The 115,343-nt window shown below is 35.8% G+C and carries 100 protein-coding genes and 2 tRNA genes (1 of these 102 running past the window's edge); 73 read left to right on the top strand and 29 right to left on the bottom strand.

The annotated features are described in order from the left end of the window. Window positions 1–70 precede the first annotated feature (70 nt). Together GQR60_RS20400 and GQR60_RS20405 are read right to left on the bottom strand one after the other, a co-directional pair. Window positions 71–172: a bacteriocin class II family protein gene (locus GQR60_RS20400; protein WP_124993290.1), complete on the bottom strand. Its 102-nt coding sequence runs from the start codon at window positions 170–172 to the stop codon at window positions 71–73. A 67-nt stretch (window positions 173–239) separates the two neighbouring features. Further along, a complete protein-coding gene (locus GQR60_RS20405) occupies window positions 240–341 on the bottom strand; it encodes a bacteriocin class II family protein (protein WP_124993290.1) in 102 nt (33 codons plus the stop codon). Between the two features lie 500 nt (window positions 342–841). Between GQR60_RS20405 and GQR60_RS12670 the strand changes: the two genes are divergently transcribed. Further along, on the top strand, window positions 842–3,559 hold the full coding sequence (locus GQR60_RS12670; RefSeq protein WP_124993291.1) for a CHAT domain-containing protein: 2,718 nt from the start codon (window positions 842–844) through the stop codon (window positions 3,557–3,559). A gap of 333 nt (window positions 3,560–3,892) precedes the next feature. Here GQR60_RS12670 and GQR60_RS12675 read toward each other — a convergent pair whose 3' ends face one another. From GQR60_RS12675 to GQR60_RS12690, 4 genes are all read right to left on the bottom strand, one after another. Continuing rightward, window positions 3,893–4,663 (bottom strand): tetratricopeptide repeat protein, encoded by a 771-nt coding sequence (locus tag GQR60_RS12675; protein WP_124993292.1) that lies wholly within the window; start codon window positions 4,661–4,663, stop codon window positions 3,893–3,895. Beyond that, window positions 4,635–5,201: an RNA polymerase sigma factor gene (locus tag GQR60_RS12680; protein ID WP_124993293.1), complete on the bottom strand. Its 567-nt coding sequence runs from the start codon at window positions 5,199–5,201 to the stop codon at window positions 4,635–4,637. Before GQR60_RS12680 ends, GQR60_RS12675 begins: the two co-directional genes overlap by 29 nt. A 325-nt stretch (window positions 5,202–5,526) precedes the next feature. Then, window positions 5,527–5,601 (bottom strand) — tRNA-Val (locus GQR60_RS12685). Between the two features lie 29 nt (window positions 5,602–5,630). Continuing rightward, window positions 5,631–5,705, bottom strand: a tRNA-Val gene (locus tag GQR60_RS12690). Window positions 5,706–5,846: 141 nt separating this feature from the next. Here GQR60_RS12690 and GQR60_RS12695 point away from each other — a divergent pair. The 4 genes from GQR60_RS12695 (at window position 5,847) to pheS (ending at window position 9,130) form a co-directional block, all read left to right on the top strand. After that, on the top strand, window positions 5,847–6,203 hold the full coding sequence (locus GQR60_RS12695; RefSeq protein WP_124993294.1) for a hypothetical protein: 357 nt from the start codon (window positions 5,847–5,849) through the stop codon (window positions 6,201–6,203). Between the two features lie 37 nt (window positions 6,204–6,240). After that, window positions 6,241–7,053 (top strand): peptidylprolyl isomerase, encoded by an 813-nt coding sequence (locus tag GQR60_RS12700; protein ID WP_124993295.1) that lies wholly within the window; start codon window positions 6,241–6,243, stop codon window positions 7,051–7,053. Between the two features lie 109 nt (window positions 7,054–7,162). Continuing rightward, on the top strand, window positions 7,163–7,987 hold the full coding sequence (locus GQR60_RS12705) for a peptidylprolyl isomerase (RefSeq protein WP_124993296.1): 825 nt from the start codon (window positions 7,163–7,165) through the stop codon (window positions 7,985–7,987). A gap of 120 nt (window positions 7,988–8,107) precedes the next feature. After that, a complete protein-coding gene (gene pheS, locus GQR60_RS12710) occupies window positions 8,108–9,130 on the top strand; it encodes a phenylalanine--tRNA ligase subunit alpha (RefSeq protein ID WP_124993297.1) in 1,023 nt (340 codons plus the stop codon). Window positions 9,131–9,289: 159 nt separating this feature from the next. On the opposite strand, the gene GQR60_RS12715 is transcribed toward pheS, so the two are convergent. Continuing rightward, complete coding sequence (locus GQR60_RS12715) at window positions 9,290–9,709, bottom strand: OsmC family protein (protein ID WP_124993298.1); 420 nt, start codon at window positions 9,707–9,709, stop codon at window positions 9,290–9,292. A 216-nt stretch (window positions 9,710–9,925) separates the two neighbouring features. On the opposite strand from GQR60_RS12715, the gene GQR60_RS12720 reads away from it, so the two are divergent. From GQR60_RS12720 to GQR60_RS12795, 15 genes are all read left to right on the top strand, one after another. Next, entirely contained in the window at window positions 9,926–10,630 is a 705-nt protein-coding gene (locus tag GQR60_RS12720; protein WP_124993299.1) for a Crp/Fnr family transcriptional regulator, read from the top strand. 242 nt (window positions 10,631–10,872) lie between these two features. Next, on the top strand, window positions 10,873–11,616 hold the full coding sequence (locus GQR60_RS12725; protein ID WP_124993300.1) for a hypothetical protein: 744 nt from the start codon (window positions 10,873–10,875) through the stop codon (window positions 11,614–11,616). Window positions 11,617–11,898: 282 nt separating this feature from the next. Then, entirely contained in the window at window positions 11,899–13,245 is a 1,347-nt protein-coding gene (locus tag GQR60_RS12730) for a S41 family peptidase (RefSeq protein ID WP_124993301.1), read from the top strand. A 15-nt stretch (window positions 13,246–13,260) separates the two neighbouring features. Then, complete coding sequence (locus GQR60_RS12735; protein ID WP_124993302.1) at window positions 13,261–13,941, top strand: hypothetical protein; 681 nt, start codon at window positions 13,261–13,263, stop codon at window positions 13,939–13,941. Between the two features lie 93 nt (window positions 13,942–14,034). Further along, window positions 14,035–16,242 carry a peptidase domain-containing ABC transporter gene (locus GQR60_RS12740; protein ID WP_124993303.1) on the top strand — a complete coding sequence of 736 codons (2,208 nt, stop codon included), beginning with the start codon at window positions 14,035–14,037 and terminating at the stop codon, window positions 16,240–16,242. Between the two features lie 121 nt (window positions 16,243–16,363). Then, window positions 16,364–17,662: an HlyD family secretion protein gene (locus GQR60_RS12745; protein WP_124993304.1), complete on the top strand. Its 1,299-nt coding sequence runs from the start codon at window positions 16,364–16,366 to the stop codon at window positions 17,660–17,662. A gap of 75 nt (window positions 17,663–17,737) precedes the next feature. Further along, window positions 17,738–18,685, top strand: a complete 948-nt coding sequence (locus GQR60_RS12750) for an ROK family protein (protein ID WP_124993305.1) — start codon at window positions 17,738–17,740, stop codon at window positions 18,683–18,685. Between the two features lie 48 nt (window positions 18,686–18,733). Beyond that, on the top strand, window positions 18,734–19,723 hold the full coding sequence (locus GQR60_RS12755) for a DUF3187 family protein (protein WP_124993306.1): 990 nt from the start codon (window positions 18,734–18,736) through the stop codon (window positions 19,721–19,723). A gap of 20 nt (window positions 19,724–19,743) precedes the next feature. Then, window positions 19,744–20,112 carry a YccF domain-containing protein gene (locus GQR60_RS12760; protein WP_124993307.1) on the top strand — a complete coding sequence of 123 codons (369 nt, stop codon included), beginning with the start codon at window positions 19,744–19,746 and terminating at the stop codon, window positions 20,110–20,112. A 371-nt stretch (window positions 20,113–20,483) separates the two neighbouring features. Continuing rightward, the gene (locus GQR60_RS12765; protein ID WP_124993308.1) at window positions 20,484–21,977 is read left to right on the top strand and encodes a lipopolysaccharide biosynthesis protein; all 1,494 of its coding nucleotides are present in this window, start codon (window positions 20,484–20,486) and stop codon (window positions 21,975–21,977) included. Between the two features lie 191 nt (window positions 21,978–22,168). Continuing rightward, a complete protein-coding gene (dut, locus tag GQR60_RS12770) occupies window positions 22,169–22,603 on the top strand; it encodes a dUTP diphosphatase (RefSeq protein WP_101311249.1) in 435 nt (144 codons plus the stop codon). A 103-nt stretch (window positions 22,604–22,706) separates the two neighbouring features. Next, a complete protein-coding gene (locus GQR60_RS12775) occupies window positions 22,707–23,711 on the top strand; it encodes a sugar phosphate nucleotidyltransferase (RefSeq protein ID WP_124993309.1) in 1,005 nt (334 codons plus the stop codon). Between the two features lie 6 nt (window positions 23,712–23,717). Next, a complete protein-coding gene (locus GQR60_RS20215; RefSeq protein ID WP_124993310.1) occupies window positions 23,718–25,496 on the top strand; it encodes a tetratricopeptide repeat protein in 1,779 nt (592 codons plus the stop codon). Beyond that, window positions 25,486–26,349 carry a DUF4292 domain-containing protein gene (locus GQR60_RS12790; protein ID WP_124993312.1) on the top strand — a complete coding sequence of 288 codons (864 nt, stop codon included), beginning with the start codon at window positions 25,486–25,488 and terminating at the stop codon, window positions 26,347–26,349. The genes GQR60_RS20215 and GQR60_RS12790 overlap by 11 nt, the downstream gene beginning before the upstream one ends. A 7-nt stretch (window positions 26,350–26,356) precedes the next feature. Further along, window positions 26,357–27,583 (top strand): murein hydrolase activator EnvC family protein, encoded by a 1,227-nt coding sequence (locus GQR60_RS12795; protein ID WP_124993313.1) that lies wholly within the window; start codon window positions 26,357–26,359, stop codon window positions 27,581–27,583. A gap of 64 nt (window positions 27,584–27,647) precedes the next feature. Here the strand turns inward: GQR60_RS12795 and GQR60_RS20220 are convergent, their stop codons facing one another. Beyond that, complete coding sequence (locus GQR60_RS20220; protein WP_262885274.1) at window positions 27,648–27,776, bottom strand: hypothetical protein; 129 nt, start codon at window positions 27,774–27,776, stop codon at window positions 27,648–27,650. A 41-nt stretch (window positions 27,777–27,817) separates the two neighbouring features. On the opposite strand from GQR60_RS20220, the gene GQR60_RS12800 reads away from it, so the two are divergent. The 6 genes from GQR60_RS12800 to uvrC all read left to right on the top strand — a co-directional run bounded on the left by GQR60_RS12800 (window position 27,818) and on the right by uvrC (window position 37,393). Next, complete coding sequence (locus GQR60_RS12800; protein ID WP_124993314.1) at window positions 27,818–30,898, top strand: DUF4175 family protein; 3,081 nt, start codon at window positions 27,818–27,820, stop codon at window positions 30,896–30,898. Then, window positions 30,891–31,298: an ATP-binding protein gene (locus GQR60_RS12805; RefSeq protein ID WP_101311243.1), complete on the top strand. Its 408-nt coding sequence runs from the start codon at window positions 30,891–30,893 to the stop codon at window positions 31,296–31,298. The genes GQR60_RS12800 and GQR60_RS12805 overlap by 8 nt, the downstream gene beginning before the upstream one ends. 3 nt (window positions 31,299–31,301) lie before the next feature. Continuing rightward, window positions 31,302–31,727, top strand: coding sequence for an rRNA maturation RNase YbeY (gene ybeY / locus GQR60_RS12810; RefSeq protein WP_101311242.1), 426 nt, complete (start codon window positions 31,302–31,304; stop codon window positions 31,725–31,727). A gap of 146 nt (window positions 31,728–31,873) precedes the next feature. Continuing rightward, the gene (mnmG, locus tag GQR60_RS12815) at window positions 31,874–33,751 is read left to right on the top strand and encodes a tRNA uridine-5-carboxymethylaminomethyl(34) synthesis enzyme MnmG (protein WP_124993315.1); all 1,878 of its coding nucleotides are present in this window, start codon (window positions 31,874–31,876) and stop codon (window positions 33,749–33,751) included. A 169-nt stretch (window positions 33,752–33,920) separates the two neighbouring features. Next, entirely contained in the window at window positions 33,921–35,564 is a 1,644-nt protein-coding gene (ade, locus tag GQR60_RS12820) for an adenine deaminase (protein WP_124993316.1), read from the top strand. A 26-nt stretch (window positions 35,565–35,590) separates the two neighbouring features. After that, complete coding sequence (gene uvrC / locus GQR60_RS12825; RefSeq protein WP_306599198.1) at window positions 35,591–37,393, top strand: excinuclease ABC subunit UvrC; 1,803 nt, start codon at window positions 35,591–35,593, stop codon at window positions 37,391–37,393. Window positions 37,394–37,462: 69 nt separating this feature from the next. Here the strand turns inward: uvrC and GQR60_RS12830 are convergent, their stop codons facing one another. Further along, window positions 37,463–38,446, bottom strand: coding sequence for a lipoate--protein ligase (locus GQR60_RS12830; RefSeq protein ID WP_124993317.1), 984 nt, complete (start codon window positions 38,444–38,446; stop codon window positions 37,463–37,465). Between the two features lie 184 nt (window positions 38,447–38,630). Between GQR60_RS12830 and dtd the strand changes: the two genes are divergently transcribed. From dtd to GQR60_RS12865, 7 genes are all read left to right on the top strand, one after another. Further along, the gene (gene dtd, locus GQR60_RS12835; RefSeq protein ID WP_124993318.1) at window positions 38,631–39,083 is read left to right on the top strand and encodes a D-aminoacyl-tRNA deacylase; all 453 of its coding nucleotides are present in this window, start codon (window positions 38,631–38,633) and stop codon (window positions 39,081–39,083) included. Continuing rightward, on the top strand, window positions 39,084–39,419 hold the full coding sequence (locus GQR60_RS12840; RefSeq protein ID WP_225441413.1) for a nucleotide pyrophosphohydrolase: 336 nt from the start codon (window positions 39,084–39,086) through the stop codon (window positions 39,417–39,419). It begins immediately after the preceding gene. A gap of 281 nt (window positions 39,420–39,700) precedes the next feature. Beyond that, window positions 39,701–40,285, top strand: a complete 585-nt coding sequence (locus tag GQR60_RS12845) for a phage tail protein (RefSeq protein WP_124993319.1) — start codon at window positions 39,701–39,703, stop codon at window positions 40,283–40,285. Window positions 40,286–40,347: 62 nt separating this feature from the next. Further along, window positions 40,348–41,508, top strand: a complete 1,161-nt coding sequence (locus tag GQR60_RS12850) for an ABC transporter substrate-binding protein (protein WP_160463477.1) — start codon at window positions 40,348–40,350, stop codon at window positions 41,506–41,508. 60 nt (window positions 41,509–41,568) lie between these two features. Then, entirely contained in the window at window positions 41,569–49,038 is a 7,470-nt protein-coding gene (locus GQR60_RS12855) for a cadherin domain-containing protein (protein WP_124993321.1), read from the top strand. Between the two features lie 234 nt (window positions 49,039–49,272). Next, on the top strand, window positions 49,273–50,172 hold the full coding sequence (gene deoC, locus GQR60_RS12860) for a deoxyribose-phosphate aldolase (protein ID WP_124993322.1): 900 nt from the start codon (window positions 49,273–49,275) through the stop codon (window positions 50,170–50,172). A gap of 99 nt (window positions 50,173–50,271) precedes the next feature. Then, window positions 50,272–52,188 (top strand): PAS domain-containing protein, encoded by a 1,917-nt coding sequence (locus GQR60_RS12865; protein WP_124993323.1) that lies wholly within the window; start codon window positions 50,272–50,274, stop codon window positions 52,186–52,188. On the opposite strand, the gene GQR60_RS12870 is transcribed toward GQR60_RS12865, so the two are convergent. Further along, window positions 52,185–53,171 carry a polyprenyl synthetase family protein gene (locus GQR60_RS12870; RefSeq protein WP_124993324.1) on the bottom strand — a complete coding sequence of 329 codons (987 nt, stop codon included), beginning with the start codon at window positions 53,169–53,171 and terminating at the stop codon, window positions 52,185–52,187. The genes GQR60_RS12865 and GQR60_RS12870 overlap by 4 nt on opposite strands. 203 nt (window positions 53,172–53,374) lie before the next feature. On the opposite strand from GQR60_RS12870, the gene GQR60_RS12875 reads away from it, so the two are divergent. The 3 genes from GQR60_RS12875 to polA all read left to right on the top strand — a co-directional run bounded on the left by GQR60_RS12875 (window position 53,375) and on the right by polA (window position 57,100). Then, a complete protein-coding gene (locus GQR60_RS12875; RefSeq protein ID WP_101311803.1) occupies window positions 53,375–53,674 on the top strand; it encodes an ArsR/SmtB family transcription factor in 300 nt (99 codons plus the stop codon). Between the two features lie 49 nt (window positions 53,675–53,723). Continuing rightward, window positions 53,724–54,170, top strand: a complete 447-nt coding sequence (locus tag GQR60_RS12880; protein WP_124993325.1) for a 6-pyruvoyl trahydropterin synthase family protein — start codon at window positions 53,724–53,726, stop codon at window positions 54,168–54,170. Between the two features lie 155 nt (window positions 54,171–54,325). Further along, the gene (gene polA / locus GQR60_RS12885) at window positions 54,326–57,100 is read left to right on the top strand and encodes a DNA polymerase I (RefSeq protein ID WP_124993326.1); all 2,775 of its coding nucleotides are present in this window, start codon (window positions 54,326–54,328) and stop codon (window positions 57,098–57,100) included. A gap of 55 nt (window positions 57,101–57,155) precedes the next feature. On the opposite strand, the gene GQR60_RS12890 is transcribed toward polA, so the two are convergent. Further along, the gene (locus GQR60_RS12890) at window positions 57,156–57,551 is read right to left on the bottom strand and encodes a MotA/TolQ/ExbB proton channel family protein (RefSeq protein WP_124993327.1); all 396 of its coding nucleotides are present in this window, start codon (window positions 57,549–57,551) and stop codon (window positions 57,156–57,158) included. A gap of 236 nt (window positions 57,552–57,787) precedes the next feature. Between GQR60_RS12890 and GQR60_RS12895 the strand changes: the two genes are divergently transcribed. Beyond that, entirely contained in the window at window positions 57,788–58,555 is a 768-nt protein-coding gene (locus GQR60_RS12895; protein WP_124993328.1) for a LytR/AlgR family response regulator transcription factor, read from the top strand. A gap of 221 nt (window positions 58,556–58,776) precedes the next feature. Here GQR60_RS12895 and GQR60_RS12900 read toward each other — a convergent pair whose 3' ends face one another. The 5 genes from GQR60_RS12900 to GQR60_RS20410 all read right to left on the bottom strand — a co-directional run bounded on the left by GQR60_RS12900 (window position 58,777) and on the right by GQR60_RS20410 (window position 62,872). Further along, complete coding sequence (locus GQR60_RS12900; RefSeq protein ID WP_124993329.1) at window positions 58,777–60,462, bottom strand: S41 family peptidase; 1,686 nt, start codon at window positions 60,460–60,462, stop codon at window positions 58,777–58,779. Between the two features lie 288 nt (window positions 60,463–60,750). Beyond that, complete coding sequence (gene yidD / locus GQR60_RS12905; protein WP_262885275.1) at window positions 60,751–60,948, bottom strand: membrane protein insertion efficiency factor YidD; 198 nt, start codon at window positions 60,946–60,948, stop codon at window positions 60,751–60,753. Then, complete coding sequence (gene rnpA, locus GQR60_RS12910) at window positions 60,932–61,369, bottom strand: ribonuclease P protein component (protein ID WP_101311683.1); 438 nt, start codon at window positions 61,367–61,369, stop codon at window positions 60,932–60,934. The genes yidD and rnpA overlap by 17 nt, the downstream gene beginning before the upstream one ends. 84 nt (window positions 61,370–61,453) lie before the next feature. Then, window positions 61,454–62,206, bottom strand: a complete 753-nt coding sequence (locus GQR60_RS12915; RefSeq protein ID WP_124993331.1) for a uroporphyrinogen-III synthase — start codon at window positions 62,204–62,206, stop codon at window positions 61,454–61,456. Between the two features lie 36 nt (window positions 62,207–62,242). After that, window positions 62,243–62,872, bottom strand: a complete 630-nt coding sequence (locus GQR60_RS20410) for a DUF4271 domain-containing protein (RefSeq protein ID WP_225441420.1) — start codon at window positions 62,870–62,872, stop codon at window positions 62,243–62,245. A gap of 55 nt (window positions 62,873–62,927) precedes the next feature. Here GQR60_RS20410 and GQR60_RS20125 point away from each other — a divergent pair, with 55 nt between their 5' ends. Then, window positions 62,928–63,185 (top strand): hypothetical protein, encoded by a 258-nt coding sequence (locus GQR60_RS20125; protein WP_225441422.1) that lies wholly within the window; start codon window positions 62,928–62,930, stop codon window positions 63,183–63,185. A 90-nt stretch (window positions 63,186–63,275) separates the two neighbouring features. On the opposite strand, the gene GQR60_RS12925 is transcribed toward GQR60_RS20125, so the two are convergent. Then, the gene (locus GQR60_RS12925) at window positions 63,276–64,088 is read right to left on the bottom strand and encodes a 5'-nucleotidase, lipoprotein e(P4) family (RefSeq protein WP_124993333.1); all 813 of its coding nucleotides are present in this window, start codon (window positions 64,086–64,088) and stop codon (window positions 63,276–63,278) included. Between the two features lie 174 nt (window positions 64,089–64,262). Here GQR60_RS12925 and GQR60_RS12930 point away from each other — a divergent pair, with 174 nt between their 5' ends. From GQR60_RS12930 to pepE, 5 genes are all read left to right on the top strand, one after another. Beyond that, window positions 64,263–64,748, top strand: coding sequence for an RNA polymerase sigma factor (locus GQR60_RS12930; RefSeq protein WP_124993334.1), 486 nt, complete (start codon window positions 64,263–64,265; stop codon window positions 64,746–64,748). A 10-nt stretch (window positions 64,749–64,758) separates the two neighbouring features. Then, entirely contained in the window at window positions 64,759–65,817 is a 1,059-nt protein-coding gene (locus GQR60_RS12935) for a hypothetical protein (RefSeq protein WP_124993335.1), read from the top strand. A 156-nt stretch (window positions 65,818–65,973) separates the two neighbouring features. Continuing rightward, entirely contained in the window at window positions 65,974–67,053 is a 1,080-nt protein-coding gene (locus GQR60_RS12940) for an outer membrane beta-barrel protein (protein ID WP_160463479.1), read from the top strand. A 123-nt stretch (window positions 67,054–67,176) separates the two neighbouring features. Next, a complete protein-coding gene (locus GQR60_RS12945) occupies window positions 67,177–69,183 on the top strand; it encodes a tetratricopeptide repeat-containing sensor histidine kinase (protein WP_124993337.1) in 2,007 nt (668 codons plus the stop codon). A gap of 46 nt (window positions 69,184–69,229) precedes the next feature. Next, window positions 69,230–69,940: a dipeptidase PepE gene (gene pepE, locus GQR60_RS12950; RefSeq protein WP_124993338.1), complete on the top strand. Its 711-nt coding sequence runs from the start codon at window positions 69,230–69,232 to the stop codon at window positions 69,938–69,940. 242 nt (window positions 69,941–70,182) lie between these two features. Here pepE and GQR60_RS12955 read toward each other — a convergent pair whose 3' ends face one another. Beyond that, a complete protein-coding gene (locus tag GQR60_RS12955; protein WP_124993339.1) occupies window positions 70,183–70,950 on the bottom strand; it encodes an exodeoxyribonuclease III in 768 nt (255 codons plus the stop codon). A 154-nt stretch (window positions 70,951–71,104) separates the two neighbouring features. Between GQR60_RS12955 and rsgA the strand changes: the two genes are divergently transcribed. From rsgA to atpG, 14 genes are all read left to right on the top strand, one after another. Next, window positions 71,105–72,031 (top strand): ribosome small subunit-dependent GTPase A, encoded by a 927-nt coding sequence (gene rsgA, locus GQR60_RS12960; RefSeq protein ID WP_124993340.1) that lies wholly within the window; start codon window positions 71,105–71,107, stop codon window positions 72,029–72,031. Window positions 72,032–72,114: 83 nt separating this feature from the next. Continuing rightward, complete coding sequence (gene mnmH, locus GQR60_RS12965; RefSeq protein ID WP_124993341.1) at window positions 72,115–73,146, top strand: tRNA 2-selenouridine(34) synthase MnmH; 1,032 nt, start codon at window positions 72,115–72,117, stop codon at window positions 73,144–73,146. 65 nt (window positions 73,147–73,211) lie between these two features. After that, window positions 73,212–74,357: a sensor histidine kinase gene (locus GQR60_RS12970; RefSeq protein WP_191991622.1), complete on the top strand. Its 1,146-nt coding sequence runs from the start codon at window positions 73,212–73,214 to the stop codon at window positions 74,355–74,357. Window positions 74,358–74,558: 201 nt separating this feature from the next. After that, window positions 74,559–75,086 carry a YceD family protein gene (locus tag GQR60_RS12975; RefSeq protein ID WP_124993343.1) on the top strand — a complete coding sequence of 176 codons (528 nt, stop codon included), beginning with the start codon at window positions 74,559–74,561 and terminating at the stop codon, window positions 75,084–75,086. A 16-nt stretch (window positions 75,087–75,102) separates the two neighbouring features. Further along, entirely contained in the window at window positions 75,103–75,288 is a 186-nt protein-coding gene (gene rpmF, locus GQR60_RS12980) for a 50S ribosomal protein L32 (RefSeq protein WP_101311674.1), read from the top strand. 232 nt (window positions 75,289–75,520) lie between these two features. Continuing rightward, on the top strand, window positions 75,521–76,519 hold the full coding sequence (locus tag GQR60_RS12985) for a beta-ketoacyl-ACP synthase III (RefSeq protein WP_124993344.1): 999 nt from the start codon (window positions 75,521–75,523) through the stop codon (window positions 76,517–76,519). Between the two features lie 311 nt (window positions 76,520–76,830). Further along, window positions 76,831–77,199, top strand: coding sequence for a bactofilin family protein (locus GQR60_RS12990; RefSeq protein ID WP_124993345.1), 369 nt, complete (start codon window positions 76,831–76,833; stop codon window positions 77,197–77,199). Then, window positions 77,186–77,428 (top strand): AtpZ/AtpI family protein, encoded by a 243-nt coding sequence (locus GQR60_RS12995; RefSeq protein ID WP_124993346.1) that lies wholly within the window; start codon window positions 77,186–77,188, stop codon window positions 77,426–77,428. The genes GQR60_RS12990 and GQR60_RS12995 overlap by 14 nt, the downstream gene beginning before the upstream one ends. Before the next feature lie 655 nt (window positions 77,429–78,083). After that, a complete protein-coding gene (gene atpB / locus GQR60_RS13000; protein WP_124993347.1) occupies window positions 78,084–79,169 on the top strand; it encodes a F0F1 ATP synthase subunit A in 1,086 nt (361 codons plus the stop codon). Between the two features lie 62 nt (window positions 79,170–79,231). Further along, on the top strand, window positions 79,232–79,489 hold the full coding sequence (atpE, locus tag GQR60_RS13005) for an ATP synthase F0 subunit C (RefSeq protein ID WP_156194809.1): 258 nt from the start codon (window positions 79,232–79,234) through the stop codon (window positions 79,487–79,489). A gap of 98 nt (window positions 79,490–79,587) precedes the next feature. Then, the gene (locus GQR60_RS13010; RefSeq protein ID WP_124993348.1) at window positions 79,588–80,082 is read left to right on the top strand and encodes a F0F1 ATP synthase subunit B; all 495 of its coding nucleotides are present in this window, start codon (window positions 79,588–79,590) and stop codon (window positions 80,080–80,082) included. A 61-nt stretch (window positions 80,083–80,143) separates the two neighbouring features. Beyond that, a complete protein-coding gene (atpH, locus tag GQR60_RS13015) occupies window positions 80,144–80,692 on the top strand; it encodes an ATP synthase F1 subunit delta (RefSeq protein WP_124993349.1) in 549 nt (182 codons plus the stop codon). A gap of 42 nt (window positions 80,693–80,734) precedes the next feature. Next, a complete protein-coding gene (gene atpA, locus GQR60_RS13020; RefSeq protein ID WP_124993350.1) occupies window positions 80,735–82,336 on the top strand; it encodes a F0F1 ATP synthase subunit alpha in 1,602 nt (533 codons plus the stop codon). A gap of 78 nt (window positions 82,337–82,414) precedes the next feature. Next, complete coding sequence (gene atpG, locus GQR60_RS13025) at window positions 82,415–83,287, top strand: ATP synthase F1 subunit gamma (RefSeq protein ID WP_124993351.1); 873 nt, start codon at window positions 82,415–82,417, stop codon at window positions 83,285–83,287. Window positions 83,288–83,769: 482 nt separating this feature from the next. On the opposite strand, the gene GQR60_RS13030 is transcribed toward atpG, so the two are convergent. After that, window positions 83,770–85,464 carry a Na/Pi cotransporter family protein gene (locus GQR60_RS13030; RefSeq protein ID WP_124993352.1) on the bottom strand — a complete coding sequence of 565 codons (1,695 nt, stop codon included), beginning with the start codon at window positions 85,462–85,464 and terminating at the stop codon, window positions 83,770–83,772. A 491-nt stretch (window positions 85,465–85,955) separates the two neighbouring features. Here GQR60_RS13030 and GQR60_RS13035 point away from each other — a divergent pair, with 491 nt between their 5' ends. The 6 genes from GQR60_RS13035 (at window position 85,956) to GQR60_RS13060 (ending at window position 93,458) form a co-directional block, all read left to right on the top strand. After that, on the top strand, window positions 85,956–88,376 hold the full coding sequence (locus GQR60_RS13035) for an efflux RND transporter permease subunit (RefSeq protein ID WP_124993353.1): 2,421 nt from the start codon (window positions 85,956–85,958) through the stop codon (window positions 88,374–88,376). A 152-nt stretch (window positions 88,377–88,528) separates the two neighbouring features. Then, a complete protein-coding gene (locus GQR60_RS13040; RefSeq protein WP_124993354.1) occupies window positions 88,529–89,503 on the top strand; it encodes a polyprenyl synthetase family protein in 975 nt (324 codons plus the stop codon). 93 nt (window positions 89,504–89,596) lie between these two features. Continuing rightward, window positions 89,597–91,111, top strand: a complete 1,515-nt coding sequence (atpD, locus tag GQR60_RS13045; RefSeq protein WP_124993355.1) for a F0F1 ATP synthase subunit beta — start codon at window positions 89,597–89,599, stop codon at window positions 91,109–91,111. A gap of 54 nt (window positions 91,112–91,165) precedes the next feature. Continuing rightward, a complete protein-coding gene (gene atpC / locus GQR60_RS13050; protein ID WP_124993356.1) occupies window positions 91,166–91,405 on the top strand; it encodes an ATP synthase F1 subunit epsilon in 240 nt (79 codons plus the stop codon). 209 nt (window positions 91,406–91,614) lie between these two features. Then, complete coding sequence (locus GQR60_RS13055; RefSeq protein WP_124993357.1) at window positions 91,615–92,649, top strand: glycosyltransferase family 9 protein; 1,035 nt, start codon at window positions 91,615–91,617, stop codon at window positions 92,647–92,649. 143 nt (window positions 92,650–92,792) lie between these two features. Continuing rightward, a complete protein-coding gene (locus GQR60_RS13060) occupies window positions 92,793–93,458 on the top strand; it encodes a glutathione peroxidase (RefSeq protein WP_306598576.1) in 666 nt (221 codons plus the stop codon). Window positions 93,459–93,546: 88 nt separating this feature from the next. Here the strand turns inward: GQR60_RS13060 and GQR60_RS13065 are convergent, their stop codons facing one another. The 7 genes from GQR60_RS13065 to GQR60_RS13095 all read right to left on the bottom strand — a co-directional run bounded on the left by GQR60_RS13065 (window position 93,547) and on the right by GQR60_RS13095 (window position 101,994). Continuing rightward, window positions 93,547–94,518, bottom strand: coding sequence for a GDP-mannose 4,6-dehydratase (locus GQR60_RS13065; RefSeq protein ID WP_306598574.1), 972 nt, complete (start codon window positions 94,516–94,518; stop codon window positions 93,547–93,549). A 189-nt stretch (window positions 94,519–94,707) separates the two neighbouring features. Further along, window positions 94,708–96,366, bottom strand: a complete 1,659-nt coding sequence (locus GQR60_RS13070; protein ID WP_124993358.1) for an ArnT family glycosyltransferase — start codon at window positions 96,364–96,366, stop codon at window positions 94,708–94,710. Window positions 96,367–96,378: 12 nt separating this feature from the next. Then, entirely contained in the window at window positions 96,379–97,014 is a 636-nt protein-coding gene (locus GQR60_RS13075) for a lipid-A-disaccharide synthase N-terminal domain-containing protein (protein WP_124993359.1), read from the bottom strand. Continuing rightward, window positions 97,014–97,742, bottom strand: coding sequence for a glycosyltransferase (locus GQR60_RS13080; protein WP_124993360.1), 729 nt, complete (start codon window positions 97,740–97,742; stop codon window positions 97,014–97,016). The genes GQR60_RS13075 and GQR60_RS13080 overlap by 1 nt, the downstream gene beginning before the upstream one ends. A gap of 346 nt (window positions 97,743–98,088) precedes the next feature. Beyond that, window positions 98,089–99,999, bottom strand: coding sequence for an LTA synthase family protein (locus GQR60_RS13085; protein WP_124993361.1), 1,911 nt, complete (start codon window positions 99,997–99,999; stop codon window positions 98,089–98,091). Window positions 100,000–100,050: 51 nt separating this feature from the next. Continuing rightward, a complete protein-coding gene (locus GQR60_RS13090; protein ID WP_124993362.1) occupies window positions 100,051–101,307 on the bottom strand; it encodes a sensor histidine kinase in 1,257 nt (418 codons plus the stop codon). 3 nt (window positions 101,308–101,310) lie between these two features. After that, complete coding sequence (locus tag GQR60_RS13095; protein ID WP_124993363.1) at window positions 101,311–101,994, bottom strand: response regulator transcription factor; 684 nt, start codon at window positions 101,992–101,994, stop codon at window positions 101,311–101,313. Between the two features lie 181 nt (window positions 101,995–102,175). Here GQR60_RS13095 and GQR60_RS13100 point away from each other — a divergent pair, with 181 nt between their 5' ends. The 3 genes from GQR60_RS13100 to GQR60_RS13110 all read left to right on the top strand — a co-directional run bounded on the left by GQR60_RS13100 (window position 102,176) and on the right by GQR60_RS13110 (window position 104,684). Further along, window positions 102,176–103,546 (top strand): YihY/virulence factor BrkB family protein, encoded by a 1,371-nt coding sequence (locus GQR60_RS13100; protein ID WP_124993364.1) that lies wholly within the window; start codon window positions 102,176–102,178, stop codon window positions 103,544–103,546. A gap of 47 nt (window positions 103,547–103,593) precedes the next feature. Continuing rightward, window positions 103,594–103,836 carry a zinc-ribbon domain-containing protein gene (locus GQR60_RS13105; protein ID WP_124993365.1) on the top strand — a complete coding sequence of 81 codons (243 nt, stop codon included), beginning with the start codon at window positions 103,594–103,596 and terminating at the stop codon, window positions 103,834–103,836. A 62-nt stretch (window positions 103,837–103,898) separates the two neighbouring features. Beyond that, a complete protein-coding gene (locus GQR60_RS13110) occupies window positions 103,899–104,684 on the top strand; it encodes an alpha/beta hydrolase (RefSeq protein WP_124993366.1) in 786 nt (261 codons plus the stop codon). Window positions 104,685–105,055: 371 nt separating this feature from the next. Here GQR60_RS13110 and GQR60_RS13115 read toward each other — a convergent pair whose 3' ends face one another. Then, window positions 105,056–105,799: a DUF6261 family protein gene (locus GQR60_RS13115; RefSeq protein WP_124993367.1), complete on the bottom strand. Its 744-nt coding sequence runs from the start codon at window positions 105,797–105,799 to the stop codon at window positions 105,056–105,058. A gap of 1,019 nt (window positions 105,800–106,818) precedes the next feature. On the opposite strand from GQR60_RS13115, the gene GQR60_RS13120 reads away from it, so the two are divergent. Then, window positions 106,819–107,655 carry a hypothetical protein gene (locus tag GQR60_RS13120; protein WP_124993368.1) on the top strand — a complete coding sequence of 279 codons (837 nt, stop codon included), beginning with the start codon at window positions 106,819–106,821 and terminating at the stop codon, window positions 107,653–107,655. Window positions 107,656–107,795: 140 nt separating this feature from the next. Here GQR60_RS13120 and GQR60_RS13125 read toward each other — a convergent pair whose 3' ends face one another. After that, complete coding sequence (locus tag GQR60_RS13125) at window positions 107,796–109,325, bottom strand: IS1182 family transposase (protein WP_225441414.1); 1,530 nt, start codon at window positions 109,323–109,325, stop codon at window positions 107,796–107,798. A gap of 351 nt (window positions 109,326–109,676) precedes the next feature. Between GQR60_RS13125 and GQR60_RS13130 the strand changes: the two genes are divergently transcribed. The 6 genes from GQR60_RS13130 to GQR60_RS13155 all read left to right on the top strand — a co-directional run bounded on the left by GQR60_RS13130 (window position 109,677) and on the right by GQR60_RS13155 (window position 114,742). Beyond that, window positions 109,677–110,207, top strand: a complete 531-nt coding sequence (locus tag GQR60_RS13130; protein ID WP_124993369.1) for a hypothetical protein — start codon at window positions 109,677–109,679, stop codon at window positions 110,205–110,207. A gap of 163 nt (window positions 110,208–110,370) precedes the next feature. After that, window positions 110,371–110,877, top strand: coding sequence for a TlpA family protein disulfide reductase (locus GQR60_RS13135; protein WP_124993370.1), 507 nt, complete (start codon window positions 110,371–110,373; stop codon window positions 110,875–110,877). A gap of 166 nt (window positions 110,878–111,043) precedes the next feature. Next, on the top strand, window positions 111,044–112,300 hold the full coding sequence (locus GQR60_RS13140; RefSeq protein ID WP_124993371.1) for a peptidase U32 family protein: 1,257 nt from the start codon (window positions 111,044–111,046) through the stop codon (window positions 112,298–112,300). 53 nt (window positions 112,301–112,353) lie between these two features. Then, entirely contained in the window at window positions 112,354–112,857 is a 504-nt protein-coding gene (locus tag GQR60_RS13145) for a peroxiredoxin family protein (protein WP_124993372.1), read from the top strand. A gap of 12 nt (window positions 112,858–112,869) precedes the next feature. Continuing rightward, window positions 112,870–113,673 (top strand): DUF2797 domain-containing protein, encoded by an 804-nt coding sequence (locus GQR60_RS13150; RefSeq protein ID WP_124993373.1) that lies wholly within the window; start codon window positions 112,870–112,872, stop codon window positions 113,671–113,673. Window positions 113,674–113,725: 52 nt separating this feature from the next. After that, window positions 113,726–114,742, top strand: a complete 1,017-nt coding sequence (locus GQR60_RS13155; protein ID WP_124993374.1) for a branched-chain amino acid aminotransferase — start codon at window positions 113,726–113,728, stop codon at window positions 114,740–114,742. Between the two features lie 141 nt (window positions 114,743–114,883). Here GQR60_RS13155 and GQR60_RS13160 read toward each other — a convergent pair whose 3' ends face one another. Continuing rightward, a protein-coding gene (locus tag GQR60_RS13160; protein ID WP_124993375.1) for an aminotransferase-like domain-containing protein crosses the window boundary here: on the bottom strand, window positions 114,884–115,343 show its final stretch. It continues 764 nt past the right edge of the window; the window shows 460 of its 1,224 coding nt (coding positions 765–1,224); its start codon lies beyond the right edge, outside the window; it ends in the stop codon at window positions 114,884–114,886.

Genomic DNA, 115,343 nt, shown 5'->3' on the forward strand with positions numbered 1-115,343 from the left:
CATTGCTGTTTGGTTTTATTGGTCAATACTAGGTTTACTATAGGAAATTTGGATTTGGTCAATTGGGTACTTACACGATACAATCGTCACAAATACTAACATCAGTCATTTCGTTGATACCACCTTTGATGTTTTGTAATTCTTCCTGAGATACTATTTCAAAATTTTTCATTGCTGTTTGGTTTTATTGGTCAATACTAGGTTTACTATAGGAAATTTGGATTTGGTCAATTGGGTACTTACACGATACAATCGTCACAAATACTAACATCAGTCATTTCGTTGATACCACCTTTAATGTTTTGTAATTCTTCCTGAGATACTATTTCAAAATTTTTCATTGCTGTTTGGTTTTATTGGTCAATACTAGGTTTACTATAGGAAATTTGGATTTGGTCAATTGGGTACTTACACGATACAATCGTCACAAATACTAACATCAGTCATTTCGTTGATACCACCTTTGATGTTTTGTAATTCTTCCTGAGATACTATTTCAAAATTTTTCATTGCTGTTTGGTCTTTTGTTAGATTAGGATTGTTTAAGTTTTTTATCGATTACACCCCTTTATTCCCTTTTTTTGAAAAAGGTAACCCTGGAAACAGACTTTTTTTTAAAGAAAATAAAAAAATAGCCCTATATTTAGATCTTTATTAGCCTTATTGTTTGGTGTAATTAATTGTTAGTAAGAATATTATAAAACTCAACTTGAGCGTGAAAAATTTTCTAAAAAAGATTCTTATTTTTCCTCTTTTTCCTCTTTTCCTTCTCTTTCTATTTTGTGGGAGTACTAATTCTAACTATAATTCCGAGATAGACAATCTCTCTACTTTTGACAAAATGAATCCTGATTCTTTATTACAAGAACAGTTCAATAGAGCAGTTGGTTTTTTACGAAAAGGAGAATTTGATTATTCTGTTCAATCTTTTGAAAATGCTATTGGTACTATTAATCAAGGTGGATTAGTTGATAAAAATCTGATTTACAGGACTTATGTGAATTTTGGAGTTTTATTAAACAGAGTGGGAGATCGAAAAAGAGCTTTGGAATTTTATACTATTTCGGAGACTTTTACAATTGAAAAATTTGGAGGTATTTCAGAAAAGTTGATTCCTATTTACATTAATAAAGGAAACATTTTTAATAATTACGGAGATTTAATAAAAGCACAAAATTATTATGAAAAGGCTTTATCATTGATTGATCCGCTAAAAGAGTCAAGGTGGTTATCTGAAATAAATCATAATTTAGGAGTAATTTTATATAAAAATGGAAATTATTCTAAATCATTAGATTATTATTTAAGAACATTAAAATTAAAAAAACATAATAAATTTCAAAGTAGTTCTACAACTATCAATAATATCGGTAATTGCTATAAAAAACTGGGAAAATATCAAGATGCTGATTTATATTATAAAAAAGGTATTTCAATAGTGAAAGGTGAGAGTGGTTCTAATTATTATTTATTAGGGGATCTTTATTTGAATTATGCTGTTTTTCAGGATGAAATTGGTAGTAGCGATAATGTTCTTTCTTATTTGAATCTGGCATATCAAGTATATGACATAAATTTTGGTACTAAACATCCCGGTACAGCTCATTGTTTAAAGAATTTCGGTGATTACTACTTTAAAAAGAAAGATCATTTAAATGCTTTAAAATATTATCAAAAAGCTTTAATTTCAGAATTGGATAATTTCAATAATAGTACAGTTTACATCAATCCAACAATGGATGAACTGGATCCACAGCTTTCCATTTTAGAAATTTTAAAACCCAAGGCTGTTACTCTTCGTTATTTATACGATAAAACCAATAGTATTTCAGATTTGGATTTTAGTTTACAAACCTATGATCTTTGTTTGGATATTATTGATAAAATTAGAATTGCCTATCAGGATGAAGAAAGTAAATTTGCTCTTTCAAAAAATGAAAAAGAAACGTATAATCAAGCAATTGAAATAGCAGTAAAATTGTATCAACTAACAAAAGATGTAAAATACAAAGAGAAAGCTTTTATGTATTCTGAGCGTTCAAAATCGGCTAGTTTATTGTCTTCACTAAACGATGTGAATGCAAAAAATTTCGGAGGTATTTCAACAGAATTGCAGGAGAAGGAAACAAATTTGAAGTTAGATATTGCGAGGTACCGTGAGTTGGTTCATGACGAAAGAAGAAAACAAATACCTGACCGGGATTCCATTAGCGGATGGCAAAATGTACTTTTTAATTTGAATGAGGAATACAATCAAATGGTTCTTCGTTTTGAGGAGGATTATCCGGAGTATTACGCACTGAAATACGATACCAAAACCATCGATATTGAAGAATTACAGAGCAGGTTAAGCGATAATGATTTACTGATTGAATACTCAATTTCTGATTCAGCGCTTTTTTCTTTTATAATCACAAAATCTAGTTTTGAAGTTGAGCGGGAGAAGATTGTGAAAGATAGTTTTGATTATCATTTGGAGGAGGTTCGTAATTGTCTGAAAACGAATGATTTTGCGAATAATAGTGTTGCTTATTATCAAAAATATACAAAATCAGCTTATTTATTGTATCAACATTTATTGAATGGTAAAGACAGCCTGTTGACCGGTAAAAATCTTCTCATTGTTCCTGATGATAAAATGGCCTATATTCCATTTGGTGCACTTTTGAAAAAGGAAGCGGATTCTACAACGATGAATTATAGAAATCTCGAATATTTAATAAAATATAATTCAATTACTTACCACAATTCAGCGACTCTTGGTTTCAAAAATCATTCGAGCAGCTATGGATTTTCTTCAAACAAATCGATTTTAGCTTTTGCACCATCCTATAACGATATTAATGATTCCATATTATTTACAGAACGAGCTTACCGGGATAAATTATATCCTTTGCCAGGAGTAAAAGAGGAAGTTATTAATATATCAAAAGTGATTCATGGCGATTTGTTTATTGATGATATGGCCACGGAAGCTAATTTTAAGGCGAATTCGGGTGATTACGATGTGCTTCATTTGGCAATGCACACTATTATTGATGATGAAAATCCGATGTATTCAAAACTCGTTTTTACACAAAATTCTGACTCTTTACAAGATGGCCTTCTAAACACGCATGAAATTTACAACATGAATTTTAATGCAAGAATGGTTGTTTTAAGTGCTTGTAACACTGGTGATGGTAAGTTATTGAAGGGAGAAGGAGTAATGAGTTTAGCACGTGGTTTCTTTTATGCAGGCTGTCCAAGTGTAATCATGACTTTATGGACCGTAGAGGATAAAACAGGATCAAATCTAATGAGTAATTTCTATACTTTTTTATCTCATGGATTGAAGAAGGATGATGCTCTTCGTCAGGCTAAATTGGAATATTTAAAAACAGCTGATGCATTAAAATCTCATCCTTATTTTTGGTCTGGATATGTTACTTTAGGAGATGTTGATCCTTTGTATGATGATGGTCTTATTCATAAACTGATGTATTTTGCTTTTGGTTCTGTTGGAATAATTTTATTCTTATTTTTCCGTAAAAAATTCAAAACTAAAGCTGTAGCCTAGAAACAATTTGTTTTGCTATCTTCATTGTATAGTGATGTCTGTTTGTTCTATTGAGGTATGAATTTTGACTCATCAAATTGGAAGAAAAAGTTATTTATTAGATATTCAATACCAGATCTTTCTGATCAGAACTGAATTTTTTAATCTCTTTTTAATTCTTCTGTATAATTTCGAAGTCAGAGAAAACTGCAATTATTTTTATTAGAACTATCATCGTTCCCCACCAGGGATTTATTAGTTCTTATTAAGAGTTTACTAAAAAGTTAAATGCATAGGAAAAGCCACCCAATTTTATTGGATGGCTTACTTTATTTTGATGAATGATGAAGTGATCTATTCCAGCCTGTTAATAATTTCTAAAGCTTTTGTCTTATAGAAACTGTTTCCCTGTGCAATTACATGGAATTGCTTAAGAGCTTTTTCTTTCTCGTTGGTCATGAGGTAACAAAACCCCAGATACCATTCAGATTGCTCTATAAACAGGTTATTCTTATGTTTTAATACTCTGCTGAAGTTCTTATTAGCTTTTGAGTACTCATTAATTTCGATATTCGAAATACCCGAATAAAAATTACCTGTGATGTTCGTGCTGTCTTTATCCAATATTTTTTTGAATAAAGTTAAAGCGGTCCGATAATCTTTAGTTTCATAGCTTTTTAAAGCCGTTACCAACAAATTATCAATCATGATGTCAGACGAACGAGTGTTGATTACAACGTTGTATGGTTTATAGTAATTGCTAAAAACTTTATCGTTTGAGTAAGTGGACCGATTGTTCATGATATACATTAAACTCCCTAAACCAATAACTAAAGCAAGCGATGCCGCTGTAATATTCCACTTAGTTAAAAATTTCAGTTTTCGCTTCTGAGTAGGATTAGAGGGAATTTCAATAGCCTCTAATTTGTTTCTAAGATCCATAACGTCTTGTTCCATTATGGCCTCATTAACCTCCATGTGAAGGTCAAGTTCCATCTGAAGATCAGAATCTTCGAGTAATTCTTTCTCGAACTGCTTCAATTGGCTTTCTGTTAGATCACCGTCAAGAAAATCCTCGATACGGTCAAAATTCATTTCATTCATCATATACTTCTTTAAATTCATTATCACTTTTAATACTTTCCATTAATGCTTGCTTGCACTGATACTTTTTCTTTTTTGCGTACTTCTCACTCTTGTATCCCATAATTTCGGATATTTCCTTTAAGGAAACTTTGTCAAGAGTTAACTGAAGTACCTTCTTGCAATCTGAACCTAGAAGTTTGAAGTGTTTTTGATACAGCCTGTACCTTTCGGTTTGATCGTAGGTCTGTGTTGCTTCATCCAATCTATTGTCCAAAATGGCCTCTGAATTAATTTCATTGCTATTTTTTCTTTTCTCAAGTTGCTTCAACCATAAAAGTCTACAAATTGAATAGATATAGGTTTTAAAATTACAATTCAGAACCAAAGGTTCTTTTTTCATTTTACGGTAGATTACAATAATGGCTTCTTGAAAAAGATCTCTTGCATCTTCTTCGCTTCCGTTATTATTTTCTATAAAATTCCGAATACTTGGGAAGAACTTGCTGTAGATGTAATTTAATACATCATTGTTGCTCATGCTGATCCCCTCAAGTATCGCTTCCGTAGTGTAATCCATATTTCCTATCCCTTTATTCCTCTAATGGCCAAAAGGTAACCCACAAATAGTAAAAAAAAGTAAAAAAAAAAGCACTTTACCATCTAAGTAACTGATTAAGTGACTAATAAAACTTAAATTAAATTGATGTTTTTTTATTAAAAAAATGATCTATTAACATAAACCGATCCAATATACAATATTCTCTTAAATTTGGAGGTTATTGAAAGTTATTTTTTATGACCACATTAAATGAATATACGGTAGATGTCATAAAAAGATTTATGAATGCATAATTTATTGCAAAAAAAAGATCAGACTTTCTAGTGAAAATCTGATCTTTCCGTGGGCGATATAGGATTCGAACCTATGACCCCTTGGGTGTAAACCAAGTGCTCTGAACCAACTGAGCTAATCGCCCGAATTATTGGGAATATGTGCTTTTTATAGTGGGCGATATAGGATTCGAACCTATGACCCCTTGGGTGTAAACCAAGTGCTCTGAACCAACTGAGCTAATCGCCCTTGCCCTTAAAAGCGATGCAAATATAGGATGGAAATATTGTATCTGCAAGAAGAATAATTAAAAAAGTGAAAATATATTTTTCAAGAGGTTCTAAAGTACTTAGAAATCTTTACTTTTAACATTCATAAAAAATTGATACAATGGATAATAATTTGGAAAGAGACTGGAACAAACTTTTATATAAAATTTCTGAAGATTTTAATGTGGATGCCGATTTAAACGGAACATTACTGCTAATTGGGATACAGGAGCGAGGAAAAGGATTTCAGGAGAAGTATGAAAAGGATGAAAAAATGGATCACATCAATTTGGCAACATGTACCTTGTTGATGAAATGGAATTACTATCAAATTGATGGTTATGATGAAAATGATTGGCCGGTTTTCAAGAAAAATAAAATGGTTCCTCCTTTTTCTAAGGAAAAAGAAGAATTATTGCTTAAATCTTCGATAGTAGAGTACTTTAAAGACAATGATTATTTAAAAATTGAGAACTAAAAGCTAAATTCGGGATTTTAAAACTCAATATGCACCTATGAAAAATCTTATTTGTATTGCCATCGTTTTTCTATTTATATCCTGCCAGCAAGAGTTGGAGTTGGGAAAAAAAGATAGAATTGTTCAGATTGAAACCGAGTATGGAAATTTAAAAATCCGTTTGTATGATGAAACACCGGCTCACCGGGATAATTTTGTGAAATTGGCACACGAAAAATATTTTGATGGAACTTTATTTCATCGGGTGATAGATGGATTCATGATTCAAGGTGGAGATCCGGATTCTAAAGGTGCAAAGTTGGGGCAAAGATTGGGCGAAGGAGGACCTGGATATCAAATTTCTGCAGAAATTAAAACAGGATTATTTCACAAGCGTGGAGTTATTGCTGCCGCAAGAGAAGGAGATGATGTAAATCCGGAAAAGAAATCCGCTGGATCTCAGTTTTATATTGCTCAAGGCAAGATATATACTCCAGGCGAATTGGATACTTTGCAAACGAAAATGAATGGAAGATTAAAGAGTTCTATTTTCAAAAAGGTTCAAGAACAAAAGGCTGAACTTCTTTCCAAATATCAAATGGAGGGTGAGTTGGATAAACTAACAGATGCAATTGATGGTATTAAATTGGAAGTAGACTCAATATTTAATAGTGAGAAAATTGTATTAAGTAAAGAACAAATTGAAGCGTATACTACTGTTGGTGGAATTCCTCATTTGGATGGAAACTATACTGTTTTTGGTGAAGTTATCGACGGAATGGATTTAATTGATTCGATTGCCGGTGTTGAAAAAGACAATTTTGATCGTCCGTTAAAGGACATATCAATGAAAATAAAAATCTTAAAATAGACAACATTACATGTTGTAAATGGAAGCTTCGTAATATATTGCGAAGCTTTTTTTTGGCTTTCAAACTCTGGCTATTTATCTTAGTCCAAATTTAAAAAGATATCGTTGAATGAAATTTGGTAAGAAAGTCCTATTTGGAATTGCAATTCTGCTAATAACGAACCTGTCATTTGGACAAACCACCAACTCAATTATTTTAATAGAGACCAATATGGGCAATATTAAATTGATGTTGTACAAGGAAACTCCAAAGCACAGGCAAAATTTTCTGCAGTTAATTGAAAACGGGCATTTTGATGGAACGCTGTTTTATCGGGTAATAAAGGGGTTTGTGGCTCAGGGCGGATCGCAGGATTCTAGAAATGCGCCGGCAGGAAAAATGATAGGTTACGGCAGTTCGAACAGAACCATCGAATCAGAATTTAATCCTAAATACTTTCATAAAAAGGGTGCAATTGCTGCACCAAGAAAGCCGGATAAGGTAAATATTTTTAAGGAATCTGATATTTCTCAGTTCTATATTGCTCATGGAAGGGTGTTTACGGATGAGGAATTAACTCTCATGGAAAAAGAAGTGAATGTTCCTTTAAGAAAGCGAATCGTAAAAAGGTTTTTAACTTCAAGTAAAAGAGTTGTTTTGGATTCCTTAAAAAAAGCCGGTAAGGTGGAAGAATTTAGAGCCATTGCGAAAACAATTAAGGAGTCGATAGAATTTGAATACAATAGCTCCAAAGAGCGACTTGAATTCTCTGAGGCTCGTCGTAAAGCTTACACAACGGTCGGCGGAGTTCCGCATCTTGATGGTAATTACACCGTTTTTGGGGAAGTGATAGAAGGGCTGGATGTTTTGGATAAAATTGTAAACCTTAAAACGGATGCAAATGACCGGCCTTTTCAGGATGTTAAAATGAATGTAAAAATTCTGGAATATTAGAGATTTGAGAAATCTGTTTAAATTATTATTGATTCTTCCTGCTAAAATAGAATCGTCAGTAACAAGGAGAAAAAAGTTTTTGTAACTTTGCCGACTATCGGATTTCAAAAGATTAAAAATATGTTAGACAAAATAAAGAATTTACTTGAGGAGCTGAATGGATTTTCGGCAACTACACTAGAGGAAGTTGAACAATTTAGAATCAAACACCTTAGTAAGAAAGGTAGTATTGCTGTTTTGTTTGCAGATTTTAAGGATGTTCCAAACGATCAGAAAAAGGCTGTTGGTCAAGCGCTTAATGAGTTGAAGACAACTGCATTGGATAAAGTAAATTCTCTTAAAGATAGTTTCACCAATCTTGATTTTGGAAAATCAGGTTTGGATTTGACTTTATCGGGTGATCCGGTTAAGTTGGGCTCGCGCCATCCGCTTTCTTTAGTGAAAAATGAAATCACAGAGATCTTCTCCCGATTGGGATTTACAATTTCCGAAGGTCCGGAGATTGAAGATGACTGGCATAACTTTTCAGCTTTAAATTTCCCGGAAGAACATCCTGCCCGCGATATGCAGGATACTTTCTTCATCGAGAAAAATCCGGATGTTATTTTACGTACTCATACTTCTTCTGTGCAGGCTCATGATATGTCTGAAATGGAATTGCCGATTCGTTGTTTAACGCCGGGTCGTGTTTTCCGTAACGAAGCTATTTCTGCACGTGCTCATTGTATTTTCCATCAAATTGAATGTTTGTATATCGACGAGAACGTTTCGTTTGCAGATTTAAAACAAACACTGACTTATTTTGCCAAAGAATTTTTTGGTGAGAAAACAGAAATCAGATTACGACCATCCTATTTCCCGTTTACCGAGCCATCGGCCGAGGTTGATGTTACCTGTTCACTTTGTGGCGGAAAAGGCTGTAATGTGTGCAAAGGAACCGGTTGGTTAGAGATTTTGGGTTGCGGTATGGTTGATCCAAATGTTTTGGAATTAAACGGAATCGATAATAAAAAATACACAGGCTTTGCCTTGGGAATGGGAATCGAGAGAATCACCATGCTGAAATACGGTATTAAAGATCTTCGTTTGTTCTTTGAGAACGACATTCGTTTCCTTGAGCAATTTTCGGCTGCAGGATTCTAGAAAAAACAGGAGATTTTAGATGTGTTAATCTTACACGATAAAAACAAAAAAGTGCCTTTCCTTGCGGGAGGCACTTTTTTTATTTTGTGGACTGTTTGACTTTTCCACTATTGGACTCTTAGAGTATTCTAGATTTTTCAAGACCTTTCCAGACTTTTTTTACTCTTCATGATATATAATCTCTGATGTAACAGGAATCACCTGCTTGTACAAAGCACTTACCCCACATTGCGATTCTTCGGATATTTTAACGGCCCGCTCCAATTTTTTACGGGGAAGATCCTTGCCAAAGAATTCGTAAGTAATGTGCATGTTTTTATAGTAGGTGGGCTGAGTTTCGGTTAGCTCTCCTTCTACTAATACTTTAATATCCCGGATGTCAAGCCTCATTTTTTTCACAATTAACGCCGTGTCAATGCCCGTACATCCCGCCAAAGCGGTCAGCATTAGCTTCTTTGGACGGAAGCCTTTGTCATCACCGCCAACTTCGGTGCCGGCGTCAGTAATCATTTTATGACCATCCATATTGGTTTCGTAGGCGAGGTTTCCCAGCCACGATAATTCTACTTTGTGTTTCATAATTGCTGTGTATTTAGTCTTTTTACCTTTTGGATAAGTAAAACTTAAATTTGTATATTTGACCTGATTACAAATTGAAAGTGATTTGTAATAAAAGTAGGAAAAAACCCTTCGAAACAAATAATTTTTTTAATGAGTTTGTCAGGTGTTGAAGTTTTACCACAAGGAATTATTATTGAATTAGTAGTATTGATTTCAGTTTAATATGATTTTTTAATGAAGCAGAATCCAATTCTTCCAAATTGCAATCAATTAGCCGATAAATTCGGTGAAAAATTTCAAAATTTGAAGGTAGAAGATATGAATCTTTTATTTTGGGGTGAAGATGTTCATTTCTATAAAAGAGGCAGTATTATTTATTCTGAGGGCGATTCCGCGAAAGGATGCTACTTTCTTTTTTCGGGTGTTTTAAAAGTATTTAAAACAGGTTTGGAAGGGAAAGAGCAAATCATTCGTTTTGCGAAGCCTGGCGACTTAATTGGTTTTCGATCTGTTCTTAGTCAGGAACGGGCATGCACTTCTGCTAAAGTAATTGAAGATGCTATCGTTTGTTTCATCCCTGGTAAGGTTTTAACCAAACTGATTCAAGAGAATTCTAATTTTGCAATGGAATTAATTCAGCTCACATGCAGAGAATTGGATGAAGCAAATGATTACATCACTGATATTGCTCAAAAAACGGTACGGGAACGCTTAGCTGAGATTTTAATTCAATTGGAAACAGCTTTTGGATTGACCGAGGATGGTACGCTTAAAATTGCTCTTACGCGCGAAGAACTGGCCAATATGGTAGGAACAGCGACCGAATCGGTGATACGTTTACTGTCCGAATTTAAATCCGATCAGTTAATAGAATTAAACGGACGAAAAATAAAAATACTAAATACCAAAGCACTTAAAAAAGTCGGCGGAATTTTGTAATCCCTGTCTGCAATAATATTTCAACCCCATCAGGTTCGTCCGGATGGGGTTTTTTGTAATAATTTTTTTAGGGAAGTAATTATTATCTGGAAATATGATTAATACTGATTTTTCTGCCACTGTTAAACTATAATAGGATGTTCAATTAACATTAATTCACATCTTTTATTTGGGTTATTTCGATAGGATGTTTACTTTCAGGAATATTATTTTAATTTATTCAACCCTAAAACCCATTTAAAATGAGTAACAAAGAGAATTTTGATGTCCTGTTGCCAAAGTATCAGGCGTATGCTAAAAATGAGATTAAAGAGCCCAATCAGCCTGTGGATATTGTCATAGATGAAGCCATGGATTTATCGGTAATAGCAGACAAGGATCGGGAATTGTTAGCAACTTCGGATTTGGATGTGAGTTTAATCGACGATCTGCCAATTCGGGCCGGAGGCCTGCGTTATGCACAAACAGTATGGGTACAAGTTCAGACTGATAGGTCGGATGCAGAGGAGCAATGGAAGCACCTCTCGGTTGAGGCTTTTGAAATGCGCGATGAGCTTTTGCATTTTTGCAGGTATGCTTATCGTAAGAATTCTAAATTGATGGATGTTGTTAACCGAATTGCCGAAGGATACGGCAATGCTGATATGGTTCAGGATCTTTCGGATTTGGCCATGCTGGGAACAAACAATCCAGAGCCTTTGGCGGGACTTAATTACCCAATGGAAAAACTCGAAAGAGCCTCTGAATTATCGGATTTATGCGGAGCGCTGTTGGCTAAGGTAAACGGTGCCAGAGTGGATAACGACAAGCCGGCTAAAGAAATGCGCGACCGGGCCTTTACCCATGTAAAGCAAGCCGTTGATGCCATTCGCGAAGCAGGGCGTTTTGTTTTCTGGAAAGATGAACAGAGAGTGGAGCAATATACCAGTGCCTACTTCCGAAAACTAAGAGAAGCCAGAGAAAAGAAGGTGGTAGAGGAGGCATAAGCTTCTGAAAGCCCCGGGAAGAACGCTTACTTTTGCGAAGGGAGGGTCACAGAGCAGAAGGGAGGGTCACTTTTGCGAAGGACGGGTTACAGCTGCGAAGATTTGGATAACTATTGCGAAGGAGGCCTCCCAGGCACGAAGGGAGGCCTTCTTTATGCGAAGGACGACTCCCAGAACAGAAGGGTCAATAAAATTGGGCTTTTTGTAAGCTGATGCCGGCAGAATTAATACCGATAATCCATCCTGTACTAACGTTGCATGCAACGTCTCTAAAAAAACAATATGAAAAAAACACTACTACTTGCTTTCGTATTGACAGCATTTATCAGCAAAGGAATTTCACAAACCGACTACTCCTTAGCAATTCCAAATCCCAAATCATTGTTAACCAAAGAGCAATTGATTAAAGATAAGGAGGCCTTAAAAAACTATCATCCAAATCCCTTTAACTCCTTTCCTGAGAGGGAATGGGATTCTTTAATCGAAGTTATAGCCAAAGAATTGCCTTTGGAACCTATTATGGAAACTGAAAAAACACTGATTAGAAGAAAGCTTTTGGATAGAGTTACTTTTGAAGATCCTCATTTACGGTTTATTCCGGTGCTAGGGAAAACGGGTACTTTAAAGGTGAAAATGAAGAAGATAAAAGCTTTGCCTTTTACTTTGATAAACATTTCCGACACATTGCTTGTTGACAAGAGCTTTGATGAAAATATTCTTTCAGGAGATCGAATACTAAGTATCAATAATATTGAGGCAGTTACTTATTTGGAAAGTTCGTATCGCGATCGTTACATGTCCGGTTATGTCTTGCAGACTTTTCATCATTTCAGCTTTGCTTCTGATTATAGTATTAAGTTGGTTCGGAATAATCAATGGAAAGAGATCCTTATTAAAGGAATACCTATAGATAATGGTTTTTTTCCAAAATTATATGGGGATATCGAGGAAAAAATAATTGACGAAAACAAGACGGGATATTTTAGTATCAACAATTTTGATTACAACAAGTATTTGGTAAAATGCCTAGGGCGTTACCTTGATAAGGTGAAAAAAGAGGGGTACAAAAATGTTATTATTGATATTAGAAGAAATCCTGGAGGGAGTGGTGATCACTTTGATGAATTGTTTTCATTACTATCGAATAAAAAAAAGATTCCTTATCAGTCTGGCGTTAAATTAAAAGTATCTAAAGCTACATATAAGGATTATTCTTACACGGAAGATGATTTTGGAAGATTGGTTGACTTGCCGGATTCTCTTATTGTGAAGGAGTGCCCACTGGATAATTCACTGTATAAAGGAGATTTTAATTATTACGTTCTGATAAGTCAGCAGACAGCATCAATGGCGGCTACTTTTGCTAATGTCATGCAGTATAATAAAATTGGTTTGCTGGTTGGAGAGTCTCTTGCTCACAACGCTTTGAATTATGGTGAAACTTTTATTGCAGAGCGAGATAATTCCTTTTGGACAATTTCAACAGTAGAGAACTTTGAATATACTAAGGCTGAGGGGGGAATTTTAAATCCGGATATTTCGATCCCTTTTGTTGCCAGTGAATATATGAAAGGCGGGGATCCTGTTTTAGAGAAGTGTATGGAGTATATTAAAAATCATACAAACTGATAAAGTTTATAGTCTATGAAAATATGTATCATCAACATTTTGTTTTTTGTAATGTTAATGTCGGCATCTGCTCAAATCTACAATCAAAAGAAGATCTATCAATTTGAGGTTGCGAAAACAGATGCTTTCGGATCCATTCAGCAGGAAGATTTATTTTTGGTTTGTCATGGAAAGGCATGGAAACTTGATCCTAGAAATCAGTTCTTAGCCGTTTGGTGTTCATCAAATATGGATAAATTCGGATTGAATTACCAGACCGGGATCATCGAAAATGAAAATAGAATTTGGCTGCATCCGCCTCGAAACGATCAATACATGATTCACGAATACTCTCCTTTTCCTGAAATTAGATTTCCGCTTGCAGTTGGAAATAAATGGGAAACAGATTTTGGTTGTGTTTGGGAAAATAGGCAGTTTAAAATAACTGCTAATGATAAGGTTTTTCATCTGTATGAGGTGGTGTCAATTGAAAAGGTTTATTCTGATTTAAAACAATCGGAAATTGATTGCTATAAAATTGTGGGAACTATAAATCATCCAAAAATTAAAACAAAATGGATTGGCTGGTTTAATTCGGAACTTGGGTTTGTAAAGATGACCTTCTATAATCTTGATCATTCGATTACAGAAATGTGTTTAAAGGATTCTTACAATTGGGAGGAGCATAAAAACAATTTCTTAGAATTTAAATTGTAGTGGTGATTAATATAAATTCACTGTTTAGTCCATTCCAACAATTTTCCCTATTTTTAGCTTGACTATAATAAATTGACTAACTACCATTCTGCCTTGAAGAAAAAATTTCCCCATTTCCGCCAATTGGATGCCATGGATTGTGGCCCGACCTGCCTGCGTATGATAGCCTCACATTTTGGTAAAAACTTCAGTCTGCAGTCTTTACGAGATAAATCGCACATTACCCGCGAGGGAGTTTCGATGCTGGGCATTGCTGATGCAGCTGAAAGTATTGGTTTGCGAACTATGGGCGTGCGCATTAGCTACGAGCAGTTACAGGATGATGCTGCGCTTCCGGCTATTTGCCATTGGGGGCAAAATCATTTTGTGGTGGTGCACAAAATCGAGGTAAAAAAGAAGACAACTACTGTTCATGTTGCTGATCCGGCATCTGGATTGCTAAAATTTACCAAAGAGGAATTTATTAAGTCGTGGGCAAGTACACAAAGTCAGGGGGAATTGAAAGGCTTGTGTTTGTTGGTGGAAACTACACCCGATTTTTACGCTCAGGGCGACGAGGATGTTTCCAACAAAAAAAGTATTGGTTTCCTGTTAAAATATCTAAGGCCGTACCGTAAGTTTTTGGTGCAATTGGCACTGGGAATGTTGTTTGGGAGTATGCTGCAACTGATTTTTCCATTCCTTACCCAATCCATAGTCGATGTAGGTATCAACACGCAAAACCTGAGTTTTATCTATTTGGTTTTAATTGCTCAATTAGTGCTGTTTATCTCTCGAATGTCGGTGGAATTCATCCGAAGCTGGATACTTTTACACATCTCAACACGAATAAACATCTCATTAATATCCGACTTTTTAATCAAGTTAATGAAGTTGCCCATTGGCTTTTTCGATATTAAAATGATCGGTGATTTATTGCAGCGGATACAGGATCATACCCGAATTGAAAATTTCCTGACATCATCAACCTTAAGCATCCTGTTTTCGATGGTCAATCTGGTGATTTTTGGAATTGTTTTAGCCATTTACGACATGCAAATCTTTTTTGTTTTTGTAATTGGATCGGTTTTGTATCTAATATGGGTGAATCTTTTTCTGCGAAAACGTCGAGAATTGGATGGGAAACGATTCGCTCAGTTATCGAACAATCAGAATTCATTGGTTCAGTTAATTACCGGAATGCAGGAAATTAAGCTGAACAACTGTGAGAAACAAAAGCGTTGGGAGTGGGAGCAAATACAGGCTGAATTGTTTAAGGTGAGAACCAAAGGTTTGGCTTTGAATCAGTATCAGGTATCAGGTTCCATTTTCTTCAACGAAACAAAAAATATCATCATCACCTTTTTGGCGGCCAAATCGGTACTTGATGGTGGCATGACCTTAGGTATGATGTTGGCAGTGTCTTACATTATCGGTCAATTGAATTCCCCGCTCGACAATCTGGTTCAGTTCATTCATTCGTGGCAGGATGCTAAAATTTCTCTCGAGCGATTGGGTGAAATTCACGAGATGAAGGAGGAAGAAATGCCAAATGAGGATCGTTTAACTGATATTCCAGAAGAAAAGGCCATAGATATTGAGAAAGTATTCTTTCAGTACGAAGGCCCGCATTCCGAAATGGTTTTGGATGATGTTAATTTGAAGATAGAAGATGGAAAAACGACTGCAATTGTAGGTGCATCGGGTAGCGGAAAAACGACTTTAATTAAGCTGATGCTGGGATTTTATCCCACTACAAAAGGACGAATTTCCTTGGGTGGAGTTACTCTCGAAAATTACAGTTCATCGATGTGGCGGCAAAATTGCGGAGTGGTGATGCAGGATGGGTTTATCTTTTCGGATACTATCGCCAAAAATATTGCTGTTGGTGATGAGTTCATCGATAAAAAGAGATTGTTGTATGCGGTTCAGGTTGCCTGCATCGACCTATTTATTGAAAGTTTGCCATTGCGCTACAACACACGGATTGGCGCCAACGGTCATGGTTTAAGTCAAGGGCAAAAGCAACGTATTTTGATTGCAAGAGCCGTGTATAAAAATCCTAAATTTTTGTTCTTCGATGAGGCAACTAATGCCTTGGATGCGAACAACGAAAAGGCAATCATGAACAATTTGGAGGAATTTAATAAGGGAAGGACTGTGGTTGTTGTGGCTCATCGCTTAAGTACAGTTCGTAGTGCCGATAAAATAATTGTTCTGGATAAAGGAAAGATTGTTGAGGAAGGAACTCATGCTGATTTAACAAAATTGAAGGGAGCTTATTATCAGTTGGTTAAGAACCAATTGGAGCTAGGAAATTAAATATTATTCACCCTATATATTTGTACCCCAAACCCCTAAAGGGGCTTCAATAAAAAGTCTGCTTTAGGGGATTTAGGGGTAAATCAGCGAGGGATATCAAAAATTTAATAGGCGTAAAAGCATGAATAAGGATACAAACATAGAATTACGGTCAGATGAAGTTAAGGAGATTTTGCAGCGAATGCCCAATTGGATCATTCGAAGCGGGACAACTCTTTTCTTTGTGGTTATTTTTGCTCTGCTGATTGGCAGTTGGTTCTTTCGTTATCCGGATATTATTCATTCCAAATTGGTTCTTACTACCTTAAATCCGCCTGCCGAATTGGTTGCCCGATCATCCGGACAGATTCAAAATCTGTATGTTGAAGATAATCAGGAAGTGAAAAAGGGAGAGCTTTTGGCCATTATCGAAAATCCTGCGGTTAATGATGATGTGTTCGTTTTAAAAACAAAAATGAACGAGTTTCATGAACATCTTACAGGTGTGGATGGCATTAAATCCAATTTGTTGGAAGGTAATTTTCGTTTGGGGGAAATTCAATCGTATTACAATGGGTTTTTAAAATCATATGCTGATTATCAGCGTTTTTTTGATTTGGATTATTACGATCGAAAAATAGAATCTTACAAGGATAAAATCAGTAAATACAATTTATATTACGAGCGGCAGTACCAGCAAAAAGTGATTTCTGAAAGTGAATTAGCGATATCAAAAAAGCAATTTCTTCGCGATTCATCTTTGTTTGACCGGGGTGTAATTTCGCAGTCCGATTTCCAAAATGCACGTAAAAAATATCTGGAACAGAGCTATGCTTTTCAGGGCACGCGTTCTTCACTTGCTTCTACTCAGATTAGTATTTCTGAAGTGGATCAGCAAATTATCGATTTAGAGTTAAATAAAGAAAGAGAGCGAAAGGAATTACAGAATCTGCTTATTCAATCATTCGATAACCTAAAGGCTCAAATAAACATTTGGGAACAAAAGTATGTCCTCATAACGCCTATTGATGGAAAGGTTAGTTTCAATCGGTTTTACAGCTCCAATCAAAATGTTAAGACTGGTGAAAGGGTTTTCACTGTTTTGCCTTCAGATTCCACTAAAATTATTGCCAGAGTTGAATTAGGAGTGCAGGGAGCGGGCAAGGTTAAAATAGGACAACGGGTGAATATAAAACTTGATAATTATCCTTATCTTGAATACGGGATGTTGGAAGGTACTATTCGGTCCATATCAAAAGTTCCGGAGGATCAGAAATACAGCCTGGATGTGGATTTTCCTAAAGGCTTGGTTACCAATTATGGAATTGAGTTGGATTTTGCACAGCAGATTGAAGGTCAGGCTGAAATAATTACAGAAGATCTTCGCCTGTTACAACGTATTTTTAATCCGATTCGATCATTAATTAAAGACCGTTTGTAACTTCACTAAAGAATATTGATTCGGTACGGATTGGTTTCTTCCCATGCAATAAATTTTGATACAAAAACAATTGATATGCAAAAGCTGGCTGTTGGGATAGATATTGGCGGAACAAATACGGTTTTTGGTTTGGTCGATAGAAAAGGAAATATTCTTGCTGAGGATTTCATTTTCACAAAGAAATATTTGGTTTTTCAAGCATTTATAGATGAATTATGTGATAGAATTCAGTCTCTTGCTGAGAAATTGAATTGTGAGTTGGTGGGTATTGGAGTAGGCGCTCCAAATGCAAATTATTTGGATCAATGCATTCAGGATGCCTCGAACCTGCCGTGGAAAGGGAAGTTTGAACTGGGTAAACTTTTGAGTCAAAAAATTAGAGTTCCTGTTTTTGTTACAAATGATGCTAATGCATCTGCCATGGCAGAGATGTTGTTTGGAGGTGCTGTTGGTATGAAAAACTTTATGGTTTTAACATTAGGAACAGGATTAGGATCGGGTATCGTTGTTAACGGGGAATTGGTGCATGGCCATTCTGGTTTAGCCGGTGAGATGGGACATATGATTGTGCGTCCTGAAGGTCGGCATTGTGGTTGCGGAAGATTGGGTTGTCTGGAGACTTATGTATCTGCAACAGGAATTAAGAGAACTGTGAGTAAATTATTCGCAAAATTTTCTTATTCAAGTGAATTGAGAAATATTCCCTTCAATAGAATGAGTGCCAGAAGATTAGCTTCGGAAGCTTATTCTGGGGATCAAATTGCAATTGAAGCCTTTGAGTTTACGGGTAAAATTCTTGGAATTGCTTTGGCGAATGTGATTGCTTTGAACAATCCGGAGGCCATATTTTTGTCTGGAGGATTATCTAAAGCCGGCAATTTAATTTTGAAACCGACACAATACCATATGGAACAGAATTTATTATCTGTTTTTCAAGAAAAAACGCAGTTAAAGCTGTCTACTGTTGAAGGAAATTCCGGTGTACTGGGATCAGCAGCACTCGTATGGAAAGTTGTTGAATAATTTGTAGATTTGACCCAGTTGATCAAATTAATCAGGCCGGGAATATTCATGAGAAGCTTAGCAGTATTTTTTTTTGAAATTGTTTTACTTACTAATTGCGCTCTTGGTCAGAAATTGGTGAAACCTTTTCAAACTCATAACCAAAGCCCTTTGGTTCATTTTTTCGGGATTCCAACCAACCCGGGAGGCTCAATTCTTGAGAAAAATTCTTTTTGTTTCGGTAACTATTTTAGTATTGCTAATAATGCTACAAGTGGTCAAATCAATGAAGAAGCCATATACTTGGATGGAGAGATGTATAGAAATGAACTATTTCTAAGTTACGGTCTATTTTCTAAACTGGAAGTTGGTATCGTTATTCCGGTAGTTAGGCATTCGAGTGGAGTTATGGATTCTTTTATTAGTAATTGGCACGATGCGTTTAACTTACCTGGGAAATCAAGGGACGTTATGCCAGCATACAATTTAAATTACTTTTTCATGGAAGAAGAGGAAATCGTTTTCGAAATGAATGAAAGTAAACTTAGTTTTGGTGATATTAGTTTTTCTATGGGAACACCCATTATACAAAGTCCAAACCACGATCTCTCTTTTCGCACTTTCGTGAAGATACCAACCGGAAATAAAACAAATTTAGTGGGTAGTGGAACTAGTGATTTTGGATTCCAAATAACAGGAATGCTTAATTCAACCCCCGAAAGGAAACAGTTTTCCTTTTACTATTCAGGAGGTTATTTAAGGATTGGCAAAGGAGCATTACTGGAAAACAAAGTAACCCGCAATGTTGGTTTTGGAAGTTTTGGTCTCGCCTTTAATGCGAATAATAATTGGTATTTAAAGTCTCAACTCGATTTTCATACAAGTTTGTATGAAAAATCATATACTAAACAATTGGGAAAAGCATCTGCACAATTAGTTCTCGGACTGGATTATTTTGTTGCAAAAGATGTAGCTGTTTCGCTTGCCTTTGTTGAGGATATCATTGTTAATACAGCACCTGATTTTGTTCTTCAGATGGGAGTATCATATCAGTTTTAATATTTATAAAGCAAATATTTATGAGTTTAATTGGCAATATTATTTGGATAATTTTCGGAGGAATATTCATTTTCTTAGAATATATTATCAGTGGTTTACTAATGTGCTTAACGATTGTTGGAATACCATTTGGGCTGAAAATCATACAGCTATCTATGTTAGGATTGGCTCCATTCGGGCAAAAGGTGGTGTATAACGAGCATGCCGGGGGATGCTTAAGTATTCTTTTAAATGTAATCTGGATTTTTATCGGAGGATTGTGGATTGCTCTAACTCATTTGTTATTTGCGCTGTTATTTGCCATCACAATAATTGGGATTCCATTTGCAGTTCAGCATGTTAAGTTAGCAGGTTTTGCATTAACTCCATTTGGAAAAAGTATTCGGTAGTGTCTGCTAAATATACAAACGCCTATAAAAAAGAAGAATCCTGACCGAGAGGTCAGGATTTTCACAAAATACTTAAACAACAAACACTAACATAAACGTTCCTTAACGCGTATGTCAACAAAAGTGAAAAAAATAATCGGGATAAAAAAGTATTTAGTAAGCTTATAAGACTCAAATTATCAAATATTTCCATCGAAATCGTTTGTGTGCCCCTTATTTATTTTTGATATAAATACCGAACGGTCTTTTTCTCACGCAAAAATCGAATTGCTCCACGTGGAACATCTATGAATTCATTTTCAGACACTTTAGGAAAATGAAAAATAAAATTATCATATATTTGCCAATTCTAATACACTAATTTACTTGATTTGAATCCTCTTAAAAAGCTTGCCGGAGAAACAGTCATTTATGGAGTAAGTTCCATCTTGGGCCGATTGCTTAATTGGTTACTGGTGCCACTGTATACCAGTTTATTTATTCCCGAAGACTATGGGATTGTTACGAATCTAATGTCGTATGTTGCTATATTACTGGTTGTTTTAACCTATGGCATGGAAACAGGATATTTTCGGTTCGCAAGTCAAGAGAAGGAGGGCGATAGCACCTTTTCAACGTGTTTTATTTCTTTAATTACAACAAGTATTTTGTTCTTGATTATTATTGCATGTTTTTTAAATCCGCTCGCTGTTTTTTTCGAAATTCCTACAAACAAGAGCTTTATTATACTGCTTGCACTTACATTGGGACTTGATGCTATAACAGCTTTGCCATTTGCAAAATTACGCAAGGAGAACCGAGCGGTTCGTTATGCAGGACTAAAGCTGATCAACATTGGAGTTAATTTGGGAATAAACCTCTTTTTTTTACTCTTGTGTCCATGGATTTATAATAACTATCCTCAAATTCCAATCACTATAATATGGAATCCTGAATTTGGAATCGGTTATATTTTTCTGGCTATATTTGTTTCCAGCTTCATAAATTTACTGTTACTGCTTCCAGATATATTAAGGGTTCGATTAAAGTTGGATCGAAAATTACTCATTAAAATTCTGATCTATTCTTCACCGATCTTAGTGGTAAGCATATGTGGAACACTCAATATCAATTTAGATAAAATGATAATGCCGGAGTTGATTCCTGAATCACAAAATCCTTTCTATCAAACAGGAATTTACGGAGCAAATTACAAGCTTGCAGTAATCATGACTCTATTTATACAGGCTTTTCGATATTCTTTCGAGCCATTTTTCTTTTCTCAGGCAAAAGAGAAGAACTCAAAGCAGGTGTATGCCGATGTGTTAAAATACTTCGTAATACTTGGTCTTATTATTTTTCTTGGGGTGATGTTCTATCTTGATATTGTAAAGATCTTAATTGATTCCCGTTATCATGAAGGACTGGGAATTGTACCGTACGTACTTCTGGCAAATTTATTTTTTGGAATATTTTTCTCTTTATCTTTGTGGTACAAGCTAACCGATAATACTCGGTTTGGTGCCTATATAGCTATTGTCGGGGTTATAATTACTGTAGTTTTGAATATTTTGCTTGTTCCAATATTCGGGTATATGGGGGCAGCATATTCAGTTCTTGCCTGCTTTTTTGTAATAACTGTAATATCCTATATCGCAGGTCAAAAATACTATCCTGTACCATACGATTTAAAGGGAATACTTTTTTATCTGCTGCTTGCAACAACCATTTTTGCAATCAGCACTTATTTTAACCCAGAAAATCAATGGCTGAAAATGGCTGAAAAAACTCCATTGTTATTGCTTTTTATGATTGTATTTATTCAAAAAGAGCGATTGTGGAGTTCTTTAGGAAAGATTGTTGGTATAAACAGGAAAAGGAAGTAATCAGGATCTATTATCAACCTTTCATAAGAGTTTTGAAAAATGTATCTTAGCCACTCGAAAAAAAAATGAAATATTCTTCAAGCAATTGTCATTTATATGGAACGCTCATGACAAGGAATTTTGACACACAGGAGGATGATTATTCCAGCATGCTAAGTTCCATCTGACCATAAAATAAAAAATATAAACAGATGAAAGTAAAAATAGTTAACAAATCGAAGCACGACTTACCTAAATATAGTACGGAATTATCTGCAGGTATGGATCTTAGAGCAAATCTGGACGAACCGGTATTATTAGAATCATTGGAACGTAAATTAATAAAAACAGGATTGTTTATTGAATTACCTGCCGGATACGAAGCTCAAATTCGACCTCGTTCAGGTATGGCTCTAAAAGAAGGGATTACTGTATTAAATACACCAGGAACTATTGATGCTGATTACCGTGGTGAAATAGGAGTAATTCTTGCAAATCTTTCAAATCGTGTGGTGGAGATCAAAGATGGAGATAGAATTTGTCAGATGGTTGTTGCTGCTCATGAAACGGTAAGGTGGGAACCGGTTGAGGATTTGGAGACATCAGAAAGAGGTGCCGGAGGATTCGGACATACAGGAAAATCCTAATGCGTTAAAAATTATTAATTTGGATCAAAACAAATTGTAAAAGGGTACATTTGATCCGTTTTTTAGTTATTTTACAATTCACTACTACTAGATATTTTAACAGATGAAAATAATTGTTCCAATGGCAGGAATGGGGAAACGCATGCGTCCTCATACTTTAACGGTTCCAAAACCTTTAATTCCAATTGCAGGCAAGCCTATTGTTCAGCGCCTTGTCGAGGAAATTGCAAAAGTTTCCGACGAAGCAATTGATGAAATAGCATTCATTATTGGTGATTTTGGCAAGGAAGTCGAAGAAAGATTATGCGGTATTGCTAAAAATATTGGCGCTAAAGCAAGTATCTACTATCAGGAAGAAGCATTGGGTACTGCTCATGCCATTTATTGCGCGGCACCTTCATTATCCGACAAGGTTGTAGTTGCTTTCGCAGATACTTTGTTTAAAGCAGATTTTGTTTTGGATGCTGAGGCAGACAGTGTGATATGGGTACAAAAAGTTGAGGATCCATCTGCTTTTGGGGTTGTTAAAATTGATGATGAGAACAACATTACGGATTTTATAGAGAAGCCAAAGAATTTTGTATCTGATTTAGCAATCATTGGAATTTACTATTTTAAAGATGGTGATAATCTGCGGGATGAATTGGAATATCTGATGAAAAATAAGGTGCTGGTAAATGGTGAATACCAGCTTACAAATGCACTGGAAAACATGAAGAACAAAGGACTTTCTTTTAAGCCAGGACAAGTTATAGAATGGATGGATTGTGGAAATAAGGATGCAACCGTTCATACAAATCAAAGAATATTGGAATACCACAAGAATGATGATTTAGTTTGCCCTTCGTCTTCAGCTGAAAATTCCATTATTATTCCTCCATGTTACATTGGAGAAAATGTAAAAATTAAGAATTCGGTAATTGGACCTCATGTTTCGGTAGGTGCAAATACGACAGTAAGTAATACTTTGGTTCGCAACTCAATCATTCAGCGTAACTCAAATCTTGAAAACTTAAACCTTGAAAATTCTATGATAGGTAATTATGTTGATGTTCAGGGTGAAGTTTCGGAGTGGAATGTTGGAGATTTTGCGACCTTCTCAAAATAAAGATAGATGAAGGTGGGATGTAAATTTTGGATGGCAGTTCTTATCGGTTGTTTGGTGTCAGGCTCTGTTTTAGCAGGGGAAATTGTGCCAATGCCTAAAAAAGAGATAGTACAGAAAGAAGTAAAGTTGACAGAGGCGCAAAAATTAGAGTTCGATTTTGCTTTTGCGGAGGCAACGAAGGCTATTTTGCTGCAGGAGTTGGATAAAGGACTTTCTTTGTATGCAGCTTGCCTTAAAATTGATCCGTCGAGTGCTGTTGTTCGTTACGAATTGGCGAATATTTATATGAGTCAGGAAGATTTGGGGAGTGCACTGGAGCTTTCCAGAGCTGCTGTTTCATTGCAGCCATTAAATATTTGGTATCAAATTCAGCTTGCAAATATTTACCAAAAAAAGGGGATGATGGATCAAGCTTGTGCTGTGTATGATGACTTGGTAAAATTACATCCGGAACGAAACGACTTTTATTATTTACAAGCCGCGATATTTGCTTCAGTAGAAAAATTTGATGAAGCCATAGAAGTCTATAATCGTTTGGAGAAAAAGGAGGGAATCCAGGAAGGGATCTCGTTGGAAAAAGAACGCTTGTATCTTGCTGCAGGTAACAGAAAAATGGCCTATTCCGAAATTCAGAAGCTGATAAAAAAGAATCCTTACCGGGCTGATTTCTATGGAATGTTAGCCGATTTGTATATGGAGGACAAAGATGAAGATAAAGCTTTTGAGCAGTATGAAAAGATATTGAAAATTGATCCGGAAAACGGTTTGGTTCATTTTTATTTAGCGGATTTTTATCGAAGAAAAGGCGAAATTGAAAAAAGTAATGCTTCACTTACAAAGGCTTTCAGAAATCCAGAAATTGAATCGGATCAGAAAATTCAATTTTTAATTTCCATTTTGATGAATGGAAATAAAGAAGGCATGTCTGATGAATATTTGAAAGAATTATTGGACATATTGGTTGAAGTTCATCCGGGACAAGTAAGAGTACATGCACTTTATGCTGATTTTCTTAGAAAAAGAAAAGATAATGAAGGCGCACGATATCACTTAAGGAAAGTGCTTGAAGAGGAAAAAACAAATTATGTAGTTTGGGAAGAATTGCTTTTAATAGACAATGAAATGTTGGATTTTGAAAGTATGTTTAATGAAAGCTCTGAAGCATTAAAATATTTTCCGACCCAACCTCTTTTATATATCTTTAAAGGCGTTGCTGCAGCTCAAAAACAAGAGTACAAAACCGCAGTTGAAACATTGGAGGAGGGTTTTTCTTATATTGGTGAAAATGTAAAGTTACGGGTTCAGTTTAAGACTTACTTAGGTGATGCTTACTATCAAATGGGCGATGCACAAAAAGCATTTAAAGCGTATGATGAGGTATTGTTGTTTGAGCCGGAAAATGTAATTGTGTTAAATAATTACAGCTATTATTTATCAGTTAAAGGGCAAGAACTTGAAAAAGCTAAAAAAATGAGTTCTCTTTGCATCAAACTCGAGGCAGAAAACTCTACTTATCTGGATACTCATGGATGGGTTTTATATCGAATGGGAGAATTTAAGGATGCTAAAAGTGTTTTGGAAAAAGCTTTGAAATTCGGGGGGGGAGAATCTGCTGTAATTGTGGAGCATTATGGTGATATTCTTTTTCGTTTAGGGGAGAATGAAAAGGCTCTTGAAGAGTGGAAAAAAGCAATTGAAATAGGTGAAGGTTCAGTGTATTTGGCCGAAAAAATAAAGACAGGGAGCATTCCTGAAGAAGAAGAGAAGCAAGAAAATGGGCAATAAAAAATATTCAAAAACTGTCGTAAGGGCTCTGATCGTTATCATTGCCCTTTTTCAGTTTTCCTGTAAATCATTTTATGAGTTAGGTGTTGAGAAGGCAAAACCAATCTCCGACAATAGGTTATATAATGGGCTAATAGATAGTAGTTTAAATTATAAAAGTATATATGTAAAGCGCTTTTCTGCAAGCTTTTCGGTTGATGGCATAAGCAAAAGTTTTAAAGGTTCTATTAAAATAGAAAAGGATAGTATTATTTGGATTGATATTACTGCCTCTGTTGGGATACCGGTAGCCCGGCTGCTCATTACACCTGATTCTGTAAAAATGATCGATCGGATAAAGAAAACCTATTTTATTGATAACTTTGAGTTTCTTTCTGACAAACTAAATATGGATTTGGATTTTTATTCTTTCCAAAGTATTCTTACCAATTCAATTTTTAGAGTAGACAATGAAGAGAAGGAAAAAGCTTTTATTCGATCCTTTGATGGAAAAATAATTGACAACAAGTATGTTTTTATATCTGATAAAGCGAGAAAGATTGATCGAAAATTAAAAAAGGATAAGCTGGAAAAATTAAATAGGTTTAATTATCAAAGAGTAGATATCGATCCTTCATTAATGAGAATTACAGATATATTGGTAAAGGAATTTGAAGCCGCGAGAGACATTACGATTAAGTATCGGGATTTCACTGTTTTTGAAAGCAGGAAGTTTCCTCAACGATTGGCTTTTGAAGTAAAGGATCCAAAACATTTATTATCTTGTAACATTAAATTTAATAAGGTAACATTTAGTGAAGATCTGCGCTTTTCGTTTACAATACCGGACAAATACGATCGAATTTATCCATAAAACCACTATGGGAATTAACAAATTAACGTGTAATAAAATATTTTATTTAGTAATTGCTCTTCTGTTTTTATCATCAGTAGATGCTTTTTCTCAGCATGATATTTCTACTCTTAAAAAACGAAAAGAGCAGAATTCTAAAGATATAGCGTATACCAATAGTCTTCTTAACAACACTTTGAAGAATAAGAATGTAACGTTGGGGCAATTAAACCTTCTAAATCAAAGAATAAAGTCCAGACAAGCTTTGATTCAGTCCATTGAAAATGAAATTTCTTATATCAATTCTCAGATAGGTAAAATTAATGCAGATGTAAAAGGATTGGAAGATGAATTGAATAAGCTGAAACAACAGTACGCAAAGGTGATTCAATACGCATACAAGCAAAGAAATTCACACGAAAAACTGATGTTTTTATTGTCATCGAAAGATTTTAACCAAGCTTATAAACGATATAAGTATCTTCAGCAATTTTCGGAATACAGCAAAGAACAAGGCAAACTGATAGGCTCCAAAAAAGATACACTGAAAGCAAACCTGCTTCGTTTAAAAACGGCAAAGAGTGAAAAAGTTGTTTTGCTATCCGATAAAACAAAGGAAAGTCAGAGTTTAGCTCAAGAGAAATCTCAGCAATCTGAGATTATTTCAAAATTGAAAAAGCGTGAAAAACAACTTAGGGATGATTTAAGGAAACAACAACGGTATACTAAAAAGCTGGAAAAAGAAATTCAGAAAATCATCGAAAATCAGGCTAAACTGGCAGCCAAGAAAAACAGCGGAGGAGGCAAATATGGCTTAACTCCAGAGGAAAAAGTTCTTTCAGAATCATTTGATCAAAATAAGGGAAAGCTTCCATGGCCAACAAAAACTGGTTTTATATCTGAAAAATTCGGAGAGCACAAACATGCAGTACTTAAGCATGTTAATGTTCGAAACGATGGTGTAAATATAACGACTGACAACAATGCCGAATGTCGCTCTATTTTTAAAGGGGAAGTCACACACATTCTTTCAATGCCTGGTCTTAATAATGTAATCATTATTCGCCATGGTGAGTTTTTCTCAGTTTATTCAAACCTTTCTTCAGTTACCGTGAAAAAAGGCGATATAGTTACTTCTAAAGAGAAAATTGGGGTGGTGTATACCGACCAGGCACAAAGCCAAACTGTTCTTAAATTCCAATTATGGAAAGGGAGTACAAAATTGGATCCTTCATTGTGGTTGTATCGGAATTAACTCTTTTACGTAGTAGTTGATATGGGTTCTAAGCAGGAAATTTTTATCGAAAAATTAGATCGGTTTATTCGAAAATACTACCAAAATCAGCTCCTAAGAGGTTTGCTTTTGAGTATTGTTCTGATTTTGTCCTATTTCTTGATTGTCTCATATACAGAATACTTGCTGTATTTTTCAGTTTCGGTTCGAACATTTCTCGCTATTTTTTCTGTACTTTTTTTTTCGTTAATGATCGTGAAACTAATTATTTTACCCATAATTGGTTTGTTGCAGATTGGAAAAAGAATAAGCTACAGGCAGGCAATTAGTATTATTACACAATATTTTCCAGATCTGCAGGATCGGTTGATTAATACATTGGAATTAACCGAGCTGTCAGCTAAAAGTGATTCATCCGCCGACTCCCTTTTAATGGCCAGCATCAACCAACGAATGGAATCTATTCAATTGATTCCTTTTAGAAAAGCGATATCATTCAAATCGAACCTTAGCTACTTAAAATACCTTATTATCGTATTTATAGCAATTATTGGAACTTATATTGCCTTGCCGGATATGTACTCCAGCAGCGCGAATCGTCTGGTTCATTTTAGGAAGGAATACATCGCTCCAGCCGACTTTAAATTTGTAGTAAATCAAAGTGTTATGAAGGTGGTTCGAGGCTCTGATTTCTACTTAGAAGTGCAAACCGAAGGTAAATATGTGCCGGCTGATGTCTACCTGGTATGTGAAGGGAATCAGTTCCTATTAAAAAAGGAAGGAAGTAATCGTTTCAGTTATCTTTTCAGGAATGTAAATAGAGAAGTAAGTTTCTTTTTAAAGGCCGGTAAAATAACATCATTAACCTATCAGCTGGAGATTTTATTAAAACCGGGAATTAAGTCTTTTGAACTTACGGTAAAATCACCATCTTACACAAAATTACCAGAAAGTAAAGAGAAAAATTTGGGAGATATTAGTGTACCCGAAGGATCTTTATTGGAATGGACGATTGAGGGGGAGGACACCAATTCAGTTCAAGTTGTCTTCAATGATTCTTTAAATCAGGTCGATTCAAAAGATAAAGGCAATACCTTCTTATTTTCAAAAACCATTTTTCAGAAAAACAACTACCAAATTTATGTTAGTAATAAGCAATTTGAAAAACAGCTTTTTGCCAATTATACCATTGATATAATACCAGATCTTTATCCGCAAATTCAGGTGTCAGTTATACAAGATACTTTATTGCCTACGGCCTACTATTTTAAAGGTATATTGAAGGATGATTATGGATTTTCGAAATTACGGTTTTGTTATCTTATTAATGATCAGTTACCTGTTTACATTCCTCTAAGCTTGAATCGGAATCTTAGTTCTCAGGAGTTTTATTATGCCTTCGATTTTGCAAATGTTGATGTAAGCGAAGGAAGTCGTGTACAATATTATTTTGAAGTTTTCGATAATGATGGAATAAATAAACCGAAAATGTCTCGTTCCCGGCAATTTTCTTTATTAGTTCCGGATTCGAAGCAGTTGTACGATTTAAATACAAGTATGCAGGATAGTATCTCGAATCGAATCGAAAAAGGAATTGATCTGAGTCAATCCATACAGGAAGATATAAAGCGTCTGCAGAAAAATATGTTGGATGGTACCGGAGACAAATGGCAGCAACAGCAAATGTTTCAGCAAATCGATTCTAAAAAGAAACAATTGGATAAGTTGCTAAATAATATCAAGCAAGAGAATTCAAAAAAAAATCAGCTGTCAAATTCTTTGGGACAAAAAGATTCTTTACTAATCGAAAAGCAAAAACAAATTGAAAAGCTTCTTGAAAATGTAATGGATGATGAGTTGCAAAAATTGTTTGAAGAATTTAACAAATTGGCTGAAGATTTTAAACCGGAAGATTTAAATAAGCTAGGGAACCAAATAAACATGTCGTTTGATGATTTTCAGAAACAAATGGATCGCAACCTGAGTTTGTTGGAACGATATGATATTGAGGCTCGTATGAATAAAATTATTGATAGAATTGATAAAATTGCCGATAGTCAGGAGGAAATTAGTGAGCTAGGGCACAGGCAGGAGGAAAAAATGAATTCTCAGCAAGTTGAGGAAAGTCAAAAATGGGATGAGCTGAAAAAAGATCTGCAAAATCTTCTCGAAAAAAATTCCGGCATTAGTGACCCGTATCAATTTCAAAATCCTTCCGAAGATCTTGAGTCTATCTCTGAGATGATGAAAGAATCAAAAAACTTTCTAGAAGAAGGTAAAACCTCTAAGGCTTCAAAAAATATGAAAGCAACTTCTAAAAAACAAAAAGCACTTGCTCAGAAGTTGAATGGTAATCTTTCAAAAAGTGTAAGTGCTCAGCTTACCGTTGATATTGATAATTTAATTCGCCTGATGAATAACCTGATGGAATTTTCATTTCAGCAGGAGGTCGTATTGACTGATTACAAAACTGTGGATTATCGAAATCCTTTATTTGTAAAAATGATTGAAGAACAGGGGGGATTAAAAGAAGAGTATTTATTAATTCAGGATTCATTGCTATCTCTTTCATCTCACTCACCTCAGGTTGCAGCTTTAATTGGAAATAGAATTTTTGGTATAGGCAATTATCTCGATCAGGTTCTCGAAGAAGCTAACAACAGAAGAAAAATTCAAGCCAATGTTACACAACAAAAAGTATTAACTGAAGTTAACGAATTATCACTGTTTCTTTCCGAGGCATTAAAACAACTCATGGAACAAATGGCGAATGCTATGCCTGGCGATCAAATTGGCGATCAAAAAGGAGGAAAACCATCATTTGCGGGTATGCAATCGGAGCAGCAGTCCTTAAAAAAGATGTTGGAGGAGATGATTCAGGAAATGAAATCAGGAAATGGTAAAAATAATTCTAAAGAAAAATTGGGAAAGTTTTTACAAAGGCAGGAAATGTTTCAACAAAATTTGAGTGAAATTCTTCAGAAAAGTGGAGTTGGAGACGAGACAGAGAATATATTACGTGAAATAATGAAAATGATTGACCAAATGCAATCAGACATATCTAATTTTTCCATAAATTCGAATACAATTAATAGGCAAAATAGAATAATTTCTCGTTTGTTGGAAGCTGAAAACGCTCAGAGAGAAAAAGATTTTGATAAAAAAAGAGAAAGTAATTCTGGAAATATTATTAAATTGAGTAACCCTACGGAAATATTTGAGTATAAAAGAATACGAACAGATTTTGAAGGTATTTTCGATGACTCTTATGTAAAAATGCTCGACTACTATAATAAATTGTATTTGGATTACATGATCAAAATAAATAATGACTAAATCAGAAAAATTGCTAATCTTTCCATCCGAATTAGAGAATATAAGCAGAGTTGAAAGGCTCATAGATGAGATTTCTTCATCTCATAACCTTAGTTCTGAAATTTACGGAAAAATTTCAGTTGCTCTTATTGAAGCTGTCAATAATGCGATCTTGCATGGCAACCAGCTAGACGTAACTAAAAAGGTGAAAGTTAAATACAATATTGATGACGAATCTATTAGTTTCATTGTGTGGGATGAAGGTAAAGGATTCGATTTTTCTAATATTCCTGACCCAACGCTTCCTGAAAATTTGGAGAAGACACATGGACGGGGAGTTTTTCTAATGAATCACCTGGCTGATGATATTGAATTTGGAGAGAATGGTGCTATAGTAGAAATGAAATTTATTTTTGGATAAAAAATGTTGATTACTTACGATACGTGTGAAGCTAGTATTCCCGCGATTGATCAGAAGCGCTTAAGCGAATGGATCAATCGCGTTGTTGTTAATAATAGTTTCGAAATTGGAGAGATAAATTACTATTTCTGCTCTGATAATTACCTGCTTGAAATGAATCGTGAACACTTAAATCACGATTACTTTACGGATATAATTACTTTTGATTATACTGTTGCTGATATTGTATCAGGAGATTTATTTATAAGTGTTGATACAGTTCTTGATAATGCAAAAGAATACGGATGCGAGTATCTTCAGGAATTGCATCGTGTAATGATTCATGGAGTCCTTCATTTAATGGGAATTGATGATAAAACTGATGAGGATCAGGAAATAATGACCCAAAAGGAGGACGAATCATTAGCATTACTTTCCGATATTGATTAAATTTGTGAAATTTTTTTAGTTTATTGATCTGAATTCTAGATAATTAGCTTGGGTGTGTCCATTGTAGTTAATTGGTTTTCAGTTTTTTAGATAAAATAATTACCTTTGCACGAATAAGAATAACGAATATAAATATCTTTTATTGTATGTTGCCAAAGTATGATGTTATAGTAGTAGGTGCCGGTCATGCCGGATGTGAGGCGGCAACAGCTGCGGCAAACCTTGGATCTTCGGTTCTTTTGGTTACCATGGATATGAATAAAATTGCTCAAATGTCATGTAATCCAGCTATTGGTGGAATTGCAAAAGGGCAAATTGTTCGTGAATTAGATGCCTTGGGAGGCTTTACAGGAATAGTTACCGACCGTTCATCCATCCAATTCCGTATGCTTAATCGTTCTAAAGGACCTGCAATGTGGAGTCCAAGATCACAATGTGATAGAATGATTTTCTCTTCGGAATGGAGAAAAATTGTTGAGAATACAGATAATTTGGACATGTGGCAGGATGCTGTTGTTCAGGTAATTATAGAGGATGGCAAGGCAGTTGGTGTGACTACTAAATTGGGAATTGACATTACTGCGAAATCGGTAATATTAACCAATGGAACTTTCCTTAACGGATTAATGCACATTGGACGTAAACAGGAAAAAGGGGGGAGAACAGCAGAACCTGCATCTGTAGGAATTAGTGAACAATTAAAAAGTATTGGCTTTGAAGTTGGGAGAATGAAAACCGGAACTCCTGCACGTTTAGATGGCAGAAGTATCGATTTTTCAGTAATGAAAAGACAGGATGGGGAAGAAGGATTTTATCAATTTTCTTATCTGACAGATCATGTAGATCGTATTCTTACTCAGAGACCATGTTATATTACGTATACAAATCTGGATGTTCACGATAGTCTCAGAGAAGGGTTTGAAGAATCTCCGATGTATAATGGAACAATTCAGAGTACAGGTCCAAGATATTGTCCGAGTATAGAATCTAAGCTGTCAACTTTTGCTGAGAAGCAGGAACATTTGCTTTTTTTAGAACCAGAAGGAGAGCACACTCATGAGTATTATATCAACGGATTTTCATCGAGTCTTCCTTGGGATGTTCAGCTAAAAGCACTTCAAAAAGTTCCGGGATTGGAAAATGTGAAAATGTATCGTCCGGGATATGCAATTGAATATGACTATTTTGATCCAACACAACTTCATCATACTTTGGAAACAAAATTGGTTTCGAACTTATTTTTTGCCGGACAGATTAATGGCACAACCGGATATGAAGAAGCAGGAGCTCAGGGAATGATGGCAGGAATAAATGCGAGTTTATTGGTGCAAGGAAAAGAGGCTTTCACACTGAATAGAGACGAAGCTTATATTGGTGTTTTAATTGACGATTTGGTAACTAAAGGTGTTGATGAGCCTTACCGAATGTTTACATCAAGAGCCGAATACCGTATTTTATTAAGGCAGGATGATGCAGATTTACGCTTAAGTCCTAAGGCTTTTAAATTAGGATTAGTGGGACAAAAACGAATTGACTTGCTGGAAGAGAAAATTGAGTTTAGAGATAAATTAGTTACCTTTTGTAAAGAGTTTAGCTGCAAACCAAAATTCTTAAATCCGGTTCTGGAAAAATTAGGAACGGCACCATTAAAACAGGGCGTTAAATTGTATGATATTATTCTTCGTCCGCAGGTTCAGATTAAAGATTTGCTGGAAGATATTATCCCATTAAAAGAAGTGGTGGATTTAATACCAAACAGACGGGAAGAAATTATTGAAGCTGCTGAGGTTTTAATAAAATATTCGGGCTATATAAATAGGGAAAAATTGATCGCAGAAAAATTAACCCGCTTGGAGAATATTAATATAAAAGGCAGATTTGAGTATACAAGTTTGCAATCTATTTCGACTGAGGCAAGACAAAAATTGGATAAAATTCAGCCTCAAACTATTGGACAGGCATCGCGGATATCGGGTGTTTCTCCTAGCGATATTAACGTTCTTTTGGTACTCATGGGACGATAACGTTCCACGTGGAACTAAGGAGTATTTAAAAATAGTTTACTCCTTAAAACGCCCGAAATTGCCTTTTTGCATGTCGAAAAGTTAATTTCGGGCGTTTTTGAAGGCAATATTGAGCTATTTTAGGAATTGAATTTGGAGATTACCATTATTAAATGATAATAGATGAGATATGACAAGTAATAGATTTTCGATATCAGGTAAAGTTGTGGATGTTGTTTCGCGTGAAATAATCAATGCAGAGGTGTATGTTGAAGAGGGAAGAATCACTTCCATTAGTAAGAGGGATTCTGTTCCTGATCAATATATTTTGCCAGGACTTGTTGATGCACACATGCACATTGAAAGTACCTTATTAATACCAAGTCGATTTGCAAGTTTAGTTGTACAGTTTGGCACATTAGGTTTGGTTACAGACCCGCACGAAATAGCAAATGTACTGGGTGAGATTGGCGTTGATTTCATGATTAATGATGCCGGTAAAGTTCCTTTGGAAATTCGCTTTGGTGTTCCGTCATGCGTACCGGCCACCAAACACGAAACTTCAGGTTTTGTTTTGGATAGTAATATTGTGGAAAGCTTACTGAAAAGAGAAGAAGTTGTTTGTCTTGCTGAAGTAATGGATTTTGTTGGTGTGATTGAAGACGATCTTGAGGTACTCAAAAAAATAGTAGCGTGTAAGAATCTTGGAAAAAAAATAGACGGTCATGCTCCAGGTTTAAAAGGAAGGGATTTGAAAAAATATGTGGCATCTGGAATTTCTGCGGATCATGAATGTTCAACTTTGGAGGAAGCTCTTGAAAAGATTTCTTTAGGGATGATGATTCAAATAAGGGAGGGTAGTGCTGCTAAAGATTTTGAGGCGCTGTATTCTTTGTTGGAAACACACCCGGATAGAATCATGTTGTGCACAGATGATTTGCATCCAGATGATTTAATTGAAAATGGGCATATAAATTTTCTGATTAAACGTGGATTGAAGAAGGGACTTAATTTATTTTCATTACTGCGGGCCGCTAGCTACAATCCAATCCATCATTACGGATTAAACCTGGGATTGCTGCAGGTTGGCGATTCTGCGGATTTTATTGTAGTTGATCATCCGGAATCATTTGTTGTAGAGCAGGCATTTCGAAAAGGTGTTTGTATTTATAAAAATAAGGAGGTTTTGTTTAATGTAAGTAATGAAATCATCTTGAATAATTTTAGTCGAAAACCAATTCAATTAGCAGATTTGGCTGTTAAGCCTCAAAATGGTTCATTGCGGGCAATGGTTGTTAAGGATGGTGATCTGATAACTGATTCAATTTTGTGTACACCAAAGGTAATTGATACAAATGTTGTATCTGACGTTGATAATGATTTATTGAAAATGGTTGTGATGAGTCGATACGATAATGGAAAACCAGTAATGGGATTTGCCAAAGGATTTGGTTTTAAAAATGGAGCTATTGCCGAAAGTATTGCTCACGATAGTCACAATATTATTGCGGTAGGAACAAGTGATGAAGATTTACTTCATGCAATTAATACTCTAATTGAAATGAAAGGTGGTATTGTTGCAGTTAACAACGGAGAAAGTGAGTCGGTTGAATTGGAAGTTGCGGGATTAATGTCGAACAAGACAGGAGAGGATTTGGTAAGGGAATATGCAAAATTGAGTGAATTTGCTTCCGATTTGGGATCGAATTTTCAGTCTCCTTTTATGACTCTTGCATTTATGTCTTTACTGGTAATTCCTAAACTAAAATTATCAGATAAAGGTCTTTTTGATGTTAAAGAATTTAGAGTAATAGACCTTTTTAAAGAAGAGTAAGCTATATTAGTGGAAAATTATAATAAGTGATAAAAAACAAAAACATAGATCATTTAAAATTTTTGGTTTCTGCTTTGCCGGAAGAGCCAGGAGTTTATCAGTTTTTTGATGAGAACGATACAATTATATATGTAGGAAAAGCAAAGCGACTCAAAAGAAGGGTTGCTTCCTATTTTAACAAAGTTCACGATTCGGCAAAAACCAATATAATGGTTCGCAAAATTGTGGATATTCGGCACATTGTTGTTGAATCGGAAGAGGATGCCCTGTTATTAGAGAATAACTTAATAAAAAAACATCAGCCGCGGTACAATGTTCTTTTGAAAGACGATAAATCTTTTCCCTGGATTTGTATTAAAAGCGAAAACTTTCCAAGAGTGCAAGTCACCCGTCATTTGATTAAAGATGGTTCGGAATATTTTGGACCCTATACGAGTGTGAAAATGGTTCGGATTTTAATGGATATGATGCGGTCTTTGTATCAACTTCGAACTTGTAATTTAAGTTTGTCGGAAGAGGGGATTAGAGATCAGAAATTCAAAGTTTGTTTGGAGTATCATATTGGGAATTGCAAAGCACCTTGTGTTGGGAAGGAGAGTAAAGAAGAGTATGAACAAACAATACAGGATATTCGGAATATATTGAAAGGAAATATTGGTTCGGTAACTTCTCATTTGAAAGAAAAAATTCAGGAACTGGCCAATGATTTTAAATTCGAAGAAGCACATCTTATTAAAGAGAAATTAGATTTACTCGCAAAGTATCAAAGTAAGTCAACGATTGTAAATCCTTCTATTAATAACATTGATGTGTATTCTATTGTTGATGATGAAGATTCTGCGTATGTAAATTTTTTAAAAGTGGTAAATGGAGCCATTATTCAGGCACACACCATTGAAATGAAAAAGAAAATTTACGAAAGTAAAGAGGATTTGCTTTTGCTTGCTATTACAGAGATCCGGCAGAAGATTTTTAGTACGGCAAAAGAAATTTTGATTCCTTTTGAGCTTGAATTATCCATTGAAAATGTTCGGTTTGTTGTCCCTCAACGTGGCGATAAAAAGAAATTACTGGATTTATCTGAACGCAACGTTAAATATTATCGTCTCGAAAAGTTAAAGAAAGGAGATAAGTCTCTAAAACAATCGCATTCCGAACGTATTGTAGAAACCATGCGCACCGATTTAAGATTAAAAGATGCGCCGGTTCATATTGAATGTTTTGACAATTCGAACATACAAGGAACTAATCCGGTCGCCTCTTGTGTTGTGTTCAGGAATGCAAGACCTTATAAAAAGGATTATCGGCATTTTAATATAAAAACAGTAGTTGGAGCAAATGATTTTGCTTCTATGGAAGAAATAATTTACCGGCGTTATAAAAGATTGCTGGACGAGGGAAAGAGTTTACCGCAATTGATTTTGATTGATGGGGGAAAAGGACAATTGGGAGCTGCCTTAAATAGTCTGGATAAATTAGAATTGCGTGGAAAGATTTCTGTAATTGGAATCGCCAAAAAACTGGAAGAAATCTATTTTCCCGGAGATCCTTACCCATTGTATCTGGATAAAAATTCAGAGACTCTTAAAACTATTCAACATTTGCGAAATGAATCGCATCGCTTTGCAATAACCTTTCATAGGCAGAAGCGATCAAAAGCATTTATTGTCTCTGAATTGGATAAAATTGAAGGTATTGGGCGAAAATCAGTTGAAAAGTTAATTAAAAAGTTTAAATCTGTAGAGAATGTAAAAAGTGCCGCACTTGCTGATTTGGAATCTGAATTAGGAAATTCAAAAGCTTTAATAGTCTGGAAATGTTTCCATTAGAGATTTTATTTGAGAAGTTACTTGAATATTTATTTCAATGTAATTTTAATTCAAAAATAATTCACACAGCTAAAAAAATGCGGACAAAATCTCTTTTTGTGTGATATGTTTAAAGTATAAGTTTATTTTTAGGTTGTTAATGTGTTTATATACAGTCTCTTTGTTGTGATATTGACCGATCATTAAGCTTTTAAAGTCCAAAATGTGGTTTTCTACCAGGCAATTACCTAATAAATTAAGATTTTTAATAATTCCTTTCTCTACTGTCATGCTAACCTCTAATATGATTCCTCCCGAAAAATTACTGAGTTTTTCAAAGATGTAGTTGGGTGAGTAGCCATAATTCCATTCCCAGTTGTTGTATTTCTCTGTCATTAAAGCTTCTATCTTTTCAATATCAATTGCCGATAGTTCAAATTCCTTGGCATCTGGAAATTTCGTTGTCAAATCCGTTAAAATTAATTGAGCAAAGTTGTCGATACTCATGGAATGGGAAAGATATTCAGAGATGTTCGTTACCTTACTTCTAATGGATCTTATACCCCGATCTTTGAACTTGAGAGGATTTACCTTTAACAGCTGATTTAAGCGATTTAAATCGCTTGAAAATAGCATTGTGCCATGTTGCATAAGCTTGTTCTTAAAAATGTGTGAAGCATTCCCTGAAAATTTCTTTCCATCGATAGTTAAATCACTTTTTCCTTCAAATTTAGCGTTTACGTGCAGCTTTTGAAGAGTATCGATAATCGGCTGACTGTATTTTTGAAAATCAACCAATTTACTTTTTTCTCCACTCTTGATAAAGCAATAATTTAGATTTCCTTCGTCGTGAAAAACGGTTCCTCCACCTGACATTCTTCTAATAACAGGTATATTTTCCTGTTCAGCTTTGTCGAGATTGATTTCAGCCAGGGTATTTTGATGCTTTCCTACAATCAATGCAGGAGTATTGGTATACAAGAAGAAAAAATCATCTTCATGGTTTTTTAGCAAATACTCTTCGCAGGCAATGTTAAAAACGGGATTGGTAGATGAACTGATGAAATACAACATGCTTTACTTTTTTTTTGTAACGGATTACAAATATCAGTATTAATTGGGAAATATCTTAATTTAGAATCAATTTTAATAAGGTGCAAGTCTGGAAAAACGGTTTTAGCAATATCTTTTTTACATGAATATGATGTGTTATATTTGAGAGGAACAATTAATTGTAACATTTAATAAATATATTGATATGCGGGTTGTGGTTCAGCGGGTTACTCAAGCTTCAGTGAGTGTAGATTCTGAAATAATCGGGCAGATATCGAAAGGATTGCTGGTGTTGGTGGGAATAGAGAATGCTGATACGGAAGAGGATTCGGAATGGTTGAGTAAAAAAATCTGTCATCTTCGAATTTTTGACGATGAGGAAGGAGTAATGAATAAATCTTTACTTGAAGTGGATGGAAATATTTTGGTAATCAGTCAGTTTACATTGCATGCAAAAACTAAAAAGGGGAACAGACCATCTTATATTACAGCTGCAAAACCTGATATTTCAGTACCTCTGTACGAGAATTTTGTTGCTCGTTTGGAGAAAGAATCCGGAAAGAAGGTGGAAACAGGAAAATTTGGTGCCGAAATGCAGGTCTCATTGGTTAACGATGGTCCGGTTACCATTGTAATGGATACTAAAAACAAGGAATAGATGATGAATCAGATAGGAATTAAGGAAGCCCAGGAAAAAGTTGATCAATGGATCAAAAAGTATGGAGTTCGTTATTTTAATGAATTGACCAACATGGCTATTTTGACCGAAGAGGTAGGAGAGGTGGCTCGAATTATCTCCAGAAAATATGGAGAGCAATCTTTCAAAGAAAGCGATAAGGAAGTTGATTTAGCAGATGAAATGGCTGATGTTCTTTGGGTTCTAATGTGCCTGGCAAATCAAACAGGAGTTGATTTAAACGAAGCTTTTCAGAAGAATCTTGAGAAGAAAACGGAGCGGGATATGTATCGGCATAAAAATAATGAGAAACTCTAAGTTTACGGAATAGTAAAAAATAATTTGTATTCATAAATAGGCCAAAGTCATCATTCCGATGACTTTGGCCTATTTATGAATACTTTTCTCGATATGAAATAGGTTAACAGAAAAACGACTTTTATAATTTGAAGAAGTATTCTGTTGATTATTAAAAATATAACTTGTTATGTGAAATATTTCACAGTGGTATTTTTAACTTTAATAATTAATTTACGTACATTCATAACTATTTGATGTCGTTTTGTCAAACAAATATTATTTGTACTTAAATTTAAATTATGGACGCATTTCTTTCTTTTATTGGCTTGTGGCCCCTAAGTTGGGCTCCTAATTACTGGTCTCTTTGTTGGGGTCAAACACTATCAATTGACGACAACACAGCTCTTTTTTCTTTGATTGGTATCACATACGGTGGTGATGGTAGAGCTAGTTTTATGTTGCCTGATTTTAGAGGCAGAGTTCCTCTGGGTTATGGAAGTGGCATAGGTCTTTCTCCTAATAAAATGGGATTGAGGGCAGGTGTAGAAAAAGTGAAACTTGTTTCATCTCAGATACCTGTACATACACATACAGCAACTCTTTCGTCTGTAGATGTTCAATTTATGGCTAGTGCACTTCCTGGAACAGAAAGCGTACCAGGCACTAATAATGCCAGAACTTTGGCCGCAACAGCAGGAAGATATCCTGATACCATTTACAATTCAGAAGTGCCAACTGTAGAGTTGACAGGGGTGGCTTCTAGTGGTGGTGATATTGCTATTGAAGCAGCAGGAGGAGACCATTACCATACCAATATTCAGCCGTCATTGGTTGTAAATTATATCATTTGTATGAATGGAATTTATCCTCCAAGACAATATTGATATATATGGGTTGGCAATATCTGCTGGCCCAATTTTACTTATTATCAAACCCTATTTTTTTGATGAACAATAATATTAAAATCGGTTTCCTTACACCGTATTCTTCTATTTACCCAGAAATGACACCTAGTCTCATCTCTGGATTTTATTCAGCTATTCCAGAACAATATCATCATCTTTTTCAATTTATTCCTGAGTATGTAGGACAGGGTGGGGATAAAGCCATTACTGAGGCAGTTAATAAATTGTTAAATTTCAACAGAGTTGATATTGTTTCGGGTTTTGTCAGCTATAAAGTTTTACCGTCGATTATTCCTAGTATCGAAAACCGACAAAAAATGGCTTTATTCTTTGATGTTGGTGAGTATATTCCTTACAATCACCATATTTCTGAAGCTGTTTTTAATAATAGTTTTCAAATGTGGCAGTCAGAATTTGCTTTAGGATATTGGGCTTATAAGCAATTTGGAGATAAGGGAATAGTGCTGACACCCATTTACGATGGTGGATATCATCTGCAATCGGCTTTTCGACAAGGTGCAGAGATGGCAGGAGCCAAAGAGATGGATTTTAAAGTTCTCAATTATCTTCCCGAAGGTTCTCAGGTAAAAGGCAGAATTCAAGAAGTTTTTTCGCAAATAAGAATTGAAAAACCCTCATTCATTCATGCACTTTTCTGTGGAAATGAAGCATTAGAGTTCTATGACGAATTTTACAAATCGGGTTTAAACAAGCAAATTCCTCTGATTGTAAGTGCTCATATGGCTTCCGATGAAATATTAAAAAAAGTAAGTAATCTGGATTTGAAATTCTATTCGGCCTCGATGTGGAATTACAATTCACAAGAAAAGGCTAATCTATTGTTCAAGAAAAGAGTGTCCGATTTTGCAGGGCAGAAACCTGATTTTTATACTCTATTAGGATATGAAACAGGTTTGATTTTCGAAAGATTAATACCCGAGTTCTTAAATGGTAATTGGACAGAGATTAAAAAACGATTAAAGACAGAAACTATTGATGGCCCCAGAGGCAAACGCTCCTTTTTCTTGAACTCAGAATATGCTGCTCCCCTTATCGATATTGAAAAAATTGGTTTTCACACTAACAACGTCAATAAGATTGTAATTGGACAGGGAACAGCCATGAAATACGATCATGAAACCTATGAAAAGATTCATAAAGAGAACGTTAGCGGTTGGCAAAATCCGTACTTGTGTGTGTAAAATAGATATGTTTTTTTTATACCTAGTTCAACAATTCAGAGCAACCTAAAAACCTAAATTATGAAAGCATTTTATACCCAACATCTAGTCCTTGGATTTACTAAAAATATATTGGCAATAGTTTTTCTATTTGCTGGAACTTTAAGTTATGCTCAAACAACTTATAATTTTAATGATCTAGGAGGGGCTGATTATAATCTTTGTCTTGGCACAACACCATTTACTTATCAAGATTTTAAATTTACTACTAATGGAGGTATTGATGACGGGATGGATTATTGGCCAAATTATGGAGAGAGTAGTAGTGGTGGAATTGCTCTAGTAGCTTCAAATGCAGGAGATATTACTGTTTTAATAGTGAAACGTACCGATAGTCAGTCCTTTTCATTTAAGGGAATTTGGTTATATAATGATATTGGAAATGCCTCAATTACAATTAAAGGATATTTAGGAGGTAATCCTACTGGCGATCAGGAAGCTTTTAGTATAAGTTCAGAAATAACAAAGGCTTATGATTGGGTTGTAGATGAAATAAGGATTGAAGGAGCTGATTTATGTTTTTTCTTTGATAATTTTAAATTTGAATCAGCTGTAATCAATTCCCCCCCCACTGCCACAGCACCTAGTGCACCAAGTGTAACTGAAGATGATACAAATGTTGCTTTGGCTGATGATATTCAAGTAGCAGATACCGATGGAGATGACCAGACTGTTACATTCACAATAACAGGAGGAACACTTACTATAGGAACTACAGGCATTACTTTTGGTGGCACCGGAAATGGAAATGCAAGTTTTACAGCTACAGGTACATTGGCAGCAATTAATACTGCCTTAGATGCTGCAACTTTTACTCCTACACCAAACCTAAGTGGCACGAATGCAGGAACCATTGCTTTTATTTCCAATGATGGGACTGATGATTCCAGCCCGACAAGTGTTAGCTTTGATATTACCGCAGTGAACGATGATCCAAGTGTTTCAGGTTTGCCAACAGATATAACGGTTTCTGAGGACATTGCAAGTAATGTTGATCTTTCTGCTGCCACATTAAGTGATGTTGATGCAGGATCAAACAGTATTGTATTAACTATTGAGGCATCAGCAGGAACTCTTACTGCTGGTTCAGGCGGTTCAGTCACCATTGGAGGTTCAGGTACAGCAACACTAAGCTTAACAGGTTCTGTAGCTAATATTGATACTTATTTAAATACGTCATCGAATATAAAATATACAAGTGCTTCGAATGTTAATGGAAGCGATGCCGCTACTTTAACGCTGACTGCTAATGATGGGGGCTATACAGGTAGTGGTGGAGGAACAAATGTTCCTTTAGGAACAGTTAATGTTGATATTACTGCCGTTAATGATAAGCCCACTGCTTCAAGTTTTACCACATCTACTATTTATGAAAATACTACCTATGCGTTTGTGACTGTAAATTTTGGTTATTCTGATGATGATGGTGATCCTCTTGATCATGTTAGGATTACAGCAGTTCCTGCTAATGGATCTTTATGGGTAGATGCTGATGGTAGTGGAACAATAAATGGAGCAGAATCAGCTTTATCAAATAATGGAACAGTATCGAAAGCTGATTTAGATGCAGGAAAATTAAAATATTTGAATACAAATGGTACTTCTTCAAGTTTTACTTTTGATGTGAGTGATGGAACTGATTATAGTACATCAACATATACGGCAACACTTACAGTTACGCCTGAACCAACAGTTACCTTGAGTTTGGATCCTTCTTCTTCAATCTCTGAGAATGCAGGAAGTACTTCTGTTAAAGCTACCCTTTCAAATACATTTAATAAGACTGTAAGTGTAAATTTATTAAAATCTGGTACTACATCAGGGACGGATTATTCCTTGTCTTCTACAACCATAATTATAACTACCGGAAATACTACAGGTACTGCTACAATAACCGGGGTGAATGATGATTTGGATGAAAATAATGAAACTGTAATTATTGATATTTCTTCTGTGACAAATGGTACTGAATCGGGTACACAACAGGTTACCTGTACTTTAACAGATGATGATAATACTCCAGTTGTAACAGCCTCCCAGAGTTTTAGTATTGCAGAAAATATTGCAAATTCAGGAGCAGTAGGAACAGTTCTGGCTACAGACGGTGATGCAGGAACATCTTTCTCAGCCTGGACAGAAACAGGAGGAACCGGCGCATCCATTTTTGAGATCAATGCATCAAGCGGAGCAATTACCGTAACCGATAACTCAGGTATAGATTATGAAACAACAACATCATATACATACACCGTTACTGTTTCCGATGGAATAAACACTTCAGCATCCGAGATGATTACAATCAATATTACAGATGTCAATGATGTAGCTCCGATAGTGACAGCTTCACAAACATTTAATATTGATGAAGATGCTTCAAATACAACATCAGTAGGAACAGTTTTGGCCACCGATTCAGATGCAACCGCAACAACATTTAGCAGTTGGACAATCACAGCAGGCAATACAAACAGCGTATTTGCCATCAACTCATCGACGGGTGAAATTACAGTTAATGATGCGAATGAACTGGATTACGAATCAATCACAAGTTACAGCTTGAGCATCACAGTTTCAGATGGAGTTAACGCTTCAGCAGCAGAAACTGTAACAGTTGATGTGAACGCAATAAACGACAACACTCCAGTTGTAACAGCCTCCCAGAGTTTTGGTATTGCAGAAAATATTGCAAACTCAGGAGCTGTAGGAACGGTACTTGCAACAGACGGTGATGCAGGAACATCTTTCTCAGCCTGGACAGAAACAGGAGGAACCGGCGCCTCCATCTTTGAGATCAATGCATCAAGTGGTGCAATTACCGTAACCGATAACTCAGGTATAGATTATGAAACAACAACATCATATACATACACCGTTACTGTTTCCGATGGAATAAACACTTCAGCATCCGAGACGATTACAATCAATATCACAGATGTCAATGATGTCACTCCAGTTGTAACAGCTTCCCAGAGTTTTAGCATTGCAGAAAATACCGCAAACTCAGGAGCAGTAGGAACAGTACTTGCGACAGACGGAGATGCAGGAACATCTTTCTCAGCCTGGACAGAAACAGGAGGAACCGGCGCCTCCATCTTTGAGATCAATGCATCAAGCGGAGCAATTACCGTAACCGATAACTCAGGTATAGATTATGAAACAACAACTTCATACACATACACCGTAACAGTTTCCGATGGAATAAACACTTCAGCATCCGAGACGATTACAATCAATATCACAGATGTCAATGATGTAGCTCCAGTTGTAACAGCCTCCCAGAGTTTTGGTATTGCAGAAAATATTGCAAACTCAGGAGCCGTAGGAACAGTACTTGCAACAGACGGAGATGCAGGAACATCTTTCTCAGCCTGGACAGAAACAGGAGGAACCGGCGCATCCATCTTTGAGATCAATGCATCAAGCGGAGCAATCACCGTAACCGATAACTCAGGTATAGATTATGAAACAACAACATCATACACATACACGGTAACAGTTTCTGACGGAACCAACACTTCAGCAGCAGAGACGATTGCAATCAATATCACAGATGTCAATGATGTAGCTCCAGTTGTAACAGCTTCCCAGAGTTTTAGTATTGCTGAAAATATCGCAAACTCAGGAGCCGTAGGAACAGTACTTGCAACAGACGGAGATGCAGGAACATCTTTCTCAGCCTGGACAGAAACAGGAGGAACCGGCGCATCCATTTTTGAGATCAATGCATCAAGCGGTGCCATCACCGTAACCGATAACTCAGGTATAGATTATGAAACAACAACATCATACACATACACCGTAACAGTTTCCGATGGAATAAACACTTCAACAGCAGAGACGATAACAATCAATATCACAGATGTCAATGATGTAGCTCCGATAGTGACAGCTTCACAAACATTCAATATTGATGAAGATGCTTCAAATACAACATCCGTAGGAACAGTTTTGGCCACCGATTCAGATGCAACCGCAACAACATTTAGCAGCTGGACAATCACAGCAGGCAATACAAACAGCGTATTTGCCATCAACTCATCGACGGGTGAAATTACAGTTAATGATGCGAATGAACTGGATTACGAATCAATCACAAGTTACAGCTTGAGCATCACAGTTTCAGATGGAGTTAACACTTCAGTAACAGAAACTGTAACAGTTGATGTGAACGATATTAATGATGAGATTCCAGTATTTATATCTGCATCGGCAATAAATATTGATGAGAATACTACAGATGTTATTACTTTAACAGCAACAGATGGAGATGTCGGAACAACTTTTACATTTAATAAAATTGGAGGAGCTGATCAAGCTCTATTTACTATTAATTCATCAACAGGAGCGTTAGCTTTCACCTCTGCTCCAGATTATGAAACTCCATTAGATATAAATGCTGATAATGATTATATAGTTCAGGTATCTGTTTCAGATGGATTAAATTCCAGTACTCAGACGATCACTGTTTCGGTTGATAACGTAACAGGGATAACTATTACTTCAAATGGCGGAGGAGCAACAGCCGGCATTTCAATTCCGGAAAACAGCACTTCAATAGCTGCGGTAACATCAGTAAATGAGGGAGTAGCAGTTCCTTTGTACTCATTAGTAGGAGGAGCTGATCAAGCCAAATTTAATATTCACCCAACTTCAGGAGTTTTAACTTTATTGTCTGCACCGGATTACGAATCTCCACAAGATGCAGGTGGCAACAATTCATATGAAGTTATTGTTAGAGTTACAGGAGATGGGGGAGCAACAGATGATCAAACAATTACAGTTACAATTACCGATGTCAATGATATTACTCCTGTTATTACAGCCACCCAGAGTTTTAGTATTGCTGAAAATACCGCAAACTCAGGAGCAGTAGGAACAGTTCTGGCTACAGATGGAGATGCAGGAACATCTTTCTCAGCCTGGACAGAAACAGGAGGAACCGGCGCCTCCATCTTTGAGATCAATGCATCAAGCGGAGCAATCACCGTAACCGATAACTCAGGTATAGATTATGAAACAACAACATCATACACATACACGGTAACAGTTTCAGACGGAACCAACACTTCAGCATCCGAGACGATAACCATTAATATCACAGATGTCAATGATGTTACTCCAGTTGTAACAGCCTCCCAGAGTTTTAGTATTGCTGAAAATACCGCAAACTCAGGAGCCGTAGGAACAGTACTTGCGACAGACGGAGATGCAGGAACATCTTTCTCAGCCTGGACAGAAACAGGAGGAACCGGCGCATCCATTTTTGAGATCAATGCATCAAGCGGAGCAATCACCGTAACCGATAACTCAGGTATAGATTATGAAACAACAACCTCATATACATACACTGTTACTGTTTCTGACGGAACCAACACTTCAGCATCAGAGACGATAACAATCAATATCACAGATGTCAATGATGTAGCTCCGATAGTGACAGCTTCACAAACATTCAATATTGATGAAGATGCTTCAAATACAACATCCGTAGGAACAGTTTTGGCCACCGATGGAGATGCAACCGCAACAACATTTAGCAGCTGGACAATCACAGCAGGCAATACAAACAGCGTATTTGCCATCAACTCATCGACGGGTGAAATTACAGTTAATGATGCGAATGAACTGGATTACGAATCAATCACAAGTTACAGCTTGAGCATCACAGTTTCAGATGGAGTTAACGCTTCAGCAGCAGAAACTGTAACAGTTGATGTGAACGCAATAAACGACAACACTCCAGTTGTAACAGCCTCCCAGAGTTTTGGTATTGCAGAAAATATTGCAAACTCAGGAGCCGTAGGAACAGTACTTGCAACAGACGGAGATGCAGGAACTTCCTTTAGCTCCTGGACAGAAACAGGAGGAACCGGCGCATCTATCTTTGAGATCAATGCATCAAGTGGTGCCATCACCGTAACCGATAACTCAGGTATAGATTATGAAACAACAACATCATATACATACGCCGTTACTGTTTCTGACGGAACCAACACTTCAGCATCCGAGACGATAACAATCAATATCACAGATGTCAATGATGTAGCTCCAGTTGTAACAGCCACCCAGAGTTTTAGTATTGCTGAAAATACCGCAGACTCAGGAGCCGTAGGAACAGTACTTGCGACAGACGGAGATGCAGGAACATCTTTTTCAGCCTGGACAGAAACAGGAGGAACCGGCGCCTCCATTTTTGAGATCAATGCATCAAGTGGTGCCATCACCGTAACCGATAACTCAGGTATAGATTATGAAACAACAACATCATATACATACGCCGTTACTGTTTCTGACGGAACCAACACTTCAGCATCCGAGACGATAACCATTAATATCACAGATGTCAATGATGTAGCTCCGATAGTGACAGCTTCACAAACATTCAATATTGATGAAGATGCTTCAAATACAACATCCGTAGGAACAGTTTTGGCCACCGATTCAGATGCAACCGCAACAACATTTAGCAGCTGGACAATCACAGCAGGCAATACTGACGGCATTTTTGCTGTTAATTCAACTACCGGAGAAATTACGGTAACAGATAACACGAATCTGGATTACGAGACAACAACAAGTTACTCGTTAACAGTTACTGTAAGCGATGGAACACATACCAGTTCTGAAGAAATAGTAATAATTAATATCAATGATAGTAACGAAAATGCCCCAACAGCCATTCAATTGTCAAATACTACAATTGCCGAAAATTCTGCCATTGGAACTGAAGTGGGAATATTAACTGCCAGCGACGCTGATATTGATGAGACATTCACATTTTATCTGGCAGAGAATGAGTATTTCGAATTGGATGGAGACAGGATTGTTTCGAAAGAGATATTTAATTATGAAGATTATATTAGCTATTCATTAAAAGTAACAGTTACTGATCAAGGCGGATTAAGTTATAACGATAGGTTTACCATTAATATTGAGAATCAAAACGAAACTCCGGAATTTTTATCAGAACCAATTGTTCAAGCAACAGTGGGTGATATGTATGTTTATAATATGGAGTATGAGGATGTTGATGAGGATGGATGTATAATATCAGTTATTGAAAAACCAGATTGGTTAAGTGTGGAGGATCATGGAAATGGATCTTGTACATTAAGCGGAATACCGACTGAAATAGGTAATTTTAATGTAATACTAGAAGCTTCAGATGATGAATTTTCGGTAAAACAAGAATTTGAAATTACTGTTGAAACAGTTACAGGAATTGATGATGTTCCAAAAAAACTAAGCGTTCGGGTTTATCCAAATCCTGTTATTCATGAATTGCATATCGATCTATCTGATTTTAGAAATGATGAGACTACAATTTCATTGTTCAGTATGACAGGAAGCTTGATATTTAAGGAAGAGCATAAAAATATAGGTGGAGAAGTAAGAATTATTAAATCAGTTGAGCAATTACGAAGCGGCGCTTATTTTTTGGTTATTGAATCGGAAGGATACCGAAAAAGCTACAAGATTGTTAAGCAATAAAGAAGTACATTTTTTATAGCAGTTAGCCAAAGTCATCATTGCGATGATTTTGGTTTTCTTGTTCTAAGCTGGTTAAGTTCTAATAAATTAACATAGTAGAAATAGGGGATGAGTGAAAAATATCTTAATTTCGTAACCTTAAAGACAATATTCTGACTAATAGAAGTTTAGATTATTGATGGAAAAATCAGCGAATAAAGATTCGCAACTGGTTACTAATTATTTACATACATTATGGAGAAAGACATTTTAGAAATCTTAAAATCATATGATCTTAAGATTAGCGATGCAGAAGTAAAAGCAAATGTCAAATCAATTTTGGACAGAGACTATGAAACTTTGTACACAATTGAGAATCTGAAGAAGAATTTTTCTTTTATAGATTTAACGACACTGAACTCTACAGACACGCACGCAAAGGCTAAAAGTTTTGCTGACAATGTAAATAACTTCCAGAATGATTTTGACATGCCAAATGTGGCAGCTATTTGCGTATATCCGTATCAGGTGTCAACATTGAATGAAAACTTAAAAGCTGAGGGCGTTAGAATTGCTTCTGTAGCAGGTGTTTTCCCATCTTCTCAATCATTTATAGAAGTTAAAGCATTGGAGTGTAAAATGGCTGTTGAAAAAGGAGCTGACGATATTGATATCGTGATATCGATTGGAGCTTTTTTAGAAGGGCATTATCAAACGGTGTTTGATGAAATTACAATTCAGAAAAAAGCTTGTGGTAAGGCACATTTAAAAGTTATACTGGAAACAGGAGAACTTAAAACGGCAGAAAATATTCGTACTGCATCTATTATTGCAATGGAAGCTGGTGCTGATTTCATTAAAACGTCCACTGGTAAGGTGGCAGTGAATGCAACTTTAGAAGCTGCTTATGTCATGACTCAGGCAATTAAAGAGTATTTTAACAGGACAGGAAAGATGATTGGTTTTAAACCTGCAGGAGGAATATCTACAGCTAAGGATGCCATTGAATTTTATGCGGTTTCAAAAAATAATTTAGGAGAGGAATGGTTAAATAACAAATGGTCAAGAATAGGAGCATCCAGTTTGGCAAATGCATTATTAACGGAGATTCATAAACTGGAAACCGGTGATCCAAAAGAAATAAAGTATTTTTAAAATGCTTATTTATTAACTTATAAGTCGGATTATTTCCGACTTTTTTTATTTACTTGCAATAAATTTATTTAACATCACCATTTAAATGTTTATTTGTACATGTACAATGAATCCAATGATCCTTTGAAAATAAGAGTTCAAGAGCTGGAAAATGAAATTAAACGATTGCGTGAGCTAATTCCTCAGGAATATATTACAGAGGAACACAATCAATCTAAATCTTTAATTAATAGTAAAGATGCAGTTTCGGTAATTGATACAAATTTCACTTTAATTGAGGTGAATGAAAAACTTTTAAAAGGAGCAGATTTAAAACGATCTGAATTAATTGGTACGAAATGCTATAATATTTTTTATGGGTTAGATAAACCTTGTGAAGAATGTGTTGTTCCGCAGATTCTGGAAAGTCGGGAGCCAAATAGTTTTTTAAAGTCAAATTTGGAAAATAATAAGATTCGATTTGAAGAAAAATATCTTTCACCGATTTTAAATAAAAAAGGAAATGTTGAAAGAATTATTATTCAAAGTAAAGACATTTCCAGTTACTATCACCTGGTAGATCGAATAGGACAGAGAGAAGAATTCTACAAAAAAATCTTTGAATCCGCAGGAGATGCTTTCCTAGTTCATGATGGAAAAGGAAATTTAATCGAATTTAGCTCGCGTTTAAGTGAATTATTGGAGTATACTGAAGAAGAACTGAGTCAATTAAATATCAATAATATTGATGATGCCAGTTGCTCGATGGATTTAGATCGTCGTATTAAAGAGATGGAGGCAAGTGGTTTTGCGTTATTTGAGACTTGCTTAATTAGTAAATCAGGCAAAAGAATTGCAGTTGAAGTAAGTGCAAATCTCATCCGTTTTTCGAATACAAATATTTATTTTGTAGCCATTAGAAATATCGAAAAAAGAAAAATTGCGGAAAATAAGTTGCAGGAGAGTGAGGAGCGTTTCCGGACTTTAGTAGAGAATGCCACAGACTTAATTATGCGGTTTGATGTAAATCACAAACATATATTTGTGAATTCGGCTTCTTTGCAGATATTAAAAATTAAACCAGAGAAATTTATTGGAAAAACGCATCAGGAAATGGGCTTTCCAAAAGATAAATGTGATTTTTGGGAACAGGGAATAGATATTGCTTTTAAAACAAAGAAGCTGCATTGTGTTGATTTTAGCATTGTTGTTGAAGGTAAAGTTCTTCATTTTGAATGGCAATTAATTCCTGAATTTAATAGGGCAGGAGAGTGCGAAACATTAATGGCAATAGCTCGTGATATAACGACAAGAAAACGAAGCGAAGAGGCTTTAAGTGAAGCTGTTAAGGCAAAGGATAAGTTTTTCTCAATTATCGCACATGATTTAAAGAATCCATTTAATGCCTTACTGCCGATAGCTAAAAATCTGCATCAAAATTGCAGGAAAATGTCAAAGGATCAGATATTTGAAGCTTCTTCAATTATTCATTCAGCAGCTAATTTGGAGTACAATTTATTGAATAACCTCCTCGAGTGGGCCAGATCTCAAATGGGAAAAATAAAACATGACCCCAAACAAATTGATTTATCAAAATTGATGGAGTCAAATATTCAACTTCATCAAACCAAAGCCGATCGGAAAAATATATTTGTAAGGGTAATTAAAGGAGCAAATACTATGGCTTTCGCCGATGAATACATGCTTGATACAGTTATCCGAAATTTATACTCGAATGCCATAAAATTTACCAGACCCGGTGGCAATATTCAAGTTCGAATTGCACAGAGCGAGTCTAAATCAATTATTTCTATTGAAGATGATGGATTAGGAATTAGCGAAGAGAATCAGAAAAGATTGTTTCGGATTGATACAAATTATACCAGAGTTGGAACCTGTGAAGAATCCGGAACAGGCTTAGGATTAATACTTTGTCAAGAGTTTGTTGCTCTGAATAATGGTTCAATATCGATTGAAAGTACACCGGAAAAAGGGAGTGTTTTTACCGTTCAGTTGCCAATAAACCAGCAAGCCTAAACGTTTCTGTTAATTGTGTAATCCACTATGTTGATTAAAGCTTCTCTCGCTTCCGATGAAGGAAATTCATTTAAAATATTCAATGATTTTTGTTTGAATTCAAACATTTTATCCCGGGTGTAATCAAGGCCTCCCTTTTCTTTTACGAAAGAGATTAGTTCGTTCACTTTTTCAGAGTTTTTATTGTGTTTGCGAATTATCGTCAGAGCCCAGCGACGTTCTTTTTCAGAAACCCCTCTTAAAACATAAATCAAGGGAAGGGTTAACTTTTTTTCTTTGATATCATTGCCAGTCGGTTTTCCAATACTTCCTTGTTTCTCGTAATCAAACAAATCATCTTTTATTTGAAAAGCAATTCCGAGGTATTCTCCGAATTTTTTAAGTTTTTGCTGATCAGCATCATTTGCTTTAGCAGAAATAGCTCCAAGCAGAGTACATGTAGCCATTAAACTGGCTGTTTTTTTATAGATTATATCAAAATAAATCTCTTCTGTAATGTTTAATTTTCTTGATTTTTCCAACTGAAGTAATTCCCCCTCGCTCATTTCTCTCACAGCTTCCGAAAGAACCTTTAGCTGTTCAAATTCATTGTTGTCAAGAGCAATCAAAAGGCCTTTCGATAGAAGAAAATCTCCAACCAATACGGCAGCTTTGGTTTTCCACAAAGCATTAATTGAAAAAAAGCCTCTTCTTTCGTAAGCTTCATCAACAACATCATCGTGTATTAATGTGGCCGTGTGCAGCAGTTGAGTAAGTGCAGCCGCAATATAGGTAGAATTGCTAATTTCACCGGTAATTTTAGCACTTAAAAAAACAAGAATAGGTCTTATTTCTTTCCCCTTACGTTTGATAATGTAGCGGTTAATGATGTCTAGTAAACGGATCTTTGTCTTCATTGAATCCTTAAAAAAGGACTCGAATTTCTCCATTTCTTGTTTTATCGGAGCTTTTATATCGTTGATACTGGTTTTCTTCAAATTCATAGCAACCAAAGTTAATAATTTATCTTTCTCGTAAAACCGTTCCTAATTCAAATAATCGGATTTAAAACTCTAGTATTTATTAAGACTTTAATTAAATTATATACAAAACGAGAAATTTAACTATTTCAATATGTATAATATAGCCTATTTAAGAATATATTCATATATTTGTATTTGATACTTTACGTGAATAATAGTTGTGTATGAAAATTAAAGAATTAGAACCTGCAAAGCTAGAGCAAGCGGCTAACATGCTTAAAGCAATTGCTCATCCAATGAGAATTGCAATTTTAGGATATCTGGAGGATGGAAAGAAGCTTACAGTGACTGAAATTCATGAATTATTAAAAATTGAGCAATCAACAACTTCTCATCATTTGGGAATTTTAAAAGATAAAGGCGTTCTTTCTTCAAAAAGAGAAGGAAAGAATACATATTATTATTTAAAACACTGCAGTCTTAGTAACATTGTTGATTGTATCAGCAATTGTACTCATGGATAAGAAATTCAAGAACCAGTTTAGTGCTGGTTTTTTTATACAATGTAAGTAAATGGCAAAAGTAAGATTAACCAAAGAGTTTCATTTCGAAATGGCTCATGCCTTATGGAACTACGATGGACTTTGTAAAAATATTCATGGTCATTCCTATATTTTATTTGTTACAGTAATTGGCGAACCAATAACCGATCCAAATAATTCGAAATTGGGAATGGTAATGGATTTTGGAGATTTGAAAAATATTGTTAATGAAGAAATTGTTGACCAGTTGGATCATTCCGTTGTTTTGAGTAAGGCAACTCCAAATCTGGAGCAATTGAATATTGAACAAATGTTTGAGCGTTTTTTTATTACAGATTATCAGCCAACTTGTGAAAACATGATTGTTGATTTTGCTGAAAAAATAAAAATGCGTTTGCCTTTGGATGTGAAACTGCACTCACTAAAATTACACGAAACAGCCACATCGTTTGCTGAGTGGTATGCAGAAGACAATTAAGCTGAAATAAAATTTACAATTGATAAGCCTGGAAAAAATGCCAGGCTTTTTTGTGTTTATAAAACAAGAAGAGAACTGAGAATAATAGTCTTGAAAATTGTTACAAAGCGATTATCTTGTACTTTTGTTTCAATACAATTTATATTTAGAATCTTATGAACTCAGCAAATACCAACTCGGGCAAAAAACTATTTTTATTAGATGCTTTTGCCTTGATATACCGATCATATTACGCATTTATTAAAAATCCAAGATTTACTTCAACCGGAATTAATTCTTCGGCCATGCTTGGATTTACCAATACATTATTGGAAGTGCTTGAAAAAGAAAAGCCATCGCACATTGCTGTCGTTTTTGATCCGGTAGGACCAACTTTTCGTCATGATATGTTTAAGGATTACAAAGCACAGCGTCCTCCAATGCCCGAAGACTTAAGAAAATCGATCCCTTATATCAAGTCAATTATCCAGGGTTTTAATATTCCTGAATTTGACGTAGAAGGATACGAGGCTGACGATGTGATTGGAACCTTGGCTAAAAAGGCTGAAAAAAAAGGCTATACGGTTTATATGATGACTCCCGATAAGGATTATGCACAATTGGTGAGTGAGAATATTTTCATGTTTAAGCCTAAAAGCAATGGGAAAGAGGTTGAGGTTTGGGGTGTTCCTGAAATTAAAGAAAAGTTTGGCGTAGAACATCCCGATCAAATTGTTGATTATTTAGGTTTGATGGGAGACGCAGCGGACAATATTCCGGGTTGTCCGGGAATTGGTCCGAAAACGGCTCAAAAATTAATAGAGCTTTATAAGGACATCGATGGTTTGTATCAGAATACCGATAAGCTAAAAGGAAAACAAAAAGAAAAAATTATTGAATCGGAAGAACAAGTTCGATTTTCAAAAGTGCTGGCAAAAATATCACTCGATGCCCCCATAGATTTTGATGAAGATAATTTTAAACTGATAGATTATAATGAAGAGGCATTGAGAGCCGTCTTTAAGGAGTTGGAGTTTTTTACCTTGGCAGAACGGGTTTTTAAAAATCAGGGGAATCTTTTTGCCAATGAGAGTCAAAAATTTACGGACAAGGATACAGTAGAAGTTAAGGACGTGATTCTAAGAGATATAAATGGATTGGGTTGTGATTTTTTTGTGCTTGATAATCAGGCTGTAAGAGCCGATTTAAAAGCTGAATTGTGTGTTCAGAAAGAGTACTCTTTTAGAACAATTTTGTCCGGTTCCGACCCAAATACATCAAATCTTCTTGGATTGACTTTTTCGTATCGAAAAGACAAAGCCTTTTTTGTTCCTTTTCCTCAAAATTTCGAAGAAGCAAAAAAAGTGGCTCAAGAGTTTAAATTTATTTTCGAAGATGAAAACATTTTAAAAATTGGTCACGATATCAAACGTGATATTTTGATTTTGCGTTGGCATGGAATTGATGTAAAAGGGCCGATTTTCGACACTATGATTTCTCACTACTTAATTCAACCCGAATTAAAACATGATTTCGCATTTGTTGCTTACTCTATTTTAAATTATCAGACAATTTCCAAAGAGGATAAGTCGAAAGGAAAAAAAGCTCAATTGAGTTTGATGTTGGAGCCAGAGGTGATTGAACATGAATCTTATTGTGAGGAAACAGTTCTAAACCTTGAATTGAAAGAAGAATTTGAAGGTCGTATGAAAGATAACGAACTACTTGATTTGTTCTACAATATTGAAATGCCTTTGGTAAGCATTTTAGCAGATATGGAGTTCACAGGAGTTAGTATTGATGTACAAACTCTAAAAGACTACGCTCTTGTTCTGAATGAGGAGGTAGATGGTATCGAAAAAGACATCAAAGAAATGGCCGAGGTCGATTTTAATGTGGCTTCGCCTAAGCAACTGGGCGATGTTTTGTTTGATAAAATGGGGCTCGACAGTAAAGCTAAAAGAACCAAATCGGGTCAGTATTCAACATCCGAAGATGTTCTTTCTAAATTGAAGGATAAGCATGAAATTATTCAAAAAATATTGGATTTTAGATCGCTGAAAAAATTGATTTCCACCTATGTTGAGGCACTTCCAACTTACATTAACGAAAAATCAGGGAAAATACATACATCTTTTAATCAGGCCGAAGCTGCAACAGGAAGGTTAAGTTCAACCAACCCTAACCTGCAGAATATTCCAATTCGTACCGAGCAGGGCAGATACATCCGCAAAGCATTTGTCCCTTCATCCGAAAATCACACTTTCCTTTCAGCTGATTATTCGCAGGTGGAATTGCGGTTAATGGCTCACATGAGTCAGGATCAGAACATGATAGATGCTTTTATCAATTCCGAAGATTTTCATACAGCTACGGCGGCAAAAATTTACAAGCTTCCACTCGAGGAGGTGAGCAAGGATATGCGAAGCAGAGCTAAAACTGCCAATTTTGGAATTATTTATGGAATTTCGGCCTGGGGACTTGCCGAACGGTTGAGTATTAGCCGAACAGAAGGAAAAGAGTTGATTACAGGCTATTTTGAATCTTATCCGGGAGTTAAGTTGTTTATGGATCAATGTGTGGAGAAAGCCCGTGAAAATGAGTTTGTAGTTACTTTACTGTCCCGCCGAAGATATTTAAAAGATATTAATTCCAGCAACGCAATAGTCCGGGGTGTAGCAGAACGAAATGCGGTTAATGCTCCCATTCAGGGATCAGCGGCAGATGTAATCAAAATTGCGATGATCAACATCACCAAAAGAATGAAACGGGAGGGGATGCAATCTAAATTGATTCTTCAGGTGCACGATGAATTGAACTTTGATTGTTTGTTGTCTGAATTGGATCAAATGAAGTTGATTTTAAAAGAAGAAATGGAAAATGCCATTCAGCTTTCCGTTCCGCTTACCGTAGATATGGGAGTTGGAGAGAACTGGTTGGAAGCGCATTAATAAAAATATCAGAAACTAAAAAAAGCTCATTCTTGCAAAAGAATGAGCTTTTTTGTTACAAAATCCCCTGCTTTTCCAGTTTTTTTTCAATTAAAATACCGGCAACAAACCTCAATAGCATAGATAGGAGATAAATAATGATTCCATAAAATGTGGGTATCATCGAAACTTTTATTCCGCCATAAATCACACTTGGTGAAATACTACCCACTTGTTCTAAAACCGAAAACATATTGAATAATCCAAGTAACTGCCCAAATATGCCAATTATCATGGCAAATAAACCGATTGATTGTCCATACCCTACTTTTTGAATTGCTTTTTCCAGTGTTGTATTATTGGAAAATAGAGCACCAATTAAATGATAAGCAATCCACGATACCATAACAATAAGAAGTATACTAAGTATCCCCATAAAGAGTGCACCACCCATAAAAAACATTTCTTTCATAATTTTTACTTTTAAAAGATTAATACTAATACCTTCAAAGTAATGTGATCAGCGGTTTTAAGGCAAGGTCAAATACGGTTCTAAACGTGTTGTTTATCTACATTGTTTAGGTATTTTTAATTTCTAAGCTAAATTAGCCGAAAATATATTAAATCTGTCTGCAAATCTGTAATCTAACATATATTGAGATAATAGGAAGTTTTGTAGGCTGTAATTGAGAACTTAACTGAAAAAGAATGATTAAAAAATCGTCAAATCCATACTATCATATTTTTTACTGGATTTTTGTTCTTCTTATTTTAACCTTGGTTTTTGGATTTTCATGGGGAAATAATGCAGCAGCATTTTTCTTTATAAGTATGCTTTTACCAATTGTTCTGGGCACCTCTTATTTCTTTAACTATTTTCTGGTTCCACGATATTATATGCAAAAGAAATATGTTCGGTTTGGCTTATATTCTTTTTACACGGCAGTAATATCGATGTATCTCGAAACAATAGTACTAATGTTCTCTTTTATATATCTTGCAAATTTTAACTTTAAAAACCTTGGTCCAAATGCCTCAAATACATTTCTATTGGCTGCACTTCTTTATTTGATGGTCTTTATTGGTTCTTTTTTGTTAATGAGTCAGCAGATTAGGGAAAATCAGCAAATTATTCGGGAGTTTATGCTTGAAAAAGAAAAGTTAAAACAAGCCTGCCTGGAGATTGTATCCAATCGAAAAACAATTAAAATTAAGTATACAAATATTAAATATATTGAGAGTTTATCTAACTATGTAAATATTCATACCGATACAGAGGAAATAAAAACGAAAGAAAAAATCAGTAATTTGGAAGGTAGGTTACCTGGGAGTTTTTTACGGATTCATCGTTCTTTTATCATTAATAAAGATAGACTTAAGAGTTTTTCTTACGATCAGGTTTTAGTAGATGACATCCAATTAAATATCGGACGAACTTATCGAAAACAAGTTAAAGAATCCTTAGGAGGACAATAAATATTTATACCAATTTAATACCAAAATCCTGCTTAAAATATCAGCTTGTCATACTCTGACTATATACAGGCCGTTCTTGTCAGGGTATGACTTGATTCTAGGTGCACTATTTTATAAGATCAATTTTGATGTTAATTTGGTAGCAATGTCGTGCAAAGAAAAAGCTCATTCTTTCAATGAAAAGAATGAGCTTTTTTGATATCAATTTAAAAGTAATCTTTTTACTTATTTAAAGCATGCAAACCGATACTTCCATCTAAAATACCCAGGTATTCATTTTTATCTTGAAGCACTTCAATGGCTTTTAAAAGAGTTTTATCTTCTTTTAAACTGTATTCGATACCACCATTTTGGTAGTAATATCTCTTAATAATTTCATGTGCCAGCAAGTCGCTGATTTCATCTTTAAATCGTGTTAAATCGCGATCTAGGTTGGGAGTTAACTTTGCCGTAAGAGCATCAAACTCATTGGTTGATATATCAAAGTACTTTTCTTCTTTAGCTGACTTTTTAAGAGCATCCAGAATTTCAGTACTTTCCGATTCGTAAACAAACTTCTGTTCTTTAATGTATTTGGAGAATTTTTCAAATTCCTGATCCGAAATTTTAAATTCTTTCGCGCCCGCTATTTTATCATGGCTGTTTGCATACAAAGTTGCGTAATCAAAAACCAGAAAGTGACGAATCAGGTTAATGCTTAAGCTACTGTATCTTTCCGATTCAATCTTCAAATCCGGAAGAACACCACCGCCATCATAAACAGACCGCCCATTTTTAGTGTGAAATTCTGTAATTAAAGAATCAGCAATTTTTCCTACACTTCCATCTTCGTTTCTATGGCTGTAATCGAGTGCCTGAATGCATCTTCCGCTAGGAATGTAATACTTCGCTGTAGTCACCTTTAATTTGGCGTTGTAGGTCAAATTTCTTGTCGTCTGAACCAATCCTTTACCAAATGTTCTTTCTCCGATTATAATACCTCTGTCGAGATCCTGAATGGCACCTGAAACAATTTCCGACGCCGACGCTGATCCTCTGTTTACCAATACCGCAATTGGAATTTTGGCATCAAAAGGTGTTTTTGTGGCTGTGTAAGACTTATCCCATTGCGACACTTTTCCTTTGGTGCTAACAATATCTTCACCTTTGTCCACAAACAGGTTCACAATTTCAATTGCCTGATCCAATAAACCTCCCGGGTTACCTCTCAAATCGAGAACAATAGATTTTGCATTTTGTTCTTTAAGCTCTTTTAAAGCAGCTTTAATTTCCCCTGAAGCTTTATCTGTAAATTGATTTAAAAGAATATATCCAATTGAATCAGAAACCATTCCGTAGTAGGGAACTGATTTTAATTGGATGTTTTCACGCACCAATTTCTTCTCCATTGTTTTATCAACACCAGGTCGCTTTATTTTAATTGTAAGAGGAACATTCGGTTGTCCTTTTAACAGACTGCTTACATCGTCAGTACTCTTTTTTGATACCGGTGTACCATTAATTTCAAGCAATACATCACCTGCTTTTAAACCAGCCTTAAAAGCTGGAAATCCCTCGTAAGGTTCTGCAATAATTACTTCATCCTTGTGTTTGCTGATTAATGAACCAATACCGGCATATTCGCCTGTAGTCATTAATTTAAAGTCTTCAATTTCTGATTCAGAAATGTAAGTTGTGTAAGGATCAAGAGTACTTAACATGGCGTCCATACTTTTTTTCACCAAGTCACCCGGATCAATTTCATCTACATAAAACAGATTCAATTCTCTAAATAAAGTATAGTAAATGTTTAAATTTTTGCTAATCTCAAAATTTCTCTCATCTCTGTTAAACCCCCAGAAAGCTGCACTGCAAAACAGTAACACAGCAAGTAACCAGATGGCTCCCGATTTTTTTCGAAGCTTCATATGTTTTTGTTTAAATTGATACTTAAAATAACTCTCCCCGCAGCCTAGCTTTTGCTATCCCTAACGCACGAATTTACAAATTAGAAGAAATAAAATAATATGTAGGTTAAAACAAATATAATTATTCCCTTTTTAAAATAATTGACTTTAACATTTGTTAACCCTACGGCACTTGAATTCAGTAAGAAAAGGGAAATAATAAATGGACTAAGATCTGTATACGCCAGATTATTAAGAATAGTTCTAAATACCTGGTTTTGAATTTGTTTTTTTGTAAAAAAAAAATGTCTAAGGTACAGGATCGTGGCCATGTCCGCCCCAGGGATTGCATGAAAATATTCTTATTACAGCAAGATAAGTGCCTTTAAAAGGGCCGTGCTTTTTAAGAGCCTGAATGGCATATGTTGAACAGGTAGGATGATACCTGCAGGCAGAAGGGGTAAGGGGTGAAATTGCGTATTGATAAAACCTAATCGGAAGTATCATGATGAACAGAATCACTTTTTTCAGAAAGTTGAGAATGCTTTTCATATTCTTTTGGTAATCTTTTAAGGGCTTTAATCAACTTGTCTTCCATTTCGGAAGTTGTAAGAATTGTTTTAGGCAGATAAACGAGCATAAAAGCAATGTTGATATTGATGGACTCGAGTTCACGATATAGTTCTCCCTTATTGAGGCGGTAAATTTCACGAATTCTTCTTTTCAACAAGTTTCGGGTAACTGCCTTTTTAAAACTTCGTTTAGATACTGTTATGGCTACCTGTGCCGGAAATTCCGAATTAAGTTTCGCTTCTTTCCATACAACACGAAAAGGGTAACAAATAAATCCTTTTCCCTCAGAAAAAAGTTTTCCAATAAGGATTTTATGAGTCAGTCTTTCCGCCTTTTTAAATGTGAAGCGATTCATATCTACCATATATTACAAAAATCGACAAAAAAAGGGGAAATTATTCCCCTTTTTTTGTTTGATTGAATTTTTTAGAGATAATATCTATTTATTCTCCTTATTAAATTTCTTAATGAACTGATCAAGAGCCATCGTCATAGATGGTGCCTGTGGCATCGGAGCCTGAATATCAAGTCTTAGGTTATTTGATGTAACAGCATCAGATGTAGAAGGTCCAAATGCAGCAATAAGTGTATTGTTTTGTTTAAAATCAGGGAAATTTTGGAGCAAAGATGCAATTCCTGAAGGACTGAAAAAGGCTAATACATCATAATTCACATTTGCTAAATCCGACAAATCACTGCTTACAGTTCGGTATAGAACAGCTTTGGAATATTTGATTTTGCTTTTAGTAAGCAATTCAGGAATGGATTGTTTATGAATGTCCGAAAGAGGAACTAAAAATGTTTCTCCTTTGTGCTTCAAAATAATTTCCATTAAATCCTCAAATCGTTTTTCTCCAAAAAAGATTTTTCTTTTGCGGTAAACAATGTATTTTTGAAGATAAAAAGCCGTTGATTCTGAGATACAGAAGTATTTCATCTCATCGGGCACAGTAATTCTAAGTTCCTGACAAATTCTAAAGAAGTGATCAATTGCTGTACGACTAGTAAATATTACAGCTGTGTGATCCAATACATTGATTCTTTCTTGTCTAAACTCCTTGGCTGAAATTCCTTCAACTTGAATAAAAGGTCGAAAATCAATTTTTAAATTATATTTTTCGGCCAAATCAAAATACGGGGACTTTTCAGTTTGTGGTTTTGGTTGCGAAACCAGTATCGTCTTGATTTTCAAAATAGTAGAGTTTAGTTCGACAATTTATTAACCGACCTATACCAATAGATACAACAGTTTGTAAATCATTAGCAAGGGCAAAATTTCCAGTGCACAAAGGTACAAAATCATATAAAATATTGACACATGTTGGCGAAATAATATTTTTAAACCTCTGGATAGTCGGAATACATAAAAAATCAGAGTTAAAATTAGACCCGAATTTAATAGCATTGGTACAGAGTGTTGTGCTATAAATGGCGCACTAATAGTGATGGGCAAGAGGATTACCCCTAAATTTTTATTGTAAATAGATACTGTGTGTAAATATTCTTTACTTTCCTTAATCCCGTTAAAAATATATCCAATAAATCTGATGAAGATGAATTTGACATTGTATAAAGCCACTAATCCGACAAAACAATAGAGGAAAAAAACAATATTGTTGTGCTCATGGTTCAGCGAAAGGATGTAAACAAGATACTGTACGATAAACAGGGTGAAATTCACATAAAAAAGGAGGTTTAAGAAAATTGAACCTCTTAAGTTTCTCATATTTTTTTCCAACAAAAGGTTGGACGAAGTTTGGTGGTTGATTGTTGAATCGAATACCCGGAGCAGGAATTTGCTAAATGAAAATCTTACGATTGCCATTAAAATCAATGCAAATAGAAGCACACCAGCCATCCAGTCGCTTTTATGAGAAGCAATTAGAACTCCTTTCTCACGGACTACTTGTACAGTGGAATCTTTTTCAGTTATTGGGATGCTGTCTGAAATCAGTAAAGAATCAATTGGGATTCTGATTCCTGGATTAGTGAATGGAACAGAATCTGCTGCTGTTCCTGTTTGTTTTGCTGATACTTGGTGTGCGGGAAGAAAAATAATGGAATCCTTTAATTCATTGCCTGATTGGATCAATGAATCATTTAAAGGAATCTTGTTCACAAGTAAAAGGTGTGAATTATTTTGCGACATACTATATCAGGAACTTATTTGATTGATTTTTACAAAGATAATTTTATTTTTCGTGGAGATATATTTCCAGCCAAAAAGAAAGCCCGAAATTTTATCGGGCTTATAATCTTGTTTAGAGTTCTTCGTAACCTATTAATTGCTTTTTGCGCAGATTCTCTTTTTCAAATCCATCTAATTTTCTCTCACTTTTCAGCACCTCTTTCTCCCATGAACCATACATTGGGTTGGGAAGAACTATAAATCGTTGTCCAAATTCAGTTTGCCTTTCATCTACTTTCGAAAAGCCAAAGTCAGTCGATCTGTCTTCCAAAAACTCATCAAAATCACCTAAATTATCACCGGCAAGAATTAAAATTTCATGAGTTTCCAGTACTTTATTTCTGCGTTCGGTTTTTATACTTGTTTTCGTTTTTAGTAACACATGCCTTTCATCCGCAAAGGGAAATCCTAACTCATTAAGGTTCTCGATGGTTTTAGCCAAAGCCGAAGTATCACGGTTGGATATATAAAATGTTTCAACGCCTTTTGATTCTGCATATTTTAAAAACTCCAAAGAGCCAGGTGTAGCTGAAGCTTTTGCCATATCTGTCCATTCTTTCCAGGCTGCGCGTGTAAATGCTTCGCCGCTGCGAATCGAATTGGTTTCGAAAGGACTGTTGTCTAAAACGGTTTCATCAATATCAACAACAACAGCTTTGGGTTTTGTATTATCACTCTTGGTTAATAATTGATTATCCAACGAAAGTTTAGCCATGTTAAATGCCTGATAATACAATGCTCGGCACTCCGAAGCTCTTTGAAACCAAAGAGTAGCCATTACTAAATGTTCATTCTGATTATTTTCCTGTTTTTTTGAATCCTGAGGTTTGGAACAAGACGAAATCAGGATGGAAAATGCAGCTAAAGCAAAAAATAATTTTCTCATATCAATTGATATTTTAATTTTAGTAATTCACTAGGAATTGAATTTTTAAAATCTTCGGAGATGAATTTCAAATTGCAGATTATACTAAAAATGGTTTCGGAAATCGAAGATAATAAAAAAATGGCTGTAACTTTAATTTAGGTGTATGCGTCATACATTTGATTGCCACTAAATATGAACCTGGACGAATACAACATAAGTGTAGATCAGCATGCTGATGGAATGTTTCGTTTTATCCTCAAAAACATTAGAGATGAGGATAAAGCGAGGGATATTGTGCAGGATAGTTTCGAGAAATTATGGCGAAATGTTGAGAATGTGAATTCTCTGAAAGTAAAATCTTATTTGTACACAACGGCTTATCATACCATGATTGATTTGATTCGACGGGAGAAAAGAAAAGAAGATTTTGAAAATGTGGATGTTAGAGATTATTCGCATTCTGAGCATTATTCAGATTTAAGTGAGATTCTTGATGATGCCTTGAAAAGATTATCGGAGGTTCAGCGATCGGTAATTTTATTGCGCGATTACGAAGGATATTCTTACACCGAAATTGCAAAAATTACTGATTTAACTGAGTCGCAGGTGAAAGTTTATATTTATCGGGCAAGAATGCATTTGAAGAATTACATTGGAAGTATTGAATCAATAGTATAAGGAATAGGAGATGAGGGAAATAACCCGATACAACTACGAGGAATTCTTCCTTGATTATTTGGAAGGAACGTTAAGTTCCCTTCAGATTGTCGCGTTGGAAGATTTTTTAACCAAAAATCCAGATCTAAAATTAGAATTGGAGGAGATGGAGTGTCCTGTTTTTACTAAAGACTGCGTTAAAATTGATTTAAAATCATTAAAAGAAATTCCTTTTCGCGAAAGTTTTGATGAGTTTTGTATTGCCCGGCTAGAAGGAGACTTGTCGGTTGAAAATGAAATTGCATTCGATACTTTTCTGGAAAAGAACAAGTCCTTTCATAACGAGAATCAGATTTATCAAAAAACGATTTTACATGCTGATAATAGTCTTGTTTTCACCGATAAGGAAAAGCTGAAAAGAAGTTCCCGTAAAGTTGTTTACTGGCGGTATTCTTCAAGAGTTGGAGTTGCTGCCTCAATTGTTCTGCTTTTTTCACTTTGGAGTATTTTGTATCAATTTGAAGGCAATCAATCAAATGAAGAGAAAATTACGGCTAAGGTAGAAACTGCAATTACGGAAAGTAAGGAGACAAATAAAACTGAAAAGGCAATTGATGTTGAGGCTATTGCAACTCCCAAACAAGAGATTGTGAAGCCAGAGAAGAAATATTCTGTTGAAAAAGGACAGGCGCAGACAACAGATAGTCAGGAAGATGAAAAACAAGTTGAAAATATAGAAAAGGTGTTTAAGCGAGTTGAACCTGTGGTGCTTTCTGCTGATGCAGAACTCATTGCATTAGCCAATTCTGCAGATCCAAAGATAGAACTGGATATTCCCAAAGAAGAGAATACTGAAATCAGCACTCAAAATAACGGACTTGCACAATTGGGTATGTCATGGAAATCAAGTGTGCCCGAAAAGAAAGCTCAAAACTCTGTTTTATATGCTATTGCGAAATATGGCGTGGATAAATTGGGCGAAATTGCAGGGAAAAATGTTCAGTTGGAGAAGAAGTATGACTCTGCTACAGAGAAAACGCGATTAGATTTTAATACTGCAGGCATCGGTTTTTCAAAAACAATTAAATAAGCCTGTAACTATTCATTCACCACTTCGTCTTACCCATATAAATAAGATAAATATACCATTATGAAATGCCCAAGAGTAAATCATCATTAACTCTATACGAATGATGATTTGCAATTGGCAAGTTCCACCTGATAGTAACAAGAAAATTATAAAATGATGAAAAAAATATTTTTGCTATGTATGGCCTTTGTGCTTGTATTTGGAAGTAACGCCCAGGAAGTTGCTGATACCTTAAAAACAGATACAATCAAGAAGAAGATTTTAATTGAAGATTCGTGGTCGAACCAAAAAAAGAAATCAGAGAAAAAAGAAACTGTTAAAACTCAATCATGGGAAACGACCGCTGACACTACAAAAGTTAAATTTCTCGAAAAAGATTTAGTAAAAGTCGTTGAGGATGACAAAGGGATTAAAGCTAAAATTGGGAAGATTGGCAAAGTAGGTTTTGAAGAGGACAGAGACACTACAAAAATCCGACTTGGCGGAAAGCAGATTAATATTATTGACGGCTGGCACGGAACCAGAATCCGAATTCAGAAGGTAAATCCTTGGGATGCTAATCAGGATAAGTTTTTTCTTGAAGAGGAGAAAGGTTTTCGAGGACATTGGGCAGGTTTTGAAGTGGGCGTAAATGGTTTTGCTGACGAGTATTATGGTGATTATCTCGATGATCAGAAGGATTTTATGGATTTAGATATGGCCAAATCACTTGCCGTTAACTTAAACTTTCTTCAGTATGATATTAGTTTACAAAAGGAAAGAAACACCATTGGTTTGGTGACTGGTATGGGATTGGAGTGGAACAATTACCGTTTCGATCAAAATATAACATTAGCCAATGATGGTTCCGGAAAAATTGAACCAATTGCTTTTGATCCTGACTGGAACATTAAAAAAAGCAAATTAACCAGTTTGTACCTAACTGTACCTTTATTGTTAGAGTTTCAAATTCCTGTTAAGTACAAATCCCGAAGAGTTCACATGTCGGCTGGATTAGTGGGTGGATTACGAATTGGTTCTCATACAAAAGTGAAATACAAATCGAACGGGAATATGCACAAAGATAAAGATCACGACGATTTTAACCTGAACACTCTGCGTTGTGCAGCTCATGCTCGCATTGGCTATCGTTCACTAAACTTTTTTGCTACCTATGGTTTAACCGATTTATTCGAATATAATAAAGGTCCGGAATTAGTGCCTTTTACAGTTGGAATTACCTTGGTGAGTTTTTAGAATACTACTAATAGATAAATATTATTATGCCGGATCCTTGATGAATCCGGCATTTTTATTCATTTGCATTTTGAGCTTTGACGAGTGTTGAATTATGTGCTTTAAAAATAGTATATTAGCGACATGAAAAGAAAATTCCAGCTTTTAATTTGCTTTTTTTCTATCTTCCTTGCTCTGCCTGTATTTGCTGATTTTCAGACAAATTTGGATAGCTTGAATAATCGCTATACAAAAGTGTTTGGTCAGGAAAAATTGGAGACATTATTGGAGATGAGCCGGGCATATTGGGATACCGAACCTGGAAAAGGAATTGAAATAGCTACCAGAGCTCTAGCGACGGCTCAAAGTCTTGGTTATGATCAGGAAATAGTGAAAGCCATGTTTTATTTGGGAACGGCTTACTATAAGGATAATCAGTATGATTTCTCGCTGGATTATTTACTGCAGGCATATCGTTTTGCGAAAAATCATGATTACCAAAAGGAAGTTGCTGATATCAGTCACCAATTGGCTACTGTTTACTACCAATCTGGGAAAATCAACAAAATATACAATTACACAGAGGAAGCCAACACTATTTATAAGCAACTGGATGATAAGGTGGGAATTGCCCGATGTCTGAATATGTTTGGTGTTTACTATCAGTCAATTCGAGATTATGATCAGGCCATTGATTATTTACAGAAAGGACTGAAACTTGGGAAAGAAATTTCGCACAGATCCATCGTTGGAGAACTATTGAATGATATTGGTAGTTTGTATACCGAAATGGGAGATACTCTTAAAGCTATTCGAACTTATCATGAGGCTGTTGACTATTATAAATCAAATGGACCAAACAATAAAACCGGGGTTTTTGAATTGAATATGAGTGATTTATATCTCCATCATAACGATCTCATCAAAGCAAAACATCATCTTGACAAAGGTTATCTGGTTGGCAAACAATTAAAATCGAAAAGATTACTTCGGGATTATTACAAATATCTTTCGCTTTACTATACAAAACTTGGCGATTATAAGAATTCAGTAATTGCCTATCAAAATCTTCAATCTTATCAGGATTCTATTGCGTCGGAGCATTTATCAAATAAAATCGATGATTTGGATTCCAGGCACATGGAAAACATTAAAAATCAGGAAAATCAGGCTCTTCGTGCTGAGAATCAAACACAACAATTGGAAATTAACCGTCAGTATACCATTGGTTTACTGATTCTACTTTTACTACTTGTGGTTATATTTCTTCTCACTTTCCGGTACCGAAATAATCTGAAGGACAATGAGCTTTTATACCTGCGTAATCGTCTGGTAAGTCAGCATCAGGAGGAGTTAATAGGAGCAATGAAAAGGCTTAAAGAGAGTGAAGATAAGCTTAGAACAGCCAATGAAACCAAGGATAAAATGTTTTCCTTAATTGCCCATGACTTGCGGGGAGCAATTGGCAACATTAGTAATGGATTACGAATGATGCTTACCGACAAGGAATTGGATCTGTCTGAAGAAGATAAAACAGAATTTTTGCAATCTTTGTTTCATTCTGCGGATAATTCATTCGAATTGCTTGAAAATCTGTTGTTTTGGGCAAAAAATCAAACATCTACAATATCTGCTAATTTACAAATGGTTGATGCCAGTTCGATAATTAGTTCAAATATAAATTTGTCGGCAGAGTTAGCAAAAATTAAGTCCATTCGTTTAATTGCAAGTACCAATCCTTCAGTAGAAGTGTATATCGATTGGAATATGATTAATACAGTTCTGCGAAATTTGATATCAAATGCAATTAAATTCACCAATAAAGGAGGAATTATTGAAGTTAAATCGGAGATTGGAGAGTATTTTGTTAAAATTTCGGTGATTGACAATGGAATTGGAATGATGCCGGATCAGATTGAGAATATTTACGAGGGAAAAACGACTGATGGCACTGCTAATGAGAAAGGTACCGGTCTGGGTATTACTTTGTGCAGGGATTTCTTAGTGAAAAATCATGGCGAAATGATGGTAGAAAGTGAAGTTGATAAGGGCAGCACATTTTCGTTTATCATTCCCCGCAGACCGATGAGTGATGAGAAATTTAGTGAATTTGTGAAAAAGGAGACCCTGATTTCATTTGTAAATGTCTAAATTTAGGTCAGATAATTCACATCTACATAAACTAAATTCAGCGCAAATGAGATTATTATTAATAAGTAACTCCACGATGGCCGGGGAGGAATATTTAGACTATCCTAAAAACAACATCAAAGATTTTTTAGGCGATAAGCCGGTTAAGGCTTTATTTATCCCCTACGCAGGAGTGACTGTTTCTTTCGACGAGTATGAAGCCAAAGTAAAGGCTAAGTTCAATGAAGTTGGCCATGATATTGTTTCTATTCATCATTTCGAAGATCCGGTAAAGGCTGTTGAAGAGGCTGAAGCAATTGTTGTAGGTGGTGGAAGTACATGGAATATGCTGCATTTGGTGCATAAAAACAACCTGACGGAGGCAATCCGCAAGAGAGTGATCAGTGAAAATGTGCCATATATCGGTTGGAGTGCAGGTTCAAATTTGGCTTGCCCCACGATTAAAACCACGAACGATATGCCAATCATAGATCCTTTGGGATTTGATGCACTTAATTTAATCCCGTTTCAGATTAACCCACACTATTTAGATAAAAATCCTGATGGTCATGGAGGAGAAACGCGCGAAGATCGTATTAATGAATTTATGGTTGTAAATACTGATATGTATGTTGCAGGTTTAAGAGAGGGTAGTATGTTCTTGGTAGAAAACGGGAAAATTAATTTGATTGGTAAACTCAACTGCCGGATCTTTAAAAATAATGTTCAAGCATACGAATTGAGTCCAAAGGATGATTTTAATTTTTTGTTGAAATAAATTTTAGAAGATATATTTAAAGCGGTTGAATCTGCTTCAACCGCTTGCTTTAGTTTTGAGTAGGATTGACAAAACAGTCTAATTTTGTTATCCATGTCCGCGTGTCATCCAATCAATTGCTTCAACAGTTAGGATTGTTAGTGTTTCTATAGATTATAGAAACAAGTGCAGGATCAAATTTAAAAATAAAAATCCCGAAAAGGAAAACCTTCCCGGGATGATAGTATTTTATATCGGTGATATTAAAAATCAACTTCAACAACAATAGGACAATGGTCCGAGTGAATCACATCAGCTAGTATCGATCCTCCTTTTAGTAGCTCGCGAAGAGGTTCGCTTACCATATGGTAATCGATTCTCCAACCCAAATTCTTCCCTCTGGAACCAGCTCTGTAGCTCCACCAACTATATTTATCCGGTGATTGATCGAATACTCTGAAGCTGTCTATAAAACCACTGTCAATAAATTGGCTTACCCATTCTCTTTCTTCAGGTAGGAATCCCGAAACACCTTTCTTCTTTTCCGGGTTACTAATATCTATTTCTTTGTGACAGATATTATAATCGCCTCCAATAATCAAATTTGGTCTTTCTTTTTTAAGTTCATTAATATAATCGTGAAAATAGGCCAACCATTCCATTTTATAATCCTGTCGTGGCCCGCCGGTTGTTCCTGATGGATGATATGTACTAAAAACCGAAACATCTCCAAAATCAGCTCTAATTGCTCTTCCTTCAATATCATATTTTGGGTTGTCAACGCCAATAACCACACTGTCTGGCTTTTCTTTAGTCAGGATACCAACACCACTGTATCCTTTTTTTTCAGCAGAAAACCAGTAACAATGATATCCCAATTCTTCAAAAAGATGAGTTTCTATCTGCTCTGGCTGAGCTTTTGTTTCCTGAATTAAAAGGATGTCCGGATTTTCTTGTTTGAGCCATCCAATAAAGTCTTTTCCGAGGGCGGCTCGAATTCCATTTACATTGTAACTTATTATTTTTCGCATAGCGTATGTTTTTATTTGAAGAGAATAAAGATAAAAAAAAGAAAACCCTGATAAGGATAAATTCAGATAAGAGATAAATTAAAAATTCAGAAAATGCAATACGATTGCCTAAAATTACTTCAAATCAACTACTTTTGTAATAAAAATAAGAACATTGAAAGAAGGAGTAGTAATCAAGTCGACAGGAAGTTGGTATACCGTAAAATCCAACGATGGTGAAATCCATAATTGCCGGATAAAAGGGCGGTTTAGAATGGAAGGCATTCGTACAACCAATCCTATATCGGTTGGTGATAAAGTAGATTTTGAAGAAGAAAATGAGGCGAATGTAATTGTGAAGATTCACGATCGTAAGAATTATATTATTCGTAAATCATCAAATTTGTCAAAACACAGTCAAATTATTGCGGCAAATATCGATCAGGCATTTTTAATTGTTACTGTCAACTATCCGTTGACAACGACAACTTTTATTGATCGTTTTTTAGCTGCTGCCGAGGCATATCGAATTCCTGTGAATCTTATTTTTAATAAAATTGACAGATATCGTCCAAATGATATAACACGTTTAGCGGAACTAAAATATACGTACGAAAAAATAGGCTACAAGTGTTTTGAAATTTCTGCGAAGAAGGGAACCCATCTGGATATTATCAGAGAAGCCTTAAAAGGCAAAATAAATTTACTGTCGGGACACTCAGGAGTTGGGAAATCGACTTTAATAAATGCGATACAACCTGGTCTGGATCTAAAAACTGGAGAAATTTCCGAAGCTCATTCTCAAGGGAAGCACACCACAACTTTTTCAGAAATGTTCGAATTGGATTTTGAGGGTTATATCATCGATACTCCTGGCATTAGAGGTTTTGGAACTATTGATATGGAAAAGGAAGAAATGTCTCATTTTTTTCCGGAGATATTTAAAACTTCTAAGCATTGCCAATTCAACAACTGTACCCACGTGCATGAACCAAAATGTGCTGTAAAAGGCGCAGTCGAAATTGGAGAAATCTGTATTACCAGATACGAAAGTTATCTGGGGATGATCATGGAAGATGAGGACAGCAAATACAGAATTTAGAAAATACAGGAATTGTAAAAACGATTTTAAGACATAAGCACGTAATTACTACGTGCTATTTTTTATTAATATGGAACGAATAAATGGCTACAATACTTGATCCTAAGGAATTTCTTGAAATGGGTGAAATTTTACCCATGGTTGATGTTCGAACTGCTGCAGAATTTGAGACAGGTCATATTCCCGGAGCTCAGAATCTTCCAATTTTCACCAATGAAGAAAGAGTTGTAGTAGGGACCAAATACAAGAGAGCAGGCAAGGATTCAGCTGTATTATTAGGTTTGGAATTGGTGGGGCCAAAATTGGCTCGTTTTGTAAAGCAAGCAAAAAAAATTGCACCCGAAAAAAAAATATTGATACACTGCTGGAGAGGTGGAATGAGAAGCGGAAGCATGGCTTGGTTGTTCGAGACTGCCGGATTTACAGTTTATCTGTTAAAGGGTGGTTACAAAGCTTACAGAGCGTATAATCGAGAGCAGTTTCTCCGGAAAGCGGAGATTATTGTTTTGGGTGGAATGACTGGAAGCGGTAAAACGGAAGTTTTGCATGAAATGATAAAAATGGGACATCAGGTTCTCGATTTAGAGGGAGTTGCAAATCACAAAGGATCGGTATTTGGAGCCTTGGGACAAGCTGATCAACCAACCAATGAGAATTTTGAAAATGAACTGGCTAAAATCTGGTCTGGTTTCGATTTTGATAAGACCATTTGGATTGAAGATGAAAGCAACTCTGTTGGTGCTGTTTGGGTTAACGAGCAACTGTTTCTTAGAATGAGAAAAGCTGATGTTGTTAAAATGGATATTCCGAAAATCGAGCGAATTGAAAGATTAGTGAGGGAATATGCATGTTTCGATATTGCTGATTTAAAGGAACTTGTTTTAAAAATTGAGAAAAGATTAGGCGGATTGAATGTGAAAAACGCTTTGGAAAGCCTTGATAAAGGCGATTTTCATACTGTTGCAGATATTACTTTAACCTACTACGACAAAGCTTACCTTCACGGTCAGCAAAAACGAAAAGGGCAAACCATTTATTCTATTGCACTCGAAAAAGATGATCCTAAAGAGAATGCGAAAGCCATAATTGAATTCTACTCGAACTTAAAGAAGTAGTTTTTGGGATAAGAAATCAAAAGATTTGTCGTTACCTTTATGTGAAACCTTAGAACTCGAAAATCTTGGATATCTATCTGAAAAACCGGCATTGGAAATTTTATTTTTTACTGATTGCCATAATAATCGTTTTTGGCTCAATTCTTTATACCAATAATTTAGTTGGAAAACTAGCTAACGAAGAGGTGAAAAAAATTGAATTGTGGGCTGAAGGAATGCGGAGTCTGCAGTTGAATCCAGATCAGGATGTTTCTCTGATTAACCGTATTCTGGAACAGAATGAAACCATTCCTGTTATTCTTATTGATGATGATGGAAATATCGTTGATCATAGAAATATTAAACTCCCGAAAAGGAATGAAGATGAGGTTTTAAAGGAGAAACTTCAGGACATGAAGGATGATAACCATTTTATTGAAATAGAGCTTGTAAATGGGAAAAACTACATCTATTTCGACGATTCGAGTCTTTTAAAGCGATTGGCCTGGTATCCATTTGTTCAATTGGGAGCGATTATCACATTTATTCTGATTGCATTTTTGGCTTTTTCGTATTCAAAATCAGCTGAACAGAACCAGGTTTGGGTCGGAATGTCAAAAGAAACAGCTCATCAGTTGGGAACGCCTATCAGCTCTTTAATGGCTTGGATGGAGCTGATTAAATCCGGTGAGATTGATCCTCAATTATCTCTCGAAATGGCAAAAGATGTTAATCGGTTAGAGGTAATCGCTGAACGTTTTTCAAAAATTGGTTCAAAGCCGGTTTTAAAGTTTACAAACATCTTGGATGTACTTAGCAACAGTATCGAATACTTAAAAAAGAGAACTTCGGGCAAGGTTGATTTTAATTTAGATGGTGTTGATGTGGAGAATGCAGTTGTTCCATTAAATAAAGAGTTATTTTCTTGGGTAATAGAGAATTTGTCGAAGAATGCGGTTGATGCGATGGAAGGCAAGGGGAGTTTGAAATTTTTAGTTTCGAATAAAGCAAATCAACTAATAATCGATATCAGCGATACCGGTAAAGGCATAGCAAGAAATCAATTTAAGACTATTTTTAAGCCAGGATTTACCTCAAAAAAGAGAGGATGGGGGCTTGGATTATCTCTTTCGAAACGAATTATTGAAAATTATCACCGCGGAAAAATTTTTGTTGTTAGCTCAGAATTGGGTAACGGTGCGGTGTTTAGGATTATTTTACCTTTAAATTGAACCATTTGATTTTCAAATAGCTGATTTTTTTTTTGAAACCAACAAATAACTACCTATTTTTGCAGCCCGTTTTCAAGGGAGTTTTATCATTGAAACTGTAATTCAGTTTAATAATTGGTTAAGATTGCCGAAAAAAGATGTTGAGATTTATGAAAACGTATGATTAATTTTTATACTTTTGCAAAGTTTTATTAGAATATTTTGGATTATCTAGCAAAATATACGATTCCTTTCAAAGGATTGAAAGATGGTAAGCATGAATTCAATTTTACCATTGATCAGGAATTCTTTGAGCATTTTCAACAGGAAGATGCATATCAGGTTGATGCCTCAGTGAAAGTAACACTGGAGAAGAAAACTTTGGTTATGACTCTTACTATTGAATTGGAAGGTAAAATGAATGTGGCCTGTGATCGTTGTCTCGAACCATTTGACATGGAGGTGAGCGGAGAAAGCTCTGTTTATGTGAAATTTGGAGAAGAAAACGAAGAATTGGCTGATGATGTTATTGTGATTTCAGAAGCGGTAAACGAACTGGAAACAGCACATTACATCTATGAACTGTTTTCACTTAGCTTGCCTTTAAGCTTTGTTCATCCGGAAGATGAAGATGGAGATAGTACTTGTAATGAAGAAATGATTCAAAAATTGAATGACCATTCGGTGAACGATGAACAGATCATCGATCCAAGATGGAATGATTTAAGAAAATTGATTGATAATAATTAGTTAAATAGGTTGAAAAATGGCACATCCAAAACACAGAACGTCGAAGCAGAGAAGAAATAAGAGAAGAACTCATCTTAAAACTACTCCAGCTACTTTAGCATCTTGCTCAAATTGTGGAGCAACTGTTAAATATCATACTGTTTGCCCTGAATGCGGTTATTACAGAGGTAAATTGGCGATCGAAAAGAAAGTTACAGCATAATCTAAGTCAAGTTATTTAGGTTAAACGCAATATGTAAATTTGCTCCTCAGGTCTTACTTGGGAGCAATTTTGCTTATTATACAGTTTCATTTTGCAAATTCCGGAGTTATTAAATTGTTTCAATCATTTTTTGTTGAAGTATAATTCGGTATCTGTTTAATTTGTTTAGAATGGGATTTTTGTGTAAGTAGAACGCTGAATCTATCTGATAAACACTAAGTAAGCTAGAAGAATGTCAAAAATTAATGCAGTAATAACAGGTGTTGGAGCTTATGTTCCGGACTATGTTCTTACCAATGAGGAATTAAGCACCATGGTTGAAACAACCGATGAGTGGATTATGACTCGTATTGGTATTAAGGAAAGAAGAATTCTAAAAGGCGCAGGAAAAGGATCTTCAGATTTAGGAGCTAAAGCTGTTGAAGAGCTTTTGAAAAAAACCAATACTTCTCCTGAGGATGTAGATTTGTTGATTTGTGCAACAGTAACTCCTGACATGCAGTTTCCGGCAACAGCTAATATAATTAGTGATAAACTGGGAATTAATGACGCATTTAGTTTTGATTTAAATGCCGGATGTTCGGGATTCTTATTCGCATTGGTAACAGGTTCAAAATACATTCAATCGGGAATGTATAAGAAAGTGGTAATTGTTGGTGCTGAAAAAATGTCATCAATCGTTGATTATACAGATCGTCAGACTTGCCCTATATTTGGAGATGGCGCAGCAGCAGTAATGTTGGAGCCAACTACTGAAAATATTGGCATTATCGATGAGATACTGCATACTCAAGGGTTTGGTAGAAAACATCTGCATCAAAAAGCTGGTGGATCTTGCAAACCGGCGAGTCATGAAACAGTTGATGCCCGCGAGCATTTCATTTATCAGGAGGGAAATCATGTATTTAAGCATGCTGTTTCCAATATGGCTGATGTTTCCGTTGAAATGATGGAAAAACACAATATGACTGCTGATGATTTAGCATGGTTAGTACCGCATCAGGCGAATAACCGTATTATCGAAGCTACAGCAAAACGGATGGGATTGGCAAAAGAGAAAGTAATGATCAATATTGAGAAATACGGAAACACTACTTCTGCAACAATTCCTTTGTGTTTATGGGAGTGGGAGAACCAATTGAGTAAAGGTGATAACATTATCCTTTCAGGATTTGGGGCTGGGTTTACCTGGGGCTCAATTCTTTTGAAATGGGGTTACAATCCTAAATAAAACAATAATTAAGTGAAAATATAATCAGGCCTCCAATTGGGAGGCCTTTTTTCTTGGAATCATTTTAAAAGAGTGGTTTTTCTTCAACCAAATTTTTATATTTGTATGGCTTGCAAAGAGAGCCGTAAGCTCTTTTTTAATTCGAAAATACTTTTTTTTATAAAATTGAGTTGATTTACTATTGCTGATGAAATTCGTGTATCTGTAACTGCTTTATGGTGATGAGATCAGTTTCATAAGTGTTGGCAATATTTATCCACTCAGATTTATAAATTCAATATGATATTAACATGTTTAGCAAAAAAGATAAAATGAGCAAAAACAACGAAGTACAGTCAACCGCAGTAAATTTGATCTGCGATGGAACATCCATAACCGGAGATATTCAAGCATCAAGAGATATTCGAATTGATGGATTCCTGAACGGGAAAATGAAGGTGAATGGAAAAGTTGTTGTCGGAAATACCGGTAAAATTCAAGGAGATGTTCATTGTAAAACAATTGATGTTTCAGGAATGGTAGAAGGCAATATTTTTGCTTCAGAAATGGTTAATTTAAAAAATTCAGCAGTAATTTTAGGTAATATTACTACTGATAAAATTTCTGTTGAGCCAGGAGCCAAATTTACCGGATCCTGTAAAATGGGTGAGCCAGCTCCAAAAAAAGATGAAAAAAAGTAAAGAGAATCACAAAAGCTCCTTCGAAAAGAGAAAACAACAAACGACCAGTTTGGCAAAATATTCTGGTCTGGCATTTCAAATGATTGCCATCATCCTTTTGGTGTTATTTGGAGGATTTCAATTAGATAAGTATTTGGAAAATGAATTTCCATTATTCACAATCATCGGAGCTTTTGGAGGTGTTGTATTATCCTTATATTTTGCGTTAAAAGATTTGTTAAAAAAATAGTCGGACGCATATAAATTCGAATATGGAAAAATCATTTAAAAAGTACATTCGAAACTTAGGAATTATTTCCGGAGCACTTTTAGTCATCTCGGTTCTGATGTATTTGACTTTGTTAAAACCATGGTTCAATTATGTGTTTCCTTTTGTTATATTGTACTTTTTCCTGATAAGTTCCTTTCAGCATTATAAATTGATTAAATCCGCAAAGAATAATCCCCGGGTTTTCAATACAAATTATATGGCATGGTTTGGAATAAAATTATTCTCACACCTAAGTTTTGTCATAATTTATGTTTTACTGGATCGTTCACAGGCATTGAGTTTCGTCCTGTTTTTTGGATTTTGCTATGTAGTATATACGACTTATGATGTTGTATCTTTATCCAATACACTAAGGTCTGGAAATGTTAAATGATTTTAAAAAGCCGAATGCAATAGTTTTTTTATTAAATTTGGAAGTCAAATTAAAAACCTGTAGGTTTTTAGTTTAAAAAGTAAGTAATAAATGAATGAGTAATCATTCCTGAAAATATTGTTAATGCAATTTGTTTTGAATTAACATTTTAACCAAACAGATTGAATAAAATCCAAATCAGTTGATTTTGCCTCAAGCCAAGGTATTTGGTATCTGTTGTAAAAAGTAAGTCATTTACGTATGAAAAATATTCATCGATTTCTGTTGATTTTCTTCTTAGCATTAAATGTTATTCCGGTTTTTGCCTCTGGAGATGAGCATGCGGAACCTGCTTCTCAAGAAACACATGAAAAAGAAAAGTTTGAGCCAGGAAATTTTATAATGGATCACATTGCTGATTCCTACGATTGGCATGTTTTTAGTGTTGGTGATTTTCATGCAACCATGCCTTTGCCGGTGATCGTTTACTCTCAGCATTCCGGATTTCACATGTTCATGTCCAGTAATTTTCATCACGGACATTCAGATTATGAAGGATTTTCGATTGCCAGTGAAGGTGAATACAGAGGAAAAGTAGTTGAAATGGTAAATGGACATGAAGTACGTCCATTTGATATCTCAATGACTAAGAATGTTGTCGCCATGCTGATAAGTATGGTTATTCTGCTGTGGGTATTTATTTCTGTAGCCAAATCGTATACAAGAAGAAAAGGAAAAGCTCCTTTAGGTCTTCAGTCTTTTGTTGAGCCAATTATAATTTTTATTCGGGATGAAATTGCTAAACCCGCTATTGGAGAAAAGACATATGCAAAATACATGCCTTATCTGTTAACCATCTTCTTTTTTATTTGGTTGAATAATTTAATGGGAATGGTACCATTTCTACCGGGAGGTGCAAATGTCACCGGAAATATTACCATAACAATGGTATTGGCATTGTTTACTTTTGTAATTACATCAGTGAATGCAAATAAATCGTATTGGAAACATATTGTGAACACTCCAGGTGTACCATGGTGGTTAAAGTTTCCTGTACCTTTGATGCCTTTGGTTGAGGTAATGGGTGTTTTCACAAAACCATTTGTTTTAATGGTTCGACTCTTTGCCAACATTACTGCTGGTCATATGATTGTTTTGGCTTTTGTTAGTTTGATTTTCATCTTTGGACAAATTAGTCCGGGATTAGGATACGGAACCTCAGTTGTCTCAGTACTTTTTGTTGTATTTATGGATATGCTTGAGCTGTTGGTAGCCTTAATTCAAGCTTATGTGTTTACGCTTCTTTCTGCGCTTTACTTTGGTATGGCAACAGAAGAACATCATTAAGAATTTATCTACTCCCAAAAATGGGAGCTTTAATAGTTTTTTATCAATTAATTAAAAACGCTATGATTACATTAACAATTCTTCTTCAGGCTGCGGCAAGTATGGGCATTGCCAAAATGGGTGCTGCATTTGGAGCTGGTTTAGCTGCCATTGGTGCTGGTATTGGTATCGGTAAAATTGGTGGTAGTGCTCTTGAGAGTATTGCTCGTCAACCAGAAGCTTCTGGAGATATTCGTTCAAACATGATTGTTGCTGCGGCTCTTATTGAAGGTGCTGCATTTTTTGCGATTATCATCTGTTTGTTGGCTATCGTATTGTAATAGCATTATCCACAATTTGCCATAAGAGATTGTCTGCGGCAAATTGTGGAATCTATTTGGATGTTAACATCACTTTAAGTGAATTAAAATAGAATAACATGGGCTTGGTAACACCTGAATTAGGAACTTTTATATGGATGCTTTTGGCATTTGCCATTGTATTATTTATCCTGAAAAAGTTTGCTTGGAAACCGATATTAAGTGCATTAAAAGAACGGGAAGACTCTATTGAAGAAGCTCTTTGTTCTGCTGAGCGTGCCAAAGAAGAAATGGCGGCATTACAGGCCGATAATGAAAGAATTCTTCAGGAGGCAAGAAAAGAGCGTGAAGCAATGCTTAAAGAGGCAAAAGAGATGGGCAGTAAATTGGTTAGTGAAGCCAAACAAAAAGCGACTCTTGAGGCTGATAAAGTAATAGAATCGGCACGAATAAACATTGAGAGTGAAAAATCCGCAGCTTTGAATGAAATTAAAGCTCAGGTTGCACTTCTTTCTGTTGAAATAGCAGAGAAAATTCTCCGTCAGCAATTTGCTGATGATCAGCAGCAAAAAGATTACTTCAAAAAGTTAATGGACGAAGTAAAGTTGAATTAGTAAATGAGAGAATGGGAATCTCGTTGAATCTCAGATCTCACATCTAATAATCTAAAAGAATATGAACGAAAGTAAAATCTCGGTTCGTTATGCCAAAGCTCTTTTTGAATTAGGAAAAGAGGAGAACTTAATTGAGTCCGTAATTAAAGATATTCAGCTGATTGATGAGGTTTGTAAAACAATGCCTGAATTTTGGCTTATGGTTGAAAGTCCTGTTGTTAAAACTTCTCAGAAAAGAACTTCGGTTAAGCTGATATTTGGTGATAAAATAAATCCGGTCAGTCTTAATTTTTTAGATTTGGTGGTGCAAAATCGTCGTGAAATTTATCTAAAGGATATTTCCCGAAATTTTTTGTCATTGTGTCGTAAAGATAAAGGGGTTTTATCAGCAACACTTACATCTGCATCAGCTATTGAAAAGGAAAGTAATCTCAAATTGAGCGAATTACTTTCAAAATCTTTCAATGCAAAAATTGAATTGCAGGAAGTGGTTGATAAAGAAATTATTGGTGGATTTGTGCTTCGAATTGAAGATCAGCAACTGGATGCGAGTGTTAGCAATCAGTTGAATTTAATTAAGCGCGAATTGCTTTCAAATCATATGAAATAGAATTTCAAATCGGATTAAACTCTGACTAAATAAAAATTAAATATGGCTAGTATTAAACCTGCAGAAGTTTCGGAAATCCTAAAGCAGCAATTACAAGGATTAAAAACCGAAGCAGAACTGGAAGAAGTCGGAACCGTATTGCAAGTTGGGGATGGTATCGCCCGCATCTACGGTTTATCGCACGTTGAATCCAATGAGTTGATTGAATTCCAAAATGGCGTTTTAGGTATTGTATTGAACCTCGAAGAGGACAATGTCGGAGCTGTTCTTTTGGGAGAAACTCAAGGAATTAAAGAAGGTGATGTTGTAAAACGAACCAAGCGAATTGCCTCAATCAATGTTGGTGAGGGAATGTTAGGACGTGTAATTAATACCATTGGTGAACCTGTTGATGGAAAAGGGGAAATAAAGGGTGTAACATACGAAATGCCATTGGAACGTAAAGCTCCCGGGGTGCTTTATCGTCAGCCGGTAACAGAGCCTTTGCAAACAGGATTAAAGTCGATTGATGCGATGATTCCGATTGGACGCGGACAGCGTGAGTTAATCATTGGTGACCGTCAGACCGGTAAAACAGCAATCGCAATTGATACCATTATCAATCAGAAAGAATTTTACGACAAGGGAGAGCCGGTTTATTGTATCTATGTAGCTATAGGACAGAAAGGTTCTACTGTAGCAAATATTGCCAGAACACTTGAGGAGCATGGAGCAATGGCCTATACGGTTATTGTGATGGCAACAGCAGCTGATCCGGCTGCATTGCAGTTTTATGCCCCTTTTGCAGGAGCTTCTATTGGAGAGTTTTTCCGCGATACAGGTCGTCCTGCATTGATTATTTATGATGATTTATCGAAACAAGCGGTATCATACCGTGAGGTTTCTCTGCTGCTTCGCCGTCCACCAGGGCGTGAAGCATATCCAGGTGATGTATTTTATTTGCACTCAAGATTGTTAGAACGTGCGGCTAAAATCATTAATTCAGATGAGATTGCCCGTCAGATGAATGACTTGCCTGAGAGCATGAAAAATGCTAAGGATAAGAATGGTGAATCGATTATTAGAGGAGGAGGTTCTTTGACTGCACTTCCAATTATCGAGACTCAGGCTGGTGATGTATCAGCATACATTCCAACCAATGTAATTTCGATTACCGATGGTCAGATTTTCTTGGAATCAGATCTTTTTAATGCTGGTATTCGTCCTGCAATTAATGTAGGTATCTCGGTATCTCGTGTGGGTGGTAATGCTCAGATCAAATCAATGAAGAAAGTAGCGGGTACTTTGAAGCTGGATCAGGCTCAATATCGTGAATTAGAGGCTTTTTCCAAGTTTGGTTCTGATATGGATGCTGCAACCCGTTCAGTTTTAGATAAAGGTTCAAAGAATGTGGAAATCTTAAAACAAGGACAATATTCACCTTACACCGTTGATAAGCAGGTAGCTATTTTATACTGCGGATCACAAGGATTATTGCGTAATGTTCCTGTAGATAAAGTGAAAGAATTTGAAATTGAATTTCTTGATTTCATGGCTATGAAGCACAAAGCAGTGTTAACTGAGCTGGGATCGGGAAAATATACTCAAGAAGCACAGGATATCATGAAATCCGTTGTGAATGAGTTATCTGCGAAATATAAATAATTAACAATTAGTAATTAATAATGAGGAAGATAACTCATTAATTATTAATTGATCATTGCTAATTATGAATTAGAATAAATGGCTAATTTAAAAGAAATTCGTACTCGTATTTCATCGGTTCAGAAAACCAAACAGGTTACTGCGGCGATGAAAATGGTTTCTGCTGCCAAATTAAAAAAGGCTCAGGATGCTATCGTGCAAATTCGTCCATTTGCGGCTAAGCTTCATGAGATTTTATCGAACCTGACTGGAAGTTTGACTAATTCTGATGATAACTTATACGGTGTGGAGAGAAAGCCTGAAAAGGTTTTGTTGGTTGCGATTACATCTAACAAGGGCTTATGCGGTGGATTTAATGCAAATGTAATTAAGCAGGTTACTATTTTGGGTGAGACTACTTACGCTGAACAAAAGCAGCGAGGTTCACTGCACATATTGGCAATTGGAAAGCAGGGATTTGAAATTCTTCGTAAACATTTTAATGTTGTTGGAGAATACAATCATGTGTACGATAATTTGAACTTTGAAAGTGTTTCGGCTATTGCTTCTTTCGTTATGAAAGAGTTTGTAGAAGGGAAATATGACAGAGTTGAATTAGTTTACAATCAGTTTAAAAATGCGGGAGTACAAATTCTAACAACCGAACAGTTTTTGCCAGTAGTTCAGCCCGAAGAGGATATGAGCAGTCAGACAGAATATATTTTTGAACCAAATCAGGAAGAAATTTTAGATGAGTTGATTCCAAAATCTTTAAAAACACAATTTTATAAGGCAATGCTGGATTCTTTTGCTTCGGAACACGGAGCAAGAATGACAGCAATGCATAAGGCAACAGATAATGCTTCTGATTTAATTCAGGATCTGAATCTGACCTACAATAAAGCCCGTCAGGCTGCAATCACCAACGAAATTTTGGAGATTGTATCAGGAGCAGATGCATTGTCCAGCTAATGCCATTTTAAAGACCATATTTAAACGATTTATATTTGCTGCAAGCTCACCTTAGGGTGGGCTTTTTTTTTAGAATAGACTTGTTTTTGTGATGAATTTAGGCCAGTCTGTGATAGCTACTTATACAGACTGGCCGAAATTCTAAATTTACAATGACTGTTAAGCTATAGCAATTGATCCTTTTCACAATTGGTGCGATGTATTTCCCAGACAATTGTGTTAAATCAAATGAAAAAGTATACAACGTGTCCAGATAGGGGAAATAGATTGGTATTGAAACAGCAGTTCCAATACCGTGTAACTTACCAATATAAGTTTATCATTTTACTACAGACAGCACGGGACTGCTCCATTAAATTCCCAGTGGTTCACGATATGTTGGATTGTTCTGATGGTGAAACAGGACAAAAAAAATCCCCATCCATTCCGGATGAGGATCAATTGTATTCCAAAAGCCAATGGCTAAAATGCCAATAGCTGGATTATTCTTTTATCTCGTTAAGAGCTTCACTTACATTGATGCAGTAATCACCTATTTTTTCACACTCGGAGAACAGATCGTTGTAGATAATACCAGCCTGATATTTGTATTTATGTTCCTCAACATTGTTTAAATGTTCTGTTTTTAGGAGAGTTCGGTAATCATTTATTTCACGCTCAATTTCCCAGGCTTTTTTGATTTTTACTTCCGCAAATTCTTTTTTAGTGTTTTCATGCATCACATCAAGAGCTTCGTCAACCAAGGCGAACATATTGTTGATATTATCTCTCAATTCCTGAGGAAACCATGCTTTTTGTTCGCGTTTCCTTTTCATTGCTTTGGCGAGGTTAAGAGTTGAATCACCAACACTTTCAATATCACTTACCATTTTAAAATAAGCACGAACTCTTTCCGAGTTTTCAGAACTTAGTCTGGTTTCAGACACTTTAGCAAGAAAGTTGGCAATTTCCACTTCCATATCATCACTTTCATCTTCTCTTTTGTCAATTTTCTCGAAAAGTTTATTGAAAGTTTTATCATTAGTTTCGTTAAATGCCTGCTTGGTATAGCTAAACATTTTCTTCGTGCTTTTTACGTATGCACTGATTTCTTTTTTAGCTAAAAATAAAGATGCTTCTGGAGTAGAAAGAGTTCCAGTCTTTATGTGCTGAAGTTTGAATTCCTCTTCTACATCTTCCCGAACAGGAACCAGTTTGGTAACTACTTTTACTATGAAATTGGCAAACCAAATCAGGATAACAACATTTAGAATATTAAATCCGGTATGAAATAATGACAAAGAAATAGGTACGGCAGCTGTGTTTGTAAAAGGATTGCCTCCACCAAGAATAGTCATGTTAACCCAAGCAACCATCTTTAAGAAAAATGGCAGTGCAATCAGCATCCACATAACACCAAAAGTATTAAAGATTAGATGGGCTCTTGCAGCTCTTTTAGCTGAAGTGTTGGCAATCATTGCGGCAAGATTCGCTGTAATGGTAGTACCAATATTTTCTCCCAGTACCATAGCAGCAGCCATTTCGAAACTAATCCATCCACTATTACACATTACTAAGGTAAGTGCCATGGTAGCTGATGATGATTGAATTAAGATAGTAAGAAGGGTTCCGATAGTCAAAAATAGTAGGGAAGAAGCAAATCCCATGTCCGTATAGCTGGTCAGGAAATTTAGAATCTCAGGATTATTTTTGATATCAGGCATTGAGGTTTTAAGAAATTGCAAGCCAATAAAAAGTAAGGCAAATCCCATAATCAATTCACCCCAATTTTTCTTTGTGCGATTTTTTGAAAACAGGAATGGAAGACCTAAACCTATTAAAGGCAAAGATATTGCACTCATACTAACCTTAAATCCCAAAAGTGAGATTAACCAGGCAGTAACCGTAGTACCGATATTGGCACCCATAATTACTCCTATCGATTCTACCAGAGATAACAACCCGGCATTTACAAAGCTAACCACCATTACAGTTGTTGCTGATGACGACTGAATAAGGGCAGTAATTAACACACCAGTCATTACACCTTTAAATCGGTTGGAAGTCATTGCTGCGAGAATGGTTCGCATCTTGTCTCCGGCAACTTGTTGAAGAGATTCACTCATCAATTTCATTCCGTAAAGGAATAAGCCTAAAGACCCTATAAGTGTTAAAATATCGGTCAATCCGTAATTCATAACTTATTTAGTTTATTTGTTTTTCAATAGATTAGTAGCTGTTAAGGCCGCAAAAATAGAAGATATTTACAAAACCTCTAATTTTTTATCGTGTTAATTGAGTATTAAGAAAAAGTAAAAATAAGCTTAGAAAAATGTTACAATAAATTGGCACCGAGATTTTTTATAAATTTTTAACGCTTACTAATTGTTTTGATAGTAAGTTGATTGTGTGCAGGCTTGCATCAGGAAAATTGGGATTCATATTTAATTTTTAATGAAATTTGTGAATAATTGAGATTTAATCATTTAAAACACACTTGTTTTTGGCAATTAATTTGTTAAAAACCAACTGGTTTCATTGAATTTGTATAATTTTGAAGCTTAATACCATTAACAGATGCGTATTAGGATTCTATACAATCATCATCTTTTGATAAAATGATTATAAGTCGTATTTTCGCCGAAATCTAAAAATAAAAACGAGAAGATCTCTTTAGCAGGATAATAGTATGTGGAACAGAATTGCAGGATTAATTCTTAGGAATAGAATTTTACTTTTGGTGATAGTTGGACTTATCACAATATTTATGGGATACAAAGCTCAATTTGTGGAGATGTCCTATCAGTATGCGGCACTTCTTCCTGATGATGACCCTGCATCTGTGGAATATGAGCGTTTTAAAAACACTTTTGGGCAAGAAGGAAATGTAATGGTTTTTGCCGTTCAGGATACTGATTTTTATGAACTTGCGAAGTTTAACGATTGGATTGCCTTAGGAGACAGCCTGAAAGCTTTGGATGGAATTGATGCCGTGGTTTCCATTGCACATACCTACAATATCAATAAAAACAGTGAAGCGAAGAAATTTGAATTTCAAACAATATTCCCAAAGAAACTAAATTCCCAGGAAGAATTAGATAGTCTTGCTATTGTTGCCGAGTCATTGCCATTTTATCAAGGCAGCTTAATTAATAAGGAATCTCATACATATTTGATGGGAATTACGGTGAACGGCAGAATTATTAATTCGAAAGCGCGTGAACCAATGGTTGTTAAGGTTCGGGAAATTACTGACCGGTTTACTGCCAAGTACAATTTGGAAATGAAATACTCGGGACTTCCTTATATTAGGGTAGTTACCGCGCAAATGATTAAAAAGGAGATGAAAATGTTCATTTACCTTTCTCTTCTAATTACTGCGATTATTTTATTTATGTTTTTCCGCTCTTTTAAAGTGGTTTTCTTTTGTATGTTGGTTGTTGGTTTGAGTGTAATCTGGGCGGTTGGATCAATGGTCTTGTTCGATTACAAAATTACTTTGCTTACCGCAATGTTACCGCCATTACTGGTGGTAATCGGGATTCCGAATTCCGTTTTTCTCATTAATAAATATCACGGAGAATATATTCGGCACAACAACAAGATAAAAGCTTTGCAACGTGTTGTCTCTAAAATTGGAAATGCAACTTTCTTAACCAATCTTACTACAGCATCAGGTTTTGCTACTTTTATAGTGACTTCCAGTCAGATATTGAAGGAGTTTGGTGTGATTGCGGCCTTAAATATTATGGTGGTTTTTGTTCTTTCATTACTTCTAATCCCAATCATTTTTAGTTTTTTAAACCCTCCGGATCAAAAAGCAACAAGTCATTTGGACAATAAAATGACTGTTTGGTTTGTGGGCAAATTGGTAAAGATTGTATTAAACAGACGGACTGTAGTTTATACTGTGGCATTTATTTTGGTTGCCATTGGGGGTGTTGGAATCAGCAAAATTAAAAGCACTGGTTATATGGTTGATGACTTGCCGCATGACAATGTAATATTTCAGGATCTGAAGTTCTTCGAAAAGAACATGGATGGAATTATGCCTTTGGAAGTGATGGTAGAAACCAAGAAAAAGGCAGGCATTTTAAAGTTATCAACCTTAAAACGATTAAATGCTCTTAACGATACGTTAAAATCATATCCTGAAATATCATCATCTGTTTCGATTGTTGAGGCGGCTAAATTCGCCAATCAAGCTTACTTCAACGGCAAGGAAAAATACTACAAATTGCCAACCAGCAATACTCGAAATGTGATAATGTCCTATTTGGCCAAGGCCGATACTGGTGATGATTCTAAATTGTTCAGCACTTTCGTGGATTCTACTCAGTCAATTACCCGAATGAGTTTTCGAATGAAGGATATCGGAACTACCAGAATGGAAGAAATGGAGCAAAGAATTCTTGCCCGTGTAAGCGAAATTTTCCCTGAGAATCAATACACTGTTCATGTAACAGGATCCAGTATCATCTTTTTTAAAGGGAATAAATATCTGGTAAAGAATCTATTTATAAGTCTTGCTTTGGCAATTTTTCTTATTGCCTCATTCATGGCCTGGATGTTTTCTTCCAAAAGAATGGTTGTGGTTGCTTTGCTGCCAAACATTTTGCCATTGATAATTACAGCAGCACTAATGGGCTTTTTCGGCATTCCTATTAAGGCATCAACCATATTGGTGTTTAGTATTGCATTTGGTATTTCCGTTGACGATACCATTCACTATTTGGCTAAATACCGTCAAGAATTAAAAGCAACCAATTGGAGTATTCGATCATCTGTTGTTCTTGCACTTCGAGAAACCGGGCAAAGTATGATGTACACCTCTATCATTTTGTTTTTCGGTTTCGGTATTTTTGCTTTATCTGATTTTGGAGGAACTGTTTCTTTGGGGATACTGGTGTCGGTAACTTTACTTTCAGCAATGCTCTCCAACTTAATTTTGTTGCCATCATTGTTGCTGACTCTTGAGAAGTTTATTACCAACCGATCGTTCAAAGAACCACTGCTTCAGATTTTCGATGAAGAGGAAGATATTGAACTGGATGATCTTAGAATTGCTCCGATGGAAAACAAAGAGGAAAAAGAAAGCCTTGTGAATTGATTTTTTTATATTTTAGTGAGCTGTTTCTGAAAGCTATTCTATAATTGCCTTTAGCGATTTCTGATTAAAAGCATAAATCTCATTTGAGGTTTTTTTGAGTTCCTGTAAATCGATCTCAGATCTAACTTCTTATATCTAAATTCTATAAAAAAATGTATAGTTTTAATGAACTTCATGAAATTATTGAAAAAGAGATAGATGGACTGGAGTTTTCTGCTCCGCCGGAAGGTCTTTTCGAACCAATGAAATATATATTAGGTATTGGAGGGAAGCGGCTTCGCCCAATTTTAGTTCTGCTGGGTGCTAATTTATACAAGGATGATCTATCAAAAGTTTGTTTGCCTGCTATCGGCATAGAAATATTTCACAATTTCACACTTTTGCATGATGATGTAATGGACAACGCTCCAATTCGCAGAAAGAAGAAAACAGTTCACGAAAAATGGAACAGTAACGTAGCTATTCTTTCTGGTGATGCCATGTCTATTAAAGCATATCAGTATATTGGTTCCTGCGAAGACAAATATCTGCGCGATGTTCTTACTGTGTTTAATCAAACAGCATTGGAAGTTTGTGAGGGACAGCAGTTCGATATGGAATTTGAAGATAGAAATGATGTTGAAATTGAAGAATATTTAAATATGATTCGATTGAAGACAGCAGTTCTATTAGGAGGAAGTCTAAAAATGGGAGCAATAATGGGTGATGCCTGCTCAAAAGATGCTGAGTTATTATACCATTTTGGTGTGAATTTAGGTATGGCATTCCAACTTCAGGACGATCTTTTAGATGTTTTTGGTGATGAGACTGTTTTTGGAAAGAAAATTGGTGGTGATATCTTATCCAATAAGAAAACCTTTCTTTTAATTAATGCTCTGGAAACTGCTTCGGGAGATGTCGAAAAAGAATTAAAGTTCTGGATTACAACAAAATCTTTTAATCCGGAAGAAAAAATAAAGGCCGTAGGAACTATTTATGAGCAATTGAATGTTCGTGAATATTCACAGAATAAAATTGAGAATTATTTTGCTTTATGTCTCGAATATCTTGATAAAGTAGATGTTGATGCCGAAAAGAAAAAGGAACTATATTCATTGGTTAAAGGTTTAGTCGATCGTTCCGTTTAAGAATGTTAAAAATTCAGATTACATTCTCCTTTATTGACAAAAAATTCTAAATTTGTTGTCACGCGATATTAATGATCCAAAAAATTAATGTAAATGTCACAAAATACAGGCAAAATTGTACAGGTTATCGGACCTGTTATCGATGTAAGTTTTGATAAGGAAGGAACCAAGCTTCCTGAAATTTACGATTCTTTAGAGGTCGTGATTGAAAATGGTAAAAATTTGGTTGTTGAGTGTCAGCAGCATATTGGTGAAAATACTGTTCGTGCCATTGCAATGGATTCAACTGACGGTTTGCGTCGTGGAATGGATGTAATTGCAACAGGTTCGCCTATTATGATGCCTCCCGGAGATAAAATCAAAGGTAGATTACTAAATGTTGTTGGGGATACCATTGATGGAATTGGTTCTGTTAGTAAAGAAGGTGGTTATACAATTCACCGAACTCCTCCGGCATTCGATCAGCTTAGTACAGAATCAGAGGTTTTCTATACTGGTATTAAGGTAATTGACCTTATAGAACCATATGCAAAAGGTGGTAAAATTGGTTTGTTTGGTGGTGCTGGTGTTGGTAAAACAGTATTGATTCAGGAATTAATTAATAATATTGCCATTGGTCAGGACGGTTTATCTGTATTTGCTGGTGTTGGTGAACGTACCCGTGAAGGAAATGACTTGCTTCGTGAAATGATCGAGTCAAGAGTTATTCAATACGGAGAAGCGTTTGAAAAAAACATGGAAAAAGGCGGATGGGATCTCTCTCTAGTTGATAAAAAAGCTTTGGATAACTCTCAGGTATCACTCGTTTTTGGTCAGATGAATGAACCACCAGGAGCACGTGCCCGTGTTGCTCTTTCGGGACTAACTGTTGCGGAAAGTTTGCGTGATGGTGATGAAAAGTCAGGTGGACGTGATATTCTTTTCTTCGTAGATAATATTTTCCGTTTTACTCAGGCGGGATCTGAGGTTTCGGCACTACTTGGCCGTATGCCTTCGGCAGTAGGATATCAGCCAACCCTGTCAACAGAAATGGGAGTGATGCAGGAAAGAATTACCTCAACAAAAAGAGGTTCAATTACATCGGTTCAGGCGGTTTATGTTCCTGCGGATGATTTAACAGATCCTGCTCCGGCAACAACTTTTGCCCACTTGGACGCAACCACTGTATTGAATCGTAAGATTTCTGAATTAGGAATTTATCCTGCGGTGGATCCATTGGATTCTACTTCCCGTATTCTTTCAGTAGATGTTGTTGGTGAAGCTCACTATAAATGTGCTACAGATGTAAAAGAGATTTTGCAGCGATACAAAGAATTGCAGGACATTATTGCGATTTTGGGAATGGAAGAACTTTCTGAAGAAGATAAATTGGTCGTGCACCGCGCTCGTCGTGTACAGCGATTCTTATCACAGCCATTCCACGTTGCTGAGCAATTTACCGGATTAAAAGGATGTTTGGTTTCTATTGAGGATACTATTAAAGGTTTTAACATGATTATGGATGGTGAAGTTGACCAATATCCGGAAGCTGCTTTTAACCTTGTTGGTACAATTGAACAAGCTATCGAAAAGGGTGAAAAATTGTTGGCAGAATCTGAAAAAGAATAAAAAGACACCTAAAATACTTGAAGTGTAAGTGCTTGTAAATTAGAATTTTTAATTATGCATTTGGAAATTGTTACGCCTGAAAAGAGTCTGTATTCCGGAGAAGTTGAACTGGTTCAGTTGCCAGGAAAAAACGGATCTTTTGAAATATTGAAAAACCATGCTCCAATTGTTTCAAGTCTGGAGAAAGGAACGATTAAACTTAAATCAGTTGGAGGTGAAGAAATTTTCTTTGAAATCAACGGAGGTGTTGTTGAATGTAAGAAAAATGTAATTTCAGTATTGGCAGATAACTAGAGAAAATAGAAGTTCGTATTTAGTACGATAGTAATCAGTACTAAATATTGGCAATACAACTTATCGTAAAGAGACTTTAGAATTTCTAAAGTCTCTTTTTTATGGCCAACATTGTGGATTTCCTAACTACTCTTACTATTTTTGTGACTATAATTGTTTAAACAAAAGCTGTAAATAGTCTATTTACTCCGTACCAGATACTAGAAAAAATGCCTAAAAAATTCCTGATTATTCGTTTTTCTTCCATAGGTGATATTATTCAATGCATGACAGCTGTTGATGGTATTTTAAACCATTATCCGGATGCTGAGATTCATTGGATTGCGAGAAAGGACATGTCTTCTTTTTTAGCGATGGATCAGCGTATTTACAAAGTTTGGGGATTTGATAGAGGACAGGGATTTAAAGGTCTTATAAAGCAGGCAAAAGAGCTTAAAAAGGAAAAATTCGACTTTGTTTACGATGCTCACAGCAATATTCGATCGATTGTGCTGAAAACAGTATTGGTACCACGATGGAAACGTTGGTTCGGTATTGGATCTAAATATACCATGCGGAGCAAAGATAGAATCAAAAGAATTTTGTTATTCAAGTTTGGTATTGATCGTTTTCCAATGCCTTTTAAAGGGATGCTTTCGTATCGGAAACCTCTTGAAAAATGGGGTTTAACAGATTATTCAAAAGTCAATGCCAATTGGTATTTTCCTGAGGAGTTAAAGATGAAAATGGAGGAGAAGGTTTTTTCAAATTTAAAGGGGGAACCATCCAAATTGGTCACTTTGGTTCCTTCTGCAGCCTGGATGATGAAACGTTGGCCTGTCTCTCATTGGCAAAAGTTGGTGCAGCAATTGCCGGATTATCATTTTGTAATTTTGGCTGGACCAGATGACGTTTTTTGCGAAGAGATTGAGGCTACAGCAAAAGAAAGAGTTCTGAACCTTAGCGGAAAAACCAATTTACTGGAATCCTGTTATTTGGTTCAGAAATCGAACTTGGTAATTTCCGGTGATACTGGTTTTTTGCATGCTGCAGATAAGTTTGGTATTCCTGCTTTATCTTTAATGGGGCCAACTGCATTTGGATTTACCACGGGAGAACAAATCAAAACCCTCGAAGTGGATATGAAATGCCGGCCATGTACAAAAGATGGCTCAGGGAAGTGCAAACAAAAGGTTTACCAGCAATGTATGGTAGATATTACTCCGGAATGGGTGGCCAAAGAAGTGATTCAACGGATGGCCTGAATTATTTTAATCAGTTAACAGATATTTAACACGCTTATTTAAAACAATTAAAAATAAAAGCATATATTTGTATCGCACGCGATATAAATTGAAATGGATTTTTTCAAAATGCAAAACAAACACAAACGATAAAAATAGTCGAAATGAAAAAAATTGCCTTACTGCTAATATTTGCTGTAGGTTTGATGTCTTATCAGACAATAGCACAAACAGAGACAAAGAAAGATTGTAAAAAAGACTGTTGTAAAAAAGAGAAATGTATGAAAGAAGGATTGCATGGCTTTAAAGTAGCCTCTTTAACTGGTGAGGAAGTTGATTTGAATCAGTATAAAGGAAAAGTTGTTTTGGTTGTTAATACGGCAAGTAAATGCGGTTTAACGCCACAATACAAAGGTTTGGAAGCAATGTATCAGAAATACAAAGACCAGGGATTCGTAATTTTAGGATTTCCGAGCAATCAGTTTCTGGAACAAGAGCCTGGAACATCGGAAGAAATTGCTGCTTTTTGTGAGAAAAACTATGGCGTAAGCTTTCCAATGTTCGAGAAAATTGAAGTTCGTGGGGAAAATGCTCATCCTCTTTATAAAATGCTGACTGAAGAAAAACCGTTTTTAGGTTTTGATGATTCAGAATCGGGACAAAAATTCAAGGGATTTATCAGTGAAAAATTTCCTGAGATTTATGAAGGAAACGGGATCAAATGGAATTTCACCAAATTTATTATCGATAGAAATGGAAAAGTGGTAAAAAGAATTGAACCAAACGTTGCTCCTGAAGATTTTGAAGATGAAATAAAAGGAATGTTATAATTCTGATTGTGAATCAGAAAAAATATGAAAAGAGACTTCAATTGATTTGGAGTCTCTTTTTTATGTTTTAACTCAATACAGATGATTCTTATTGATTGTCGAACCAAGTTATAAAACGTTTAATTCCTTCTTCGAAACTAACTTGTGGATTGTAACCAATCAGTTCTTTTGCACGGGAAATGTCAGCATAGGTTTGTTCCACATCACCTGCCTGCATTGGCAGATGATTGATTTTCGGTTCGCATTCAGCGTTTTTCGCTATTATCTCAATCATGTGGCGAAGAAGAATTGGATAGCTGTTGCCCAGGTTTATGGTTTCAAAAACCTGTTCGTGATTGAATAGATAGCTGCAGCTTTTTACAATTCCTTCCACAGTATCATCAACGAAAGTATAATCTCTTGCCGTTGAACCATCTCCAAACATTGGAATCGGCTGCTTATTCCGGAACAATTTCAGAAATTTATGAATGGCCAGATCGGGTCGCTGACGAGGACCAAAAACAGTGAAAAATCTCATGTTAATGATATCCAAATCGTACAAATGATGGTAGCTGTGGTTTAAAACTTCGCAGGATTTTTTGGAAAAAGCATAAGGCGAAATGGCCCGGTCAACATTGTGATTTTCCGAAAAAGGAACCTCTTTGTTGTTGCCGTAAACCGATGAGGAGGAAGCAAAAGCCAGCTTTTTAATTCCCTTTTTTCGCATGAAATCCAATACATTTCGGGTTGCAGTGATATTGCTGTCGATGTATCCTTGCGGATCTTCGATAGAAGGCCGGACTCCCGCCTTGCCCGCCAAATGCACAACCAAATCAATTGGATCTTCGATGATATCCAAACTTGAATCAATCCGTAAATCCAGTTCATGAAATGTAAAGGATGAATTCTGAAAAAAAGGATTCATATTTTCTTCTTTTATATTTCTCGGATAAAATGGATCGAAATTATCGATACCAATAACTTTATATCCCAGCAATAGTAATTTTTCTGAAAGATGAGATCCAATAAAACCAGCACATCCGGTTACAAGAATGGTTCTTTTTGTTGATTTATTCTCCACAGTTTGCATATTTACTTCTGACTTATTTTTTTGGATTTGATTCAAAAAGAGTGAATCAAAATTAGATAAATCCATATCAATTATCTTCAACAACCGAAGAATTAACTTAAAAGTAAAACAAAGCTATTCTATAATCATGAAAGATGACTGATTTTGCCTGAAATATTATTTTTTTTAACTAATAGTATCCTATTGTTTGATCTTAATAAGAGTCATGTATTTTTGAAAGTACAGCTTGCTGCCTTTTGGTTGACGATTGTAATCGTAATGATCGATTGTTTCAAATTCCATATTTTGAAGCTGCAAGTCCGAGAACAATTCCTTAGGATTCTCAGAGGAGAAAACTACAAATGATTTCTCCTTAGGGAATTCAGTTAAATCTTCTGTATTCCAAGACTTTACTTCTCGGCCAACTTCCCAAACCAATTCAATTCTAAATTCTTCCTTACCAATACTATATAGGTTTAAATCTTTTATTGATTCGATATTTCGTGCCTCCCGGATATTTTTAAATTCTTTATTTCTGTTTTGTAAGTTACCTGTGTTTGGAATTATGAACACTTCAGTAATTGTCATTAAACAAATCAAACCAAAAACAAAGTTTAGAATGTTTTTTGTTTTCCATGCCATCAGCAATAACAGAAAAATTCCTTCGGAAATAAGAGCAAAAAGAACAAATGCGAGTAATGATATTTGCTGATCCTGATAGAAAAAGATAAAAATACCAACAGGCATTACAAGAGCAACAATGGCAATTAACCAGATGTTAACTCCAAAAATGAGATTGTCCCATTTGTCAGCCGTTTTGTTTTTAAAAACCTGAAATAAGTGCTGAATTAATTGCCCGGCTAGTAAAGCGCCAGGAATTAGTACAGGAAGTAGATATCGGTCTTTTTTTTCTGGTATCAGCGATAGCAGCACAACAGCTGTAATGGTCCAGATTAGTGCAAATTTGTATTCTTTTTTGGCTTCGAATCGTTTAAGGGCATATGGAAAAATTAATGCTGAGAAAATAATCAGTGTCCAGATTCCTGATTGAATAGGGAAATTCCAATAGTAATAAAACGGACGAACATGACGGTTCATCCAAGAGCCGGATTCCAGCTTAGCAATTGCGGCAGCTTCATCAGCGTGAACCAAAGAGATAAAAACAGGCCACCAAAAGCTGATCACAATAAAAATTCCAATGGCTAATAAAAGCGGCTGCCATTTTTGTAGAATTACTTTTCCATCGTATACCCATGAATAGGCAACTAAAAATGGAATTAAAACGGCAAAAAATGCGACGGGTCCTTTACTTAAGAAGGATAAACCCAAAAAGATACCGGCACCAATAAATAATCTCCAGTTTTTATTTTCTGTTTTCCAGGCTTTATGAAAAAAGAGAATGGCACCAAGTATAAAACTATGACAGTAAATATCCCAGGTTCCGGTTCTTCCCATATAAACGATATAAAAACTTGATGCTAAAACGAGACTATTGCATAAAGCAGCTATTCTGTTTTTATTTAGGGAAATGGTGAAGAAATACATCAAGATTACCATTAGGGAACTGACCATTGCCGCCGGAAATCGAAGCATACTTACATTTTCGATTCCAAACCAGTTTCCAAATACTGCTGTAATCCATGTAGGAAGCGGTGGTTTTGCCAAGCGCAATTCGCCGTTCATTGTGGGAACAAGCCAGTTTCCTTTTTCAATCATTTCACGGGCAGTCACAAAGTTTCGTGCTTCCATGATATTCACAAAAAAACTACTGTTGGCAAAGAAGAATGCGAAGTAGCAAACCACTAGTAGAAATAAAATATGAACAGAAGTTTTGTTCTCAAACAGATAACGTTGAATCATTTTAAGTTGAGTTTAGTGATCTAACTTGTGAGATTGTTTTCGAATAAGTATGATGTTTCTGCAGTAAACCAACATCCCAAAACCCTGACCAAGAAAAAGAACAGGATCTTTTCGATAGAGAGCATAAGATAAGATCATGATTGATCCGATGATGCTGATGACCCAAAAACCCATAGGAAGTACAGATTCTCCTTTACGTTCAGAGTAGATCCATTGGTAAACAAAACGGAAAGTAAAGGTAATTTGTCCTGCTACCCCCCAAATTAAAAGAAGAGTTGGAATGTCTTCGTTTTTAAATAATTGCTGATAGTGAAATCCCCAGTTTTTTAGCATGAAAACTAAAACAACAACAGGAGTTATAATGGCAATTAGTCGTGTTAATATGGGCAAGGTTTTCCAATTGTTCTGGATGTGCAGATTTCGGATGTAAATGGAATAAGCAATCACTTGTCCCATAATAATGGCAAAATCATCGCGCAGCAAGCCGTAAATAAACAGCATCCACGAAGCCAAAATACTGATTTGCCAAAATAATACCGGAGATAAGGTTTTTCCGGCTTTTTCAGATTTTACCCACTGCACAATTAACCGTGCTGAAAACAGAGCTTGTGCAAAAAAACCAATGGCGTAAATATACATGCTGTCCATTAGCTACGAGAAATAACTTCGTAATTAATGTAACGTTTTTTCATCCAGCGATAAGCGAAACAATCTTTAAAAGGGCCAACCAAACGGTTGAAAAGATGGTATTTGGCCTCGCCTGCAATTCTTGGAAAATGGCGTACCGGAATTTGTTTTATTTCACCTTCCTGCAACATGATTAAGGCTGGAATGAAACGGTGCATTCCTGTAAAGAAAGGCATTTTTTTAGCGTAATCGGTTTTCATTATTTTCAGCGGACAACCAGTATCTTCAGCGGTATCCTTAGTCATATAACGGCGAAATCCATTTGCAATTTTTGAGCTCATGTTTTTCACAAAGCTGTCTTTTCGGTTTTGACGAACACCTGTTACCAGAGCAAATTCATTTCGATGTTCCATTAATAAATCAAAATCGAACGGGGTAGTTTGTAAATCAGAATCGATGTAGCCAACAAAAGGAGTTGTTGTATTGTCAAAACCAGCCTTAATAGCTGCGCTTAAACCATGATTCTTATTTAGTTCCAAATAAGAAAAACGATCAGAATTATTGCAAATGTCTTCAATCATTTTTTGACTTCCATCCGATGAACCATCGTTCACAAAAAGTACTTTTGAGGCATATTTTGAGCTTGCAAAGTAGGCTGTAAATTCCTCTTTTACACGCTGCATATTATCTTCCTCGTTAAAAACGGGAACAATGATCGTTAATTCGAATTCTTTTTCTTGCTGGCTCATTAAGTTTGGTTTAACGAATTGGTAGTGGTATAAGTATTGCCAAACAAATCACAATACAGATAATACATTTTTTCTAAATATACATTTTTTCAAAGATATGAATTGAATGTGTACTTTTTGATTGAAATAAGTAAAAACATAACGGGACGAGATGGTTTCTTTACTTGTAAAAGTGCAATTTTTGCCGAGACTTAAAAAGAGGAAACGGGACATTCTTAAATTTAGGAGCTAATAATACAACCTTTGAGGTTGTATTATTAGGGAATCCTTTCATTTTTATTTAGCCTTTTTAAGGTGTTTCAAAATTAGTTTTGCAGAACAGCGCCAACTATGGGTATAAGGTTTTTTAGTCTTTAAAAGAATATTTTTCATGGTGAAAAAGATAACTGGCTGTTTGATAGTAAGTAATTGCATCTTTTAATTCGGCCGGATTTATTTGTTCCGCATCTTGTTCTTCTCCGGATATTTTAAAGGATTCGGTTCGTTTTACAGGCAATTGAACAATCAGTTGATCGTTTTGTAACAAGCCAATTTTCTGATAAGTGCCAATTAATGCACGGTTTGGTTTCTCCAAAAGAATGTCTTTGCCAAAAAATTTGGATGTGTAATCCATATTTAAAAGCCCCAGAATAGTCGGAGCAAAATCAATTTGAGACGACAGTGTATTATTTTCGGATGGCTGAATAATATTCGGAGCATAAATAATAAGCGGAATGTGGTATTTATTTACCGGAAGAGATGTTTTTCCTGCACTTGAAGCACAATGATCTGCAACAATTACAAAAATAGTATTCTTGAACCATTCGTGATCTTTTGCTTCACGAAGAAATTTAGCAATGGCATAGTCAGTATACTTAACAGCACCGTTTCTTCCTGTGTGTGATGGAATATCAATTTTTGAATCAGGGTAAGTATAAGGACGATGATTGGATGTTGTCATGATAAAATTATGAAAAGGTTTTCCCTCTTTATAACTGCTGTCGGCCACCTGACATGCTTTCGCAAACAGGTCTTCGTCGCAAACACCCCATGCATTTTCAAATGTAATTTCATTGTCCAGAAAATCATTTCGATCAACCACATTGTATCCGTTGTTTCCAAAGAAGTAGTTCATATTATCAAAATAACCGTTTCCGGCATAAATAAAGCTTGAATTATAACCTTTTGAGGTCAATATATTTCCAAGGGTAAACATGCCTTCGTTTTTTGGTCGTTTAACGATAGAAAATCCAGGAGTTGGCGGCAAGGAGAGAGTTAGTGCTTCCATTCCACGAACTGTACGTGTACCTGTGGCATAAAAATTGGTGAAAAAAAGCGATTGCTGAACAATCGTATCCATGTTGGGAGTAATATTGTCTTTTCCGCCAAAACGAGTAAAAAATGACCCGCTCAGGCTCTCAACAGTGATCAGCATTACATTGTATTTTTTATCGTCGCCCGGATAAGTAATTTTTCTGCTTACATCAAAAACATCCTCACTTGTAAATTCACTGTTTGATGTTTTTATCAACTTTCGAAGGTTTGTAAAAGCCTCTTTATCATCGATTGATTGATAAAAGGAATTGTAGTTAAGCTCATTGTTTCGGAAGGCTGCGAAAATCTGATAGATTCCGTTGTGAGCCAGCTCATTGGAGTATGTGTTTTTAGTTATTTCTGCTGAACTTTTATTGATTGAATAGAATGCAGCAAGAGGGAACATCCACAAAATAACACAGGTGATAAGACGCTTAACGAATCGGGATTCTGAATGGATGCTAAGGTCGAAATTCTTTTTAACCAAGGCAAAAATTCCTCCTGAAACCAATAGCATACCTAATATGATAGCAGGCATTGGGTAGGACTCCCGAATATTGGAAACAACTTCGTGAGTGTAAACCAGATAGTCAACAGCAATAAAGTTGTATCGCACACTAAATTCTTCCCAAAAAAACCATTCGCCGATTCCCGAAAAAACTAGGATTCCAATCGTTACAATAAAAAGCACATAAGAAATCCAGCGATGGATTTTGGAGTTAAATATTTTATCAGGAACAAACAGCAGATAGATTGTAAAAGGAATGATAAAGTAGGAAATGGTTACCAGATCGTAAAATAAGCCTATGCTGTAAATTTGGATAAACCGGATAAAGTTTAGATCTACATTTTGGAAATCAGTAATTAATAGAATGGTGCGGATCAGAAAAGAAATGGCAAGGAAAATGAAACCAAACAGTACAAGACCACCAAATCGACTACGCAGGATATTTTTGAACGTCATATTTTATTAAATTATTACGAGCCAAAAAAACAACCTGATTCTAACAAAAAGCTAACAATCCTGTAATTTGAATGTAAATAAGTGTTTAAAATCCTTAAAAGAATAGTTGATATCGATTTTATAATGGTCTGCTATTTTTTTTACAATAGCCAAACCAATTCCTGTTGATCCAACATTTTGGCTTTCTGTATAAAACCGATTAAAGATCATCTCGGGTTGGTTAATGGCTTGTTCACCCGAATTAGCAATTGTAAAATAATCTTCAGCTAAATATATCGAAATTTCTTCACCATTCTTACTGTGTTTTAGGGCATTTACAAAAATATTCTGAATCAATAGGTTGGCTAATCTTTTGTCCATTAACAATTGGCAGTTGTCCGCAGCAGAAAGAGAAACCTGTAGGTTTCTATCTTGTATTACATCCTGAAATGCATTGATCCAATAGTTGAAAATTTGATTCAAGGAGACATGATCTCTCTCATTAAATTGTCCGTGGTCAATTTTTGCAAGCAAGAGCAGTGCTTTGGTAATGCCTGAAAGTTTATCTGTAGAAAGATATATTTCCCGTATTGTTTTGATTGTTTTCTCATCTAAATCGGAGTCAGAAAATAAGTTTTCACATTTATTTCGAATAACTGCAAGCGGAGTTTGAAGCTCGTGGGCAGCATTGGCGGAGAATTCCTTAGTTGCTGTGTAATCCTTTTCCAATCGACTCGACATCATGGAAAGCACTTGGTTTAAATCATCAAACTCATTAATTCCGGTAGCTGTTAATTCCAATTTTGATGGAGGAGTAAAAGAATAAGATTTTATTTTTTCAATATTGTCATTAAATGTTTTCCATAGGGAGGTATTTAACCGACTTGTAAATAGCAGTAAACCGATGAAAATTAATAATAAAACACTGGATATTAGGGTGGTGAAAATTGTGAAAATGTCATCGAATTCCATCAGCATTTGCCGTGTTGTAATTCGATAATATTTTTCATTAATTGATTGAGTGGTTGTGAATTCTCTATAAGGAGTTAGTTCATTTTGGTACAAGTCCAAAATCAATGTGTCTTTTTTGATATTTGTTCTATTTTCTGAGGAAGAAATGGGAGTAGCTATATCCGTAGGATAGATGCTCTGAAATTCTCCTTTTTCCTTAAGTACCTCAAAAATTTCTTTAGCTTCAAGACGCAATTGCTGGTCAATTTCTTCTTTTAAAAAGTAATTGCTCATTGCAATAATTATAACATCAGCTATTAGAAATACCAGAATACCATATTTGAAATAGGATCTGTTGATCTTAGTTAAGAGTTTCATTTTTTAATGATTATCTAATTTATAGCCAAACCCATGAACAGTTTTGATGTAATTTTCTCCGGTATGATTTTTGATTTTTTTCCGGAGTCGGTTGATGTGTGTGTAAATAAAATCGGAGTTATCCATAAAAATCGGATTTTCGCCCCACACATGTTCAAATAAACTCTCTTTAGTAAGAACTCTATTTTTATTTTCGATAAAATACAGCAGTAAATCAAATTCTTTTCGGCTAAAATCTACTTGTTCATTCCTAATTTTCACCTGATTGGAACGAGTATCAATTTCCAATTCGCCAAAGCTTAACACCTGATTTTCGGCTTGAAAGTTTCTCCGCACAAGAGCATTGATGCGTGCATTGAGTTCTGAAAGATGAAATGGTTTTACTAAATAATCATCAGCACCTAAATTAAGACCATCAACCCGGTCTTCCAGCTTATCGCGGGCTGAAATAATGATCACACCTGTATTGGACCAAATTGATTTAATAAAAGAGATGCAATCCAATCCATCTCCATCGGGAAGTCCCAAATCAAGAAGTACAATGTGGAAAAATTTTTTATCGAAAAGAGATTTGCCGTCTTTAATCAGCTCCACACAAGTACATTGAAATCCACAACTTGAAAGATAATCAGCTAAGATTTTTTGCAGCGAAAGGTCATCTTCAATAATTAGAATTTCTTTTTTCATGATGAGAGATAAGAAGTAAGCTTAGTTCTTACAAACTTAAAAAAAGGGAAGAAGATTTCTTAATAGAAAAAGATTTTTTGCTTCTTTTGAATCAATCAGATGGCAGGATTTTGAAATTATTGGTAAATCTTTGCCTTTTATGTAAATTCGAACTCATAAATCAGTTAATAAAAAGAAAGAAATGAAGAGTCTTCGTAATTATTTCGATATCGTAATGAATTTTTTGAGTCGTGGAGTATGGAACATGCGCTTAAAAGAATTGTCCGGACCTCGTTATTTTTTAATTCGGCAATTACGAATTTATCTTTTGGCTATTAAAGGCTTTTACGAAGACAAATGTCAATTGCGGGCATCTGCCTTAACTTTTTATTCCATTTTATCAGTGGTGCCTGTTTTGGCTATGGGTTTTGGAATTGCCAAAGGATTCGATTTGGAACAGAAGCTAGAGAAGGAACTGATAGCGAATCTTTCCGGTCAGGAAGAAGTCTTGAACTGGCTGATTGAGTTTGCGAACAAGATGCTGATCAATACAAAAGGATCGCTAGTTGCTGGATTGGGATTTGTCATCTTGTTTTGGTCGGTATTAAAGGTTTTAACCAATATCGAGGAATCGTTTAACGATGTTTGGCGAATAAAGAAGGGGAGAACCTGGGGGCGCAGATTCAGTGATTATACTGCGATCATGATTTTTGCACCCATTTTACTGATTGGTTCCAGCGGTGCAACAGTTTTCTTAAAAACCATGATTAAACAGGTAACCCAAGGGAATACGTTGATGGAAGCAGTTGGGCCGTATCTCAGCTTTCTGATTAATTTAACTCCTTATTTTTTGGTTTGGACTTTATTTACCATGCTGTACACCTTTATGCCGAATACGCATGTGAAATTTAAATCGGGTTTACTTGCGGGAGTAATTGCCGGTACAATTTATCAAATATTTCAGGTTTTATACATTGAGTTTCAGGGGATGGTTACAACCTATAATGCTGTTTACGGTAGTTTTGCCGCCTTGCCGCTATTTTTAATGTGGTTGCAGATGAGTTGGTTGGTGGTTTTGTTGGGCGCAGAAATTTCGTTTGCTGAGCAGAATGTTGAAAATTACGAGTACGAAACAGAAACCTCCGAAATAGCATACGACTACAAACGCTTGTTAAGTATATATGTTCTGCATTTAATTATCCATAATTTTAAAAAGGATCAAGTCCCCATGCTTTCGCAGGATATTTCTCATCGATTACAGATGCCTATCCGTTTGGTACGGGAAATTCTTTTCGATTTGATAAATGCCCGATTGGTGGCAGAATTAGTAACCGATACAGACAAACAAATAGCATACCATCCGGCTTTTGATATTAATACCATGTCGGTAAACAAAGTGATTGATATTTTGGAGAATACAGGATCTGATAAGATTCCTGTTTTGGAGACCGAGACATATGTAGAACTAAAATCTATTTTGCAGGACTACCGAAATTCAGTTTCATCGAGTCAGCAAGAGACATTTTTGAAGGATATTGATTTGGATAAGGAGTTTACCTTAAAGGAAAGCTAGGGATATTAAGAAAGACATAAAAATCATCACAAAGAACACAAAGACACATGATCTTCATTTTCGGAGCCAACGATAAAACAATAGAACAGCAGCAATGTCATAATCAAGAGCATTGTTATCATTGCAACAACACCACAAAATGGATATTGGAAAAGAACGCTACTTATGCCAGTTTGTTCTTTATATCGGTATTTCCAATAAAAACGCGATACATTCACTACTGTCCAATTTGTAAAAACGGAAATCAATTGAACGAAGATGAATACAATCGGAAAAAGAATGCCCGTTGATTTTCAATCAGGGTATTCCTATATTTAATCATCTATTAGTAAAAACACTAGACTTAATATTGATGAAAAATATTCTCTTACTACTGTTCGCTTTAAACTTGGTATTGGCATCATGCAATCCGGCTTCTAAAAAAGCTGAAACAGCCGTTTCCGAAATACAGGAACAAGCCGGATACCCTGAATTGGTTGAGTTTGAATCTTTGGATTCATTGATAATTAGCGCTCACTTGTATCAGATTGATGAGACATCTCCGTATATTCTACTTTGCCATCAGGCCCGGTTCAACAAATTTGAATATGCCGGTATTGCCGAACGATTAAACGAGATGGGTTTTAACTGTCTGGCAATTGATCAGCGTTCGGGCGGCCCCATTGGCAATACTCAGAACGAAACCTATTTAAGAGCTCTTAAAGCGGCAAAAGGAGTCGATTATCTGGATGCTGAAGCAGACATTACAGCAGCCATCGATTATTTGACTCAGGAATACAGCTCGAAAGTAATCTTGTGGGGATCTTCCTATTCCTCAACACTGGCATTGTATATTGCAGCCAAACGAGAGGATGTAAGCGCGGTTATTTCTTTTAGTCCGGGTGATTATCTGGCCGAAACCAAAGGCTCATTAGCCGATGTTTTGGAAGATTTTAACAAGCCCATGTTTCTAACCAGTTCGAACAGCGAAGCAAAAAGTGTGACCGATTTGCTCGCAAAGCATAAATTACTCGAAAAACAGGTTCAGTTTGTTCCCGAAGGAGCCGGACATCATGGTTCCCGTGCTTTGTGGAAAAATCAGCAAGGCGGAGAAGAGTATTGGGTGGCCATAACCGGTTTCTTAAATCAACTGAAATAAAACAGGCTGGCAGAGTGGTGTTTGTTCAGAAGCAAGTAACAAGTATCAAGTAACAAGTATCAAGTAACAAGTATCAAGTAAAAAAAGAGTCTAAAGCTTTCTTTCCGAAATTCTCCTTTTTTAAGGGGATCCCGAAAGTTTTCGTGGAGCCGACAGGTTGAGGTGTGAAAGGGAGAGATAAATCCGCAGATCTTTTTCCCATTTTAAGTGGAGATGTTCGAAGAACTGAGGGGGTGCTTAATATTTACAAACAAACTATTGCCCGGGAAGCGAATATTTGTGTAAAAGAGCAGAGGAGGGTTATTCAATAGCAAGCAAAAGAAAGAGCAAACCCGCCCAGGTTTGCTCTTCTTATAATTAGCCCGTTGTTTTTATTCTGCAGGAATCTCTTCTGCGGCGGCTTTCGATCGAATGCTTTTGCGGATTTGCGCCTTAGCATTCACGGCCTCGATGGTCTCGGTAATTACACCAAGAATTTCCTGGTAGATTTCCGGCATTGCTTTTACTGCATTTTCGAGATGAGGCAGTAATCTTTCATTCACAATTTTTCTCACCTCATTTTTTAGTGCCGAAGGAGCCGTAATATTCTCTTTAACGGCATTTGCCTCCATTATTTTCGAGTAAGCTGTTTCTAAATCAGAGGTCGATTGTTTAAACTTTTCAACTCTGGGACTAACAGCAATCAGATTGGCAATTTTCGCCTTAAATTGCGCACTGTCTAAATTACCCAGCAGCGCTTTGCTTAATGCCAATTGTTTCTCGCAGCTCTGTTTATGAAGATTCAAATTATGCGACTTTAATAAGCCCCAAACATCAACAGCATCCTGCACCAGATTCGCATCGGGCAAATACGTATTTGCCTTTACAAACTGCTTTAAGCACACAAAATCGTTGTCGGCAATCTCATCCTCTTTTCTAAGGTTCTCGGCCAAAGCACCACTAAGGCTGTACTCAATCGACCGGGTAAGATCTTTATTTGTCGTTCCCAAATCTGCAATAATATGGCTCAATATCTGGTCGGCCGACCAATCTTTTTTGTCCAGTTCACCAACAATAACACTTGTGCCGGTACTAATTTCATTGCTGTCGCAATAATGATAATAGTTTATAGTCATTCTCTCTGATAATTTTAGCGAAGTCTGAGCCGGAAAGGTAAAAAGCGGTGCAGAGCTTCTGTGTTAAAAATGTTTTGTGTTGGATATTTTTGGGCTATCGGACAGCTAATCTACAAAATCAATCTAACAGTAAGCATGTTTTTAATGAAAAATACTATGATAATTTCAAATCGCATGATTTAAGTGCTTACAGCTTCGGTATTTCCATCAGTCTATTTTATTATCTGATTTTATTGCCATGATATAGTAAAATTAAATGCTTAAATGTATTTAACGACTATTTATGTGGTATTTCGCCAGGTATGCATCAAAAATTCTTCCGGTTTCAGTTTCAACTCACATGCAAAGCTTGTTTTTGAATTGTATTAGGCCTTGTTTCATTCAAAAACATCGATTTTCGCATTGTCTGCAGCCTTTTCTCTTACGAAAAGGCCAAAAATGAACTCATATTTGCATTGCCGAAGAGAAAATGGACAGCTTGTCATGCCTGTAAGCCATTTATTTTGAGTTGACAGCCATTTTTGAGCTGAAAAGACCACTGCCGAAGAGAATTTGATCACATTTGCCATCAAATTGCCCATTTCACATCAGAATTGCCCACAATTACATTCAAATTGCTCATTGCCGAAGAGAAAACGCTCAAATTTGCACAAACGAGTTCATTTCTGATCAGAAATCTGCCAATTTGTCCTTCACTTATCAATGCCGAAGAAGAATTCCTGTTTTTAGCACTCATTTGAGCAATTCTCTTCGGCGGCGGTCTGCGAAAATATATTTATGGTTGAATATGTAAGAGCAAAGCTTTCAACTTTCCGCTCAATCGCTTATGGCAACTAAAAACCTTATAAATAGTACCCCGATAGTGATTATAATTTGCTAGATTTGGGATTGTGAATTGTAAATAGCTGCACAATACACCCCCATACGGCATGTGTTGTGTACCTTTTTATTTGATATAGTAGAAATAAATGTATATACACATTCACAATCGTTGTGTGTAACCATAAAACCACAAAATAATGACAAGTATACCATTAATTGAAATTCCTTATGAGGAGTTAAAATCATTAGTAATAACATCTATAAAAAAACAGGGAAATTCATTTCAGTTTAGTAATTTGTGTAATTCTATTGGGGCTATTGCTGTCGAAAAAGAAATTGTGCAAAATCCGCATGAGCCGAATTTTCAAGCAATTTATTTTCCTCTTCAAAAAAGAGATGAAAATAGAGTTCGTGAAATTTTATGGGATTTGATAATTGAACGAGTAATTACGATTGGAGATTATCAGAATGACTCATGGCCTCATTTAAGTTTAACTGATTATGGACAAAGAGTTTTGGACTCTGAAGAACCTGTACCAAATGACCCTTCTGAATATTTGAAAAGAATAAAAAAGGAAATTCCAGAACTAGATAATATTATAGAAACATACCTCGCAGAGAGTGTAAGGACATATAATATTAATCAATTACTATCAGCTACAATAACGCTCGGTTGTGCATCTGAAAAAGCTCTTTTACTATTGATTGATACATTTAGAGATACTTTTGAAGATACAGTCAAACAAGAACGATTTCGAAAAAAAATTGAAGGGAAATTTATCAAAACGCAATTCGATGAATTAAATAAAGAACTTCAATTTATTAAGGGAAGTCTACCCTACGAATTAAAAGATAATTATACGAACACCTTGATTGGTATTTTTGAGATGATTAGAAGTAATCGGAATCAAGCAGGTCATCCAACAGGTAAGAAAATAGACAAAGATACACTATTCGCTAATTTGCAGGTATTTATACCTTATTGTAAGCTGATATACAATCTTAAAGGATATTTTAATGATCATAAGCACTAGAAAATGGCAACACACAACAAAAGTAACCGTTGCACAACCAACTAATATTTCAAAACAGATATAATTAAAGCTCTAAAATCATGTGAATTCACATGTTTTCAGAGCTTCCTTTTTTAGGTTAAAAATCCAGAGATTTTAAATTATTGAGAGCTTAAAATGGAGTTAAATACGCCAAATAACATTCTAAAAACAGAAAAACAGGTAATGGCTTCATTTACCATTATCTCAGTCTTTTTATTAACAAATTTCAGCAGTTTTTTCAGATTATAGGCCGTTGCAGACATGTGCATTACCTTGTTGGCCTGAGTAATGCCGATGGTGTTAATTTTCCGAAGTCCCATGAACTGAGTTAGAGTCCCGAAAACAGGCTCTACAGTTGATTGCCTTTTGCCTTTCATGTACCGCCCGTATTTACTGCGAACACGCTTATTGTTTCGTTCATACTCATCTACATACACTGTAATCCCAATCTTCTTTTCAAAACTCTTGCCAATGCATTTTTGTTTTATTGGACAGTTTTTACAATCACTCCGCTTGGTTAAGTAATGGTTTTGCAAGGAGTTTTTCACCATTCTCTGTTTGCGGAAAGTCACTTTCTTGCCTTGTGGACATAGCCAATAATTCTCTTCTTTACAGAAAGTAAAACCTGCTGGGCCTCCCTTATAAGTACCGTGTGGAGGAATGTAACTAATAATATTTTCCTTCTCTAAAAAGGCATAATTTTCACCACTGCTGTAACCTGCATCAGCAAGCAGATTTCGCCAAAGCAATCCTTGTTTTTTAAGCCTTTGATGTAAGCGTTTGGTGGCGTCCTGCAGATACTGATTGTCTTTTTTGTCAGCATGATAAGCCTTAACATCGGTGATCACATGATTGGATGTATCAACACTTATATTGTTTAGATAGTTTAATTTTCTCGCCTTACCTGGCTTGACACTTATTCGGGCATCCGGATCGGTGGGACTGTAATGGGTTTTGTTGCTGGTATATTTTGCTCCTTTGTTGCTGGCTCCGGGACGTTGATCCTGATTTTTCTGCCAATTACGATTACGGCTTTTTACTTGTTGTAATTCCTGATTACTCGCCGTGATGATCTGCTGGGTTTTAGGTGCTTTATTCTCTTTGGATTTACGATCTTCCCGACTCTGATAACGAGCTTTTTGAAGGTAGGCTTCCAGTTGTTCTTCCGGAACTTTTAACTCCAGACTATCCATGCTGGCATTGGCTTTTATAGGGGCTGAATCCATAGCCTGAGTGTGTCCGCAAACCATCCCCTTCTCAACACACATACTCAGCACATGAGTGAAAACTTCCTCAAATAAATTCTCCGGAAATAATTGACGTGTCCGGCTTAAGGTACTGTGCCATGGCAGCTCTTCATCAATGTCAAATCCTAAGAAGTAGAGAATGTCCAGTCGCATGGAACAATGATCAATTATCTTTCTGTCACTGATGATATTTTCCAGATAACCAACCAAACACAGTTTGTAGAAAACCACAGGATCGATACTCTTCTGTCCGCATTTACCATAGTAAACATGCGTTTGTTGGTATAAAAAGGACAAATCTAAAACCTCTTTTAATCGGCGGTAGAAGTTGTTTTCGGGAACCCGGTGTGAGAGTTGAAAGCTTGAAAATAACTTCTCCTGATAAAGCTTCTTTCCTTGCATTTTTATTTACAAGTTATGCCATAGCTATTGATTTAGAAAGAATATATTGTTAGATTTATCAACAAGTTATCAAGAGTTGTGCAACAGACACAAAAGCTAAATTTCATGGGCGGTGATGAGTCGTTTTAAAGTTTAATACAATTAATGAACACCAGCAAACCTCTTTAATTGGTTTGTTTAAAACCAATAAGGCCAAAGGACACAAACGAAAAAATCAACAAATTTTAATAGTTCTTGCGTTAACAATTAAGACTTAAAAAAAATCAAAAACAATTAATGGAAACCTGAGCCCATTAAAAAAAACGGGGAGACACCGAAAATCCATAAGAGTAGGAAGTAAAAAAACGAATTATGAAAAAAACAATTTTGACCTTAACCGCAATTGTCTTTGCTTTTAGCACCTTTGCCAATGACATTTTAACCCTCAACAATGAAATGGTTTTTGAAGGAAAAGTAAAAAGAATCAAAGACTGTGCAATTGTCTTCAAATCAGAAGGTAATAAATACATTGTTCCTGCATCAGAAATATATTCAATTGAATTTGAAAATGCAGAAGATAAAGTTTATACAAACTATCTGGAAATGCAAGCTGACGAAGAAAACAAATGTTTTAATGCAAGACTTGATGCAGAAAACTATCACGGTAAAAAGGGTGGTCACTTTGTTTTAGGAGTATTATTTGGACCATTTGCAATTATAGGAACTGCATTGGCAAATCCAACTCCTGAAAAAGGGAGACAGACCTATATGATGTCTAAAAACAAAGACCAATTCAGCGACCCTGAGTATTTAAGTTGTTACAGGAAAAAAGCAAAAGGACAGCTTATTGGAATGGAAGCTTTAGGTTGGGGCGCCTGGATATTATTGGTTTTAGCCTTATAAGCAGGAATTCAAAAAACCACATAACAACTAAGCATTCGTGTGGCAGGAACTGCCCAATAGCTACGGTGGGTTAACTCCCCGCTGCCACACGATTGAATCGTGTTGTAATTTAAACAAAGACAATCATAAAATTTGTATCTTCTACGGTATAAAAATACCTGCCATGAGATACTTACTAGCTATCAGCCTATTATTTGCAACACTTTCCTGCTCAAATTCTTCCGAAAAGGGAAGGATGATTGATTCCGGGAAATTGACTCATCTTATCTCCCAAAAGGATAAAACCCTGGTATATGTTTGGACCACTTGGTGCAGTGGCTGCCGCAAAACATTGGCCGAAACGCTGCCCAGACTTCAGGAAACTATCGATACTTCCGAATATCAGATACTGCTAATTGCAGCAAGTAAAAACAAAGAAGAAGTTGATTCTTTAGTTTCCGCTTCGGGCTTACAAATAAATTCCTGGTTTCTCGATTTCACTGGTCCCGATAAAGGTGTGTTCCAGAATTTGGGCATTCAGTTCCTGTTGGAAAAAACCTTTCCGAAGGCTGAGATATTTACCCGGGCTATTCCCGTTTTCTTTCTGGTTGACAGAAATGGGAAAGTGCTGAACAAAAAGTTGCCGCATTGCTACGATGAGTTTATGAATGTAATAAGCCGAAATAATTAGATTCTAATAACAAATCTGCTAATTTTGATTCCCTGATTGTTTTGCAGGAATGGCTCATAAAGAGTACTTTTGCTGAGTGTTAGAAAGAAGGTGTTTTTGCCTTGAAAAAGCAGAAATCATTCTAAATAGTGAATTTTTTATTTTTCCAGATAAGGGGATTTTTTAGATGAATAGAAGTGAAATTGAATTAATGGCGCCGGTTGGTTCGTACGAATCATTGATGGCCGCCATACAGGGAGGAGCCAATTCTATCTATTTTGGCATTGAGCAGTTGAATATGAGATCAAGATCTTCGAATAACTTTACCATCGAAGATTTGCACAATATTGCTTCTATTTGCAAGGAGAACAATATCAAATCGTATCTTACAGTGAATACTGTTTTGTTCGATCATGATATTAAAGTGATGCACAAAATTGTAGATGCGGCAAAAGAAGGTGGCGTAACAGCAATTATTGCTGCCGATGTTTCTGCAATCATGTATGCCCGCACAATTGATGTGGAAGTACACATTTCGACGCAATGCAACATTACCAACATCGAGGCAGTAAAGTTCTACGCTCAGTTTGCCGATGTGGTAGTTCTGGCGCGGGAATTGAATTTGAATCAGGTAGCAGCTATTTACAAGCAAATTGTTGATGAGGAAATCCGCGGTCCAAAAGGGGAGTTGATTCAGATTGAAATGTTTGCCCACGGAGCATTGTGTATGGCAGTTTCAGGGAAATGCTATTTGAGTCTGCATGAGAAAAATTCATCGGCAAATCGTGGTGCCTGCATGCAAACATGCCGAAAAGCCTATATCGTTACCGAAAAGGAATCTGGAAATCAGCTGGAGATCGATAATGAATACATCATGTCGCCAAAAGACTTGTGCACCATTGGTTTTCTAAATAAAATGCTCGATGCAGGAGTTCGTGTCTTGAAATTTGAAGGCCGGGCCCGTTCTCCGGAATATGTAAAAACAGTGGTTTCAAATTATAACGAAGCCGTTGATGCGTATCTGGAAGGTGCTTATACCCGCGATAAAATCGACCAATGGATGGAGAATCTGGCAACAGTCTTTAATCGTGGTTTTTGGGATGGTTACTATCTTGGGCAAAAGATTGGTGAATGGAGTGAGGAGTACGGCAACCGGGCAACCAAGCGTAAAATGCTGATTGGTAAGGGAACCAATTACTTTGCCAAGATTAAAGTGGCCGAATTCTTATTGGAGTCGCAGGAACTAAAAGTGGGTGATCAGATTTTAATAACCGGACCAACAACCGGAGTAATTGAAACAACCGTAAAAGAAATTCGTGTTGATCTGAAATCAGTTGAAAAAGCTGTTAAAGGAGATAGTTTCTCCATTTCCATGGATACAATGATTCGCCGATCGGATAAATTGTATAAGATTGTAGAGGTAACTAACGACTTAATTCAGTAGAAAGTCTAAAGTATCTTGAAGAGTCTGCAATAATTGAAAATAATATTAAACAGATGAAAAAAATATTCATTACTCTATTGGCCATTGTTGCCACAACAACTCTTTTTGCACAGGATCATCAAGGATCACTGGTAAAAACCGGTGATCAGGTACCCAATTTTTCAATTCCTACTTTGGATGGAAAAGAATTTGTTATCAGTGATTTAAAAGGCAAGGTAGTTTTGGTTAACTTTTTTGCTACCTGGTGTGGCCCATGCATGAAAGAACTGCCGGAAGTTGAGAGTCAGTTGTGGCCTAAATTTAAAAATGAAAATTTTGCAATGGTTTCTATTGGGCGAGAACACACAAAGGAACAATTGGAAGCTTTCAACGGGAAAAAAGGCCTTACATTTCCTATTGCTCCCGATCCTAAACGTGAAGTGTATGCTAAATTTGCAAGTCAGTACATTCCTCGTAACTTTATTGTTGATAAAACAGGCAAAATTGTATGGCAGGGAGTTGGTTTTAGTCTGGAAGAACTAGATCATATGATAAAAGTGATTCAGGAGAATTTATAAATAGAGAATTGAATGCAGAAGCAGGGAAACATCAGAAAAATGAGAACTGATCTTAAAGAGATCGTTGAGTATCAGTTGCCAATAGGCGAAGATGTAATTCAAATGAATCCTTTGGTAGGTAAAAAGTTAAACTTTACTTATTTAGGACAGATCAATTGTATTCATTGTGGAAAGAAAACGAAGACATCTTTCTCGCAAGGGTATTGCTATTCTTGTTTTACTACGCTTCCGCAGACAGATGAAAGTATTCTTCGTCCGGAGCTGGATCTTTCCTATTTGGGAATTTCCCGCGATATGGAATGGGCAAAAAAAAATGCGCTTCAACCTCATTTTGTATACCTGGCCTATTCCGGAAATCTGAAAGTGGGAGTCACACGGGAATCGCAGGTGCCGACCCGTTGGATGGATCAGGGAGCGAGCAAAGCCATTAAATTGGCTAAAACGCCCAATCGTCATATTGCCGGTATTATTGAAGTAGCTCTAAAAGACCATTTCTCGGATAAAACCAACTGGCGGGCAATGCTGAAGTTGGAACACACTGAAGGTGTTGATTTATTATCCGAAAAGAAAAAAGCCGGAGGCTTGTTGCATCCTGAATTGCAGCAATATATTTCCGCTGAGGATGAGGTGTTTGAGATGATTTATCCTATGAGTTCACAACCGGAAAAGATAGTTAGTTTTGGGTTCGAAAAGGAGAAAGAATACTCGGGAATTTTGAAAGGAATTAAAGGACAATATCTTATCTTTGAGGACGGAAAAGTTCTTAATATCAGGAAACACAACGGTTACCTGATTGAGCTTTCGGTAGAAGATTAAAAACAATAAACACAACATATATTCTTTACTAATCGTAAAATTCTTAATTGAGATGGAAAACATAGACTGGAAACAATTTGGTTTCGGTTATACTAAAACCGATTACAATGTTCGTTGTCACTTTCGTGATGGAAAATGGGGAGAATTGGAAATTTCTTCTTCAGATCAGGTAAATGTACACATTGCAGCTACCGGTTTGCATTACGGACAGCAGGCATTCGAAGGTTTAAAGGCGTTTAAAGGTCCTGATGGGAAAGTGAGAGTATTTCGTATTGACGAAAATGCGAAACGTATGCAATCGTCTTCTCATGGCATCATGATGGCTGAAATGCCTGTCGATTTATTCGAAGAAGCAGTAATTAAAACCATCAAATTAAACGAGAGATGGATTCCGCCATACGAATCGGGAGCCTCTTTATACATTCGTCCGGTACTTTTCGGAAATGGAGCGCAGGTAGGTGTAAATCCAGCTCCTGAATATACGTTTGCCATATTTGTAATGCCGGTTGGTCCTTACTTTAAAGAAGGATTCAAACCAACCGATTACGTAATCTACCGTGAATACGATCGTGCAGCTCCGCAAGGAACAGGAACGATTAAAGTTGGTGGTAACTATGCTTCTTCGTTAAGAGGGGGAACCCGTGCGCACAAAGAAGGATTTTCTGCCGTATTGTTTTTGGATGCAAAAGAAAAAAAATACATCGACGAATGTGGTCCGGCAAATTTCTTCGGAATAAAGGACAACACTTACGTAACTCCAAAATCAAATTCTATTTTGCCATCAATCACAAACAAAAGTTTGTGCCAGATTGCAGAAGATATGGGAATGACTGTTGAGCGTAGAAAAGTTACTGTTGAAGAATTAGCCGATTTTACCGAGGCAGGTGCTTGTGGTACAGCAGCTGTAATCTCTCCAATTCGTAAAATTGTTGATGCCGATAATAAGGTTGATTATTTTTATGGTGATGAGGCCGGAGAAACCAGCTTAAAATTATATAATACACTTCGTGGAATTCAGTACGGAACTGTTGAAGACAAACACAACTGGAATACAATTATCGAATTCTAAGCAATGCAAATGGCTTTAAGCCGGATTTTATACAAAGAGGGAGTTCTAATTTAGAACTCCCTCTTTTCTCATTGTAAGGTGAGAATTTAGGATTTATAATAATTATAAAAAAGTGTTCAATCTTTCGAAAAGATCAAACGGTTACGCATTCACTTTGTTATTCATCAACATTTTAATTGATTCAGCCAAACGCTGTACACCAATTCTGCTGTGCTCTTCATCAACATACGAAAAGTTAATTCTCATCGTATTCTTCCCACTGCCATCGCAGTGAAAGGCAGATCCCAATACAAAGGCAACATTTTTCTGAATGGCAATTTCAAACAGATCTTGTGCATCCATATTTTCCGGTAAGTTAAGAAAAAGAAACAAACCACCCTCAGGTTTTGTCCAGGTAACACCTTTCGGCATAAATTCTTCGAAAGCGTCAAGCATAACATCACGTTTGCGGTGATACATCTCAATTATTGTTTTTAAATTCTTATCAAACAGTCCTTTTTCAAGATATTTAGCAGCAATTTTTTGAACAAAAGGAGACGTGCACAAATCCGTAGATTGTTTTGCTTTCACAAATTTGTCGATGATTGCCTCATGAGCGATT

This window comes from Labilibaculum euxinicum (assembly GCF_009795715.1).
Taxonomy (GTDB): Bacteria; Bacteroidota; Bacteroidia; order Bacteroidales; family Marinifilaceae; genus Labilibaculum; species Labilibaculum euxinus.

Coding starts and splice junctions, on each gene's coding strand:
- GQR60_RS20400 (WP_124993290.1), bottom strand. CDS start 172: ATGAAAAATTTTGAAATAGTATCTCAGGAAGAATTACAAAACATCAAA.
- GQR60_RS20405 (WP_124993290.1), bottom strand. CDS start 341: ATGAAAAATTTTGAAATAGTATCTCAGGAAGAATTACAAAACATTAAA.
- GQR60_RS12670 (WP_124993291.1), top strand. CDS start 842: ATGAATCCTGATTCTTTATTACAAGAACAGTTCAATAGAGCAGTTGGT.
- GQR60_RS12675 (WP_124993292.1), bottom strand. CDS start 4,663: ATGAATTTAAAGAAGTATATGATGAATGAAATGAATTTTGACCGTATC.
- GQR60_RS12680 (WP_124993293.1), bottom strand. CDS start 5,201: ATGGATTACACTACGGAAGCGATACTTGAGGGGATCAGCATGAGCAAC.
- GQR60_RS12695 (WP_124993294.1), top strand. CDS start 5,847: ATGGATAATAATTTGGAAAGAGACTGGAACAAACTTTTATATAAAATT.
- GQR60_RS12700 (WP_124993295.1), top strand. CDS start 6,241: ATGAAAAATCTTATTTGTATTGCCATCGTTTTTCTATTTATATCCTGC.
- GQR60_RS12705 (WP_124993296.1), top strand. CDS start 7,163: ATGAAATTTGGTAAGAAAGTCCTATTTGGAATTGCAATTCTGCTAATA.
- pheS (WP_124993297.1), top strand. CDS start 8,108: ATGTTAGACAAAATAAAGAATTTACTTGAGGAGCTGAATGGATTTTCG.
- GQR60_RS12715 (WP_124993298.1), bottom strand. CDS start 9,709: ATGAAACACAAAGTAGAATTATCGTGGCTGGGAAACCTCGCCTACGAA.
- GQR60_RS12720 (WP_124993299.1), top strand. CDS start 9,926: ATGAAGCAGAATCCAATTCTTCCAAATTGCAATCAATTAGCCGATAAA.
- GQR60_RS12725 (WP_124993300.1), top strand. CDS start 10,873: ATGAGTAACAAAGAGAATTTTGATGTCCTGTTGCCAAAGTATCAGGCG.
- GQR60_RS12730 (WP_124993301.1), top strand. CDS start 11,899: ATGAAAAAAACACTACTACTTGCTTTCGTATTGACAGCATTTATCAGC.
- GQR60_RS12735 (WP_124993302.1), top strand. CDS start 13,261: ATGAAAATATGTATCATCAACATTTTGTTTTTTGTAATGTTAATGTCG.
- GQR60_RS12745 (WP_124993304.1), top strand. CDS start 16,364: ATGAATAAGGATACAAACATAGAATTACGGTCAGATGAAGTTAAGGAG.
- GQR60_RS12750 (WP_124993305.1), top strand. CDS start 17,738: ATGCAAAAGCTGGCTGTTGGGATAGATATTGGCGGAACAAATACGGTT.
- GQR60_RS12755 (WP_124993306.1), top strand. CDS start 18,734: ATGAGAAGCTTAGCAGTATTTTTTTTTGAAATTGTTTTACTTACTAAT.
- GQR60_RS12760 (WP_124993307.1), top strand. CDS start 19,744: ATGAGTTTAATTGGCAATATTATTTGGATAATTTTCGGAGGAATATTC.
- dut (WP_101311249.1), top strand. CDS start 22,169: ATGAAAGTAAAAATAGTTAACAAATCGAAGCACGACTTACCTAAATAT.
- GQR60_RS12775 (WP_124993309.1), top strand. CDS start 22,707: ATGAAAATAATTGTTCCAATGGCAGGAATGGGGAAACGCATGCGTCCT.
- GQR60_RS20215 (WP_124993310.1), top strand. CDS start 23,718: ATGAAGGTGGGATGTAAATTTTGGATGGCAGTTCTTATCGGTTGTTTG.
- GQR60_RS12790 (WP_124993312.1), top strand. CDS start 25,486: ATGGGCAATAAAAAATATTCAAAAACTGTCGTAAGGGCTCTGATCGTT.
- GQR60_RS12795 (WP_124993313.1), top strand. CDS start 26,357: ATGGGAATTAACAAATTAACGTGTAATAAAATATTTTATTTAGTAATT.
- GQR60_RS20220 (WP_262885274.1), bottom strand. CDS start 27,776: ATGTTCGAACCGAAACTGAAAAATACAGCAAGTATTCTGTATATGAGA.
- GQR60_RS12805 (WP_101311243.1), top strand. CDS start 30,891: ATGACTAAATCAGAAAAATTGCTAATCTTTCCATCCGAATTAGAGAAT.
- ybeY (WP_101311242.1), top strand. CDS start 31,302: ATGTTGATTACTTACGATACGTGTGAAGCTAGTATTCCCGCGATTGAT.
- mnmG (WP_124993315.1), top strand. CDS start 31,874: ATGTTGCCAAAGTATGATGTTATAGTAGTAGGTGCCGGTCATGCCGGA.
- ade (WP_124993316.1), top strand. CDS start 33,921: ATGACAAGTAATAGATTTTCGATATCAGGTAAAGTTGTGGATGTTGTT.
- GQR60_RS12830 (WP_124993317.1), bottom strand. CDS start 38,446: ATGTTGTATTTCATCAGTTCATCTACCAATCCCGTTTTTAACATTGCC.
- dtd (WP_124993318.1), top strand. CDS start 38,631: ATGCGGGTTGTGGTTCAGCGGGTTACTCAAGCTTCAGTGAGTGTAGAT.
- GQR60_RS12840 (WP_225441413.1), top strand. CDS start 39,084: ATGATGAATCAGATAGGAATTAAGGAAGCCCAGGAAAAAGTTGATCAA.
- GQR60_RS12845 (WP_124993319.1), top strand. CDS start 39,701: ATGGACGCATTTCTTTCTTTTATTGGCTTGTGGCCCCTAAGTTGGGCT.
- GQR60_RS12850 (WP_160463477.1), top strand. CDS start 40,348: ATGAACAATAATATTAAAATCGGTTTCCTTACACCGTATTCTTCTATT.
- GQR60_RS12855 (WP_124993321.1), top strand. CDS start 41,569: ATGAAAGCATTTTATACCCAACATCTAGTCCTTGGATTTACTAAAAAT.
- deoC (WP_124993322.1), top strand. CDS start 49,273: ATGGAGAAAGACATTTTAGAAATCTTAAAATCATATGATCTTAAGATT.
- GQR60_RS12865 (WP_124993323.1), top strand. CDS start 50,272: ATGTACAATGAATCCAATGATCCTTTGAAAATAAGAGTTCAAGAGCTG.
- GQR60_RS12870 (WP_124993324.1), bottom strand. CDS start 53,171: ATGAATTTGAAGAAAACCAGTATCAACGATATAAAAGCTCCGATAAAA.
- GQR60_RS12875 (WP_101311803.1), top strand. CDS start 53,375: ATGAAAATTAAAGAATTAGAACCTGCAAAGCTAGAGCAAGCGGCTAAC.
- GQR60_RS12880 (WP_124993325.1), top strand. CDS start 53,724: ATGGCAAAAGTAAGATTAACCAAAGAGTTTCATTTCGAAATGGCTCAT.
- polA (WP_124993326.1), top strand. CDS start 54,326: ATGAACTCAGCAAATACCAACTCGGGCAAAAAACTATTTTTATTAGAT.
- GQR60_RS12890 (WP_124993327.1), bottom strand. CDS start 57,551: ATGAAAGAAATGTTTTTTATGGGTGGTGCACTCTTTATGGGGATACTT.
- GQR60_RS12895 (WP_124993328.1), top strand. CDS start 57,788: ATGATTAAAAAATCGTCAAATCCATACTATCATATTTTTTACTGGATT.
- GQR60_RS12900 (WP_124993329.1), bottom strand. CDS start 60,462: ATGAAGCTTCGAAAAAAATCGGGAGCCATCTGGTTACTTGCTGTGTTA.
- yidD (WP_262885275.1), bottom strand. CDS start 60,948: ATGATACTTCCGATTAGGTTTTATCAATACGCAATTTCACCCCTTACC.
- rnpA (WP_101311683.1), bottom strand. CDS start 61,369: ATGAATCGCTTCACATTTAAAAAGGCGGAAAGACTGACTCATAAAATC.
- GQR60_RS20410 (WP_225441420.1), bottom strand. CDS start 62,872: ATGGCTGGTGTGCTTCTATTTGCATTGATTTTAATGGCAATCGTAAGA.
- GQR60_RS12925 (WP_124993333.1), bottom strand. CDS start 64,088: ATGAGAAAATTATTTTTTGCTTTAGCTGCATTTTCCATCCTGATTTCG.
- GQR60_RS12930 (WP_124993334.1), top strand. CDS start 64,263: ATGAACCTGGACGAATACAACATAAGTGTAGATCAGCATGCTGATGGA.
- GQR60_RS12935 (WP_124993335.1), top strand. CDS start 64,759: ATGAGGGAAATAACCCGATACAACTACGAGGAATTCTTCCTTGATTAT.
- GQR60_RS12940 (WP_160463479.1), top strand. CDS start 65,974: ATGAAAAAAATATTTTTGCTATGTATGGCCTTTGTGCTTGTATTTGGA.
- GQR60_RS12945 (WP_124993337.1), top strand. CDS start 67,177: ATGAAAAGAAAATTCCAGCTTTTAATTTGCTTTTTTTCTATCTTCCTT.
- pepE (WP_124993338.1), top strand. CDS start 69,230: ATGAGATTATTATTAATAAGTAACTCCACGATGGCCGGGGAGGAATAT.
- GQR60_RS12955 (WP_124993339.1), bottom strand. CDS start 70,950: ATGCGAAAAATAATAAGTTACAATGTAAATGGAATTCGAGCCGCCCTC.
- mnmH (WP_124993341.1), top strand. CDS start 72,115: ATGGCTACAATACTTGATCCTAAGGAATTTCTTGAAATGGGTGAAATT.
- rpmF (WP_101311674.1), top strand. CDS start 75,103: ATGGCACATCCAAAACACAGAACGTCGAAGCAGAGAAGAAATAAGAGA.
- GQR60_RS12985 (WP_124993344.1), top strand. CDS start 75,521: ATGTCAAAAATTAATGCAGTAATAACAGGTGTTGGAGCTTATGTTCCG.
- GQR60_RS12990 (WP_124993345.1), top strand. CDS start 76,831: ATGAGCAAAAACAACGAAGTACAGTCAACCGCAGTAAATTTGATCTGC.
- GQR60_RS12995 (WP_124993346.1), top strand. CDS start 77,186: ATGAAAAAAAGTAAAGAGAATCACAAAAGCTCCTTCGAAAAGAGAAAA.
- atpB (WP_124993347.1), top strand. CDS start 78,084: ATGAAAAATATTCATCGATTTCTGTTGATTTTCTTCTTAGCATTAAAT.
- atpE (WP_156194809.1), top strand. CDS start 79,232: ATGATTACATTAACAATTCTTCTTCAGGCTGCGGCAAGTATGGGCATT.
- GQR60_RS13010 (WP_124993348.1), top strand. CDS start 79,588: ATGGGCTTGGTAACACCTGAATTAGGAACTTTTATATGGATGCTTTTG.
- atpH (WP_124993349.1), top strand. CDS start 80,144: ATGAACGAAAGTAAAATCTCGGTTCGTTATGCCAAAGCTCTTTTTGAA.
- atpA (WP_124993350.1), top strand. CDS start 80,735: ATGGCTAGTATTAAACCTGCAGAAGTTTCGGAAATCCTAAAGCAGCAA.
- atpG (WP_124993351.1), top strand. CDS start 82,415: ATGGCTAATTTAAAAGAAATTCGTACTCGTATTTCATCGGTTCAGAAA.
- GQR60_RS13030 (WP_124993352.1), bottom strand. CDS start 85,464: ATGAATTACGGATTGACCGATATTTTAACACTTATAGGGTCTTTAGGC.
- GQR60_RS13035 (WP_124993353.1), top strand. CDS start 85,956: ATGTGGAACAGAATTGCAGGATTAATTCTTAGGAATAGAATTTTACTT.
- GQR60_RS13040 (WP_124993354.1), top strand. CDS start 88,529: ATGTATAGTTTTAATGAACTTCATGAAATTATTGAAAAAGAGATAGAT.
- atpD (WP_124993355.1), top strand. CDS start 89,597: ATGTCACAAAATACAGGCAAAATTGTACAGGTTATCGGACCTGTTATC.
- atpC (WP_124993356.1), top strand. CDS start 91,166: ATGCATTTGGAAATTGTTACGCCTGAAAAGAGTCTGTATTCCGGAGAA.
- GQR60_RS13055 (WP_124993357.1), top strand. CDS start 91,615: ATGCCTAAAAAATTCCTGATTATTCGTTTTTCTTCCATAGGTGATATT.
- GQR60_RS13060 (WP_306598576.1), top strand. CDS start 92,793: ATGAAAAAAATTGCCTTACTGCTAATATTTGCTGTAGGTTTGATGTCT.
- GQR60_RS13070 (WP_124993358.1), bottom strand. CDS start 96,366: ATGATTCAACGTTATCTGTTTGAGAACAAAACTTCTGTTCATATTTTA.
- GQR60_RS13075 (WP_124993359.1), bottom strand. CDS start 97,014: ATGGACAGCATGTATATTTACGCCATTGGTTTTTTTGCACAAGCTCTG.
- GQR60_RS13080 (WP_124993360.1), bottom strand. CDS start 97,742: ATGAGCCAGCAAGAAAAAGAATTCGAATTAACGATCATTGTTCCCGTT.
- GQR60_RS13085 (WP_124993361.1), bottom strand. CDS start 99,999: ATGACGTTCAAAAATATCCTGCGTAGTCGATTTGGTGGTCTTGTACTG.
- GQR60_RS13090 (WP_124993362.1), bottom strand. CDS start 101,307: ATGAAACTCTTAACTAAGATCAACAGATCCTATTTCAAATATGGTATT.
- GQR60_RS13095 (WP_124993363.1), bottom strand. CDS start 101,994: ATGAAAAAAGAAATTCTAATTATTGAAGATGACCTTTCGCTGCAAAAA.
- GQR60_RS13100 (WP_124993364.1), top strand. CDS start 102,176: ATGAAGAGTCTTCGTAATTATTTCGATATCGTAATGAATTTTTTGAGT.
- GQR60_RS13105 (WP_124993365.1), top strand. CDS start 103,594: ATGATCTTCATTTTCGGAGCCAACGATAAAACAATAGAACAGCAGCAA.
- GQR60_RS13110 (WP_124993366.1), top strand. CDS start 103,899: ATGAAAAATATTCTCTTACTACTGTTCGCTTTAAACTTGGTATTGGCA.
- GQR60_RS13115 (WP_124993367.1), bottom strand. CDS start 105,799: ATGACTATAAACTATTATCATTATTGCGACAGCAATGAAATTAGTACC.
- GQR60_RS13120 (WP_124993368.1), top strand. CDS start 106,819: ATGACAAGTATACCATTAATTGAAATTCCTTATGAGGAGTTAAAATCA.
- GQR60_RS13125 (WP_225441414.1), bottom strand. CDS start 109,325: ATGCAAGGAAAGAAGCTTTATCAGGAGAAGTTATTTTCAAGCTTTCAA.
- GQR60_RS13130 (WP_124993369.1), top strand. CDS start 109,677: ATGAAAAAAACAATTTTGACCTTAACCGCAATTGTCTTTGCTTTTAGC.
- GQR60_RS13135 (WP_124993370.1), top strand. CDS start 110,371: ATGAGATACTTACTAGCTATCAGCCTATTATTTGCAACACTTTCCTGC.
- GQR60_RS13140 (WP_124993371.1), top strand. CDS start 111,044: ATGAATAGAAGTGAAATTGAATTAATGGCGCCGGTTGGTTCGTACGAA.
- GQR60_RS13145 (WP_124993372.1), top strand. CDS start 112,354: ATGAAAAAAATATTCATTACTCTATTGGCCATTGTTGCCACAACAACT.
- GQR60_RS13150 (WP_124993373.1), top strand. CDS start 112,870: ATGCAGAAGCAGGGAAACATCAGAAAAATGAGAACTGATCTTAAAGAG.
- GQR60_RS13155 (WP_124993374.1), top strand. CDS start 113,726: ATGGAAAACATAGACTGGAAACAATTTGGTTTCGGTTATACTAAAACC.